This window comes from Pseudomonas sp. Pseusp9 (assembly GCF_059491265.1).
Genome location: NZ_CP168500.1, coordinates 2706705 through 2820931, shown reverse-complemented (window position 1 = coordinate 2820931; position 114227 = coordinate 2706705). Strand labels below are relative to the sequence as shown.

Genomic DNA, 114227 nt, shown 5'->3' with positions numbered 1-114227 from the left:
GCGAACCAGCCGAGGATCAACGCCAGCAACACCACGGCCACTGTCGAGAGCCGGGAAAGGATGTTCTTCAAGGCATCATGCTCCCATCGCCAGTATCAATGTGGCGCAGACGCAGACGTACAGCGCGCCTTCGAACAATGCCTCATGCCAGACAAACTGCAGCACACCGAGGCGCCGCAACGTCCAGTCGAGCAACAGGAAAATCGGCAGGCCCAACAGCAGCGCCTGAGCAATCGGGGGCAGATAGGCTCCACCCACTTCCAGATCAATGGGCAAGGACTGGGTCTCCTTCAAGGCCAGCAGGTTGAAAGTAGCCGCGATAACGCTCGACGAACGACACCACGATCAGCAGCGCCACACGCATGCGGAACACCGACCACAAGCGCTCATGCACATCGGTATGCAGGGCATCCAGTTCGTCACCCAGGGTGCGCAGGCTATCGAGCACCTGCGCTACTTCGACCCCGGGCCGGCCGGCGACCAGCCTTCCCGTGTCCCGCACGGTCGAATACAGCCGACTTTGCAGATCAGCACTCAACAGTGCGTTGTTCTGCCCCTGCTGCCTGAGCTGATTGAGGGCAATGCCAAGCGCCATGCAGCCCAGGCTGATCTGGAACAGTTCACGAGACTGTGGCTCCTGCGTCGCCGGCAACAGCCCCAGCATCATGGTCAGGCGATCAACCATTCGACTCTCGAACGCGAACTGTTGTTCATCGGTCGCCGAAGTTTTCAGCAAGGCGTATACCTGCTCGCCGTTCTCTTTATGCAGCCGGCGCATGCGCAAATCCGGCCTGAACGGAAAGATCAGCGCATACACACTCAACGCGAGCACAGTCGCGCAGGTATAAGCCCCGGCAAATTCGAACCACTGGGTCGCGGTGTTTTGACCGATCCCCACGTTCAACGGGCCGAGCAACAGAAATGTCGTGAGCCCCAGGCCAATGCCGGTGCCGGTGGTGGGTGGACTGGCCAGCCCCACCGCAACGGCATAAAGCAAGGGTGCCAGCAGCAAGGCAAGCATCTCGAAATTGCTGATCATCGGCACAAACATGAACTGCAGGAGCGCCGAGGCCAGCAGTGCCAACCCGAACCCCCTCGCATAACTTTGAACGGCCAGCAGCGGCCGGGGAAACGTCGACATCAGCGAGCACAGGATACCCAGCAGCACCATGCCGGCACGCGCACCGTCCCAGCCGGTCTCGATCCAGATCAGGCCGGCGATCAGCAGCGCGGAAAAGGCCCGGATGGCGTTCATGGTCGCCAAGGTGAAGTCCAGGTGCAGCGGATTTTCGCGCCCGCGAAACACGCTGCTGGCGGGTCGCCCGCTCTGGATCGCATCACTCAACTCCAGAATCTGCTCAAGCTGCTGCAACAGGCGCGCTTGCTCCCAGCGCAGCGACCAAGCCAATGAGCGCAAGGTGGCCGGTAGCGGCTCGGTCAACTGTTCGGCCCTGTAGGCCAGCTCATCGAAACGTTGTTGCAGTGAGGTGAAGTGATGGCGCTGTTCACTGGACAGCGATCGCCCCTCCCGTGCCAGCTCATCGAGAAAGGCCAGTTCTTCGGCACGCAACCGTTGAATTTCTTCAGGCAGCTCGCCCTCCCAGCGTTCGGTCAACAGCAGCCGCTGGTGGCGCAGGGCTGTCAGCCGTGCGGTCAACAACACCAATTGATTGCCCAACAGTTGCACCAGGCCGTTGGCACTGCGTAAGCGTGGCGCATCGAAATACATGTGCCGACGCACGCCCTCAAGGCCGCTGATCTGGCCCAGCAGCTGCATTTGCCGCTGCTGAAAGTCGGCTTCGCTCTCTTCGGTGCGGATAACGGCGCTGGCGTGGGTGGCCAGCAACCGGGTGATCTGATCGATCCTGGCGAAGTAATCCCGGGCCACGGCTTCCGGCCTGGCCGTGAGCAGGCTGACCACGCACACGCAGGCAACCGCCAGCAAGGTTTCGGTGAGGCGGGTCACCGCCAGCAAAAAGGTACCGTCCTGATCGGGAATCGCCAGCAACGCGATGACCACGGCGGTGTAGCCACTGAGCACGAATGCCCCGGAACTGGTATAGCGCAACAGCGTGCCACCAGCGGTGCACAGTGCCAGCCACAGGGCCAGGGTGGTGATGAACGGCAGTGGCGCCTGCGGAAATATAGCCATGATCGCCACCGCTACGACCGCCCCCATGGTGGTCCCGATGACTTGGCCAAAACTGCGCGCCAGCACCATGCCGCCCAGTGGCTGGCTGATGATGACCACGGCCATGATCGACCACTTGGGCTGTTCCAGATCGAACAAAAACGCCAGGTACAGGGTCAACAGACCGGCCGCGATGGTTCGCAGGGCAAACAGCAACACCCCGGGGCCGGGGTTGAGAATGGCCTTGAAATACTGCAGCAACGCTTGCATGGGAACACTCGTCGGGACACCTTCAGCAAGCGTAGTCACTGCGGCGGGGCCTCGACAGGTTTTGCCGTCGACACCGTTTGCAGGCCCATTGAATCGTCAGTGAACGTCGTCAAGGTTTGACTCAAAGCCCGGCCTGACCGAAGCTGGCGCCTTTGCAAAAGCTCGCCAGTTTCCGGATTCCTGCATGCCCAAGTCCCGCCGCTATCTGTTTATCAGCCTCTTCGCCCTGCTTGTCATCGGCCTTGCGTGGTTTTCCCTGCGCGATACCGCCCCGGTGGTTCCCGAAGCCATCCAGCATGGCTACAGCGAAGCGCTGGCGGCTGCCCGGGCCGGTCAACCCGGTGCCGCGCGGGTGCTCTATCAGCAATTGGGGCGTGCGGACCTGTCTCCCAAGCGCCGTGTCTGGCTGCATGCCGAGCTGCCCAATTATCCAAGTTCGGTGGCCCTGAAACTGGCGAATGCCGACTTGCAGAACGAGTCGCCCGAGGTGCGAATCGCCGCGATCAGGAGCATCAGCGGCCTGGTACCGAACGGCCAGCGCAGTTTATTGCTGGGGCCTTTGCTCGATGACAGCGAACAAAGCGTGCGCCTGGCCGCCATCAACGCGCTGCTGGGTTTGTCCCCGGATGAACTCGGTTTGTATTTCGGGCCTCTGGAGCAAGCCATCGATGCCTGGGAGCAAGTGCTCAAGAGCGAGCCGCAAAGCGCCGACAACCAATACCAACTGGCCCGGCTGCACTTGCACAACGCCGAGCTCAAGGAAGCGCAACAGGCACTGGACAACACCTTGCGCCTGGCGCCGGACAACCTGCCGGCGCTGGTGCTGCAAATCGACGTGCTGGATAAACAGGGCCAGAACGACGCCGCCCGGCAACTGCTGGCCCGGCAACTCCAGGCGCAACCCGATTCGGCCTACCTGCAGCATGCCCTGGGGCTCTGGCTGCTGCATCACGACCAGAGCGAATTCGCCCTCCTCGGGCTGTCCAAGGCCGTTGAACTAGAGCCGAACAACCGCGATTACCGCTACGACCTGGCCACCACGTTGCACGGTGAGCAGGAGCTGGAAGCGGCACAGAAACAGTTGCAGGAGATCGTTCAGCGCCATCCGAACGACCGCAAGGCCCGGGTGCTGCTGATCAATTACTGGAAGGAAAGCGGGCAGCTGCAAAACGTGCAGATCCTGCTGGCCCAACTCGAACAGATGAACCCCGATGATCCGGCGTTGCAACAGGGGCTTTGACCCCGACCGGAATTTCGTTGGGCCGGCGTCCCGGACATGCAGATGATCAACGCCTGAATGCTCAGGAAAGCATGTCCTGCATCAGCTCCTGCAATTTGTCCAGATCGAACGGCTTGTCCAGGATCGGCGCCTTGCGCGTGATCGGGCTGTCGGTCTCGCGGATTTCCTGGGCATAGCCGCTGATGAAAATCACCTTGAGTTCCGGTCGCAGCTTCACGGCGGGCTCGGCGATCTGCACACCGGAGATTCCACCGGGCAGGCGGAAATCGGTGATCATCATGTCCAGGTGCGGTTTGCTGGCCAGGATCTCAAAAGCCTGCTCGCCGTTTTCGGCCTGCAATACGCGGTACCCCTCGCCCGACAGATAAGCGGACAGCACCATCAGAATCGAGGGGTCGTCTTCGACGACGAGTACTACATCTTGTGCATCTTCGCTCATGGGAAGCCTTTGTTCGGTCAATTGCTGCTGATACGACCGTGGGGTCGATCAGAGGTTGCGTTTACCTGGCTGTTTTCCTGCAGCGGCAGACAAACGCGAAACAAGGCGCCTTCGCCAATCCTGCTCTGGACCGTAATAGTACCGCCATGGGCGGTAACAATCTGTTCTGAAATAAACAACCCCAGGCCCAGCCCGGCGACAGCGTGCCTGGCCGATATCCGTTCGAATTGCTGGAAAATCCGCTTCTGGTTTTCCTCGCTGATGCCGATCCCCTGGTCCTGCACATCCACCAGCGCCCTGCTTCCTTCACTGTAGACCTTCACCGAGACCGGGCTCTTGGCCCCATAGCGCAAGGCGTTGGTCAACAGGTTGGAAATGACCTGTTCAATACGAAATTCATCCCAGTTTCCGATCACCGGCTGCTCGGCATCCAGCATGACCGAGGCCTCGGCGGCGTCGATTTGCTGGGAAAAGTTGTGCAACAGGTCGCGAACCAACGCCGAAAGGTCGAAGCGTGTCGGCCGGATCGACAACTTTCCGGTGCGGATGCGCGAAACATCGAGCATGTCTTCGATCAAGCGAATGAGGCTTTTGATCTGTCGCTCGTCGCGGTCGACCATGGCGTGCATCTTGTCCAGGGTAAAGGCGGCAGCGTTGTTCCGGGCCAGGTGCATCTTGCGCAGCTGGGTTTCAAGGATCAGGCCGTTGAGCGGCGTGCGCACTTCGTGGGCGACGATGGACATGAAGTCATCGCGCATGCGCACCGCCTGTTCCAGTTCCAGCTGGGTGTCTTGCAGTTGCTTGAGCAATGCCTCCTGCTCACGACGGCTCTGTTCCAGGGCCAGCACTTGTTCCTTCATCGCCTTGCTCTGGCGATACAGATCGACGAACACATTGACCTTGCTCTTGACCGCATGGATGTCCAGCGGCTTGTGCAAAAAGTCCACGGCACCGCTTTCATAGCCCTTGAACGCGTAGTTCAGTTCACGCCCGGCGGCGCTGACGAAAACGATCGGGATGTTCCTGGTTTTTTCCGTGCCACGCATCAGCTCGGCCAGCTCGAAGCCATTCATGCCCGGCATCTGCACATCGAGGATGGCCATGGCGAATTCATGTTGCAACAGCAGTGACAAGGCCTCGTCGGCGGACAACGCCTTGAACACGATCCTGTCGCCACCCTTGATCAGCGCCTCGAGCGCCAGCAGATTCTCCGGCAGATCGTCGACGATCAGCAGTTTGGCCTGGATTTTACTCAGCATGCGATTCGTTCCAGCTCGACAAGCAGACGGCCGATGCCGTGTACGGGAAGTATGTGGTCCGGCCGGTGCATCTCCAGCGCTGCCTGGGGCATGGTGGCGACCTGAGCGTCTTGCGGGTCTTGCACGATGGTGATGCCACCGTGCCGTTTGACCTGGGCCAGCCCGCGCGCGCCGTCGCGGTTGGCGCCGGTGAGCAATACCGCAGCGAGATGGGCTCCGTACGCATCGGCAGCCGATTCGAACAGGTAATCGATGGCAGGTCGCGAATGATGCACTCGGGGCTCCAGGCTCAGGGAAAAGCTGCGGTCCTGCTCCACCGACAAGTGATAGCCCGGTGCGGCGAAATACAGCGTGCCGGCCTCGACCGGGGTCTTGTCGCACGGCTCCAGCACCGGCAGGGCAACCCGGCGGGAAAACACGTCCGCCAGTTGACTGCGACGCTCGTCCGGCAGGTGCAGCACGACAATGATCGGCAGTGTGAATTCTTCGGGCAGCGGGCCGAGGATGCTCAACAGCGCCTCGACGCCACCGGCGGAGGCACCGATCACGATCGCTTCGATAGCTGGCAGGTTCGTTGCGCTGCTCATGATTTTCGGTAGATCCGTTCTTGTTTGATCAACGGCTCGAACTGATTGTCGAAGGCTGAAAAATTCGGGGTTTCCTTACTGCCCAACACCAGAAAACCGCGATGGCAGAGGGATTCATGAAACAGTCCGAATGCCCGATCCTGAAGCTTCTTATTGAAATAAATCAATACGTTACGACATGAAATCAACTGAGTTTCTGAAAACACGCTGTCTGTCGCCAGGCTGTGATCGGCGAAGGTCACGTTCTCGCGCAGCGTCTTGTCGAAAATCGCGTACCCGTAGGCCGCCGTGTAGTAGTCGGCAAACGAACACTGGCCACCGGCCTGCTGATAATTAGCAGTGTAGGCGCGGACATTCTCCATCGAGAAAATCCCTTGCCTGGCTTTTTCCAGGGAGTGCGGATTGATGTCGGTGGCGTAGATGATCGTGCGGTCGAGCAGGCCCTCTTCGCGCAGCACAATGGCCATCGAATACACCTCTTCACCGGTGCTGCATCCGGCGATCCAGATCTTGATCGAAGGGTAGGTTCGCAGCAGCGGCACCACTTCCTTGCGGATGGCCAGGAAGTGCGAGGGGTCGCGAAACATCTCACTGACCGGAATGGTCAGCAATTGCAGCAATTGCATGAAAGCCGTCGGATCGTGCAGGACCTTTTCCTGTAGCGCCGAGATGGTATTGCACTCGAACTGATTCATCGCATGGTTGACCCGGCGCTTGATCGAAGCACCGGAATAATCACGAAAATCGTAGCTGTACTTGAGGTAGATCGCCTCGATCAGCAAGCGCAATTCGATTTCGCTGTTCCGCTCCGCTGAAAAATGGCGTTCCACTAGATACGTTCCATCTTCGGCAGCCACACACGAATCAGCGAAAACAGCCGATCCAGGTCGATGGGCTTGGCCAGGTAATCGTTGGCGCCGGCCTGCAGGCAGCGCTCCTGATCGTCCTTCATGGCCTTGGCGGTCACCGCGATGATCGGCAGCTTGCGCCAGCGCGGGTCCTTGCGGATTTCAACCGTGGCTTCAAAACCATCCATCTGCGGCATCATCACGTCCATCAACACCAGGTCGATGTCCTCCACTTCATTCAATCGTTCAATCGCTTCAAGGCCGTTGCGGCCAATGACCACGACGGCGCCCTTTTGCTCCAGCGCGCTGGTGAGGGCGAAAATGTTGCGTACGTCGTCGTCCACCAGCAGCACCTTGCGGCCTTCGAAGACCTTGTCGCGGCTGCGGGCGACCTTGAGCATCTTCTGCCGCTCATGGGACAACCTCGATTCGATTTTGTGCAGAAAAAGCGTCACCTCATCCAGCAGCCGCTCCGGAGAGCGTGCGCCCTTGATGATGATCGAACGCGAATACTTGCGCAGCTCGGCCTCTTCATTGCGGGTCAGGTTGCGCCCGGTATAGACGATGACAGGCGGAAAGGAGCAGATGTCTTCAGTGGACATGCGCTTGAGCAAGTCATTGCCGAGCATGTCGGGCAGTTTCAGGTCGATGATCATGCAATCGAATACGCACGTGCGCAGCAGGTCCAGCGCCTCCTGTGCCAGGCCAACGGCGGTGATCTCTATGTCATCGTCGCCGATCAGGCGGGCAATGCTGTCTCGCTGCAAGTCGTCGTCCTCGACCAGCAGTACGCGCTTGACCTTCTGGGTCAGCTTGGCCTCAAGGCGCGCAAATACGTCCTTGAGCTCCTCGCGGGTGGTCGGTTTGACCGCATAGCCAATGGCGCCCATGTGCATCGCCGCTTCGACCCGGTCTTCGACCGAAATCACATGCACCGGGATGTGTCGGGTTTCGGCGTGTTCCTTCAGGCGTTGCAGCACGGTCAGGCCGGAATGATCCGGCAGGCGCATGTCCAGCAGGATCGCATCGGGGATGAACGTCTTGGCCAGGTCGTAGCCTTCGTCGGCGCCATGGGCCACCAGGCACTGATAACCCAGTTCATGGGCAAGGTCGTAGAGGATGTGCGCAAAGTTTGCCTCATCTTCCACCACCAGAATGCAGCGACTGCTGAACGGACCGTTGTTGCGATCGTCGTCGAAACGCGGGATGTCGACTTCGGCTATCAGTGGCGACAACATGGGCGCCAATACCTTGGGCGCAGCCGCCACAGGAACGGCTCGCATCGGTTCAACAGGTAGTGCAGCGGGTGCTGCGTATTGCTGCGGCAAGACCAGAGTAAACACACTGCCCTGCCCCGGCGTGCTGGTCACACTGATGGAGCCACCGAGCAAGGCCGCCAGATCACGGGAGATCGACAAACCCAGCCCGGTGCCGCCATAACGCCGATTGGTGGTGCCATCGGCCTGATGGAACGCTTCGAAGATGCTTTCTTGCTGATCAGGTTCAATGCCAATCCCGGAATCACGGACGCAGAACGCGATGCCGTCGTTCGGCACAGGGGCGACAGACAGGCTGACACTGCCGCTTTCCGTGAATTTCAGCGCGTTGGACAGCAGGTTCTTGAGGACTTGCTCCAGACGCTGGTGGTCGGTGAACAGCGTCAGCGGCGCACCCTCCTGCATATCCACCTGGAAATCCAGCTGCTTGTCCGTGGCCAATGGCTGGAACAGGTCATGCAGGCCATCCACCAGGCGCGCCACACTGGTGTTCTCAGGACGGATTTCCAGTTTCCCGGCCTCGACTTTGGAAATATCCAGAATGTCGTTGATCAGGTGGAGCAAGTCATTGCCGGCTGAGTAGATCGACTCGGCGAACTTGACCTGCTCGGCGCTGAGGTTTTGCTCCGGGTTTTGCGCCAACAGCCTCGCCAGGATCAACGAGCTGTTCAGCGGTGTGCGCAGCTCGTGGGACATGTTGGCGAGGAATTCGGACTTGTACTTGCTCGAACGCTGCAACTCGACCGCGCGCTCTTCGAGCTGAATCTGTGCCTGGTTGAGCTCGGTGTTCTTCAAGTCCATGGCATCACGCTGATCGGCCAGTACCTGTGCCTGCTCGGCGAGTTGTTCATTGGTTTGCTCAAGTTCCACCTGCTGGGTCTCCAGGTGTGCCTGTGATTCCTTGAGAATCCGCGACTGCTCTTCGAGTTCTTCGTTGGCGGTCTTGAGCTCTTCTTGCTGCACTTGCAGTTCTTCGTTGAGCTGTTGGGTTTCGGCCAGCACTTCCTGCAGGCGCTGACGATAGCGCGCCGCCTCGATGGAGGTGCCGATGTTGCTGGATATCAGTTCCAGCAGTTCGGTGTCGCGGTCAGTCAGCGGGCGCAGAAAGCCCAGTTCGATCACGCCATTGACCCGGTCGTCGTCACTGGTCGGGACTACCAGCACGCTGCGCGGCAAACCTTCGCCGAGGCCGGAGCTGACCTTGAAATAATCGCCCGGCACCTCGTCGAGGCGAATCAGCCGGGCCTGTTGCGCCACCTGGCCGACAATGCCTTCGTCGCTGCAGATCTGTTGTTCAAGGGCTTCCTGTTCACGGGAAAAACCATAGGAGGCAATGCGCTTGAGGCCACCATGCTCTTCCCGGACATAAATCGCCCCTACGACGGTGCCCAGGTATTGCGCGCAAAATTGCAGGATGTTGCGTCCCAGCAGGTTCAGGCTCAATTGCCCCAGCACCTGCTCCGCGAGCTCGGTCTGGCCGTTGCGCAGCCAGGCCTGCTGCTCCAGGCGATGGGCGCTGGCTTGTTGGGCCGCGAGATTGACGCTGTAGCTTTGTGAAAGATTGAGCAGATCGCGGCGCCCGACATACGCCAGCAAGGCGCTGACGCCGGCAATGAACAACAGATAGAGGCTGATGCTCCAGACCGTGCTCTGCCGCACGTCTTCATTGCGAGCGGTGCGCAATTGTTGTTCGGTGTCGATCACTTCTTCGAACTGCTTGCGAATTTCATCGGTCAGGCGCTTGCCGCGTCCGGCCTTGACCACGGCGCGATAGTCGCCGCCGCTGCGCTGCAAATCGATCATCGATTGCGCATAGTTGACCCACTCCAGCTGCAATGCCTGCAACCGCAGCAGGCGGTCGGTTTGCACCGGATTATCGACAGTCAGCTCGAGCAAGGTGTTGAGGGCCACGGCAATGCGCGGCTTGGCGGTTTCGTAGGGGTCGAGGAAATGTTCGTCGCCACTGAGCAGGAAACCGCGCATCCCGGTTTCCAGGTCCACGGTCAGCTTGACCGCTTCATTGGCGTTATTGATCACCCGGTCGGTGTGTTCCACCCACTTGATCGTCGACAGCAGATAGGTGATCAGCGAAACGAAGAACACCGCGCTGATGAGGCCCAGCCCCAATGGCAGGCTGATGTTGCGGCTCAGGAGTTTACGAAATCGTTGTTCATCAACCGAGGACGCTGAGGGCATGGGGCAGGCCTTGTCGAACTGTCAGATTGCAAGGAGTTTGCCCCATATCTGCCACATTGATCCAATTTTCTGACATGTTTTCGCGCAAGGTCCTACATTCCGCTGCTCCCGTTCAGGTGCACGGGTTATCCTTGCGTGACCTGCTCCGTAGTTCTTTTTCACGACGCCGGGAACTTGTCGGGATCCGCCACTTACTCATGCAAGAGGCCGGCGATTTCACTCGCCCGAAACCCATCATTTTCAGGAAAGCCATTATGTCTTCCGCCAACGCGCCCATTATCCTCGTCGTCGAAGACGATGCCATTGTGCGCATGCTGATCGTCGACGTACTGGAGGAACTGCAATACAAGGTGCTGGATGCCGATGGCAGCGAACAGGCGCTGGAGATGCTCAGGGACTCGAACCAGCACATTGATCTGATGATGACCGATGTGGGCTTGCCGAACATGGACGGTCGCGAACTGGCCAATGCAGCACGTACCTTGCGTCCAGCCTTGCCGATCCTGTTTGCCAGCGGGTATGCCGAAAGTATTCAAGTGCCGCAAGACATGCACGTGATCGGCAAACCATTCTCCATTGATCAGTTGCGGGACAAGGTCACCAGCCTCCTGGGGTGACCCGGCGCCCGGCTGTGGTTTAATGCGCGCCTTTTTCGTCCCTGCCCTGTCTTGGCTTCAAGGAATTCCCGTACATGAATCAGCCCCGCGCAACCAAAGTCCTGGTCATTGGTTACGTCTGGCCCGAGCCCCGCTCTTCCGCGGCCAGCGGGCATGTCATGCAAATACTCGAGGTTTTCCTGCAACAAGGCTGGGACATCACGTTCAGCAGCCCGGCAGGCTTCGGCGAGCAGCGCGCTGACCTGACGGCATTGGGCATTCGCGAAGTACCCATCGAGCTGAACAACAGCAGTTTCGACGCATTCATCAGCGAACTGGCGCCGGATATCGTGTTGTTCGATCAATTCATGATGGAAGAACAGTTTGGCTGGCGGGTCGAAAAGCATTGTCCCGATGCCTTGCGCGTGCTCGAAAGTTGCGACCTGCAAAGCCTCAGGCACGGCCGGCATCAACGCCTCAAAGAACGCTTGAAGGCCAGTGAGGACAACAATGACTTCAGCGGCCTGTTTGCCCCGGCGTCGCGTGATGAATTCGAACACATGGCCAATACCGATCTGGCCAAGCGCGAAATCGCCTCCTTGTATCGCTGTGATTTGACGCTGATGGTTTCCGAAGTGGAAATCGAATTGCTGGTCGAGCAGTTCAGGATCCCGCGCAGCCTGTTGCACTGGTGCCCATTGATGGTCGATCTTCCGACCAGTGCGCCATTAGAGTACGAAGATCGCGCGCACTTTCTGCACATCGGCAATTTTCGCCATGCGCCCAACTGGGATGCGGTGCTCTGGCTGAAAACCGCGATCTGGCCGCTGATTCGCGCGCAACTGCCTGATGCGCAGTTGCACATCTACGGCGCGTACACCCCACCCAAGGCCACCGCCCTGCACAACGCGGCCCAGGGCTTTCATGTGCTGAACTGGGCGGAGGATGCCTTGCAAGTGATGTCGAAGACGCGGGTGTGCCTGGCACCGCTGCGCTTCGGTGCGGGGATCAAAGGCAAGATCGTCGATGCGATGCTCTGCGGCACGCCCAATGTCACCACGCCAGTGGGCGCGGAAGCCATGCACGGTGAAGAGCCCTGGCCCGGTGCCGTAACCCGTACGGCGCGCGAGTTCGCTGACAGCGCCGTGCAACTTTATCAAGACAAGACTCAGTGGCTGTCTGCCCAGGCGCAGGCCCGGCACTTGCTGGCCAGCCGCTACCCGCAGTCCACCCATGGCCCCGCGTTGATCGAAAGGCTGATCGAATGCCAAAGGAATCTGCCACAGATCAGGCGTGATAACTTTACCGGCAGCATGTTGCGCCATCATCAACACAAAAGTACCCAGTACATGGCGCAATGGATCGAGGAAAAGAATCGCAATCAAGTACAAGCCTTGTAGCGTTCGTCCAAATACACATCAACAACGCCGACTGGATACTCAATGTGTTCCGTCGGCGTTTTGCATTTCAGGGTGGCTAACATATTCAAGGCACCACGACGCTGTAGATAAGTAACACCCCTCCCTTTGTCACTCAGTTTAGTTTCGGGCTGCCTGGAACTTGAAGCCTTCAGGATTGCCAGTGCATTCAGACAAAGGAACAATCATGACAGTCAAAGAAACGGAATTTCTCTACAAACAGAACTGGATGAGCAACATCCTCGACGTAGACAGATTAAAACTCACCGATATTGTCTGGCCTTGCACCCATAACGCGGGCATGGACAAAAAAGCCCCCAATTTCGACGATGTGACCGGTAACTGGACCACTTGCCAGAGTGATTCATTTGCCTGGCAACTGGCCAATGGCGCGCGGGCCTTCGATATTCGCCTCGAATACGCGGAAGATCCGAAAGCGGATTTTTACTTTCAGCACAGTGGCCATCGCTCTGGTCGGGTACTGGACGAATTGATCGACGCAGTGCTGTCGTTTCTTGATCGCAACCCGGATGAATTCCTCGTACTGGACTTTCATGAACTCAGGGATGGCGGCAAGTCTTTCGATTATAAGAAGCTCAACGACCAACTGGTGCGGCGACTCGGGATGCGGCTCATCCTTCCCGCCAACAGCCATGCCACCGTGGGCGAACTCAAGCGCTCCAGTACACGCCGGCGCATCGTCATGGCAGCGCAGTTCAGGCCTGGTCTGGACGATGACTACTTCTGGCCGCGCATCCCCCACAAATGGCGCGACAGTACGTTCACCAGTTCCGGCGATCTGCGGACCTATATCGCAAAGACCCTGGAAGATGCGCCTTACGAGACATTCTTGTGGTCATTGTCGGCCACTGCTTACACGCTATTTGGCGGCCCAAGGAATATCAAAGAAGAGATCAACGACTGGTTCAACACCACCAGCGACTGGGTGACGCGTTGCAGCATCATCAATACCGACTTTTTCGATACATCTGAAATTGTCCGTTACTGCTGGAGTGCCAGCAGCATGAAGGCCGTTTACGGCCCCTCACTGCACAAGGCATGATCGGGGCGCGAAAACAGCAAAGTGCGCAGCCATGACCCGTACCGCCCGAGTGACCGACCCTTCCTACGAATTGATGGACGACCACAACGGGTTGTCCATCATCTATCGCCAGCATGGCTTCCCCTGCCCGCTGGTGCGCTGGCATTTCCACAAGGAATACGAACTGCACCTGATCGTCGCCAGTTCCGGCAAAGTGTTCATCGGCGACTACATCGGCAACTTCTACCCGCACACCCTGTTCCTGACCGGCCCCAACCTGCCCCACAACTGGATCAGCCAGGTGGCCGAGGACGAAGTGGTGCCCAAGCGCGACATGCTGGTCAATTTCACCGACGAGTTGTTCGACAGCGGCTATCAGGTCTTCGCCGAACTCAAGACTCTGGCGCCGCTGCTCGAGCGCGCGCAGTACGGCATCGAATTTCGCTGCAAGCACACCATCGGCAAAGCGAGCGACCTGATGCAGCGCATTGCCGATACCAGCGGCATCACCCGGCTCGGGCACTTTTTCATTCTGCTGGAGTTGCTCGCAGCCACCGACGACTACCAATTGCTCTCTGGCGCCACGACCCCGCAACTGGCCGACGAGCACAACATCGATCGCACCAACCGCGCAGTGGATTACATCTTCGCCCATTACGCGCGGGAATTGCCGCTGGAAGAGGTCGCCGGTCACCTGGGCATGAAACCCACGTATTTCAGCCGTGTATTCAAGCAGGCCACCGGGCGCAATTTCATCGAGTTCGTCAATCGTCTGCGCATCAGCAAGTCCTGCGAGTTGCTGGCCGACGGCGACAAGCCGGTCACTGACGTGTGCTTCGAATCGGGCTTCAACAATATTTCCAACTTCAACCGGCGCTTCCAGCAGCTCAAGGGCATGACGCCTTCGCATTACCGGCGGTTGGTGGTGCAGCGGTTGACAGAGCAGAATCTGGGTTAACACCTCAAATCCCTGTAGGAGCGAGCCTGCTCGCGATGCGGTCTGACATGCGCCACCAACATCGACTGACCTGACGCCATCGCGAGCAGGCTCGCTCCCACAGGTTACGGCCTGTTTTCTTGCCCTGAAACCTGTACATATTCGATATCGTTTTCTCGCTGAAAAGCCCTTCCCTGCGTCTAGCGCCCTAAAGCCCAGTGCAAAAAAGTATCGAAACAAGTGCGATGGATGATTTGTTTCGCCCTCCATTGAAGGATGTAATCAGTGCACATTCTTCCTGCCTTCGGAAGACACAAAAACAATAACTGTCCTTCTGTACCCCACCGGGCGCAGAAAAGGAGTGCACGATGCAACCTTCGGTAAAAGCCCTGCTTGCCCTCACCTGCATGACCCTGAGCAGCGTCAGCCTTGGCGCCCAGACCCTGACCATCGCCACCGTCAACAACAGCGACATGATCCGCATGCAAAAGCTCTCGAAAACCTTCGAAGCCGAGCACCCGGACATCAAGCTCAATTGGGTGGTCCTCGAAGAAAACGTTCTGCGCCAGCGCCTGACCACCGACATTGCCACCCAGGGCGGACAGTTCGACGTGCTGACCATTGGCATGTACGAAGCCGCACTCTGGGGCGCCAAGGGCTGGCTGGAGCCGATGAATAATCTGCCTGCCAGCTATGCCCTCGACGACGTGTTCCCGTCGGTGCGCGAAGGCCTGTCGGTGAAGGGTTCGCTGTATGCCCTGCCGTTCTACGCCGAAAGCTCGATCACCTATTACCGCACCGACCTGTTCAAGGACGCGGGCCTGAGCATGCCCGAGCGCCCGACCTGGGAACAGATCAGCGAATTCGCCGGCAAGCTCACCAATAAAGACAAGGAACAGTACGGCATCTGCCTGCGTGGCAAGGCCGGCTGGGGCGAGAACATGGCGTTGGTCACCACTGTTGCCAACGCCTATGGCGCGCGCTGGTTCGACGAAAAGTGGCAAGCGGAATTCACCGGCTCCGAGTGGAAAAACGCGCTGAACCTCTACGTCGACACCATGAAAAAATCTGGTCCGCCGGGCGCGTCGAGCAACGGTTTCAATGAAAACCTGGCGTTGTTCAACAGCGGTAAATGCGCGATCTGGGTCGATGCCAGCGTCGCCGGCTCGTTCGTCACCGACAAGACCCAGAGCAAGGTCGCCGATCACGTCGGTTTCACCTTCGCGCCACATCAAGTCACGGACAAGGGCTCGGCCTGGCTGTACTCCTGGGCGCTGGCCATTCCGACCAGTTCCAAGGCCAAGGACGCGGCGAAAACCTTCAGTGCCTGGGCCACTTCCAGGGAATACAGCGCGCTTGTCGCGGAAAAAGACGGCATCGCCAATGTGCCGCCGGGCACCCGCGCCTCCACCTACAGCGAGGCGTACATGAACGCGGCGCCGTTCGCCAGGGTCACGCTGGAGTCGCTCAAGGCAGCGGACCCGGGCACGCCCGGGGTAAGGCCGGTGCCTTACATCGGTATTCAGTTGGTGACCATTCCCGAGTTCCAGGGCATTGGCACGCAGGTTGGCAAGTCCTTCTCTGCGGCGCTGATCGGTCAGACCACGGTCGACCAGGCGTTGGCGGCGGCCCAGCAAACCACTGAGCGCGAAATGAAGCGCGCGGGTTATCCCAAGTAACCCCGACGCCCCCTTGCTCCTGCCTTCTGTGGGAGCGAGCCTGCTCGCGAATAGGTCGGTAAAACCGACGCATTTTCGTGACTGAAACATCGCTTTCGCGAGCAGGCTCGCTCCCACAGTTGATCTTCATCGCCTGTACCCAATCGGTTTAACGCCATGAATACTTCAACTGCCAAAGCCCACATCGACCTGTCGCAACCCCAGCGTAAAACCCGCGTGGCCAACCCCGGCTGGTTTCTGGTCAGCCCTTCGGTGGCGTTGTTGCTGCTGTGGATGGTCGTCCCCCTGGGCATGACCCTGTACTTTTCGATGATCCGCTACAACTTGCTCAATCCTGGCGAGAACGAATTCGTCGGGCTGGAGAACTTCACTTATTTCCTGACTGATTCCGGGTTCCTGCCCGGCGCCACCAACACCCTGTTGCTGGTGGGCAGCGTGCTGCTGATCAGTGTGGTGTTCGGCGTACTGATCAGTGCCTTGCTGGAGGCCAGTGAGTTTTTCGGTCGCGGTATCGTGCGGGTGATGCTGATCTCGCCGTTTTTCATCATGCCCACCGTCGGCGCGCTGATCTGGAAAAACCTGATATTCCATCCGGTGTCGGGGATTCTCGCCTACATCTGGAAGCTGTTTGGCGCGCAACCGGTGGACTGGCTGGCACACTACCCGCTGCTATCGATCATCATCATTGTCTCGTGGCAATGGCTGCCCTTCGCGATCCTGATCCTGATGACCGCCATGCAGTCCCTCGACCAGGAACAGAAGGAAGCCGCGCGTCTGGACGGCGCCGGGCCCATCGCGATCTTCTGGCACCTGACCCTGCCGCACCTGGCGCGGCCGATTGCGGTGGTGGTGATGATCGAAACCATCTTCCTGCTCTCGGTGTTCGCCGAAATCTTCACCACCACCAACGGCGGCCCGGGCTACGCCTCGACCAACCTCGCCTACCTGATCTACAACCAGGCGCTGGTGCAGTTCGACGTCGGCATGGCCTCGGCAGGCGGCCTGATTGCCGTGGTCATCGCCAACATCGCCGCGATCATTCTGGTGCGGATGATCGGCAAAAACCTGACCGACAAAGCCTGAGGCCTGCCATGACTCTTCAACAAACCCGTCGTTTGCAAAGCCTGCTGCTCGGTACGCTGGCCTGGGCCATCGCGATCCTGATTTTCTTCCCGATCTTCTGGATGGTACTGACCAGTTTCAAGACCGAAATCGATGCCTTCGCCACGCCGCCGCAGTTCGTTTTCATGCCGACACTGGAGAACTACCTGCACATCAACGAGCGCAGCGACTACTTCAGTTTCGCCTGGAACTCGGTGGTGATTTCCTTCAGCGCCACGGCCCTGTGCCTGCTGATCGCGGTGCCCGCGGCCTACTCCATGGCGTTCTACGAAACCCAACGCACCCGAGGCACGCTGCTGTGGATGCTCTCGACCAAAATGCTGCCGCCGGTGGGCGTACTGATGCCGATCTATCTGCTGGCCAAGAGTTTCGGCCTGCTCGATACACGCATTGCCTTGATCGTCATCTACACGCTGATCAACCTGCCGATCGTGGTCTGGATGATTTACACCTACTTCAAGGACATTCCCAGGGACATCCTCGAAGCCGCCCGGCTGGACGGCGCGACGCTGGCGCAGGAGATGCTCCGGGTGTTGCTGCCCATCGCCAAGGGCGGCCTGGCGTCCACGGTGCTGCTGTCGCTGATCCTGTGCTGGAACGAGGCGTTCTGGTCGCTGAACCTGACCTCGTCGAAAGCCGCGCCACTGACCGCGTTGATCGCCTCTTATTCGAGCCCCGAAGGGTTGTTCTGGGCCAAGTTGTCGGCGGTCTCGACCCTGGCCTGTGCGCCGATCCTGATCTTCGGCTGGATCAGCCAGAAACAACTGGTACGCGGCCTGTCGTTCGGCGCCGTGAAATGAATACCCCGGCTATTGGAACCCATGTGGGAGCGAGCCTGCTCGCGAAGGACGTGAACGCTGACGCGGCCTGTCTGGAGAAACGCGTCGCCTGACAATTTTTCGCGAGCAGGCTCGCTCCCACAAATTAATCCATCCGGTTTAACCCGAATAAAAACAAACGGAGGCCCATCACCATGGCCAACCTGAGAATCAAGAATCTGCAAAAAGGCTTCGAAGGCTTTTCCATCATCAAGGGCATCGACCTGGAAGTGAACGACAAGGAATTCGTGGTTTTCGTCGGCCCTTCGGGCTGCGGCAAATCCACCCTGCTGCGTTTGATCGCGGGGCTGGAGGAAGTCAGCGGCGGCACCATCGAACTCGATGGCCGCGACATCACCGAAGTGAGCCCGGCCAAGCGCGATCTGGCGATGGTGTTCCAGACCTACGCCCTGTACCCCCACATGAGCGTGCGCAAGAACATGTCGTTCGCCCTCGACCTGGCCGGTGTGGCGAAAGCCGAAGTGGAGAAAAAGGTCAGCGAAGCGGCGCGCATCCTTGAGCTGGGGCCGATGCTGGAGCGCAAACCCAAGCAACTGTCCGGCGGCCAGCGCCAACGCGTGGCGATTGGCCGGGCCATCGTGCGCAACCCGAAAATCTTCCTGTTCGACGAACCGCTGTCCAACCTCGATGCCGCCCTGCGCGTGCAGATGCGCCTGGAGCTGGCGCGGCTGCACAAGGAACTGCAGGCGACCATGATCTACGTGACCCACGACCAGGTCGAGGCCATGACCCTGGCGGACAAGGTTGTCGTGTTGAATGGCGGCAAGGTCGAACAGGTCGGCTCGCCACTGGAGTTGTATCACCAGCCGGCCAACCTGTTTGTCGCGGGGTTTCTGGGCACGCCGAAAATGGGCTTTCTCAAAGGCAAGGTCACCCGCACCGACAGCCAGGGCTGCGAAGTGCAACTGGACGCGGGAACCCGCATCAGTCTGCCGTTGAACGGCGGCCGTCTGAGCGTTGGCGGTGCGGTGACGCTGGGCATTCGCCCGGAGCATCTGGAACTGGCCAAACCGGGCGACTGCACCTTGCAGGTCACCGCCGATGTCAGCGAACGCCTGGGCAGCGACACGTTCTGCCACGTCCAGACTTCGTCCGGTGAACCCCTGACCCTGCGTGTTCGCGGCGATCTGGCTAGCCGCTACGGTGAAACCCTGAGCCTGCACCTGGATGCGCAACACTGCCATTTGTTCGATGCCGACGGCGTGGCGTTGACCCGCCCGTTGCGCATTGCTGCCTGACTTCAGAGAGCTCGCGATGAAACTCAACCAACACAACCTCAACCGCCTCGCGCCAGAAGTGGTCCTGCCCGCCTACGCGTTGGGCGATACCCGCCAAGGCATCGCGCACATTGGTGTCGGCGGTTTCCATCGCGCCCATCAGGCGTTTTACACCGATGCGCTGATGAACACCGGAGAAGGTCTGGACTGGGCCATTTGTGGCGTCGGCTTGCGCGTCGAGGACCGGCGCGCCCGTGACGATCTCAAGGATCAGGACTACCTGTTCACCCTGTTCGAACTTGGTGATGGCAACGACACCGAAGTCCGGGTGATCGGGGCCGTGCGCGACATGCTGCTGGCTGAAGACGGCGTCCAGGCGTTGATCGACAAATTGGCCAGCCCCGAGATCCGCATCGTCTCGCTGACCATCACCGAAGGCGGCTACTGCATCGACGACAGCACCGGTGAGTTCATGGCGCACTTGCCGCCAATCCAGCATGACCTGGCGCACCCGGACGCCCCGACAACGGTGTTCGGCTTCCTCTGTGCCGCACTGGCCAGGCGCCGCGCCGCCGGCACAACGGCCTTCACCCTGATGTCCTGCGATAACCTGCCGCACAACGGTGCCGTCACCCGCAAGGCCTTGCTGGCGTTCGCCGCGTTGCACGATGCCGATCTGCGGGACTGGATCGAGCGCAACGTGAGCTTTCCCAACGCCATGGTCGATCGCATCACACCGATGACCAGCACCGAACACCGCCTGCAACTGGCCGACAAGCACGGGGTGGACGATGCCTGGCCGGTGGTCTGCGAACCCTTCGTGCAGTGGGTGCTGGAAGACAAATTCGTCAACGGCCGCCCGGCCTGGGAAAAGGTTGGCGTGCAGTTCACCGACGACGTTACGCCTTACGAAGAAATGAAGATCAAGCTGCTCAACGGCAGTCATCTGGCGCTGACGTACCTGGGGTTCCTGAAGGGTTACCGTTTCGTCCACGAAACCATGAACGATCCGCTGTTCGTGCGTTACATGCGCGCCTACATGGACCTCGACGTGACGCCGCAACTGTCGGCGGTGCCGGGAATTGACCTGACCGAGTACAAAAACACCCTGGTGGCGCGTTTCTCCAATCAGGCGATTGCCGATCAGCTGGAGCGGGTGTGTTCGGACGGTTCGTCAAAGTTTCCGAAGTTCACCGTCCCCACCATCAACCGCCTGATCGCCGATGGCCGCGAGACCCGGCGCGCGGCATTGGTGGTGGCGGCGTGGGCGCTGTACCTCAAGGGTGTTGATGAGCAGGGCGAGACCTACACGATACCGGACCCGCGGGCGGCATTCTGCCAGGCGCTGGTGGCCGATGATGTGCTGATTACCCAGCGCTTGCTGGCGGTCGAGGAGATTTTTGGTACGGCCATTGCGCGCTCGCCGGAGTTTGTCGTGGCGTTCGAGTGGTGTTGCAACAGTTTGCGCGAGGTGGGGGTGTCGCGGACTCTGGAGCGGGTGTTGGCGTAAGCCCTGCGGTAAGGCGGCCTGACAGGCAGCGGTGAAACTGAATCCAGACTTGTATCGAGCTGACGACCAAGGATCCTCCATGACAACCCGACAAACTTTCCTCGGCATCGACTGCGGCACCCAGGGCACCAAAGCCATCATCCTCGACGCGGCCAGTGGTGAAGTGCTCGGCCAGGGAGCTGCCAGCCACAGCCTGATCAGCGCTGCCAATGGCCGCCGCGAACAGGACACCCAACAGTGGCTGGACGCCTTCACCAGCGCCACCCGCCGCGCCTTGCTCGCGGCCAGCGTCGACGGCCAGTCGATCCTCGGCATTGGCGTGTCCGGCCAGCAACATGGCCTGGTGCTGCTCGACGATCAGGGCCAGGTGCTGCGGCCGGCCAAACTCTGGTGCGACACTGAAACCACCCCGGAGAACGAGCGCCTGCTGGCCCACCTGGGTGGCGAAAAGGCTTCGCTGAAACGCCTCGGTGTGGTCATCGCGCCGGGCTACACCCTGTCCAAGTTGTTATGGACCAAAGAGCAGCATCCCGGGGTGTTTTCCCGTATCGCCCGCATTTTGCTGCCCCACGACTACCTCAACCATTGGCTGACCGGGCGCAGTTGCAGCGAATACGGCGATGCCTCGGGCACCGGGTATTTCAATGTGCGTACGCGCCAGTGGGATGTGCAACTGTTGCGTGACGTCGACCCGAGTGGACGCCTGCAAGCCGCCCTGCCGGAGCTGATCGATGCCCACCAGGCGGTCGGCACGATTCTGCCGGGCATTGCCGAACACCTGGGTATCAACCCGCAGGCACTGGTGTCCAGTGGCGGCGGCGATAACATGATGGGCGCCATCGGTACCGGCAACATCCAGACCGGTGCAATCACCATGAGCCTCGGTTCGTCAGGCACGGTGTACGCCTATGCCGATCGGCCGAACGTTGTACCGGATCCGGCGGTTGCCACGTTCTGTTCTTCAAGCGGTGGCTGGCTGCCTTTGGTCTGCACCATGAACCTGACCAATGCCACCGGACTGATTCGTGACCTGCTGGATCTCGACATCGATCAGTTCAACGCGCTCGTTGCCAGTGCGCCGATCGGTGCCGACGGTGTGAGCATGCTGCCGTTCTTCAACGGCGAGCGGGTGCCCGCCCTGCCCCATGCCAGCGCCAGCCTCTCAGGCTTGACCATGACCAACCTGACCCGGGCCAACCTGTGCCGCGCGGTGGTCGAAGGCACGACGTTCGGATTGCGTTACGGACTGGACCTGCTACGCCACAATGGCTTACAAAGCCGCAGCATTTGCCTGATCGGCGGCGGCTCGAAAAGTGCGGTCTGGCGACAAATCGTCGCCGACACCATGAATACGCCGGTGGTCTGCACCGAACAAAGCGAGGCCGCGGCCCTTGGCGCAGCGATTCAGGCCGCCTGGTGCGTATCCCGGGCCAACGAGCGCGAAGACAGCCTGGCGGATTTGTGCGAACGCTGCGTAAAACTCGACCCGGCCAGTGAAACCCTGCCGGTTGACGAGAATGTGCAAGCCTGCCAGCAGGCTTATGAACGCTATCGACAGCATGTCGCAACCCAATTTCAAGAGTGAACGACTATGTATCTGGTGTGTGGCGAAGCGCTGTTCGATTTTTTCAGTGAAAACGACGCCAGCGGTATGGCGTCCAAAGTGAATTTCAAAGCCATTGCCGGTGGCTCGCCGTTCAACGTGGCAGTGGGATTGCGCCGGTTGGGCGTGGACTCGGCACTGTTGGCCGGGTTGTCCACCGACTACCTGGGCCGGCGCTTGTTGCAGGTGTTGCAAGAAGAAGGCGTGCGCCAGGAGTTCCTGCTGGATTTCGCCGCACCGACCACCCTGGCGATGGTCGCGGTCGGGGCCAATGGCTCGCCGCAGTACAGCTTCCGGGGCGAAGGCTGCGCGGATCGACAATTGCAAGCGGAGCACCTGCCGGCACTCGGGCCTGAGGTGCGCGGCCTGCATGTCGGCTCGTTTTCCCTGGTGGTGCAACCGATTGCCGACACCCTATTGGCATTGGTGCGCCGGGAAAGCGGCAAGCGCCTGATCAGCCTCGATCCGAACGTGCGCCTGAACCCGGAGCCGGACATTGAACTGTGGCGCAAGCGGATCGCGACCCTGGTAGAGCTGGCTGACCTGATCAAGGTCAGCGACGAGGATCTGCATCTGTTGTATCCCGGCCAGGACCCGGCGCAGGTGATCGAGGGCTGGTTGTTGCACCGCTGTCAGTTGGTATTCCTGACCCGGGGTGGCGAAGGCGCGAGCGTGTTCAGCCGGGCTCATGGTTCGTGGTCGGCTCCCGCCCGTCCGGTAAAAATCGCCGACACCGTGGGTGCGGGCGATACCTTCCAGGCGGCGCTGATCACCTGGCTGACCGAACAGCAGCTGGATTCGGTGGAGGGTGTGAAGCAACTTGGCCGCGAGCAGATCGATTGCATGCTGAAGTTCGCGGTGCAGGCCGCCGCGTTGACGTGCAGCAAGACCGGGCCGGATTTGCCTTATCGGCAGCAGTTGGATCTGCGCTGAGTTCAAGGGACTCTTCGCGAGCAGGCTCGCTTGTATGTTTAGACTTGAAGGGGTGGGCGGGACTAAAAGCTCGATTCCGACTCTAGCCAGTACGGACCGTGGGAGACTTCTCGTTCCGCCCTTTCTACCTAAAGCGCCGATAAGGAATTCATCGGTTAATACCGACGATAGAGGCAAGCCAGCGCTACGGTAGACCCCGACAAGCACTTAAACCCTAGCTCCGAGGATTCGTCATGACAATCCTTACCTCGCCAACGGTGGTTGGTGTCGATGTGGCCAAGGCAGAAATCGTCGTTTACCGCGAAGATCTGAAAATCACTCAGTTCATCAACAACGATCGCACAGCTATTGGGCGCTGGCTCAAATCCCTGCCGGCGCAAAGCTCGATTGCCTTGGAAGCCACCAGTCTCTACCACCTGGATACCGCTGAACTGGCCCATGGCATGGGGCACCGAGTTTATGTTGTGGACCCTTATCGGGTGAGCCACTACCGCGAAAGCATTGGCCAGCGAGCAAAAACCGACCCCTGTGATGCGCGTTTGCTGGCACGTTACCTGACCAGTGAGCAGGATCGGCTTCGCATCTGGAATCCACCTCCGAAGCTCTACACCGTGTTGAAAAGCCTCCTCAACAAACGTGCAGAACTGATGAAAGCCCGGGTTAGCATCATGCTGAGTTGGTCGAGTGAGCCCCTTCTCAAAGACCTTCTGGCCCAAGAGCTGGAGCACTTCAAACAGACTGATCAGGCTATTCAGAAATTGCTGCGCAAAGCCAGCCAAGAGGCCGGGATCACCGAAAACATCAGGCGTTGTCAAGCGATTGAAGGGATTGGCGAACTCACGGCCACCGGTCTGGCAGCCACTTTTATGCGTGGTCAATTCGCCAGTGCCGATGCGTTTATTGCCTTTTTGGGAATGGACCTGAGGCCGAAGGACTCAGGAAAGAAGCACAGTCCGCGCCACTTGAGCAAAAAAGGCGATGGGGAGCTGCGGCGTCTTGCGCACAATGCAGCAATGGCGGCTTGCCGGTCTCCCGTCTGGAAACCGCTCTATGAGTCTTACTTGGCAAGAGGCCTGGCCAGAACTCAGGCTCTGGTCATCCTCGCCCGCAAGCTCTGTCGGGTGGCATTCGCCCTCATGAAAAATCAGAGCGAATACCAGCCAAATTTAAGGCTGCAGGGTTCCCCTGCAACATAGAATCTCCCACATTGGATCCCTGTCGGGCATAAAATTTGATTTCAGCATCGCCCTACTGTGGGAGCGAGCCTGCTCGCGATGACTTTCTATCAGGCGCCCGATGGTCTTAACTGATACACAGGATTGCGCAATCGCGACGGGCGGCGTTTAGCCGGGTTAACCCTCGCTTAACCGTGCGGTCCAACACTTCACTGGACCGCACGCCCTCAGACTGTTCTGACGCCCAGTGCGGCAAGTTCGACAAGCCACACATCGAACTGACTTTCCGTCCGCACCGGAGATCGCTGATGAACACTCGCACCTTGCTGGTTACCACTGCCCTCGCCTGCACCGCGTTTGCCGGCCTGGCCCAGGCCAATGACACCACTGCCTCTCAAGCCGTGCCCTATCACTACGGCATGCCATTGCATGTCAGCAAAGTGATTTCATTGACCGAGCCCGACACCCTCGAGTGCAAAGTGGTGAAGGCCGACATGAAGTACATCGATGACAGGGGACAACCTGCAGAAATCACCTACCGCAAACTTTCCGACGCCTGCGAGAACCAAGGCTGACCGAAACGTCTGATTTGGTATCCGGCGGTATTCCTCAGAGAGTTGAGGCGCTATGCTCTAGCGCCTCCCTCACTGCCCGCAAGGATTGGCCATGCAGTTGTCGTTTCGCACCGTGTCCACGTTTACCGCCGTCTTGTGTCTTTTGCTGAGCCTGCTCTGGGGCCTGGCACCGCAATGGCTGTTGCCATTCTGGGATATCGAATTTTCATTCGCGTCGCAGTTGATCGCGCGACGCATCGCCGTGCTGTTCGCGGCGTTCAGCGTGATCTCTTGCCTGGTTCGTAACAGCCCCCCTTGTGCAACCCGCAATGCGCTCAGCCTCGGTTTCGTCGTCGGCTGCTGGGGGTTGGCCGTACTGGGATTTGGCGAATGGCTCAACGGCAATGTCGGGCCGGGCATCTTGCTGGCCGTCGGACTTGAACTGGCGCTGGGCCTGGCGTTCTTCCAGACCCGGCGCGTATCGGTGGAACTCGAAACCGCAGGTTAAAGCGCCTTGCCCAGCATCGAGTGCGGCTCGACCTCCAGGTGGTGCTGTCGGGAGCGCAGTTGGGCAATCAACTCGTTTATTTCCCGACAACCATTGAGTCCGGAGGCATCGATGCCGCTGACCAATAGATCCAGGTGATCGGTTTGCCCGTCGGTATAGATTTTGACGGTCATCGACAGATCCGGTGACAGCGTGCACTGGCAGCGCTTGGGTAGAAAACTGCTTTCGATGATGTTTCGAAGTTCCAGGGCAGAAAGAAACACGGCGACTCCCTCCTCTGTGAGACTGCCAATAACGGTCAATGCTCGCTCATATGAAACCCCGGCAAGCTTGAAGGACAGCTAGAGCATAAGACATGTCCCGAATTTCGCTGTGCAGCTCATCGGCAATTCAAGGGTTCAGGCAAGGCATATGTAAAATCTGCAATTTGCACACTGGACGCCCCGGGTTTGCATTCACTGCACACGACAGTGAAAATGCCGCCCTTCACTTCAAGCAAGGAGGCATCATGAGTTCTTTGACCGTTAACGCTGGCGTAGCGCTATTCGCACTGGGACTTGCCGGCGTGGCGCACGCCGCCAAACTCGAAGAAACCGCGCCCTATCCGAAGGCCGAAAGCGGGTTCACCCGTCAGGTGATTCACCTCGCGCCACAGACCCGGGAAGATGACTTCCAGGTCGAGATCCTGGCCGGCAAAACCATGACCTCAGACTGCAATCACCCGCGTCTGGGCGGCATCCTCGAGGAGAAGAACCTCGAAGGTTGGGGCTACCCGTTCTATCGCTTGGAAAAAGTCATTGGCCCGATGAGCACGCTGATGGCCTGCCCGGAAGGTACGAGCAAACAGGATTTCGTACCGGTGGTCGGTGACGGCTTCCTGCTGCGGTACAACAGCAAGCTGCCGCTCGTGCTGTACGTGCCCAAGGACATCGAAGTGCGCTACCGAATCTGGTCGGCGTCGGCCAAGGTCGAGAAAGCCATTCAGGAATGACCCGGCTATCCGGCGGACCCTTGCGGCGTCCGCTGGCGGCCTGCCCAAGTGTCATGCCGGGGTGCCACTCAAGGCGGCGCGCTCGGCCACATGCCCCAGGCTGTCGAAATTGATGTTGGCCCCTGAGTCGATGGCGACCAGGGTCTGACCACGAACCCCGCTTTGTGCCACATACTTCTTGATTCCGGCCACCGCCAGCGCGCCGGAAGGTTCGGTGATCGAGCGGGTATCGTCGTAGATATTCTTGATCGCAGCGCAAAGCTCATCGTTGCTGACCGTCACTACGTCATCGACGCAAAACCGGCAGACCTCGAAGCCGTAAGCGCCGATCTGCGCCACCGCCACCCCGTCGGCGAAGGTGCCGACGCTGGGCAGGCTAACTCGCTCACCTGCCAGCAACGCGGCTTGCAGGCACGCGGAATGTTCCGACTCGACGCCGATGATGCGTACTTCCGGTCGCAGGTATTTGACGTAGGCCGCGATACCCGCGATCAATCCACCGCCCCCCACCGGCACGAAGATCGCATCCAGCGGACCTTGGTGCTGGCGCAGGATTTCCATGGCCACAGTGCCTTGGCCCGCGATCACCTCGGGATCGTCGAAGGGCGAAACAAAGGTGCGACCGGTTTCCCCGGCCAGATCCAGTGCACAGGCCAGTGCAAACGGAAAACTTTCCCCGTGCAATACCGCATCGGCGCCACGACTGCGCACGCCGATGACCTTCAGTTGTGGCGTCGTGCAGGGCATGACGATGGTGGCGTTGATCCCCAGTTCCCGCGCGGCCAGGGCCACACCCTGGGCATGATTGCCGGCAGAAGCCGTGACCACGCCGCAAGCCTTTTGCGCTTCGCTCAGTTGCACCAGCTTGTTGTAGGCGCCGCGGATTTTGAAGGAAAAGGTCGGTTGCAAGTCTTCGCGCTTGAGCAGGATCTGGTTACCCAAGGCTTCAGACAACGCCGGTGCCGGTTGTAACGGCGTGCGCACCGCGAGTTCATACACCGGCGCGGCGAGGATTTTTTTGACGTAGCGTTCAAGCAGAGCTTGCTGATCGGTTGTAAAACTCATTGTCGTCTCCTGACGTTGATCGGGGCTCGGGAGACAGAAAGTAAAAACCCGCCTCCAGGGCGGGTTAGGTGCTGCAGTCGTGAGCTAGCCCGCCAAATGAGGAATGGCGGTAATAATGCTTGGCTGGCAGCGCAATACGGAGGAAGTCATGGCTCGAAATTAGCCGGGCGGTGGTGGCAAGTCAATGGCAAATTTGTGGGGGGCGCTATAGGCTGCAGATTCCAGTCATTGCCCAAGGAAGGAACACATGAATGCCATTGCCCTGCCCCTTAGCGCCCTGATCGCCTTTGCCGGCTATACCGTTTCGGTGATGCTCCAGTCCGAGCAGTCGCTGATCGATTTCGGTATCAGCCTGATGTCCAGGCCGGATACCGCACAGGTAGTAATCGATCTCTATCTGCTGGCGACTCTGGCGGGCATCTGGATGTACCAGGATGCGCGAAAGCGTGGGCAATCGGCGCTTTCAGTGGTGCCCTATCTATTGATCACCGCGATTTTTGTATCGATTGGACCATTGTTGTATCTGGTGGCGCGGGGACTACAGAATCAGAAAAATTTGTTGAAAGCCGGACAAGAGACCTGATCAGGAAATTGCAGCGTCTACAGGACCGCCTTCGCGAGCAGGCTCGGTCCCACAGGGGAATGCATTTCAAGTGTGGGAGCGGCGGAGCGGCCATGCGACTTGCTCGCGAAGGCGGCGTGTGAGTTTCACTTCAATCCGACTTTATACAAGCCACCATCCTCTTCATCGGTCAGCACATACAAATATCCATCCGGCCCCTGTCGCACATCGCGGATACGCTTTTTCATCCCCCCGAGCAATCGCTCCTCGTGCACCACCTTGTCGCCCTGGAACTCCAGGCGAATCAGTTCCTGACTGGCCAGCGCGCCGATAAACACGTTGCCCTGCCACGCCTTGAAACGGTCGGCATCGTAGAACGCCATGCCACTCAGGCCCGGAGACTTTTCCCATACATGGTTCGGGGCGACAGTGCCTTCGACGACTTCGCCCCTGGCTTCGGGAATCGGCAGGCCCGAGTAGTTGATGCCATGGGTCGCCAACGGCCAGCCGTAATTCTTGCCGCGCTCGATGATGTTGATTTCATCGCCGCCCCGAGGGCCGTGCTCGTTTTCCCACAGCGTGCCGTTCCACGGGTTGAGCGCCGCGCCTTGCGGATTACGCTGCCCGTAGGACCAGATTTCCGGGCGCACGTTGGCCTGGCCGACAAAAGGGTTGTCCCTGGGCACCGTGCCGTCCGGGTAGATTCGCACCACTTTGCCTTGCAGTTTGTCGAGGTCCTGAGCGGTTATGCGGTCGTTGTTTTCCCCCAGAGTCACGAACAGATAACCGTCACGATCAAACACCAGCCGCGAGCCAAAATGGTTGCCGACCGAGAGTTTGGGCTCCTGGCGCAGGATCACCTGGAAATCCTTGAGTGCCGTCATGTCTTCGGAAAGCCGGCCGCGGCCCACCGCAGTACCGGCCTTGTTACCCTCACCACCCCCTTCGGCATAGGACAGGTAGACCATCCGGTCCTGTTTGAAATCCGGTGACAACGCCACGTCCAGCAAGCCGCCCTGCCCCTTGGCCCAGACCGTTGGCACGCCATTGAGCGGTGCCGACAGTTTGCCGTCGGTTGTGACCAGCCGCAGGTTGCCGGGGCGCTCGGTCACCAGCATGTCTTTGCGATCCGGCAGGAACGCCAGCGCCCAGGGGTGCTCCAGCCCGGTCACGACAGGAGTGACCTCAAGGGTGCCTTCTTCGCTTTTCATCGTCTGGGCGGGCGCGGCAAGCACAGCGGCAGTGGCGGTGATCAACGCGCCGGCACAGAGAATTGCCAACAGGTTTTTGCGCAACATGCACGATTCCTTTTCCGATCAACATGTGGTCTGCCGAAAAACAGCGGGCAGACGACCTGCATGCCACTCAAGGGATGTTGTTACCGATGTCTCTTGGGGGTGGGTTGGCAATGAATTTCGGTGGGCTGGCGGGAGCGCTCCGGTCGGGATAGCGATTACCGATGCCGCCGTTGTCCAGCGTCGGCGGGCGCGGGACTGGAACGGTATTCGGTCCGCGGATAACCGGGGCACTGGGTTGAGTGCCTTGCATGCTGTTGGGATTGGCCCGTTGAATCGGACTGTTGTAAGGGTTGCTGTTGGTGCGGCCTGGCAGGTTCTGGGCCAATTGCAACGAAGCAGAGGCATCGGCCTGTGCCTGAAGGCCCAGTATGGCACTCAAGGCCAGCGCAACGGCGCCAAACGCGTATCGGTTCATGGGGTGCCTCTCTACGTCGCGTGGATAAGGACTTCGATACCACGCTACGCCCGGGGTTCGGATTTGTTAACAAAAACCTCCCCGGGAATATGTAACAGAACACCTCTCAGATCAGAATGAAGACCGCCAGCAACCCGGCAAAGATCGACCATTTTTCGAGGTAGTAAAGCGTGCGGTTACGCTTTTTCAGTTGCTTGCCACGCAGGCGAATCCTGTAGATCCTGCCGAACAGTCGATTGAGCCCGCCGGTCCTGTCGCCCGCCTCGTTCGGCGCACCAGCGGCCGACATGACATTGCGGCTGAACCAGCGATTGAGTGCCGCTGCCCACCGATACTTCATCGGCCGCTCGACGTCGCAGAACAAAATGATGCGATTGTGCGGCGTGGTGTTCTCCGCGTAATGAATGAAGGTCTCATCGAACATCACCGCTTCGCCATCGCGCCAGTGGTAGTTCTGGCCATCGACATTGATGTAGCAACCGTCGGCGTTGGGAGTTTCCAGGCCCAGGTGATAGCGGTACGAACCGGCATACGGGTCACGGTGGCGCACCAGTCTGGAGCCCGGCGGCAACTCGGCGAACATCGCCGCCTTGATCGAGCCAATGCCTTGCACCAGCTCGGTGGTGCGCGGGCAGAGCTTCATGGCCGACGGGTGGCTGTCGCCGTACCACTTGAGATAGAAACGCTTCCAGCCGGTCTTGAAAAAAGAGTTGAAACCGACATCATCGAATTGATTCGAACGCTTGATCTCGCCGGCGTGAAGCAAGTTCCGGCCTTCGGCACGAATTTCTTCCCAGTGCGCCTGCAGCGGGCGCAGATCGGGGAAGTCGGCCGGGTCGAGATACGGTTTGCCGGGGATTTTCGAGAACAGATAAAGAAAGCAGTTGATCGGCGCCAGAAACGTCGAGTGATCACTCAACTGGCGACCCAGCTTATGGCGTACTTGACCACGCAGATGGACATACGCAATGGAGACAACGTAGATAAGGGCAATGATCAGCTTCACGGAAATCGTCACATGTCAGAAGTAAACAAACTGCGCCCTTTTCCGGTATGCCGGTCCCCAAGGCTTGTGCAGCGGTTGAATACGAAACAGTGGCCCTATGATGCCATCGAGTGGTTCCGATGGTCGGCATCCGGCCGATGGGCGGCATTTTAACCCCAGTTTGTAACCAATAGTTAACCTGCAACAGCGAAAATGTCATCGCTAGATCCGCCAAAGCGTTGCACGGGTCTCAACGCCCTATCGTTTAAAGAGCCAGACCAGTACAATCGCCGCCAAACTTTACGCGCCCCCAGGTTGAGAGCGGGAAACCTCCCCTTTCAGCGCACGTTGACTCGGGCCAGGCGCGCCACATGCTGCTGTCCACTTAATGCCAGATGGATCTTCCACTGCCGATCGGGATGAATGTCCCGGGGTCCGGACAGTGGAAACGGGTACTGAACCGGTACTGCCGCAACCCTAGCTACTCTGAATGCTTCGCAGGAAAAACCTTTGATTTCTACAGCTAACATCACGATGCAGTTCGGCGCCAAGCCGCTCTTCGAAAACGTTTCGGTCAAGTTCAACGGTGGCAACCGTTACGGCCTGATCGGCGCCAACGGTTGCGGCAAGTCGACCTTCATGAAGATTCTCGGCGGTGACCTCGAGCCGTCCGGCGGCCAGGTCATGCTGGAGCCGAACGTGCGCCTGGGTAAATTGCGCCAGGACCAGTTCGCCTACGAAGAATTCACCGTGATCGACACCGTGATCATGGGTCACGAAGAGCTGTGGAAAGTCAAGGCCGAGCGCGACCGCATCTATTCGCTGCCGGAAATGAGCGAAGCAGACGGCATGGCCGTGGCCGAGCTGGAAACCGAATTCGCCGAAATGGATGGCTACACCGCCGAATCCCGCGCTGGCGAGCTGCTGCTGGGCCTGGGTATTCCACTGGAACAGCATTTCGGTCCGATGTCGGAAGTGGCTCCGGGCTGGAAACTGCGGGTGTTGCTGGCTCAGGCACTGTTCTCCGATCCGGAAGTGCTGTTGCTCGACGAACCGACCAACCACCTGGACATCAACACCATTCGCTGGCTGGAATCGATTCTCACCGTGCGTAACAGCACCATGATCATCATTTCCCACGACCGTCACTTCCTCAACAGCGTCTGCACCCACATGGCCGACCTGGACTACGGTGAGCTGCGCCTGTTCCCGGGCAACTACGACGAGTACATGACCGCGGCGACCCAGTCCCGCGAGCAACTGCTGTCGGACAACGCCAAGAAGAAAGCCCAGATTGCCGAACTGCAAACGTTCGTCAGCCGCTTCTCGGCCAACGCCTCGAAAGCCAAGCAGGCCACTTCCCGCGCCAAGCAGATCGACAAGATCCAGCTGGCCGAAGTCAAGCCATCGAGCCGCGTGAGCCCGTTCATCCGCTTCGAACAGACCAAGAAACTGCACCGCCAGGCCGTGACCATCGAGCAGATGTCCAAGGGCTTCGACGGCAAGACCCTGTTCAAGAACTTCAGCTTCACCGTCGAAGCCGGCGAGCGCGTGGCGATCATCGGCCCGAACGGTATCGGCAAGACCACCCTGCTGCGCACCCTGATGGGCGAGCTGACCCCGGACGCCGGCTCGGTGAAATGGACCGAAAGCGCGGAGCTGGGCTACTACGCCCAGGACCACGCCCATGACTTCGAAGACGACGTCAGCCTGTTCGACTGGATGGGCCAGTGGACTCAGGGCGAGCAGATCATTCGCGGCACACTGGGCCGCATGCTGTTCTCCAACGACGAGATTCTCAAGTCGGTCAAGGTCATCTCCGGTGGTGAACAAGGCCGCATGCTGTTCGGCAAGCTGATCCTGCAAAAGCCGAACGTACTGGTGATGGACGAACCGACCAACCACCTGGACATGGAATCGATCGAGGCGCTGAACCTGGCGCTGGAAAACTACCCGGGCACGCTGATCTTCGTCAGCCACGACCGTGAGTTCGTATCGTCCCTGGCCACCCGCATCATCGAGTTGAGCCCTAACGGCGTGACCGACTTCAGCGGCACCTACGACGACTACCTGCGCAGCCAGGGTGTGGTGTTCTAAAAACACCTCGCTGCACTTGTAGGAGCGAGCTTGCTCGCGATGGACGACAACGATAACGCGCGCTGCCTGAATGACCGCGTAATCCAGACGTTTTTCGCGAGCAAGCTCGCTCCTACAGTAGGGGTGCCCAGGAAATATAGTTAGCCTGCTTTCTTTTATCGCGACGCCGCGCCATCATGCAGCTCTCCCACCGCCGCCCGCGAACGAGCCCTCATGTCTGTGCAGCAAGCCGCTCCGCAAAGCGCCATGGCGATCACCCTGCAGATCGTCTCCATCGTTTTCTATACCTTCATTGCCTTTCTCTGCATCGGTTTGCCGATTGCGGTATTGCCGGGTTATGTCCACGAGCAACTCGGGTTCAGCGCCATCGTGGCCGGGTTGACCATCGGCTCGCAATACCTCGCCACCCTGCTCAGCCGGCCCATGGCCGGGCGAATGTCCGACAGCGTGGGCACCAAGCGCGCAATCATCTATGGCCTGACGGGCATCGTGCTCAGTGGCGCGTTGACCTTGCTGTCGACCCTGTTGCAAGGTTTGCCCTTGCTCAGCTTGTTGATCCTGATCGCCGGGCGCCTGTTGCTGGGGATCGCCCAAGGGCTGATCGGCGTCGGCACCATCAGTTGGTGCATGGGCCAGGTGGGCGCCGAGCACACCGCGCGGTCGATCTCCTGGAACGGCATCGCCTCCTACGGCGCGATTGCCATCGGTGCACCGCTGGGCGTGGTAATGGTGCAACAACTCGGTTTCGCCAGCCTCGGCATCGCCCTGTCGCTACTGGCCCTGGCCGCGTTGCTGCTGATTCGCAACAAGCCCTCGGTACCCGTGGTGCGCGGTGAGCGCCTGCCGTTTTGGGCGGTGTTCGGGCGCATTGCGCCGTTTGGCGCGAGCCTGAGCCTGGCGTCCATCGGCTACGGCACCCTGACGACCTTTATCACTTTGTATTACGTCAATCGCGGCTGGACCGGCGCGGCCTATTGCCTGACGGTGTTCGGGGTGTGTTTCATTCTGTCGCGGCTGCTGTTCATATCCGCCATCAGTCGTTTCGGCGGGTTCACATCGGCCATTGCCTGCATGTGCATCGAGACGGTTGGCCTGGTGCTGCTGTGGCTGGCGCCTTCGACCGGGTATGCGCTGATTGGCGCCGGCCTGACCGGATTTGGCTTGTCCCTGGTGTACCCGGCACTGGGTGTCGAGGCGATCAAACAGGTGCCTGACTCCAGTCGGGGCGCAGGCTTGAGTGCTTATGCGGTGTTTTTCGACCTGGCGCTGGCCATCGCCGGCCCGTTGATGGGCGCAGTGGCGCTGAACCTGGGTTATGCGTGGATTTTCTTCAGTGCCGCGTTGTTGTCGGTGACGGGTTTGGGACTGACGCTGCTGCTCAAGCACCGCGCGATATCGCTCCGACAGTAACTGATGTGGTGCGGGTTCCTCCGCCATCGCGAGCAGGCTCACTCCTACAGGGGCGCGGGGGAATTACTGATCAGCCGTTTGCATCCCGGCCCGGGTCGGCCGGCCCAGGGTGCGCGAGAAGAAGCTTCCGGCCTCAGAGATCAGATTGCGATGAATGCCTTGCCGGTCGACGCCATCGGCATCGGTGCACAGCGCCGGCATGATCGCGATCTGCTCGTCATTGCATGGCGCCATGAAGATGAAATGCCCTGCTCCCGCCAGCAACTTGAAGTCAGGCGCCGTCGGCAGTTTGCGTGCCAGTGCCGCGGCGTTCTTGTCGACAGCCACCAGCTTGTCGCCGTCGCCGCTGTAAAGCAGCACCGGTACATGCACATCGGCCAGGGTGTGGCGGCCGAACTTCAGGCTCAGCGGCGCCATCAGCATCAAGGCGTGGACGCGAGGGTCAGCCACCGGTTGCAGGTCGTCGCGGTCGACAATCAATTCACCCCGGGTGTTGCAGGCATCGCGGTCATCGGGACGCTCCTGGCAGTAACGGCGCAGGCGATCGAGGTCCGGGGTCGCACCAGACAGAATCAATGCGGTCTCGCCACCGGCCGAATAGCCAATGACGCCCACCTGATCGGCATTGACGAACGGCGACAGCATACGGTCGCCCAAGGTGGCGGTTATGGCTTCGGAAATCTGGATCGGCCGGCCATACAGGTTACTCAAAGTACCGAGGCGGCTGTGGTCCCTGGAGTTGTCACCGGGGTGAATCACCGCCACCACGACAAAGCCTTTACGCGCCAGTGATGTGGCGAGGTCGTGCAGGGCCAGGGGGGTGCCGGTGTTACCGTGGGACAGCATCAGCATCGGGAACCGGCCAATGGCGACTTTGGTGTCTTCCCCGGCTTCGACGGTGTAACCCTCGAGCTTGCTGGTGTGCTCCCAATCGCTGGAAGGATAGAAGGCGATGGCGCGCATCGGCTGCAGGTCCAGAGGGTCGAGAAAAGTCATCTCATGAAAGCCGACGCTCCAGTGCGGATGCGGTGCAGGCGCGGCGTGCACTGTATTCAGGCTGCTGAGCAAGCAAATCAGTAAAGTTGCACAAAGACGCATCATGGGATGCCCCACCTTGTTACCGGACTTGAGACGTGAACCCTTGACTGCATAAGTCAGGCCACAATCTGAAACGACCAGAAACAAAAAACTCCGTAGCTGGTACTTGCGTAACCAGAATACAGAGTTTTTTGGGGTATTACCTGAACGGTTGTGTTCTTTACGCAGGCCTTACGCAGCGGCGAACAGTTGCTCGCTGATCTGCGCGTGAGCATCGCTCATGGCTTTGTTGCGAACGTCGTCACCGTAAGCCAGGCCTTCGGCGCGGACGATTTCAATGTCGGTGATGCCGATGAAACCGAACAGCAACTTCAAATACTCTTCATGGGCAACGCCGCTTGCCTGACCGGCATGCATGCCGCCGGAAGTCGAAACGATCACGACTTTCTTGCCACCGCACAGGCCTTCAGGGCCGGCTTCGGTGTAACGGAAGGTCTGACCGGCAACGGCGATGCGGTCGATCCAGGCTTTCAGTTGAGTCGGGATGGTGAAGTTGTACATTGGTGCGGCAATCACCACGGCATCGGCGGCGAGGAATTCGGCCAGGGTCGAGGCGCTCAGTTCGGCTTCGTGCTGTTGTGCGGCGTTGCGCAGTTCAGCGGTGGTGCCGGCGGCGACCAGAGTGGTGGCCGAGAAGTGGCTGATCGCGTCGGCGGCCAGGTCACGGTAAGTCACCACGGCGGTTGGCTCGGCAGCTTGCCAGGCTTTAACGACTTCGCCGCTCAACTGACGGGAAGCCGAGTTGTCGCCAAGAATGCTCGAATCGATATGCAGCAGTTTCATGTGGGATCTCCAAGTGAGGATCGCCCACAAGGGCGATCTGATGGGACTAATGCTACAGACGAAACCAATAGCTGATTAGACGGCAATAATGCGATAGTTCGTCTCACAGATAGAACAATCAGGCTCACATCATGCAAGACCTCAACGACCTGTATTACTTCGCCAAAGTCGTGGAAGCCGGAGGATTCGCGGCAGCCGGACGATTGCTGGGCATCCCCAAGTCACGCCTGTCACGCCGCATCGCCGAACTGGAAGAACGCCTGGGCGCGCGCTTGCTGCAACGCACCACCCGACAACTGAAACTGACCGCCGTGGGTGAGCGCTACCTCAGGCACTGCCAGGCGATGCTGCTGGAGGCGGAAATGGCCGACGAGGCCGTGGCCAGCATGTCCAGCGAACCCCGCGGGCGTTTGCGGGTGTCGTGCCCGGTCGGGCTGGCCCACGAGATATTGCCAGGGGTGATCAGCGACTTTCTGGAACGCTTTCCACAAGTCCAGCTGGAGGTCATGCTGCTCAATCGGCGGGTTGACCTGGTCAACGAAGGCATTGACGTTGCCTTGCGGGTGCGGGAACTGGGCGACGAAGACCCGCTGCTGGTTACGCGCCGGCTGCGTCAGGCGCAGATGCTGATGGTCGCCAGTCCCGGCTTTCTCGTCGGCCGTGAGATCAACCATCCCGAGGACCTGAAGAGCCTGCCGGTGCTCGGCGCGCTGGAAGCCGACCGCATGGTGCACATCCGCATGCTGGATCAAAAAGGCAAAAGTTGCGAACTCGCACTCGAGGCCCGGCTGGGCATCGATGACTTTATCGTGCGCAAGGCCAGCACCCTCTCCGGCCTGGGCTTTACCATGTTGCCCATGATGTATTGCGAGCAGGAACTGGAAAACGGTTCACTGGTGCAGTTGCTGCCCTACTGGTCGTTGCCCGGTGGCTGGCTGCAGGCGGTCTATCCTCATCGACGCGGGGTGATGCCGGCGGTACGCGCCTGGATTGACCATCTGGTTGAATCATTCGATGCCTGTGGGGAACGCTTGTTATGAAGGCTGGACGGATGAGCGAAGAGGATGTTGCCCAATTTTGCCTCGCCCTGCCCGGAACGCGGGAAGACTACAAATGGGGAGGCGTACGGGTGTTTTCGATTGCCGGGAACAAGATGTTCGCCTTGCAGGGTCTGCGGGGCGACTCCCTGGCCTTCAAGGTCGACAAGGACGTGTTTCTCGGTCATTGCGACCGCCCGGGGATTCACCCGGCGCCTTATCTGGCACGCGCCCAGTGGATCATCATGGAAACGCCCTACCCGCTCGGTAACGAAGAACTACAGGGATTGCTGCAACGCTCCCACCAATTGGTGGTGAGCAGATTGCCAAAGCGCACTCAGGTCGGACTCTTGCTGTAGTGCCTCTTTATTGGAGCAAGGCGAACCCGTGTGCGCCAAGGAACAGATGATCGATCCAGAACACCTGGTGCGCCAGTACGATGATCCAGAACACCAACTGGAACGAGACTTTGCGCGTTTTGTGCCGAAACACTTGCTGGGCCAGCAACGCGCCGGGCCAGCCTCCGGCGAACTCCAGCGCATGCAGGACGTTCTCCGGCGTACGCCATTGATCGGCGCGGGCCTTGCGCTTGTCGCTCCAGTACAGAAAAAACGTCACGACGCTGACGATGCCGTAGGCCGCCAGGGGAATCAGCGACTCCCCATGCAGCCATGACGACAGCGAACCCGACAGCGGCAATGCGCACAGGATGGCAAACACCAGCCATTTCAGCCGTGAATGGCGGATCTGTCCCCCGGACTGGCGTCCGGGGTTATTCTGCGAACGCGAGCGTGAGTCACTCACGGCTTGGCCGCGCTCCAGTCAACCCAGCCGAATTGCCAGGTCGCCAGAATCAACAGACCAAAAACGATGCGATACCAGGCAAAGGCCGCATAGCTGTGGCTGGCGATGAACTTGAGCAGCCCGCGCACCGCAATCATCGCGAAGACGAACGCCGTGACGAAGCCAATCGCGAACACCGGGAAATCCGCCGGGACAAACAGGTGACGGTACTTGTAGCCCGAATACACCGCTGCGCCGACCATGGTGGGCATCGCCAGGAAGAACGAGAACTCGGTAGCGGTCTTGCGCGACAGGCCGAACAGTAACCCGCCGATGATGGTCGAGCCTGAGCGCGAAGTGCCCGGGATCATCGCCAGGCATTGGGCGAAGCCAACTTTCAGGGCATCTTTCCAGGTGATGTCATCCACCGTTTCGGCATGCACTTCATGCTGGCGGCGCTCGGCCCACAACATGATGAACCCGCCCACGACCAGCGCCGTTGCCACGGTGACCGGATTGAACAGGTACTCGTGGATCAGGTCGGCAAAAATGACGCCCAGCACCACGGCCGGCAAGAACGCGATCAACAGGTTCGCGGTAAAGCGCCGGGCACCCGGCTGGGTCGGCAGACCGATAACCACGTCAAGGATCTTGCGTCGAAACTCCCACACCACCGCCAGGATGGCACCGAGCTGAATGATGATGTTGAACGCCATTGCCCGCTCGCCCCCGAAGCCGAGCAAGTCGGCCACGATGATCTGGTGGCCGGTACTGGAAATGGGCAGGAATTCGGTCAGCCCTTCTACAACCCCAAGAATCAATGCCTGAAAGGCGGTCCAAAGATCCATCAATCCCCCAAAAGGCTATGCGCGCCGGCATGCCCCGTTAGTATTTTTCAAAAGCGTTCATTGCGATCAGCGTACTGAAGCCCCACGCGCCAAGGATCACCACACCAGCGTAAAAATCCTGTGAAAAATCCACCCTGAATCTGGTTTACCCGCGCGGGGCCGGAATCCTAGCAGACAAGTCCAGGCAGCGCTCGCACAGGCTCGTGCGACATGGCGTGGCTGGATGCTGGCAATGGTTTGTGACAGGAACAAGAATCCGCGGCGATCGGACCTTTTGCAATCGGCAGGCAGCCGACAGGACTCGGCATACTTCAGGACCGTTTCACACGCCTTCGCCACGAGATTGCGTACGTCAATCCGGTTACAATCGTCCCCCACTTCGATTTCCCCAAGGAACCTCCATGTCCGGGCTTGAACTGTTTGCCGCCGCCCTCGGTGTCATTGCCGTCTGGCTGACGGTCAAACAGAACCCCTGGTGCTGGCCCATCGGCCTGGTCATGGTGCTGCTGTATAGCTGGATCTTTTTTGAGGTGAAGCTGTATTCGGACATGCTGTTGCAAGTCGTCTATGCCGCCTTGCAGCTTTACGGCTGGTGGCAGTGGACACGGGCCGGTGAAATAACGCATGGCCGCGAAGTCAGTCGGCTCGATGGCCGGTCCGTGGCGGTGAGCCTCGCCATTGGCGCACTCGGCAGCCTGCTGCTGGGAGCGGCCATGGTCCACTGGACCGACGCTGCGCAACCCTGGCTCGATGCGGCGCTGACCGGATTCAGCCTGGTGGCGCAGGTCTGGATGGCGCAAAAACGTATCCAGTGCTGGCCGCTGTGGATCGCACTGGATGTGATTTTCGTCTGGCTGTTCATCTATAAAGGCCTGTACCTGACCGCCACGCTGTACGGGTTGTTCACCGTTATCGCCGTGAAGGGCTGGCGTCAATGGCGCGCCGATCCGGCGTTGCACGCATGAAAGTCCTGGTACTCACAGGCCCCGAATCCAGCGGTAAAAGCTGGTTGGCGGCCGAGTTGCAACAGCATTTTGGCGGGATTCTGGTTGACGAATATGTGCGCTGGTTCATCGAACGGAACCCACGGGACACCACGCTGGCGGACATTACACACATCGCCCGCGGTCAGTTGGCATGGGAAGACGAAGCGCGGGCGCAACAACCGTCCTTGCTCATCCTCGACACTCACTTGCTGAGCAATATCCTCTGGAGCCAAACCCTGTTTGGCGTTTGCCCCGCCTGGATTGAACAAGCGCTTCTGGCCCGGCACTATGATTTGCACCTGCTGCTGTCGCCGGAGCACGTCCAATGGACTGACGACGGTCAGCGTTGTCAGCCCGGATTGAGTGAGCGCCAGGCTTTTTTCGACCAGACCCTCGCCTGGCTTGAGCACCACGCACAACCGGTTCAAGTACTGCACGGAGATTGGGCAGAACGCCGACTCCAGGCACTGGGCGCGGTGACCCGATTGCTCGATGCCTGACGGGCATTTGGAGGGATTTCCCCACTCCCCCACCCTGCTTGGGGAAAAATGTCCGATCCTGAAACACCCTCCCTGTCTCAAACAGCCCATTTCAACGCCCTTCATCGCTTGGCCAGCGGATTTGTTAAGGGATTGATACAGGATCACTGGAACCCTCATTCCAGTGGGCAATGCTGTTCAGTCAAGGACTTTGTAGGAGCGAGCAGGCTCGCGATGGACTCAAGGGCGCTGCGTTTAGTCAGTAAACACACGGAATCGTTAACGACCATCGCGAGCAAGCTCGCTCCTACAGGGGGTCATCAGAGCGGTGCATCCGCTTTTGCGGGCTGCCCGCGACGGGCGCTGTCTCACCGATGAAACATCCCCGACAAAGTGTTTACCGACAAACTCTGTAAGCCATTGAATCAAAGCCATATTGAGAAACCGGCACAGCTTTCGCTCTCTCCCTTCCATGGCTGCCCAGGGCCAGCCAGGAAAGAAGGAATGACCACTGTGAGGATTCTCAATAAAACAGGCTTGACGTGCCTCCTGCTGATCGCGAGTGTTGCCAGTACTGTTCTCGGTTCGAACGTACAAGCCGAAGGCAACGGTGTCATCGTGCTCGATCGTTCCATTCACACAACGCCTATCGGTCGCAGTGGCGGCAGGGATCCGAACCCGAACAACACTGTCAATGCCAACCCATCGGCCCGCGTCATCGGCGAACTCAGTGACGCCGACATTGCCGGGGTCACCACCGGAACAGCCCTTCGCAACAGCAACGGGCAAAGCCCGGGTGGCATGCAAGGCCTCAACGTCGTCACCAGCCCCAACGGTTTGCCTGGCATGTCCATCGGCAACGGCGGGGGCAGTGGCGGCGCGATTTCCGGAACCATCAATCGTGCCATGAACAGCGGCCTCGGCTCACTGGGCAGAATGGCCGGAGGCCAATGAGATGAGTCGTTCCCTCCTGCTACTTGCCCTGCTTGGCTGCACCAGCGTCATGGCCGATTCGGGCGTCAGTTCGATGAACAGCGCCACCCTCCAGGATTCCGGTACTCAATACCGAGGCAACTTCAGCGTCAACCAGGCAGCCGGTGATCAACAGCAGCAGGCCAACGTCCGCGCGATCGCCATTGGTACCGAAGCCGGTGCGACCACCAGCGTCCAGCAGCAAATCACCACGTCCGCCAATCCGTCACTGGGCGCGACCGCCAGTATCGGCGGCACCGCCTTCAGCAATGGCAACGGTGTACTGGGCGTCAACCAGGGTGCCGGAGCGAACAATCAGATGGCCAATGCGATGCGCATCAGCATCAGCGCTGCGCCGCAGGCCGTTGACGATAGCGCCCTTTCTCAACAGAACGTGGCGTTGTTACCGAACTCGGGTGCAACTGGTGCCCCAAACGGCAGTCGCCAGGTCGTGACAAGCGACCAGGCCTTCACCGGCAGCCAGGGAGTGATCCAGGTGAACCAGAGTGCCGGGGTGGGGAACCGGATGGCTAACACCCTGACCATCCGGGTCGCTGACTGACCCTCGATACAGTGCGATTAGGGAAGTACCAACACTTGACCAACTAATGAGCACGGAGAAACACCATGAACCCGACAACTGCTCTCAAACCACTGGCTTTCGCTCTGGCAGCAGTGATGGCATTCGCAGCACAGGCAGGTGGTCTGGACGATCACGAGCAGGGCAACGGACATGGCGACAAGCATCAGCCTGAAGGCCCGACTCTGGAACAGGTCCTGCAAGTTACAGCAGGCGCCGGGGCCGCCGTGATGGACACGCAGGAAAGCAGCGACAGCACTGTAGTGAACCGGGGCACCAGGAACGAGGCTAAAATCGACAACTCCCTGAACAACTCCAACGGCAACATGGGTGCCAACGTTGCAGCCGGTAACGGCAACCAACAAGACAACGCCGCCGCCCTTGCCACTGCTGACGAGGCCTTCATCTTCGGTACTGCGGTCGCCGTCTCCAGCGCGACTCAGAAGAGCACCGGCAACACCGCCAGGAACCACTCCAACACCAACACCACTACGCTCAACAACGCAGGCAACAGCGGTTCCGGCAACATCGGCATCAACGTGACCACTGGCGACTTCAACCAACAGAAAAACAACCTGGCGATTGCCGTTTCCGGCGGTCGTGTAGCGCTGGCAGCAGCGGCGGCCAACCAAAGCACGTCCGGGCTGAAGGTCACCAACAACGGCAATCATGGCGTTAGCACCCAGACTGAATTCGTCACCGTGGATGTACTCGGTCTGGCTGGCGTAGCCACCCAACAAGTGATGACTCCAGAAGGCTGGAAATCCCCTGTAACCAACAACGCGACGATGACGGGCTCGATGAACAACTTCTCCGGCAACGGCGGAGCCAACGTATCGTCCGGTGTGGGCAACCAGCAAAGCAACTCGCTGTCCATCGCCGCGGGCTGCAAGTCCTGTCTGTAATCGTGATTGCAATGAAAGCTCCGGCGACGGGGGGTTAACACAGTCCCAAGGCGTATCGATCATGCGTAAGGCTTTCCTTTTCGCCCTGCTCTGCCTGTCTGGCTTGACTCAGGCTGCACAGATGCCGGTTGCCGCCCTGCCGGGTGGCGTGCTGGTGTACAAGCACGTACAGAGTTTGCGCGAGCGCAAGTTCAGCGACATCGTCGAACAGAAAACCGATTTCAGCTGCGGCGCCGCCGCGCTGGCAACGATACTGCGCCAGGCCTATTGGCTCGACGTCGATGAGGAGCACATCATCAAAGGCATGCTGGTCTACGCCGACCAGGACCTTGTACGTACCCAGGGTTTTTCCATGCTGGACATGAAGCGCTACATAGAGAGCATCGGCATGCGCGCCCGGGGCTACAAAATCCCGCCTGAAAGACTCGATGCAGTGACGATTCCGGTGGTGGTACTGATGGAAATTCGCGGCTACAAGCACTTCGTGGTGATGCAGCGGGCGGACAAGAACTGGGTCTATATCGGCGACCCGGTGCTCGGTCACAAACGCTACTCCCATGATGACTTTGTCAAAGGCTGGAATGGCATTGTCTTCGCCATCGTCGGTCCCGGTTACGACAAAACCAACGCGTTACGCAGCCCGCCGGAACCGCTGACAGCCAAAAACAAGATGGATAATTTCAATCCGGTCAAAGACGCTGAATTGATGGATTTTGGCTTCATACAGAGCGACTTCTTTTAATCGCCAACAAGATGATAGGGGGCAGGATGCTCCGGGAGCAGCAAATGAAAACCTCGTATTGGGTGGTCGCTGCCTGTCTGGCAGCGACCACATCAGGTTTTGCTGATGAATTCAGACCCGTCGAACTCAAGGACCAGGAACTGGCCGAGTTGCGTGGCCGGTATGTCATGCCGGGGCGGATCATCAGTTTCGGAGTCGTCATGAGCAGTACCTGGCGCAACGCCAGTGGTGATCTGATCGGGGCATCCAGCTCGATGCAACTCCAGGCTGAAACGGTCAAGCCCGAGTTCTATGTTTCGACCATCAAACAATCCGGTAAAGGCAGTTCGCACAACGAGGGTACCGGTAACGTGATGGGTGGCGCCGGACTCAACACCTCTCGGGGCATCACCCAGGTCACCCGGGCCGCAGGCGATGGCAACAGTTCAAGCAACAACATCGCCATCAACGTCAAAGAGGCCAGCACCGCCCCGGCACTGGTGCCGAGCCAGGGCCAGGCGCTGATAGCCGGTCAAACCATTACCGGCAGCAATGCTGCAGGCAGTGTCGCGGTGTCTGCGACGGGCAGCGGTGTCCAGATGGCCATTACTGCCAATAACAACCAGGGCTCAAGCCTGCAACAGGTCGCCCAGGGCGGGTTGTTGCAAAACACCCGGTTGCTGGGCAGCAGCAATGTGGTCGACAACATGGCTCAACTCAACGTAGTGCTCAACAATAATGGCCCGAGTGCTGGTGTATTGGAGAGCAACCTGAGCCAACTCGCTGCATTACGGACCCTGGGGTATTGAACTACGCTGAGTCTCGAGTGTTGGGCACAAATGGACGGCTTATTTCATGTTCCGATCAGTATCACTGCGTGCAGTCATATGCTTGAGCACTCTACTCCCGACGACGATGGCACAGGCAGCAACTGACGCGGATGTGGAGGCTCTCAAACAACAACTGCAAGAGTTGAAGCAGCGATACGAAGCACAGCAAAAAGCCCTGGCGGTTCTCGAACAACGGGTCCGGCAGGTCGAAGACCAGCCTGCTGCGCCCCCCCCTAAACGCCTGGCCAAATCGCCTGCGGACCTCAAAGGCAATCCAAAAGTCGCCACCGGCACTGGCGCCGCGGCGGCTTCAGGGGGCGCCGCCGGGGGCAGCGGCAGCTCTTATGGACAATCGCTGGCCGATGACTCACAACCGGCGCAAAGTGTTTCCAACCTGTATGACGAGGCCAGCGGATTCTTCGGCGGCGGCAAGTTCAGCTTCGAAACCGGGATAACCTACTCTCGATACGATACCCGCCAACTGATCCTCAACGGTTTTCTCGCACTGGACTCGATCTTCCTGGGCGCCATCAACCTGGACCGGATCAAGGCCGACACCTGGACGCTTGACCTCACCGGCCGCTACAACTTCAACAATCGCTGGCAGTTCGACCTGAACGTGCCGGTGGTCTACCGCCAATCCACGTACCAGTCCGGTGGCGGCAACAACGGCACCGCCAACGTCACGACCGAAGATACCGTCAAAGAAGATCCGGCCATTGGTGACGTCAACTTCGGTATCGCCTACAAATTCCTCGACGAATCAGCCAACACGCCGGATGCCGTGGTGACCTTGCGCGTCAAGGCACCGACCGGCAAAGACCCGTTCGGCATCAAGCTGATTCGGGCGGCCGATAACTCCAACCTGGCCGTGCCTGAATCCTTGCCTACCGGTAATGGCGTCTGGTCGATTACGCCGGGAATCTCTCTGGTCAAGACGTTCGATCCGGCAGTGTTGTTCGGCAGCCTGTCCTACACACACAACCTGGAAGACTCTTTCAACGACATCAGCTCCAACCCGGCGGTCAAGACACCTGGCAAAGTCCGTATTGGCGACAGTTTCCAGATCGGCGCCGGTATTGCGTTCGCATTGAACGAAAAGATGAGCATGTCGTTCTCGGTCTCTGACCTGGTGCAAAGCAAAAGCAAGCTCAAGGAAGATGGAGGGGATTGGCAATCTGTGGTTTCCAGCGATGCCAACGCCGGCTACTTCAACATCGGCATGACCATTGCCGCCACCGATAATCTGACCATCGTCCCCAACCTGTCCATCGGCATGACCGACGATGCCCCGGACTTCCAGTTCAGCCTGAAATTCCCTTACTACTTCTGACCCCGACAAAAAAACCGCTGCACTCCAATCGCAACGGTTTTTTGTTTCAGGCGTCAGTTCAGCGAATCTGGTGCTTGTGCAACAAGCGGTAGAAGGTCGGTCGCGACACACCCAATACTTTGGCGGCGACACTCAGGTTATCGCTGTGACGATTCAATACATCGCACAACGCCTGGCGTTCGGCCCGGGACTTGTATTCTTCGAGGGTACCCATCGGCGTGGCGATTGTATGCTGGCTGAGCAACCCCAGATCGCGGGCCTCGATCTGCCGGCCTTCGGCCAATACCAGTCCGCGACGGACGCGGTTGGCCAGTTCGCGAACATTGCCTGGCCAGTCGTGCTTGCCCATGGCAATCAACGCGTCTTCGCTGAAACTGCGTGGGCGGCGTCCGGTTTCATGGCTGTAGAAATGGGAAAAGTGGTTGGCCAGCGTCGCCAGGTCGCCATGACGCTCGCGCAGCGGCACGGTCGCCACTTGCAGTACGTTCAAACGGTAATACAAGTCTTCGCGAAAGCGCTTCTTCTCGATAGCGGCTTCAAGGTCGGTATGCGTTGCCGCCAGAACCCGCACATCCACCGGAATCGGCTGACTGCCACCCACCCGCTCGATGTGTTTTTCCTGGAGGAACCGCAACAGGTTGGCTTGCAACTCCAGTGGCAGGTCACCGATCTCGTCGAGAAACAGGGTGCCACCGTTGGCGGCTTCTATCCGTCCGACCTTGCGCTGGTGCGCGCCGGTAAATGCGCCTTTCTCATGGCCAAACAGCTCGGACTGGATCAAATGTTCGGGAATCGCACCACAATTGATCGCGATGAAGGGTTTGCTGTGACGCTGGGACAGGCGATGCAGGGTTCGTGCGACCAGTTCCTTGCCAGTGCCGCTTTCACCCCGAATCAACACCGGAGATTCAGTCGGAGCCAGTTTGCTCAACAGCTTTCGCAGCTCACGAACAGGTTTGCTGTCACCCAGCAATTCGTGCTCGGGCTGGTCGACATAGACCGTGTCCCGCCCACGCAAGCGCGCCATGCCAAATGCCCGTCCCAACGTTACCTGGACCCGAGCCACATCGAATGGCAAGGTATGAAAGTCAAAAAACCATTCACAGACAAAGTCGCCGACATTTTGCAGTCGCAGCACTTCCTGATTGAGTACGGCGATCCACTCGGTGCCACTGCGGCTGATCAACTCTTTGACAGCTTCCGGGTGTTCAAGGTGAAAGGGCTGCAAGCGTAACAAACCTACGTCACAGGTTCGGTTAGCGGCGTTCTCCAGCGTGCAGCTATCAACGTCCCAACCGACTTCGCGCAGTCCCGGGAGCAGGCGATGGCAATCGTCGCAGGGGTCCACCACTAGTAAACGTCGTAAAGCAGGCGCATCGCTCATGACTGTTCCTTGGCGCCAAATTCAAGAAAATTATTAAAAACAGTCATTTGGCGGACCTGGCTGTAACATTAGCAAGAATTTGACAGGCCCTTGAACTGTTTGACTATAGAGCTGTCATAAAACCAGTTATAAGAAGCACTTTTGATAGTTACCTAACGACTCTTTCCTTTCATTCAGCTTTCAATGTCAGGCTCATACTTGAGTATATGAAATAAAGTGGAAAATTCTTTTGATTGTGTGTGACCCAAACCCCGGTTGCGGGCATCAGTACAAGTAACCAGCCGAACGGTAAGCCCAACCGTCGGTACATCAATTGATTGGGCATACAGAGAGAAGACCCTATGAACGCCCCGCTGCGTATCAACGAAGCACTTCTGATTGCCGACCGCGCATTCAAACCATTCAAATGCGTGGCCTGGGCCCCACAAGACGGTAATGGCGAGCTCAGCCTGACCGTTATCGACCGCACCAGCACCAGCATTGGCCGCAAGCAGATCCCAAGCAGCGCTTATTCCGATCCGGCACAACTCGAACTGCTGCTGGAACAGGCTCGCGCCGAATTGAGCCAGGAAGGTTACACACTGCAATCCTGGTCGATGCCGCACTAATCGTTTTGCGGATTACCCCGGGGTAGTCCGCACCCTCCCCCTGTCATTTGTCGGGCTGAATGTTCTCGCCCATCCGTGCTGATTACCTCCGCAAGTTCGAACTTTTACGCACCCGGTACTTAGAAGGCTCGCTATTGGTTCGAAAAGACACTGTTGTGGCACACAGCGACTCTCCGTCTGTTACTTCTCACTGTTGTACATCTGCCCATTCAGGGATTGAATAGTCTCCTTATTACGTCGCCAGCCAAACTTCTGGATCCGGACGACTCGCAAGGAGATGCGGTTCATGTCAATCCGGCCCGCTATTGCCTACCCCGCCACCCGGACCAATGCCGGCTCCCTCGATACGACGTTTGCCGCCAATGGCAAAGCCCAGGTGTATTTCGCCGACAGCCTTTCCAGCATGGCCAACGATGTTGCAATCGATGCCCAGGGCCGTTTGCTGGTGGCTGCAAAGGTCGCCATGGCCGATGGCAGCCGCTTTGGCCTGGCCCGCTTGCTGGAGGATGGTTCAGCGGACCTCACGTTCGGTACGCAAGGCAGCATCATCGGGCAATTCGAACCGGGATTCGAAGCCATGGGCGCCAAGGTTGTGGTCATGCCCGACGGCAATATCCTGTTGGCCGGGTTGCACTACGAAAACGCGCACCACACGCTCCCGGCCCTCGCATTGCTGGATCAGCGGGGCCACCTGGTTCAAGGCTTTGGCGATAATGGCCGGCGCGTCGTGCGATTGCCTGGCGGTCTGTCCCTGGGCATGCGTGATATCTGGCTGCCTCCCGGTGTGCCGGGCGCGGAAGCCTGCGATGTGGATGTACAGCCAGACGGCCGGATCCTGATCCTGGCCAACCATTACTACGAACTGGCCGATCATGTAGGCCTGTTGATACGGCTGGATGTCGAAGGCTCGCTCGACTGCTCGTTCAATGGCAACGGCTTTGTCGTGGTACGGCACCTGCTGGTGAATACCTGGCTCAGCAGCCTGACCGTTCAACGCGACGGTCGGATTCTGGTGGGTGGATCGATCAACTTCCCTGAAGAAGGCTTGCTGGCCCGCTATCACCCGGATGGCCACCTCGACGAGAGTTTTGCCGTGGATGGATTCATGACGTTCAAGGCGAATGGGCATGGTGCCCAGGTCAGCCAGGTGGTCCAGCAAGGCACTGGCGATATCCTGTGTGTGGGCAGCAGTCATGAGCCGATGCACTGCCTGACCTTTAAAATGCACAGCAACGGCCGCCCCGACAACCACTGCAACAGCGGCCACCCGCGATGCCTGGTCATTGGCCGCAGCGGCTGCCAGTGGAGCGCCGCGCAATTACAGCCCGATGGCAGTTTGATCACGGCGGGCGCGACCATCGGCGGCGTTGAAGCAGACTTCATTGTCGGACGGTACCTGCCCAATGGCCGTCTCGATGGCCGCTTTGGCGCAGGCCTCGGCTTTGCGCGGACCCGCCTCGGCCCCAGCCTGGATACGGCCACCTGTGTCGCGGTGCAGGCCGATGGCAACATCGTGGCTGGCGGCTATTCGTTGCATGGCAGTTACAAGGCCGTCGTCGTGCGATATCTGGGCTGAATCGAAGCACTTTTCCTGCGCTTGATCTTCTCGTCTGCTTGCGGCAACTTGCGCGCTTCTTAAAACAAGGAGCAATCGATGTCCGCCTCAATGGCCCAGGCGTTCGCGCACAATTTTCTCGGGAACTCGCCCCGTTGGTACAAGGCCTGCATCGTCGGCTTTCTGATTCTCAATGCCCTGGTGCTGTGGACCGCAGGCCCGGTGGCTGCCGGTTGGCTGCTGGTGCTGGAGTTCATTTTCACCCTGGCCATGGCACTCAAGTGTTATCCGCTGATGCCCGGTGGCCTGCTGTTGATTGAAGCCCTGCTGCTGAAAATGACCACGCCCCAGGCGCTGTACGAGGAGTTGCTGCACAACTTCCCGGTGATCCTGCTGCTGATGTTCATGGTGGCCGGTATCTACTTCATGAAGGATTTGTTGCTGTACCTGTTCTCGCGCCTGCTGTTGGGGGTTCGCTCCAAGGCCCTGCTGGCCCTGATGTTCTGCTTTTTGTCAGCCTTTCTGTCGGCGTTCCTCGATGCCTTGACCGTGACCGCCGTCATTATCAGTGCCGCCGTAGGCTTTTACTCGGTGTATCACCGCGTTGCCTCGGGTAACGATCCGCGTCAGGACAGCGAGTTCAGCGACGATAAACACCTGCCCACCCTGCACCAGGGTGATCTCGAACAGTTCCGCGCCTTTCTGCGCAGCCTGCTGATGCACGGCGCCGTGGGCACAGCTCTGGGCGGTGTTTGCACGCTGGTCGGCGAACCGCAGAACCTGCTGATCGGCCATGAAATGGGCTGGCATTTCTCCGAGTTCTTTACCCGGATTGCACCGGTATCCCTGCCGGTACTGGTTGCCGGGCTGGTAACGTGCGTACTACTGGAAAAGCTGCGCTGGTTCGGATACGGCACGCTGCTGCCGGATAACGTCCGTGCGGTGCTGGCCAATTACGCCGCCGAAGACAATGCCGAGCGCACCACGCGCCAACGCGCAGCGCTCCTGGTGCAAGGCGTCGCCGCATTGATTCTGATTGCCGGACTGGCGTTCCACATCGCCGAAGTGGGCTTGATCGGCCTGATGGTGATTGTGTTGATCACCGCCTTTACCGGCATCACCGACGAACACCGCCTCGGCACCGCGTTCAAGGACGCCATGCCGTTCACCGCCTTGCTGGTGGTGTTTTTCGCCGTGGTCGCGGTGATTCACGATCAGCAACTGTTCGCCCCACTGATCCACTGGGTGCTGATGCTGCCGGCGGACCAACAGCCGGGCATGCTGTTCATTGCCAACGGCCTGTTGTCGGCCATCAGCGACAACGTGTTCGTGGCAACCATTTACATCACCGAAGTGAAGCGCGCATTCATGGCCGGTGAGATGACCCGCGAGCATTTCGAGACGCTGGCCATTGCGATCAATACCGGTACCAACCTGCCGAGCGTGGCGACGCCCAACGGCCAGGCGGCGTTTCTGTTCTTGCTGACCTCGGCGATCGCGCCGCTGGTGCGCTTGTCCTACGGGCGAATGGTCTGGATGGCGCTGCCTTACACGGTAGTGATGGGGACATTGGGCTGGTATGCGGTGAGTTACTGGTTGTAACTCCCAACCCTGTGGGAGTTACGTGTTATCCGAGACGGTGCCAGACGCGACCGTCACGGATGAGCAACTCTTCGCCGGCCTTGGGACCGTTTTCCCCGGCGGCATAGCTCTGCACAGTGGAATCCTGCTGCCATGCGTCCAGGAACGGCTGCACGGCGCGCCAGCCGTTTTCGATGTTGTCGGCGCGCTGGAACAAGGTCTGATCGCCCGTCAGGCAATCGTAGATCAGGGTTTCGTAGCCGGTGGACGGCTGCATCTCGAAAAAGTCCTTGTAGGCAAACCCCAGCTCGATGTTGTCCATCTTCAGGGCCTGACCGGGCCGCTTGGCCAACAGGTCGAACCACATGCCTTCGTTGGGCTGGATCTGAATGCGCAAATAGGTCGGCTGCAGCTCATCGACCTCGGTATCGCGAAACTGTGCGTAGGGCGCCGGCTTGAAACAGATCACGATCTCGGTGTCGCGCACGCTCATGCGCTTGCCGGTACGCAGGTAGAACGGCACACCGACCCAGCGCCAATTGTCGATCATGACCTTGAGGGCCACATAGGTTTCGGTATTGCTGTCGGGCGCAACCTTGTCTTCCTCGCGGTAACCCGGCAGCGCCTTGCCGCCGATCTCACCGGCTGCGTATTGGCCACGCACCGAGTTGGCGTGGGCTTCCTCGACCGTCCAGGGCCTGATCGCGCCGACGACCTTGGCTTTCTCGCCGCGGACCGCATCGGCGCCAAACGCGGCGGGAGGCTCCATCGCCACCATTGCGAGCAACTGGAACAGGTGATTGGGCACCATGTCCCGTAGCGCGCCGGTATGCTCATAAAAACTGCCACGGGTTTCCACGCCGACGGTTTCGGCGGCGGTGATCTGCACGTGATCGATGTAGTGATTGTTCCAGAACGCTTCGAACAGACTGTTGGAAAACCGGCTGACCAGAATGTTCTGTACGGTCTCCTTGCCCAGGTAATGGTCGATCCTGTAGATCTGCTTTTCCGTCATCACCTTGAGCAGGCAGGCGTTCAAGGCCTCGGCCGTTTGCAGGTCGGAGCCGAAGGGTTTTTCGATCACCACCCTTCTGAAAGCCTCGGGGGTTTCCTCCAGCAAGCCGGCAGCACCGAGACGGCGTGCCACTTCACTGAAGAAACGCGGCGCGGTAGCCAGGTAGAACACCGCATTGCCGGTGCCGCTGTCGGCGATTTTCGCCGCCAGCGCTTGATAAGTGCTGTCGTCCAGGAAGTCGCCCTGGACGTAGCTGATGCCTTTGGCGAGTTTGGACCAGACGGCTGGATCAAGGGTGTGGTCGCCCTTGCCAGCCATCTCGTTGCGAATGAAGTCTTCGAGCTTTTGCGCAAAACCTTCATCGCTGATGGCGTTGTGGTCAACGCCGATGATCCGCAGTCCATCCCCGAGCAAGCCGTTGCGCTTGAGGTTATACAGCGCCGGTACCAACAGACGCTTGACCAGGTCACCGTGGGCGCCAAACAGAAACAGCGTCGTCGGTGGTGCGGGCTCGGCCTTGGATTTCCTGCGGATCGCATGGGTCATTTTTTCGAGGTCTCCACATGGCCGCCGAAGCCGAAGCGCTGGGCCGAGAGGATCTTGTCGCCAAAGGTGCCTTGCCCACGGGAGCGGTAACGGGAGAACAACGAGTTCGACAGCACCGGCACCGGCACCGCTTGCTCCATGGCGGCTTCGATGGTCCATTGACCTTCACCGCTGTCGGCCACGGAGCCGGAAAAACCGTCGAGTTTCGGATCACTGGCCAGGGCGTCGGCGGTCAGGTCGAGCAACCACGAGGACACCACGCTGCCGCGACGCCAGACTTCGGCGATGTCGGCGACGTTAAGGTCGAAACGCTGGTCTGCCGGCAGGCTCTCGCTGTTTTTGGTCTTGAGGATGTCGAAGCCTTCGGCGAAGGCCTGCATCATTCCGTATTCGATGCCGTTGTGGATCATCTTCACGAAGTGCCCGGCGCCGGCGGGACCTGCGTGAATGTAGCCACGCTCGGCACGATCGTCGTCGGACTTGCGGTCCTTGGTGCGCGGGATGTCGCCCATTCCCGGGGCCAGGGTTGCGAACAGCGGATCAAGGCGCGTGACGGTCCCGGCATCGCCGCCGATCATCATGCAGTAACCACGCTCCAGGCCCCAGACGCCACCGGATGTACCGACATCGATGTAATGCAGGCCTTTTTCCGACAGGGTTTTCGCCCGGCGGATATCGTCCTTATAGAAGGTGTTGCCGCCGTCGATGATGGTGTCGCCGGCTTCGAGCAAGGTGCTCAGGGTGTCGATGGTCTCTTCGGTCGGCGCGCCGGCCGGCAGCATGACCCACACCGCGCGCGGCTTTTCCAGGCCGGCGACCAGGGCCGGCAGATCGGCGACGCCAGTGGAGCCCTCTGCGGCCAGTGCTTCGACAAACGCGGTATTGCGGTCATAAACAACGGTGGTGTGCCCGTTGAGCATCAGGCGCCGTGCAATATTGCCGCCCATGCGGCCCAGTCCAATAATCCCGAGTTGCATGTGCTGATGCTCCCTACTACAAATAAAATGTGTGTCAAAGGTTATAGCCCAACGCGACTCATGAGGTTAGTCCAGAGCGTTGGCACGAAGTTTCCGGGCATTGTGCCCGATCCTGATGGATAACGTCGGGAATCAAGCCGAAGACACAACGACCATGAAAAATAAAAAAGTTCCCTTCCAGGGCAAAAGAAATCAAAATTGGCGCCGATAGTAGATCAGCCGCTGATTTCCAGGCGGCCCTACAGTTGAGACACGCCATTTGCGAGGTGAGCAATGGGCACAGTACACACCGCACTGCCAGCACAAACCCTTTACGTCACTATCCGTCGCGATGAATTGCGTCAGTTGAAGGACGAACGCGATCAGTTGAAACAGGAGCTGGCGCAGTTGCGGCTGCTGCTGCAATCCAATCAGGCGCAGCCCCTGGCCGTGACGCAACGCGCCCCACTCGCCTGACTCCCTCGCTTCAAGCGGGAGCAGCCTGCACTGCTTCCGCATCGGCTTACGCCCTGCCATCCTCGGCAACTCACAAAATTTTCACAATTGTTACATAACAATTACACGTTTAGGTCGCCCGATTCCGCGCGGCCATCGTTCGTCGTCCGCGATATCCAAGTCCCGGCGGTGGTAGTGAATTCTCGGCTGGAGCGCTGAATGTCCTTGTTTGAACGCAGTAAAACGACTGCGACAGCTTTTGATTGGGCCGGATTCGTCTGGCTGTTTGTTTTCTTCTGGTACTTTTCCGGCATTACCCAACTACTGATCCAGCTGACTGGCACCTCCGGGTTTAGCGGATTCCGCCAGGCCTTCGTCATGAACGCCGTCTGGCTGGCGCCAATGTTGCTGTTCCCCCGACAAACACGTGTCATGGCGGCGGTGATCGGCGTCGTGCTGTGGGCATGCTCCATGGCGAGCCTGGGTTATTTCTTCATCTATCAGCAGGAATTTTCCCAGAGCGTCATCTTCATCATGTTCGAGTCGAACGTGGCTGAAGCCGGCGAATACATGACCCAGTATTTTGCCTGGTGGATGGTGCCGGCGTTCCTGGCCCACAGCGCTTTTTCCTGGTTCCTGTGGACACGCCTGCGCCCGGTTTACCTGTCCCGTGGCAAGGCATGGGTGGCAGCAACGGCCATCCTGGTCGCCGTGGTCGCTTATCCAATGATCAAGCAGACCCAGCGTACCGGCAGTTTCGCCGCCGGGTTCGAGAAGTTCGAAACCCGCATCGAACCTGCGGTGCCATGGCAGATGGCCGTGGCCTATCACCGCTACCTGGACACCCTGGCCGGCATGCAGGACATGCTGGAAAGCGCCAGCAGGATTCCACCGCTGCACAACCTCAAGGATGCCATGGCCAATACGCCTGCGACCCTGGTACTGGTAATCGGCGAGTCCACCAACCGTCAGCGCATGAGCTTGTACGGCTATCCCCGGCCAACCACGCCGGAACTGGACAAGCTCAAGGATCAACTGGACGTTTTCGACAACGTCATTACCCCGCGCCCCTACACCATCGAGGCGCTGCAGCAGGTTTTGACCTTCGCCGACGAAGAAAACCCGGACCTGTACCTGTCGACGCCATCACTGGTGAGCATGATGAAACAGGCCGGTTACAAGACCTTCTGGATCACCAACCAGCAGACCATGACCAAGCGCAACACCATGCTCACGACCTTTTCCGAACAGGCCGACGAGCAGGTGTACCTGAACAACAACCGCAACCAGAACGCCGCCCAATACGATGGCGACGTGATCGAGCCGTTCAACAAAGCCCTGGCCGATGCGGCACCGCGCAAACTCATCGTCGTGCATTTGCTCGGCACGCACATGAGCTACCAGTACCGTTACCCGTCGACCTTCGACAAGTTCCAGGACCGCACTGGCGTACCGGCGGGCATTCGCGATGACCAGTTGCCGACCTATAACAGCTACGACAATGCCGTGCTGTACAACGACTTCGTGGTGTCCAGCCTGATCAAGGACTATGCCAGGACCGATCCGAACGGTTTCCTGCTGTACCTGTCCGACCATGGCGAAGACGTGTTCGATTCCGTGGGTCACAGCACTCTTGGGCGTAACGAGAACAAGCCGACGGCACCGATGTACACCATTCCGTTCATCGCCTGGGCTTCGCCGAAATGGCGAGCCTCCCATGACTGGAACCTTGCCGGTGATCTTTCGCGGCCCTACAGCAGTTCGCACCTGATCCACACATGGGCCGAGCTGGCAGGCCTGAGCTTTGACGAGCTCGATCGCAGCAAAAGTGTGGTCAGCGACAGCTTCAAGGCCCGGCCATTGATGATTGGCAACCCGTATGAGCGTGAGCAACGCGCGTTGATCGACTTCAGCCTGATGAAGCCGAAAACGCCACCCGCGGTCGTTCAGCAGTAACCCTTTCAGGGGCCGGTTCCGGCCCCTTTTTCATGCTCGCGCTCCAGCAATGGAAGCGGTTGATGAAGTTAATTCCCATTTAACCGAATCGGCGGATAATGCCATTTCGACACTGATTCATTGATTCATGGAAGAAAGGCATCCGACAACTTGAGTGGGAGGCATACCATGAAACGCACCGCCGTGATCCTCGCCGGCCTGATGGCATTGGGCTCGGCCAGCGCATTTGCCGAGGGTGGAGCCGAACGCATGCGCTATTACTACGAAAGTCTGCGACTGGCCCAGCAACAAGCACTGGGCCATCCGATCCAAAGCACCGAGCTGCGGGTGCCCGACGATCAAACCGCACAAATGACTGAAACCTACAGACCGAAATGATCCATGGACCTCTGACTGCGGCTCTAGAGGGCGTCCTGCTGGACGCCCTTTTTGCCGGTTGAGTCAGAGGCTCTTGGTCCAGAACAGCATGCGCCCATGGGCCGGATCGAACATGCCGGCGGCGAAGCCGGCTTTTTCATAAGCGCCTTGCGCCACGGCATTGCCTTCCAGCACCTCCAGGGTGAGCTTGCAGCAACCACGCTGACGGGCGATGTCCTCGACTTTTTGCAGCATCTTCCGGCTCAAGCCCAACCCGCGAAATTTTTTCACCACCGCCACATCGTGCACATTGACCAACGGCCGGCAGGCAAAGGTCGAGAACCCCTCGAAGCAATTGACCAGCCCGGCCGGCTCGCCGCCGACAAAGGCCAGCACACTGAAGGCGTGGGGACGTCTGGCAAGCTCTGCCGGGAGTTGCTCCAGGACATGGGCTGGCAACGACTGGCCACCCCCCATCGGGTCCTCGGCATAGTGGTTCAACACCAGACAAATAGCCTCGGCATGCACCGGATTGGTGTAGCTGGCTTGAAGCACAAGAATTTCTGCGGAGTCCATTTCCATCCTCGATCACACATGAAGTAGCCTCCAGCATGTATTTCACGCTGAAGTGCCCGCTGACCATAGCGCGAGCACCGTGGTATCGACAATCGCAACCGCGCAATTCTTTGGCGCTCAAGCGCCCCAGATCAAGGCTTCCGTCCATCCCAGCTCGGCAAAATCCTCGGCTCGCAAGCGCGACTCGCCGGCACAGAAAAACTCGTCGAGTTGCGGTGGCTTGACCGAGGTGCCACTGAGCATGGCGTGAACCTGGCCACGGTGATGGATCTGGTGTTCAAACAAATGGGACAGCAGGCGCAATCGACTGTCGTATTGCGGGGTGTCGCGGGCTATGGTCACGATCTTGCCAAGGTCGGCGTCGCGCATCTGCTCGCAATAGGCGATCAGCCGGCGGTCGACGTGGGCCTGCTCGCCAATGAGGTCCGTCGCCACGAGACAGGGCTCGTCTTCCTTGAAAAACACACGGCAATCGGGATGCGGATCGTCGCCGCGCAGTTCGCGCTCCAGGGCGTCCACATAAAACCAGTCACAGGTCAGGATGTGGTTGAGGGTGGCGCGGATCGTCGGGAAGAAGCTGACCCGCGGCGCAGTCAGTTCCTGCTGGCTCAACTGACGCCAGGCCTTGGCCAGTCGGTGATTGGCCCAGGCGTTCTGATAGGCCATGGTCAGCAAATGGTGCGACAGGGGCTGATTCATGTTCGCTGCTCCCGATCAAATCCCGATCAAACTTCGGCAAACCTCTGCAGTTGCATTTCCTGCAATCGACTGAGGGTGCGACGGAACGGGAATTCCAGATAACCCTCGGTGTAAAGCGATGCCATTGGTACTTGCGCTTCAAGGTACAGCGGCACCTTGCGGTCGTAGCATTCGTCCACCAGGGCAATGAACCGTCGCACTCCGTCGTCATGCACCGACAGCTGCGGCAGCTCGCGGTCCCCCGCTGCCACCCGCTCGACACCGTCCTCGGTGCCGCGGGCTATGCGCCCGGCACGTTTTTGCGCGCTGAGGCTGGGTACGTCACCCAACAGAATAGCGCTGTAGGTATCGCACAGGGCGATGAAATCCATGGCGGCGAAGGGTTGCTCGCACAGCGCGGCGTAACGGGTCCAGAGCACGGTCGGGCTGACCTTGACCACCTCGAGGGAGCGGTAACCGACCTTGACCGGTTCGCTCGATACCGGTTGATTCACGGCCAAACTCGAGAACACCCCGGTGAGCGCATCTGGCTGGCCGGGCTCGGCCACCCAATAGCGTTGTGAACCGGCACCCGGATGCAGGCGATGGTCTTCCCCGCCATCCACTGCAATCACCTGCATGTGTTGTTTGATCGCCGCGATGGCGGGCAGGAAACGGTCGCGATTGAAACCGTCGGCGTACAGCTGGTCCGGTGGCAGATTGGAGGTGCAGACCACCACCACGCCCTGTTCGAACATCACCTGGAACAGGCGCCCGAGAATGATCGCATCGCCGATGTCATTGACGAACAACTCGTCGAAACACAACACGCGAACCTCTTCGGCCAATTCACGGGCCAACGCCTTGAGCGGATCGGCGGTGCCGGTCAGTTGAAACGAGCGCTGATGCACCCAGCCCATGAAGTGGTGAAAGTGCTGGCGCCGCGCCGGTACTCGCAGGCTTTGGTAGAACTGGTCCATCAACCAGGTTTTACCCCGCCCCACCGGCCCCCACAGGTAAACGCCGGAAATGGGCGAGCGGCCTTCGTGCAACGCTTCGTGGCATTTTTGCAGGGCCCACACGGCATGTTCCTGGGCCTCGTCCTGGACGAAGCCCTTTTGTTCGATGGCATGCTGCCAGGCGCTTAAGGGGGAATCGATAGTCATGGGCGGCAGTATGCCATTGCGCATTGATAACGCGACCATTGATCGGCGCTTTTGTGCGAAAGGGAAAAGCACCTTGACGACTTATATTACTATCATCATATTTAATACATGTCACACGACATTTATATAAACCCTGACGTCACCTCCCTGGAGTCATCCCATGCACTACAAAGTCTTCGGTCGTAAAACCGGCTTGCGTGTTTCCGAGCTGGCACTGGGCGCCGGTAATTTCGGTACCGGTTGGGGCCATGGCGCCGAGCGTGACGAAGCCAAACGCATTTTTGACGGCTACCGGGAAGCCGGTGGCAACTTCATCGATACCGCCAATGGCTATCAGGGCGGGCAATCCGAGGCCATGCTCAGCGAATTCATCAACGCGGAACGCGATAGCCTGGTCATCGCCACCAAATACACCCTCGGGACTACACCGGCGGCCGGCATTTCCCACACAGGCAACAGCCGCAAGAACATGGTGCGCGCCGTCGAGGAAAGCCTTAAGCGACTGAAGACCGAGCATATCGATCTGTTCTGGGCCCACATGAGCGACGGCGTCACGCCCATGGAAGAGATCCTGCGTGGCTTCGACGATCTGGTCAGTGCCGGCAAGATTCATTACGCCGGGCTGTCGAACTTCCCCGCGTGGCGCATCGCCCGCGCTGACCTGCTGGCCGAGGTGCGTGGTTTTGCGCCGATTGCCGCGATCCAGGTCGAGTACAGCCTTGCCGAACGCACGGCTGAGCGTGAACAACTGCCGATGGCCGAAGCCCTGGGCCTGGCCGCGACCCTGTGGTCGCCGCTGGGTGGTGGCTTTCTGACCGGCAAGTATCGCAACAGTGAAGGCGACAACCGCGCGAACAAGCTCGGCGTGCTGATTCATGCTGAAAAAAGCGCCCGCGAAACCGCCCTGCTCGATACCTTGATCGACATCGCCGCCGTACTCGATGCCAGTCCGACCCACGTGGCCATCGCCTGGCTACGGGAAAAGGCCCGGCGCTCGACCACGGCACTGATTCCGATCCTCGGTTCCCGGACACGCGAGCAACTGGATGCCACGTTGGGCGCGCTGAATGTGCAGTTGAGTGCTGAGCAACTGGTAAGGCTGGATGGTGTCAGTGACGTGGCCAAAGGCGTGCCGCACGAATCCATTTCCGGTTCGTTCGCACGCTTCAGTGGTGGCCGGATTCTCGACCTGCCGATCGTTCCAGTGGCCTGACACAAGTCAAAACTGTGGGAGCGAGCCTGCTCGCGAATGGGGAGTGTCAGTCTACTGCTGCACCAACTGACACACCGCTTTCGCGAGCAGGCTCGCTCCCACAGGGGGATTGCGTTTTACCGATCGACCTTATGCTTTGCCGCATACAGGCACAGCATCTCCATCGCCAGCGTCGCCGCCGCCAGTGAGGTGATCTCCGCGCTGTCATAGGCCGGCGCCACTTCCACAACGTCCATGCCCACCAGATTGATGCCGCGCAGACCGCCGAGAATCTCCAGCGCCTGTACCGTGCTCAAGCCGCCGCATACCGGCGTTCCCGTGCCAGGCGCGAACGCCGGATCGAGGCAGTCGATGTCGAAGGTCAGGTACACCGGGTTGTCGCCGACCCGCGCGCGAATCGCCTCGACAATCGCCTCGCAGCCACGGCGATGCACCTGCCGCGCGTCGAGCACCTGAAAGCCCTGATGATCATCGTTGGTGGTGCGCAAGCCGATTTGTACCGAGCGCGACGGGTCGACCAGCCCCTCCCTGGCCGCGTGCCAGAACATGGTGCCGTGGTCGATGCGCTTGCCCTCCTCGTCCGGCCAGGTGTCGCTGTGGGCGTCGAAGTGGATCAGCGACAATGCCCCATGCTTTCGGGCATGGGCCTTGAGCAGTGGATAGGTGATGAAATGGTCGCCGCCAAACGTCAGCATCGCCGTGCCGGCATTGAGGATGTGTTCGGCATGGGCCTCGATCATTTCGGGCGTCGACTGCGGCGAGCCGTAATCGAAATCACAATCGCCGTAGTCGATCACCGCCAGATGGTCGAACGGGTCAAACGTCCATGGCCAGTGCCGCTCCCAGGCGATCCCGGCAGAGGCGGCGCGAATGCCCCGTGGTCCGAAGCGTGCGCCGGGACGGTTGCTGGTGGCGGTGTCGAACGGCACGCCGCTGACGGCCACGTCGACTCCACGCAAGTCACGGCTGTAACGGCGACGCATGAAACTGGTAATGCCGGCGTAGGTACTTTCGGCGGCCGTGCCGTAAAGGCTGTCACGGGTCATGGCTTGATCGTTCTGCATCGGGACGTCCATTGAAGGCTCCTTGTGTTTTTCTTATTGGCGGCTACGGAATGTGGTCCACAGGCGGGTGCGCTGGCGCATGTCCTTGAGGCTCATGCTGCGGTCGGCGTACAGCCGCTCGCGCACGTCGGCCAGCGGGTAGATGTCCGGATCGGTGCGCACAGCTTCATCCACCAGCGGCGTGGCAGCCTGGTTCGCCGTAGCGAAGAACAAGGTGTTGGTCAGTGCCGCAACGGACTCGGGGCGCAACATGAACTCGATAAAAGCGCGGGCGGCTTCGGGGTGCGGAGCGTCCTTGGGGATCGCCAGGTTGTCCTGCCACACGAGGGTGCCTTCCTTGGGAATCCGGTAGGCAATTTCATAGGGTTTGTTGGCCTTGCGTGCCTGGTCGGCGGCCATGCTCGCGTCCCCGTTGTAGGTCAGCGCCAGGCACACGCTGCCATTGGCCAGATCGCTGATCTGCCGCCCGGTGGCGACGTACAACACGTTCGGCTGTAGCTGATGCAACAGGGCCTCGGCGGCTGACAGATCGTTCTTGTCGGTGCTGTAGGGATCTTTACCCAGATAATGCAGCGCCAGTCCGATGACCTCCTGCGGCGAGTCGAGAATGGCGATGCCGCAGTCCTTCAACTTGCTCGCGTATTCGGGTTTGAACAGCAGGTCCAGGCTATTGAGCGGCACGTCCGGCAAGCGTTGCCTGAGCGCTTCGACGTTCATGCCCAAACCCAGGGTGCCCCAGGTGTACGGCACGCCGTAGCGGTTACCCGGATCGACAGCGGCGAGCTTTTCCAGCAAATCCGCATCGAGGTTGGCGTAGCCCTTGAGTCCTTCGTGGGGAATCGGTTTCAACGCCCCGGCCGCAAGCCCCCGGGCCAGCACGCTGGAGGACGGCACCACCACGTCATAACCGCTGCCACCGGTGAGCAATTTGGTCTCCAGCACCTCCGAGGAGTCAAAGGTGTCGTAGCGCACATGGATGCCGGTTTCCTGCTCGAACCGTTGCAGGGTCTCAGGGGCGACGTAATCGGCCCAACTGTACAGATTGACCTCCTTGTCCTCGGCCTGGGCCGAAACAGCAACGGCAAGCAACAGCGCGGGTAAACACAGCTTGAACATGGGAGCCATGACGAACACCTGACCAGAGGAAGTGGTTGCAGGATGCGTCGTCGGATACATTGGTAAAATATCAAGTTAATTAACCTGACTTTATGACGGAGTAATGTTTGATGCTCGGCCAACTCCACGATCTTGATCTGCAATTGCTGCGTCTGTTTGTCAGCGTGGTGGAATGCGGCGGTTTCAGCGCAGCCCAGGGCGAGCTTGGATTGAGCCAGTCGAGCATCAGCCAGCAGATGGCCAAACTGGAAACCCGCCTTGGCTATCGGCTATGCAGTCGCGGCAAGGGCGGGTTCAGGATCACGCCCAAGGGTGAACAACTGCTCAGCGCCACCCGTGGATTGTTCGAGTCCATCGAAGCCTTCCGTCATCAGTCCAACGGCGTGGCCGGCCGCTTGATCGGCGAAGTGCGCCTGGGCCTGTCCGAAGCCCTGGACCAATCGGTGCTGCAACGGGTGGCCGAGGCGATCCGGCGCTTCCGTGAACGGGATGAGTCCGTGCGCATCGAACTGATCAGCGCCATGCCCGGCGAAATGGAACGCTTGCTGCTGCAACAGCGGCTGGACCTGGCCATCGGCTATTTCTCGCAGGTGCAAAGCGCGTTCGACTACCGCCAATTGTTCATTGAAACCCAGCATCTGTATTGCGCCCCCGGTCATCCGCTGTTCACCAACGCAGCCCCGGACGATGAGGACCTGCAGGCCTGCGACCGGGTCGGTCACCCCTACCGTTTCCTGCGCAGTGACGAACCCTTTCAAGGCAAGTTGTGCTCGGCACGATCGGAGCAGGTCGAAGGCACCCTCGCCTTCATTCTTTCCGGCAAGCATGTCGGTTACTTGCCCAACCACTTTGCCCGTACCTGGGAAGACAAGGGTTTGCTCAAGGCCGTGCGGCGCGACGACCTGAGTTTCGATGTCGCGTTTCATCTGGCCCGCCACCGCGCGCAGGTGGCCGGCGATGCACAGAAGGCATTCGAAGAGGATCTGCTCGCGGCGTTTGCCTGAAAACGCCGTGCTCTACGCTGAAGCAGTGCCGGTCATCACCATGCAAAAATGCACAGACAACCTGCACTTATCCGGGTTGTACAAGGCAAATTTGCACTGATACGATCCGTCATCGCTCGCGCGCGAGCATCTCGATAAAGAACAATAAAAGCAGGGAGTTAGTGATGACTGCTCAGGTTTCATCGAAGGGCGCGCAGCCCATGGATGCCATGCAAAACGAAGTGCTGGCCGAGGTTCGCAACCACATTGGTCACCTGACCCTCAACCGCCCCGCCGGCCTCAATGCCCTGACCCTGGACATGGTGCGCAACCTGCAGCGCCAGCTCGACGCCTGGGCCCAGGATTCGCAAGTCCATGCCGTGGTCTTGCGCGGTGCCGGCGAAAAAGCCTTCTGCGCTGGCGGCGATATACGCTCGCTGCATGACAGTTTCAAAAGCGGCGACACCCTGCACGAAGACTTCTTCGTCGAGGAATACGCCCTCGACCTCACGATCCACCACTACCGCAAACCGGTGCTGGCCCTGATGGATGGCTTTGTCCTCGGCGGCGGCATGGGCCTGGTGCAAGGCGCAGACTTGCGCGTGGTCACCGAAAAAAGCCGCCTGGCGATGCCGGAAGTCGGCATCGGCTATTTCCCCGACGTCGGCGGCAGTTACTTCCTGCCACGCATTCCCGGTGAACTGGGGATTTACCTCGGCGTCAGTGGCGTACAAATCCGCGCAGCCGATGCGCTGTATTGCGGGCTGGCGGACTGGTACCTCGAAAGCGCCAGGTTGGGCACGCTGGACGAACATCTCGACCAGCTGGAGTGGCAGGACACGCCGCTCAAGGACCTGCAAGGCCTGCTGGCCAGACTCGCCGTGCAGCAATTGCCTGATGCGCCACTGGCAACCTTGCGCCCGGCCATCGACCACTTCTTCGCCCAGCCCGACGTGCCGAGTATTGTGGAACAACTGCGTCAGGTCACGGTCGCCGACAGCCATGCATGGGCTGTCACCACCGCCGACCTGCTGGAAACCCGCTCGCCGCTGGCCATGGCCGTGACCCTGGAAATGCTCCGTCGCGGACGCGAGCTGCCGCTCGAGCAATGTTTCGCCCTTGAGCTGCATCTGGACCGCCAGTGGTTCGAGCGCGGCGACCTGATCGAAGGCGTGCGCGCCTTGCTGATCGACAAAGACAAGACACCACGCTGGAACCCGCCCACCCTCCAGGCGCTGGACGCCGAGCACGTGGCGAGCTTCTTCAGCGGGTTTGACCAAAGCGAGAGCTGAGCCATGCACGATATCGAATTGAGCGAAGAGCAAGTCATGATCCGCGACATGGCCCGGGATTTTGCCCGTGGCGAAATCGCGCCCCATGCCCAGGCCTGGGAAAAGGCCGGCTGGATCGATGACGGTCTGGTGGCGAAGATGGGCGAACTGGGCTTGTTGGGCATGGTGGTCCCCGAGGAATGGGGCGGCACCTACGTCGACTACGTGGCCTACGCGCTGGCGGTCGAAGAGATTTCCGCCGGCGACGGTGCGACCGGCGCCTTCATGAGCATCCACAATTCCGTGGGCTGCGGGCCGGTACTCAACTATGGCAGCGAAGAACAGAAACAGACCTGGCTGGCGGACCTGGCCAGCGGCCAGGCCATCGGCTGCTTCTGCCTCACCGAACCCCAGGCCGGTTCCGAGGCGCACAACCTGCGCACCCGTGCCGAACTGCGCGACGGCCAATGGGTGATCAACGGCGCCAAGCAATTCGTCAGTAACGGCAAGCGGGCCAAGCTTGCGATTGTCTTCGCCGTCACCGATCCCGACCTGGGCAAACGTGGCATCTCGGCATTCCTGGTACCCACCAGCACCCCTGGCTTCAAAGTCGACCGCAGTGAACACAAGATGGGCATTCGCGCCTCCGACACCTGCGCCGTGACCCTCGACAATTGCACCATCCCCGAAGCCAATCTGCTGGGCGAGCGCGGCAAGGGCCTGGCTATCGCCCTGTCCAACCTCGAAGGCGGACGCATCGGCATCGCCGCTCAAGCACTCGGTATTGCCCGCGCGGCGTTCGAAGCGGCGCTGGCCTACTCCCGTGATCGGGTGCAGTTTGGCAAAACCATCAATGAACACCAGAGCATCGCCAACCTGCTGGCCGACATGCACATGCAACTCAACGCCGCACGCTTGATGATCCTGCATGCCGCACGGCTGCGCACGGCCGGCAAACCCTGTCTGTCGGAAGCGTCACAAGCCAAGCTGTTTGCGTCGGAAATGGCGGAAAAGGTCTGCTCGTCCGCCATTCAGATTCATGGCGGCTATGGCTACCTGGAAGACTATCCGGTGGAAAAATACTACCGGGATGCGCGGATCACGCAGATCTACGAAGGGTCGAGCGAGATACAGCGGATGGTGATTGCCCGCGAGCTGAAGAACTACCTGATTTGATGCCCTGTACCTGTAGGAGCGAGCTCGCTCGCGATGGTGGTCAACGATGACGCGGGGCACCTGAATCAACCCGGTGCCCTTGGTTTTTCGCGAGCAAGCTCGCTCCTACAGAGATCCAATGTAGGAGCGAGCTTGCTCGCGATGACGTCAGTGAAGCCGCCGCATCACTTCCCGACGAACTCCGCCTCACGCTTGGCAATGAACGCCGCCATCCCTTCCTTCTGATCCTGCGTCGCAAATGCCGCATGGAACACCCGGCGCTCGAAGCGCACGCCTTCGGCCAGGCTCACTTCAAAGGCACGGTTGACGCTTTCCTTGACCATCATCGCAATCGGCAGCGACTTCTTGGCGATCAACGCGGCGACTTTCAGCGCTTCATCCAGCAACTCGTCGCTCGGCACGATACGCGCCACGATACCGCAACGCTCGGCTTCCACGGCATCGATCAAACGCCCGCTCAGGCACATTTCCATGGCCTTGGCCTTGCCCACGGCGCGGGTCAGGCGCTGGGTGCCGCCCATGCCCGGCAACACGCCGAGGTTGATTTCCGGCTGACCGAATTTGGCATTGTCGCCCGCCAGGATGAAGTCGCACATCAACGCCAGCTCGCAACCGCCGCCCAGGGCGAAACCGTTGACCGCCGCGATGATCGGCTTGCGGCGGTTGGCCACGCGGTCGCTGTCGCTGAACAGGTCGTCGATATAGATCTGCGGATAGGTCAGCTCGGCCATTTCCTTGATGTCGGCACCGGCGGCAAAGGCTTTTTTCGAACCGGTCAGCACGATGCAGCCGATGTTCGAGTCAGCCTCCAAGCCGTCGAGGGCCTGGTTCAGTTCGCTGACGATCTGTGCGTTCAACGCGTTCAGCGCTTGTGGACGGTTGAGGGTGATCAGGCCAACGCGGCCGTGGGTTTCCAGCAAAATCGTTTCGTAGCTCACAAATACACTCCTTCTTATAGATTGCGCGAAATGACCATGCGTTGAATATCGCTGGTGCCTTCGTAGATCTGGCAGACCCGTACGTCGCGGTAGATCCGCTCCACCGGGAAGTCGTTGAGGTAACCGTAACCGCCAAGGGTTTGCAGCGCCGAGGAGCATACCTTCTCGGCCATTTCCGAGGCGAACAGCTTGGCCATCGACGCTTCGACCAGCGCCGGCTTGCCGCTGTCACGCAGGGCGGCGGCGTAGTGCACCATTTGCCGCGCCACGGCGATCTGGGTCGCCATGTCCGCCAGGCGGAACGCCACGGCCTGGTGTTCGATGATCGGCTTGCCGAAACTCTCGCGCTCACGGGCGTAGTCGCGAGCCGCTTCGAACGCGGCGCGGGCCATGCCCACCGATTGCGAAGCGATACCGACGCGGCCGCCTTCAAGATTGGCCAGGGCAATTCTGTAGCCTTCGCCCTCCTCGCCCAGACGATTGGCCACCGGCACTTTTACGTCTTCGAAGAGGATCTGACAGGTGTCGGACGCATGCTGACCGAGCTTGTCCTCGACCCGCGCCACGCTGTAGCCCGGCGAATCGGTCGGCACGATAAACGCGCTGATGCCGCGTTTACCGGCACTCGGATCGGTCACTGCAAACACAATCACCACCCCGGCATTGCGCCCGGAGGTGATAAACTGCTTGCAGCCATTGAGCACGTAATGATCGCCCTGCAATTGCGCACGGGTTTTCAGGCCGCTGGCGTCGGAACCGGCCTGGGGTTCGGTCAGGGCGAAAGCGCCGAGCATCGCACCGCTGGCCAGCGGCTTGAGGAAACGCTCTTTCTGCTCATCGGTGCCGTAGTTGAGGATCGGCACACAGCCTACGGAGTTGTGCACACTCATGATGGTCGAACAGGCGCCATCGCCGGCGGCGATTTCTTCCAGCGCCATGGCGTAGGCCAGGTAACCGGTGTCGCATCCGCCCCACTGCTCCGGCACCAGCATGCCGAAAAAGCCCAGCCCGGCCATCTCGCCGATGGCTTCCTTGGGAAAGCGATGCTCACGGTCCCACTCGGCCGCGAACGGTTTCAGCCGTTCCTGGGCAAAGTCCCGGGCCATGTCGCGGATCTGTTGTTGGTCGTCATTGGGGATCATGGTGAATCCTTAAAAATCAGTTTGAAACGCAAGACCTGTGGGAGCGAGCCTGCTCGCGAAAGCGGTGTGTCAGCAACATTGATATCAACTGACACGACGTCTTCACGAGCAGGCTCGCTCCCACATTGGTAATGTGCCGCCTCAGTAGAGGCATTCCACGGCCATCGCCGTCGCTTCACCGCCGCCGATACAAATTGCCGCAACGCCACGCTTCAGGCCTTTCTGGCGCAGGGCCGAAAGCAAGGTCACGAGAATCCGCGCACCGGACGCCCCGATCGGGTGACCGAGGGCACAGGCACCGCCGTGCACGTTGAGTTTCTCGTGGGGAATTTCCAGATGAGTCATCGCAGCCATGCCGACCACGGCGAAGGCTTCGTTGACTTCCACCAGATCGACGTCATTGAGCGACCAGCCGGTTTTCTTCATCAACTTCTTGATGGCGCCAATCGGTGCCACCGGGAACAGGCCCGGGGTGTCGGCAAACGCGGCGTGGCCATGAATCACCGCCAACGGTTTCAGGCCTTGTTGCTGTGCCTGCGACTGGCGCATCAGCACCAGTGCTGCAGCACCGTCGGAGATCGAACTGGAGTTGGCCGCCGTCACCGTACCGCCTTCGCGGAACGCCGGTTTCAACGAAGCGATCTTGTCCAGTTTGGCTTTGGGTGGTTGCTCGTCATTGCTGATCACAACCTGCTCTTTGCCGACCGTGACGGTGAGCGGCACGATTTCGTCCCGGAAACTGCCGTCCCTGATCGCCTGTTGCGCGCGAGTGGTCGAGGCAATGGCGAACGCGTCCTGGGCTTCACGGCTGAAGCTGTTGGTTTCGGCGCAATCTTCGGCGAAGGTGCCCATCAGGCGGCCCTTGTCGTAGGCGTCCTCGAGGCCGTCGAGGAACATCGAGTCCTGCACCCGGCCATGGCCCATGCGGTAGCCGGCACGGGCGCGGTCCAGCAGGTAAGGCGCGTTGGACATGCTTTCCATGCCACCGGCGACCACCACGTCGGCACTGCCGGCCACCAGCATGTCGTGGGCCAGGATCGCCGCTTCCATGCCCGAACCGCACATCTTGTTCAGGGTGGTGCAGCGGGTCGATTTATCCAGCCCGGCACCCAGCGCCGCCTGACGTGCCGGGGCCTGGCCGAGGCCTGCCGGCAGTACGCAGCCGAACAGCACTTCGTCGACACCATCACTGGCAACGCCGGCCCGTTCAATGGCGGCCTTGATGGCGGCAGCGCCGAGTTGCGGCGCAGTCAGGCTTTTCAGTTCGCCCTGGAAACCGCCCATCGGGGTGCGGACGGCGCTGACGATTACAATCGGATCGTTGGACATTGTCATGACAAATCCTCCTTATTTGGCCGCCATGCGCAAGGCACCGTCGAGACGGATCACCTCGCCATTGAGCATGCTGTTTTCAATGATATGCCTGACCAGCGCGGCGTACTCGCCCGGTTTGCCCAGGCGCGGCGGAAATGGCACGCCAGCCGCCAGGGAGTCGCGGACTTCCTGGGTCATGCCGGCCATCATCGGCGTCTCGAAGATGCCGGGGGCGATCGTCATGACACGGATGCCGAAACGCGCCAGTTCGCGCGCAGCAGGCAAGGTCAGGCTGACAATCGCACCTTTGGACGCCGAGTAGGCGGCCTGACCGATCTGACCGTCGTAAGCCGCGGCAGACGCGGTATTGATGATCACGCCGCGTTCGCCATCGGCGTCCGCTTCGGTTTCCGCAATCGCCGCTGCCGCAAGGCGCAGCATGTTGAAGCTGCCGATCAGGTTGACGTTGATCACCTGACTGAAGCTGGCCAGCGCATGCGGGCCAGTTTTGCCGAGAATCTTCTCGCCACGCACGATGCCCGCGCAATTGACCAGGCCATTGAGGCCGCCAAAGGCCTTGACCGTCGCCTGCACCGCTGCTTCGGCCGCCGCTTCGTCGCTGATGTCCGCCACCACGCTGTGCGCGCCCAGACGCTGGGCCTGGGCTGCAACGGCTTCGGCGTTCATGTCCACCAGCATCACTTTCGCGCCTGCGGCAACCAGCACCTCGGCAGTGGCTGCACCGAGGCCGGAAGCGCCACCGGTGACGATAAATATCTTGTTCTCGATCTGCATAATTGTTTCCCTGGATTCAAGCTGGAACGTTCTTCGCCGCGGCCTCTTGAGCCTTGGCGACTTCCTGGTTGCGCAAGATAAAGCGCTGCAATTTGCCGCTTGGGGTTTTCGGCAACTCGCTGACAAATTCGATTTCGCGGGGGTAGGAATGCGCCGCCAGACGCTTGCGCACGTGCTGCCGCAGCTCTTCGGCCAACGCAGGTTCGGCGCGGTATTGCGGGCTGAGCACGACGAAGGCCTTGACCAGTTCGGTGCGCTCCGGATCGGGTTTGCCGACCACGGCGGCCTCGACCACGGCCGGGTGTTCGATCAGTGCGCTTTCCACGTCGAACGGACCGACCCGGTAACCGGAGGTGGTGATCACGTCATCGCTGCGACCGACGAAGCTGATGCTGCCGTCCGGGTTCCACTCGACAGTGTCGCCGCTCAGGTAATAGTTGCCGACAAAGGCCTTGGTCGGCCCGCCTTCGTAGCCGGCGAACCAGCACATCGGCGATTGGCTGCGGTCGACCGCCAGGATGCCCGGCTGGCCAACGCCCAGTTCCTTGTATTGGTCATCGAGGACCACGATGCGGTGGCCCGGCGAGGCAAAACCGGCGGCGCCCATGTGAATCGGATGCTCAAGGCCGTGGTGGTTGCACAGCACCATGCCCAGTTCGGTCTGGCCGTAGTGGTCGTGGATCACCACGTCGAGGTTGTCGGCGAACCAGCGGATCACTTCCGGGTTCAGCGGCTCGCCGGCGCTGCTGACGATGCGCAGTTTGCCCTTGATCGATCTGGCGAATTCATCGCCGCCGGCAATCAGCAAACGGTAGGCGGTCGGCGAACCGGTGAGGTTGGTAATCCCGTACTTGTTGATCACCCGGCAGGTGCTTTCGAGCGTGAACGGGCCATCGTAAAAGGTGATCGGATGCCCCATGGACATCGGCCCGGTGACACCGAAATAGATGCCGTAGGCCCAACCCGGGTCGGCGACGTTCCAGAAGGCATCTTCCGGGCGCAGATCCACGGCATCGCGGGTGTAGCCCTGAAACGCAACGATGGCCTTGAGCGGTACCGACAGCGCTTTCGACGGGCCGGTGGTGCCCGAGGTGAACATCAGCAGGAAGGGATCTTCCCCGGTCAGCAGCACAGGCTCACAGTCGGCGGAATAATTGGCCAGTTCGGCCCAGAAACTGTAATCGCCGCGAACCAGACCCTGCCCTTTGGGGCCGGTGACGGTCACCGTGGTCGGGCAATCGGCGACTTCGGCCAGTTTCGGCCGGTTCACCGCATCGGTCACCACCACTTTGGCGCCAGAGCAGCTCAGGCGGTGCTCGATGGCTTTGGGGCCGAACGCGGTAAACAGCGGTTGATACACCGCGCCGATGCGCCAGGTGGCGAACACGGTGATCAACAGTTCGATATTGCGTGGCAACAGGCCGGCCACCTTGTCGCCTTTCTGCACGCCCTGGGCCTGCAGGTAATTGGCGAAACGCGCGGCCTTGTCCTGCAATTCGGTGAAGGTATAGGTAGCACCAGTGCCGTCACGTCCTTCCCAGAACAGCGCGATGCGGCCCGGCAAGGCATGCCGGTCACAGCATTCGACACAGGCGTTGAGGGCTGTCAGGTCGCCTGCGAGTGCGGCGTCGACGGTGTGCTGATAATTGAACTGAGAAGTAGCAGACAGGTAATCGCGCATTGCCAGAGTCCCGTTGTGTTTTTATTAGGTTGGGGGGAACCGTAATCAACAGGGAAATACTCGCTCTGCGCGGGGTATCGGGCAATGGTCAAAGTTATCAAGTTGCCTGACTGCTTTGGCCAAAACCCGCAGGGTTTCAGGCGATGAAGCGCACCCCGGGCCTGGCGCGCTCGTCCACGGTCAGCTCGAACACATCCGGCCGCGCGTAATGGCCGACCACGTCGTAGTCGTAGCGGGCGCGTACCAGGTCGTCAGTGTCGATTTGCGCGGTGAGCAGACCGGCGCTGTCACGCAACGGTCCGGCCAGGATGTCGCCCATGGGACCTACGATCACGCTGCCACCGGCGATCAATGGCCGATCCGCCGGCCAGTTGGCGATGTCCAGGCCCAGGGCCTTGGGCGAGGCCTGGACCTGACAGGCACTGACCACGAAGCAACGACCCTCATGGGCGATGTGGCGCATGCTGACCTGCCACATCTCCCGCTCGTCCACGGTCGGTGCGCACCACACCTCCACGCCCTTGGCGTACATCGCCGTGCGCAGTAGCGGCATCATGTTTTCCCAGCACACCACCGCACCGATGCGCCCGACCTGGCTGTCGATCACCGGCAGTGTCGAACCATCGCCTTTGCCCCAGATCAACCGTTCGGTGCCGGTGGGCATCAACTTGCGGTGTTTGGCCATCAGCCCGTCCTGCGGATCAAAGTACAGCGCAGTGCAGTACAACGTGCTGCCCGCGCGCTCGATCACGCCGATCACCAGATTGGCCCCGGTGCGTGCGGACAGTGCCGCCAGCGCTTCGGTTTCCGCGCCGGGTACGTCGATGGCATTGGCAAAATAGCGGGCAAAGGCTTCGCGACCTTCCGCCAGCCGAAAACCAAGCTGCGTACCAAAGCCCTCGCCTTTGGGATAACCGCCGAGCAGCGCTTCCGGCATCACCACCAACGCGGCGCCGGATTCGATGATCGCGCTTTCGTAGGACAGGATCTGTTCCAGGGTTTCAGCCTTGCCACCGGGCAATGCGCCGATCTGCAGGGCAGCAACGATTGATTTTGGCATCGCACACACTCCATTCGCATCAGGTGTTGCTCATTCTCCGGCGCCACAGGATCATGAATAAAGACCGATTCACTGCTGAATGATATGAGCCAAATGAATATCACCGACATCGACCTCAATCTGCTCAAAGTCTTCGAAGCACTGCACGAGGAGTCCAGCGCCAGCCGTGCCGCCTTGCGCCTGGGCGTAACGCAATCGGCGGTCAGCGCAGCCCTGCGGCGGTTGCGCGAGGTGTATGGCGATCAGCTGTTCGTGCGCACGGGGCGAGGCCTGGCCCCCTCGCTCAAGGCCAATCAGCTCAAACCGGTGGTCAGCGATGCCCTGAACAAATGCCGGCAGAGCCTGGCGATGGTCGATCCGGCCGCGCAACTGTACGACGGTCGCTCGGTCAGCGTGGGAATGTCGGATGATTTCGAAATTGCCTACGGCCGGCGGCTGATTGAAGAAATCGCCCGCACCGCGCCGAAACTGCGGCTGATTTTCCGCCAGACCCACAGCCAGATCGTCGCCCATGCATTGATGGAACGCAGCATCGACCTGGCGATTACCGCAGGCGGATTTGCCGAGCGACTGCTCAGCCGTCAGGTGCTGGGAGAAGGCGGATACCTGTGCCTGGCGGACCCGTCAAGCCTTGGCGCGGGTCAGCAGAGCATCAGTCTTGAAGAGTTTGTCGCCCGTGAACACATTCTGGTGTCGTCCGGCGGTTTTATCGGGATTACCGATGAGGGCTTGGCCACGCTGGGGTTGAGTCGGCGGGTGTGCGCCTCGACCACGCACTTTGCCGCGTTGCCGCATTTGCTCAAGGGCAGCCAGGCCGTTGCGACCATTCCGGCCCATGCGGCGCAAAGCATCGCATCGCTCAGCGGACTGGCGTTGCTGCCCTGCCCCTTGGCGTTGCCGCGCTACCCGATCGAGCTGGGCTGGCGCACCAGTGCCCAGCTCGATCCGGTGGTGTTGAAAGTGCGTGAAGCGATTGTCGCGAGTTTCGCGTGACAGCCGATGTTACTTGTTGGCGGCCATCAGGCGATTGACTTCACTGCGCACCATGTTGGCGAACTCCGGTGGCGACATGCCGTCCAGCTCGGCGCGCACCCATTCGGCCCACTTGCCTTTGCGCTTGGCCCGTTCGCCGAACAACCGTGCGGCCTCGCCCTTGGCTTTGCCCAGGTTGTTTTGCCAGAGTTCGAACAGACGGGATTTCTCGTCTTCAAGCGCAGCGCGCTCGGCAAGGGGTTTGTCGGCCAGATTGAAGCTCATGGAAATATCCTGCTGCGTAAAATAGGCGACATCTTACACTGTAGGACGAAACGTCCTGCGCCGGTTTTTCAGCAAGATGGCCTCAACAGGCAAAATGGTTGCAACTTTTCCGACAACCGCAGACTCCATTGTTCACTGTCCACTCACCTGCAAGGAGTACTTCAATGGCCCGCAAAACAGCCGCGCAAGCCGCCGAAGATCAAATCAAGGATCTAGCGTTCAGCGAACTCAAGTCGCTGATCGAAGAGTCGGAAAAACTGCTGAAAAGCAGCGCTTCACTGGTCGGGGAAGAAGCGGAGACCCTTCGCGGACAGATCGCCCTGAAACTCCGACAGGCCAAGGATTCGGTAACCAGCGTACGCGACCGGACGCTGCCTGCGGTCGAGGCCACTGAAACCTATATTGGCGGGCATCCATGGCAAACCGTGGCGGTATCTGCCGGGTTCGGGCTGGTGGTGGGGTTGCTGCTGGGACGTAGGTAAGCATTCCGATCAAACACCGCAAACCTTGTGGGAGCGAGCCTGCTCGCGAAGAGGTCGTGTCAGTCTGGATTCATGTTGACTGATCCACCGCTTTCGCGAGCAGGCCCGCTCCCACAGGGGCTGTGCAAAAAATTTCGTCTAGAGTCCTGCCAGCTCCCGCAGGTTCGCCAGCGTCCGGGCATCCAGTTCAATACCATTGACCTGCGACCTGGCGCGCTGATGATGACGCCGGTCACCCGGCAAGCGCTTCAGGCCGACTCCGTGCATTTGCCGCACGAGCTCCTGGCTGCGCTCGGCAAAACTTTGCCCCGCCGCTTTGTCCGGATCGATCACGATCAGCAACTGGCCAGTCCAGGGCGTCTTGGCGCCGGGGTGGTTCTTCCAGTCGAATTCGAAGGAAAAATTCCCCCCGGTCAGTGCCGCCGCGAGCAACTCGACCATCATCGACAACGCCGAGCCCTTGTGCCCGCCAAACGGCAGCAAAGCGCCGCCCTCAAGAATCGCTTTCGGGTCTGTGGTCGGCTGGCCGAGGCTGTCCACGCCCATCCCTGCCGGCAAGCGTTTACCCTCACGCGCGGCAATTTGCACATCGCCATGGGCAATGGCACTGGTGGCCAGGTCAAAGACAATCGGTTCGCCGTCGGCCCGCGGGGCGGCAAAGGCAATGGGGTTGGTGCCGAACAGCGGCCGGTCGGCACCGTGGGGCACGACGCAAGTCATGCTGTTGACCACACTCAAGGCCACCAGGCCTTCATAGGCGAATGGCTCGACATCTGGCCACAGTGCAGCAAAATGATGTGAGTTACGAATCGCCAGTACCGCGATTCCAGCGCTTCGTGCTTTCTGCACCAACAGCTCGCGTGCGGCCGCCAGGGCCGGTTGTGCAAAACCGTTAGCGGCATCGACCCGCACAAAACCCGAAGCCACATCTTCGACGATCGGAACGGCCTGCCCATTGACCCAGCCACTTTGCAGCGTGGACACATAACCCGGGATCCGGAATACGCCGTGACTGTGCGCGCCGTCGCGCTCGGCGCCCGCGCAGTTTTGCGCCAGCACCCTGGCAACATCGGCCGAGGTGCCGTGACGCAAGAAAATCTTCTCCAGCAAAGCGCTCAACGCTTCAAGGGACAGGTGTTGCGAGACCGCAGTGGACGCGTGATCGTGTGGCGCAGACATCTGAAGCTCCAGACTAATTATTGGAGGGGGCAACAGCGTACGTAGACCGCCGATTAACAACGCGCCGGCAGCGACCTGTCAACCCTTCGATAGCGCAGGCCGGCACGAACGCCAGCCGCCCGTGCGTTAACTATCTACCGCCCGCGCCCCGGCGCCGGCTTTTAGTCTCGATGCTCCTTCCATTGGCGCATTGCACCGCGCCTTGCACGAGACTCGAAGATGCCTACACCCCCTGCTCCGCTGTTTTTCCCCGAAGCCCTCCAGTCCCCCGGCCTCTGGGACGAACTGGGCACAACACACGGCCTGACACAAAAGGATTTTGAATGGTTCGCAAACCTGGAACTGGCCACCCGAACATTACGCAGTCAACAGAACCCGCCAATGCTCGTCGAAAAAATTCTGCTCGGCATGGCCAATCAGGAACCGGTGGCCCTGGCTGGCAGTTTCGTAATGAGCCCGACTCCGGAAACCAACGGGGTAATCCTCTATTCCCCCTACGGCGGCATTCGGAAATACGCCAGCCGAGCAACGCTGACGGAACAGCTTGAGCAGCAACTGAACGATGCAGCCGAAGACGACGATCTGTTGGTACTGATGTCGTTGGCCGAGCGCAAAGCCTTGGCAGCCAGTGACAATATCGATGTGGCCTATCTGGCTATCGAGGGCGACGTGTTTGAGGAACAGACCGCCGCCATTGAGAAGAACCAAGGCTTGAACCAACAGGCCATGCTCGACGAACTGATTGAACTGCCGCCCCTTGCATCCCTGCTCGACGCCATACTGGCCGAGTTGCTGCAGAAGTCGTTTCCCGGACTGGACCAAAGCAGGACACAGGTCAATTTCTACTACGTGGAACCCGGCAACGACCCGACTCGCCGCTGGCATAGCTCTTTGTCACTGAGTGACGTGGTTCTGCAGTACTACCGCCACCAACGATGGCCATCCGGGCAGGTCCACGAATTTTCCCATCCGGATAGAGTGCCGGCCAGCACTGACCAACAACATTGGGAAACAGCGATAAAAACGGTATCGGGTCAACTGATACCCCTGCTATTTCACCGCCTGGAGCTCTATTGGGAAGCGCCGACAACCAGCGATGGGACATCGCGCCGGGTATTTTTCAGCCGGGCCATTGGTGAACAGGCGCGAGCGGATATCCTGCTCAAGCGTGAGGCCGGAATCATTACCCCCGAGCAGTGGCAAGACTTGCATGCAATGATCCGGCCTGTTGTCGGAGCGACCTACAGACCTACCCTGGAGACTGTGCGCCTGTGGGAACACCAGGCCAACTACGTGGAACTGGCCGGCTCACTGATGATCAGCCATGCCAATGCCTATTTGTACACGCCCACCCAGGGGCTTCAGGTTTTGCAGGATTACCAGGACCTCAAGACCACCTTGATCAGCAAGTTCAGCGCAGCCGGCCACGAGGATGAACTCTACGGCCTGCTTGGTCTGGAAGAACGCAATCGTTTCATCGGTTTCGATCGGCCGCATGTTTCTGGGGAGGTGATTCACGGACAGATATTCAACGTCCTGTTCGAGGCGATCATCACCAAACAACGGCAGAACATCGAATACGCCCTGCAGGTGTTTCGTCACAGTGACGGCACCGTGGACATCCACGCCTTGTTCGACAAGGCACTGGATATACGCGCAATGATCAGCGAGCGCTTGCTGACACTGAACGCCAGAGGGCGCTGGAGTACACGGCCGGTGCTGGCTGGCAATCAACAGCCCTCCATCGTACGGGCAGAAACTGCAGCGGCCAGCCTGAAAACATTCAGTGACATCGATGCGCTGAACAGCGCGGATCTGGGCGCCCAGCCGGTTACCACTTTGGCGCTGCAACGCGACTATCTGGAAAAGATGAAGCCGCAACTGGGTCACTCGTTTTCCGTAGGCATACGGGGAGAGGCCAGTCTGAGAGTGCTCGACGCTACGCTGACAGGTGCCGGGCAAGCCATCGTCGATACAGTGTTCCACCCGGATCGGGCAGATCGCATGAGTCGTCGTGCGCTCAATGGTTTCCGGCCGGATGCCTACGCGCTGATGCTCAAATGTACCGGCCAGCAAAACCTGATACCCCTGGCCAATTGCATGTTGCTGACAGAGCGTGGCGGACTCGACGCCCGACACTCCGGACGCGCCATTCTATGGATGCCTGCGACGGGGCTGGAGATGTTCGCCACGGTCGACAGCGCACGGCTGGCACTGAACCAGCGTCTGCTCGACCCTCACCAACGCCTGGAACTGCTGGAAAACCTGCACCCTGACCAACGCAAATTTCACCAGCGCTACTCGCTCGACTCATTGCGCCTGATCGAAGGTAATGTCCTGCACCACCTAGCACAGTCTTCTATCGAGCATTTCCTGGGAGCTTGTGGGCACATGCGCTCATTCGGGCTCATAAACACTAAACTGGCCAAAACGTTGAAAGACATGACCAGGACGGCCATCGATACCAATTTGCGCAGAGCGGCGCGGATCGCCAGCGCGATTTACCAACAGCAGACTTTGCCTGCCTGGCTCGGCATGGCCCCGGTCGATGAACAGCAATTGCACATCGAGTTGCTCGAGCAATACCGCAACAGCGTCACCGAAGACAAAGATTATCTGCACGGGATCAAAACACTCTCATCCTTCGCCCATGACCGCCTGACAGCATTGCTTGCCAGCCGCTTTCCCGGTTCGGAACTTGACCCCGACCAAATCGAGATTACCCCTGACCTGGCATTGGCAGGGCCGTCCAGGACCCTGACCGAGTTTGCCCTGAATCACATCAACATTGCTCAAGGCACCGGGTTCACGTTGGCGTCCACCACCACGCGTGCGATACCCGAGCGGCTTGACCAAATGGCGGTGAAACAGCTCTTGTTGTCGCTGAACATCCGGAACGACTACGGCAAAACGGTGACAGACATGCTGACTGGCACAGGCATCGACGCCGCCAGCCGAAAGCTGCGGTTTGTCCAGCAGTTACCGTGGCAGCTTCTGCAACACGCCCATGCGCTGGCATTGCAGCAACATCTTACCGACGGCGCATTCGATCTGATGTGCCAGGTGCTGGACATGCCCGATGCAACCGCCCGGGCGACGGTTATCGGAGCCCACGCCACTGTCAGGCCGCTGGAACTGATCAAAACGGCAGGTGCTACCGCGGTTAAAACCCTGGGGCTGTACCTGATTGGTCCGGGTACCGGGCATGCCGGGCCACAAGTTCTGTATGCGCCCTACCATGCCGGCTCCGTCTTCAGTGAGTTCAGGAGTGAGGCCGACGTTATCGCGGCCATCAATGTTCCAGGGCTCCTGCAGGACCTGGTCATTCGCCGCCTGCCGGAAAGTCAGCAGTCAGTGTTCAGCAATCTGTTCAGGGAAACCGTCGGGCAACCCAGCGACATGACGCTGGCCTCTTCACCGCTTACCGGCAATTTTCTTGACCAGCTATACAACGACAACATCAACCTGCTTGCGCAGATGCTTGGCAGTCGGGATGAAAAGTCCGGCCAGATGGACTGGGAAGCCGCAAAAAACCTGTTCAGCTCGGGCATCAAGCTGATTTCCGGGCTATTGCCGGGCAAGCTCGCCTATGGGCAGTTCCTGTGGCAAAGCTTCAAGGATTTCGAGGCCTCGGCCGAGGGGCTGCAGGACCACCACTGGAAACAGGCCTTGCTGGAATTCATCGCCGGCGCCGCGCAAATGATCACGCTGGGGCGATTGTCACTGGAATCGGCAATCTGCCAGGCAGCGGTCGAAACCGCCCCCGTCAAGACACCGGTGGTTGACCCGCAATGGTCGCAGATCAGGCCGACAGCGCCGACACGCACCGAGTTGCAACCCTTCGAAGACTCAACGGTGGCCTTGAACGACCTGACCAGAAATGATGCTGAGGGTACTTACGGGACCCCGCTCAGTCATCTGCACTATGCCACTGTCGCCGGGAAAGTCTATGGTGTGGCCAAACCGGGGGTCACGTGGCAAATCAGCAAGGACGGGAAAAACGGGCCCTCGCTTCTGAAAAGCCCCAGCGGGCAACTGGTGCTCGCCCCGGATCGTCATACCCTGCATTTCGGCAAGTCCCTGTCGAAGATGATTAACGAATACGCGGCAGATCGCGAAGTTCGTTACGCTTTCAACATCGAAGCCCAAGGTATGGCCAGCATCCGCGCCAATCACCCGGAAAAAGCCCGCCAGATCGTGGAAGCCATCGACATGGCGCGCTACTACGCCTTCAATAGTCTGCACAATCTGGTACAGGCCCGGCGCCTCGAAAAGGGCACGCGCCTTGATGGCTTGCTTAAGGTTTTCTTTGATGTCGACGAAGTCGATACCCGTCTGCTCGATAAGATTCGGCAAGCCGTTGTCCCCATCTGCAATGCGTTGGTGGATCCCGACGAAGAGCTGATGGATTCGGAGCGCTTTATCGTTGGCTCAGTGCGTAAGGGAATAGAAGACACCAGTGCCTTTGTCGTTCGCAAAGATGCACGCAGGCATGTGCACTTCACAGAAAAATTCTTTGATCAACAACTCGATTCGTACAGACTCATGTTGACTCAACCTTTTGATATCGAAGGTCATGCCCGCGCCGCCATCCTGATTCACGAGTTCGCTCATCTTTTTTCAAAAGCGATAGATATTACGTATCTTGAAGCGAGGCGACCATTCACCGATCTGATAAGTTCGATAACTGGATTAGGCGCGGCTACCCGGCATTCCCAAGAGGTCTTTCAGAGGGAGGCACTGTCCCTGGATACGCCTCAAGAGGAATTATTCTCCCAATGGAATAGTAAGTTAAGGTCCTGGATCAGCCTTGATTCAATTCTTGAAACCGAACACATCGGAAGGGAAGTCCTGAAAACAACCGGTTGCGAAACAATCGAGGAAGCGCGAAACGCGTTCAGGACCAATGCCGACGTACGCATCGACACCATACTGCGCAATGCCGACTCGATTGCACATTTGATTTGCCAGATGGGACGACAATTGGACCCGGCCCCCCTGCCTGCACCCTGATTTCCGACAAAATGCGCAGAACCGCCGTTCTGCGCAGCGCTCAGGCGAAAAATAAACGCACGTTGATGGGTAATTGCCATGACGGAAGTTCTCGCAGACTTTCCCCCAAGGTTAGAATGCGCGAAATCAGGATGAGCCAATGACCGAACGCACGCTCACGGAAGCCGAATACGACGCCATCACCGATGCCGCTGCGCATTGGTGCATGCGTTTGCACGCCAGTGATTGCACCGAGCAAGAACACCAGGCATTCGCACAATGGCGAGATACGCATCCGCTCCACGCCTTCGAGTACGAGGCGATGCTGGAGATCCGGGATGTTGCCGGGGACTTGCCTTGCCCCGCCCCCGTCGTGCCGATGGTTCATACCAAACCGCAGATGCCCTGGCGCACCATGGGCATCGCTGCCGCCGTGTGTGCTCTGGCATTGCCGCTGGCTGCGTTCAGCGGCTGGCACCTTGGTTGGCTACCCAATTCGTACCAGCATTTCGAATCGACCGACAATGTCCGCACGGTCACCTTGAACGATGGCAGTCAGGTTGAGTTGAACCTGGGCAGTGAACTGACCTACAGCAACTACAAGGATCAACGCCAGGTCACGCTGAACAAAGGCGAGGCGTTCTTCAGCGTCAGCCACGACACTCGTCACCCGTTTGTCGTCAAGGCGGCCGAAGGCCGCATACGCGTGACCGGTACGAAATTCAACGTCTGGATGTATGAAGACCACGTGAAGGTAAACCTGATCGAAGGCTCGGTGCTGGTCAGCAGCAACGATGACCAGCCCGGCGACGGTCTGCGGCTGGGTCCGGCGATGCAGGCGAGCTATCGCCAGGGTGATTTCGCTCCACGCATCAGCGATACCTACGAACACGACAGTTCGCTGGCCTGGCGCCAGGGCAAGCTGGTGCTCGACGATCTGGCGCTGGCCGATGCATTGCCCCTGATCAACCGCTACCTGGATAAACCGTTGATGATCGCTGACAACAGCACCGGCTCGATCCACATCGGTGGCATCTACAACATCAAGGAGATCAACGGCCTGGTGAAGTCCCTGCCCCGGGTACTGCCGGTGTACCTGACGCGCAATGACAACGGCAACCTGGTGGTCAACGCGATTCCGCAAAAGACCCCGAAAAGCTGAAAACGCCGCAAACTTTGCGGGGAGCGGCCTTCCTCGTTCATTTCAAATACCCCTCAGATCACTGCGCGACCACCTTGGCAGCCTTTTCATCCCGCTGGCGGATGGTCTGCAACTGATACTGCAGATCGGCAGTGATCTGTTGCTCGCTCCTGATCGAAAAAACGATGGCCACTGCTGCGCCTGCCCACACGCACCGTACCTCCCTGCAGGGACGAAGCTCACATCAGAAATTCAGGGCTTTCCCGCACATTGGTGCATGAGCTGACAGGTTGATCACATGCTGGCGACAAAATTTCTACATTTGAGCCTTCATGATTTGCGCTGCTCATACGTCCAGTCATGCAAGAGCGCCCACTTTTTCCTGATCAGGCCCTGAAAAGGAGTTTTGCAATGTACAACTCGCAACTGCCAACGGACGGTAGCAATGCGCCAAAGGGTACTTCCTCGGGAGTCGGCGTATTCGAGCCGCGTAGCGATCGCCACAGCAATGAGCGCATCCGGGTCCTGCTCAAAAGTTATGGCCTGCGAACCAGCCTGATCCGCCTGAAAGTCATCGATGCCTTGCTGACGGCCGCCGAAAGCGACCGCAGCCTTGGCGTGCGTGGCGTGCACAGCCAATTGCTGGACCTGGATATTCCCCTGTCATTTCTCAGCGTGCGTGAAGTGTTGAAGCGCTTGTGCAGCGAAGGCGTGATTGTCCTCAACCCCGACAAAAGCTACAGCCTGCATCCTCAGGCGGCTGCCATCCTGCGCAACCAATGATCGAATGATCAGGGCTTGACCTTGCGGCGCATCACGCCGTTGATGACCACCACGATCACCGCCACGCCAATGGCGATGTACTGGAACATTTTTTCGCTGATGACACCGGTATTCTGCAACCAGGAAAGGCCAAACATGATCCCCAGTACCACCAGGGAGATCAGAATCGAGTATTTCAAACGTTGCGACTGAGTCATTGCGGGTTCCTGAATCTGAAAAATGTGTCCGGTTTGTGTCGACATGCATGCCAGGCGCTTACCCTGTTTCGGGAATGACCTGCTATAAGCGCGGTCTCATGTTACAGCCGATGAAGATTTTTCGCTTCATTACGGCAATAACCATGAGGACTTTCAAAATGTTGCGTCGAATCACACTGCTGATTCCCCTGCTTGCCCTCCTGACCCTGAGCGGTTGCATTATTTACCCCCATGGGGGCCGGCACCACGATCACTACTACAGCCATGGCGGACCGGGTTACTACCAACATCGTTAACGGCGGCTCAACGCCCCGAGTTTTTTCTGTAAAAGTCATTGCCAGGCTGGGCACACAGTTCCACCAGCCAATCGACAAACACCCGCACCCGCCGGGATAACTGGCGGTGCGGCGGATACAGCGCCGTCATCGGCATGCCCGGTGGCGGCACTTCCCTGAGCACTTCAATCAAACGTCCCTCCTCCAGTTGCCGCGCCACGTGATAGTACGGCGTCTGCACCAGACCATATCCGGCCTCGCACGCCGCCAGATAGCCATCGGCGCTGTTGACCGCCACTTGCTTGGGCAGGTCGAGCGACTGCACCTGGCCATCCACGACAAACTCCAGCCCATAGCGTTTTCCGCTGCTGCTGGAAAAGTACTCGACCACCTGGTGCCCACGCAGGTCATCCAGCGCACGTGGCATTCCGTGCCGCTGCAGGTAGTCGGGGCTGGCACAGGTCACCTGATCCATCATCACCAGCGGCCGCGCCACCAACGAATCGTCCAGCGGCGAACCGCCACGCAATACACAATCGACACCTTCACGAATCAGGTCGATCGGTCGGTCATTCAAGCCGATCTCCAGTTCGATCAAGGGATAGCGGGCGGTGAATTGCGGCAGTGCCGGGATCACCACCAGGCGCCCCACTCCCGCCGGCATGTCCACGCGCAACAGCCCCTTGGGATTGTGCCGTGCTGCACTGAACACCGCTTCGGTCTCTTCAAGATCCGCCAGCAAGCGTACGCAACGCGGGTAATAGGCCGCACCGTCGAGCGTCAGGCTGATCTGCCGCGTGGTGCGTTGCAGCAGTTGCACCCCCAGATGCGCCTCCAGTTGCTTGATCAGGATGGTGACCGAGGCCCGGGGCAATTGCAGGCTGTCGGCGGCCTTGGCAAAGCCTCCCAACTCGACGATTCGGGTAAAGACGCGCATCGCGTTGAAACGGTCCATTGCTGGCTCCACCGGCAGATTATTTAGATTTAATGAATAGTGATAGCCGTTTTATCCGGTTTATCTTGTTTCTGTCGAGGCGAACAATGGCGATTCACTTCACAGGGAGCTGATTTCATGCAAACACGTCAATTGGGAAAAAACGGCCCGCAGGTTTCGGCCATCGGCCTGGGTTGCATGGGCATGACCGACTTCTACACCACCGGCACGGACACCCGCGAAGCCACCGCCACCCTGCATCGCGCGCTGGAACTGGGCGTCAACCTGCTCGATACCGCCGACATGTACGGCCCGTACAGCAATGAAGAACTGATTGGCAAGGCCATTGCCGGCAAGCGCGACCAGGTGTTCCTGGCCAGCAAGTTCGGTATCGTCCGCGACCCGGCGAACCCCGTTGCCCGGGGCGTCAACGGTCGGCCGGAATACATTCGCCAGTCCATCGACGGCAGCTTGAAACGCCTCGGCGTGGACACCCTCGACCTGTATTACCAGCACCGCATCGACCCGCAGGTGGCCATTGAAGAAACCGTTGGTGCCATGGCCGAGTTGGTCTGTGCCGGCAAAGTCCGTTATCTGGGCTTGAGCGAGGCCTCGGTGACAACACTGGAACGGGCGCACAAGGTTCATCCGATCAGTGCGTTGCAAAGTGAATTCTCGTTGTGGAGCCGTGATCAGGAAGAAAACGGTTGCCTGGCGGCCTGCCAGCGTCTGGGCGTTGCATTTGTGCCTTATAGCCCTTTGGGCCGGGGGTTTCTGACTGGCGCATTGAAAAGTCCGGATGATTTCGCGGCAGACGACTACCGCCGTTTCAGTCCGCGCTTTCAGGGCGAAAACTTCGCGAAGAATCTGCTGCTGGTGCAGCAAGTGCAGGCCCTGGCGGCGGAAAAAGGCGTGACGGCGGGCCAACTGGCGCTGGCGTGGGTGCTGGCCCAGGGTGATTACCTGATTCCGATTCCGGGCACCAAGCAACGCCGTTACCTTGAAGAGAACGTGGCTGCCCTGGAGGTGACGCTGAACGCCGAAGAACTGCACGCACTCGAGGCGATCTTTGCGACGAATGCCACCGCTGGCCTGCGTTATCCGGAAGAAGTCATGAAACTGCTTGATCGGTAAGGGTCACCGGCCTGTTCGATGCTTTGAGCAGGCCGGGCAACACAGCGTCAGGCCCTGGCCGGCAGACCTTTGCACCTGACGATTTTGTAATGTGCCCCTCATCTGCCTGACAGCGTTGATCTACGATCATTGAACGGCGGATCCTTGTAGCACTTCGAAACACTCCTTGAACGCCTGACCGGAAAAAATGGTCAGAATGCGTTTTTTTGCCCGTTAGCCGAGACGAATCCCATGCGAAACCCTCTGCGCCTGATCGCCCTGAGCGCCCTGTTCATTTCTTCCCTGGCCCAGGCCGCCGATCTCATTCCGATAGAGGTTCATCGCGACGCCAATTGTGGCTGCTGCAAAAAATGGATCACCCATCTGGAGGCCAACGGCTTCAAGGTCGACGACCACGTCGAAACCAACATGAGTGAATTCAAGCGACAACACGGCGTACCACCGCGCCTGGCGTCTTGCCATACCGCATTGATCAACGGCAAATTCGTCGAAGGTCATGTCCCGGCCGACCAGGTCCTGGCACTGAGCAAGCGCGACGATCTGCTGGGCGTCGCCGCCCCCGGCATGCCCATGGGGTCGCCCGGCATGGAAATGGACGGCATGACCGATGCCTATCAGGTCATTGGCCTGAAAAAGGACGGCACCGACGTGGTGGTTGCAGACTACCCTGCCCATTGATGTCTGGTGCGTACCTCGGGCTGTTTTTCGCCGCATTCGGTGCCGCTACGCTGCTGCCGTTGCAATCCGAAGCCGTGCTGGTCGCACTGCTGCTCAGCGATCGGTATTGGTTCTGGGCGCTGCTGGCGGTGGCAACGCTCGGCAATGTCCTGGGGTCGCTGCTTAACTGGTGGCTGGGGCGCGGGATCGAGCGGTTCCGCGACCGGCGCTGGTTTCCGGTGAGCCCCCGGCATCTGGAAAAGGCCCGGCAGCATTACCAACGTTACGGCCATTGGTCATTGCTGCTCAGTTGGCTGCCGGTGATCGGCGATCCGCTGACGCTGGTCGCCGGGGTCATGCGCGAGCCACCGGGACGCTTCCTGCTGATGGTCACGCTGGCCAAAGGCGCCCGTTACGGCGTGCTGGCCGTGGCGACATTGGGCTGGATGGGTTGAACCATCATGGGCGGCGATTGCCTGTGTTTAATATCGCCCTAATCGAGCCGATCCAGCATCGGCGGATTTTCCATGGAGTTGCCTCATGCCGCGCCCCTACTCCCGCTGGTTATCCGGCCTGTTGCTGACCGCCACACTGCCCGCCATCGCTCACGCCGAAGGACCGGCATATGGCCTCGAACTCCAGGGTTTCGACTATCCGTACACGCTCAAGCACTTTGCGTTCGAATCCCAGGGCCAGTCCCTGCAAATGGGTTACATGGACGTCGCCGCCCGCGGCAAGGCCAATGGTCGCAGCGTGGTGCTGATGCACGGCAAGAATTTCTGCGGCGCCACCTGGGACAGTTCGATCAAAACCCTCAGCGACGCCGGCTATCGGGTCATCGCCCCGGACCAGATAGGCTTCTGCACCTCCAGCAAACCGGCGCACTATCAATACAGCTTCCAGCAACTGGCGACGAACACCCAGCAATTGCTCAAGGCGCTGGGCATCCAGAAAGCGACCCTGCTAGGCCACTCCACCGGTGGCATGCTCGCCACTCGCTATGCCTTGCAATACCCCGAACAGGTCGAGCAACTGGCGCTGGTCAATCCCATTGGCCTGGAAGACTGGAAAGCCCTCGGTGTGCCCTATCGCACGGTTGATCAATGGTACGAACGCGAACTCAAGCTCAGCGCCGACGGGATCCGCAACTATGAACGCACCACCTATTACAGCGGACGCTGGAAGCCTGAATTCGATCGTTGGGTCGACATGCTCGCCGGCTTGAACAAAGGCCCGGGACACACGCAGGTCGCGTGGAACTCGGCGCTGATCTACGACATGATCTTCACCCAACCGGTGTACTACGAATTCCACAACCTGCGGATGCCGACCCTGCTGCTGATCGGAACGTCCGATACCACCGCCATCGGCAGTGACATCGCCCCACCCGAGGTCAAGGCGAAAATCGGGCACTACGACATCCTCGGCAAACAAGTGGCCAAACTGATTCCCCAGTCCACGCTGGTCGAATTTCCTGGCATGGGCCACGCGCCACAGATGGAACAACCGGCAGAATTCCACCAGACCCTGCTCGCCTGGCTGAACAAGACCAACCCCGTGCGTTGAAGAGGAAAGGCTGATGCCTATACAGATTGCAGTGCTCGATGATTGGCAGGATGTGGCGCGCAATGTGGTGGACTGGTCGGTGCTGGACAGCGTCGGTCAGGTGAGTTTTCTCCATGATTACCCCACCGATAACCCATCCCTGGCCGAGCGTCTGGCAGGGTTTGAGGTGATTTGCGTGATGCGCGAGCGCACCCGCTTCGACGAAGACCTGCTGCGCCGCCTGCCGAAGCTCAAATTGCTGGTGACCGGCGGCATGCGAAACGCGGCCCTGGACCTGAAAGCCGCCGCTGCGCTGGGCATTCAGGTCTGCGGCACCGACAGCTACAAACACGCCGCACCGGAACTGACCTGGGCGCTGATCATGGCCGCAACCCGCAACCTGGTTGTCGAAGCCAATGCCTTGCGTGCCGGCCGTTGGCAACAAGGTCTGGGTGGCGACCTGCATGGCAAGACGCTGGCGATCCTCGGTCTGGGTAGCATCGGCCAGCGCATCGCTCAGTTCGGTCAGGTGTTCGGCATGCGCGTCATTGCCTGGAGTGAAAACCTCACCACCGAACGTGCGGCGCAAGTCGGCGTGACCTATGTCAGCAAGCAGGAACTGTTCGAACAGGCCGATGTGTTGTCGGTGCACCTGGTGCTCAGCGACCGCAGCCGCGGCCTGGTGGACGCGCAGGCACTGGGCTGGATGAAGCCCACGGCGCTGCTGGTCAATACCGCTCGCGGACCGATTGTCGATGAAGCGGCACTGATCAAGGCGCTACAGAAACAGCGGCTGGCCGGTGCCGCTCTGGACGTCTTCGAACAGGAGCCCCTGCCCGCCCACCATCCGTTCCGGACGCTGGACAACGTGCTGGCGACGCCCCATGTCGGGTACGTGAGCCAACAGAACTACCAGCTGTTTTTCTCGCAAATGATCGAGGATATCCAGGCCTGGTCTGCCGGCTCCCCCATTCGTTTGCTGGGCTGATAGCGAGTCATCATTCATCGTCGCAGCGTAATGAATAATTGTTCTTGCTGCGGTGTTCTCATGACATCAACCGTGAACATAAGATTGCCGGGGGTCGTCAGCCCCCTTCAATTGTTCAAGCCGTTGGCTGTTTCGACCTTGCGCTGCATCTGACAGGGCGCGACCTGAACTGAAACGCATGAACCTGTGGAGCCAAGCCCATGAATATTCGTTTTGCCGTTCTGATGACCCCGCTGTTGCTGACCGTTGCGTTGTCCGGCTCCTTCGCCCTGGCCAACGGTGGCGGCGGCGGCAGCGAGCCCCCCGCCAGGCCCAACTGCCCCAAAGGCCAGGTGCTCGATACCCGATCGCAGCGCTGCGTCAGGCAGACCAGCAACCTGGTACCTGACGAAGACCGCACCAACTATGCCTATCAACTGGCCAAGGACGGGCGTTATGAAGAAGCCCTGGCCCTGCTCGACACACTGAAACAGCCAAATACCGCAAAAGCGTTGAACTATCGCGGCTACGCCACGCGTAAACTGGGGCGTACCGACGAAGGCATCGGTTATTACCTGCAATCGGTAAAACTCGACCCGCAATACGCGCAAGTCCGTGAATACCTCGGCGAGGCCTATGTGATCAAAGGCCGGCTGGATCTTGCACAGGAGCAACTGCAGCAGATCAAAGCCATCTGCGGCAATACCCAGTGCGAGGAGTATCAGGACCTGGCCGAAGCCATCGACGGCTCATCGAAAACCTGACAACCCGAGCGGACGGAGGTCGCCATCGCCAGCGATCAGACAATACGAACGGAGCTTTACCAGCATCTGGCGCGTTTATGGCGCTACGGCCTGCTGTTGTCCCGACAACGGCATGTCGCCGATGACCTGGTACAGGCCACCTGCGTGCGGGCGCTTGAGCGGGCCGCGCAATACGTGGAGGGAACGCGCATGGACCGCTGGCTGCTGAGCATTCTGCATTCGATCTGGCTCAACGAAGTCCGCGCCCAACGGGTGCGTCAAGGTCAGGGCTGGGTGGATGCCGATCAGGCCTTGTCGTTCGATGGAGAATCCGTGGCGCAGACCCACGTGTTGGCAGCACAGGTCATCCGCCGCGTCGATGCCTTGCCCGAGGCCCAGCGCGAAACCGTGTTTCTCGCCTACGTCGAAGGGTTGTCCTACCGCGAAGTCGCCGATGTGCTGCAAGTGCCCATCGGCACGGTCATGAGCCGCCTGGCCGCGGCTCGGGCGAAACTGGCCGAATACCCACCGCTGCACACGGTGCCCAACCCTAACCGAGGAGAACATTGATGAGCGTCAGACCCTCGGACGAACAACTGGTGGCGTACCTCGACAACCAACTCGATAGCGAGCAGCGCTCGCGCATCGACGCGGCGATCATCGCCGACCCGATGCTCGGCCTGCGCCTGCAATGGCTCAATCGCAGCAGCCTGCCGTTCAAGGACGCCTATGATGAACTGGCCCGGCAGGCGCCGGTGGATCGCCTGCAAGCCATGCTCGCCACGCTGCCCTCTCCCGTCCGGCCTGCGCTCAATCGACGCTGGTTCCTTGCCGCGGCGGCCGGACTGCTGGCCGGCGGCGTGCTGGCGGACCGTTTGTTTCTCGGCTGGCAAGCGAGTCAGCAGACACACAGCTGGCGCGGCCTGGTGGCCGACTACATGGCGCTCTACGTGCCGGAAACCCTGGATCATTTACCCGCTGACGAAGCCAGCCAACAGGCACAACTGCGGACCATCGATGCGCGCCTGGGCCTTGACCTCGCACCGGCAAAACTGAGCCTGCCCCGTGCCGAGTTCAAGCGTGCGCAAGTCCTCGAGTACGACGGTGCGCCCATCGCCCAGATCACCTACCTCGATCCGGTGCACGGCCCCATGGCACTGTGCGTCACCCGCTCAAACAGCGGCAGTCGCCATTTCGCCCGGGAACAGCGGCGCGAGCTGAATATCGTGTATTGGGCAGACATGGAACACGCCTGGATGCTGATCGGGCATCAGCCGATGACGGATCTGGAGGATATGGCCACGCTGTTGCGCAGCCGGTTGAGCGCTTGATAGACGTTTTTTCACCTGGATGCGTCAGGCCGAAGGTGGCAACCACAAGCGAAACCGCGCCCCGCCCAGCGGCGAGGCTTCCACCGTCAGCATGCCGCCCTGGACCTCCAGCGCGCGGCGGCTGATTGCCAGGCCCAATCCGAAACCACCCGTGGCGCGGTCACGGCTGCGGTCGAGGCGGTAGAAGGGTTCGAAAACCCGCTCGCGCTCGTCGTCCGGAATGCCGATGCCGTCATCGTCGACCCAGATCTCACAGCCACCGGCGTACACCTGCACACCGATCTGAATTCGCTTCTCGCAATAGCGCATGGCATTGCGCAGCAGGTTTTGCAAGGCGCGGGCGGTCAGGCGCGGATCCAGGCTGAAGCGTTCGAGCTGGCCGTGCAGCAGCACGTCGATGACGATATCCGGAGACTCCATTTCTTCGTCGACGCTACCAAGGATGCTGTCGATGAACTCATCCAGCGACACCTCGACCTGTTCCGTCAGCCGCGCCGGATTTTGCAGGCGACTGTATGAAAGCAGCTCCAGCACCAATTCATCGAGCTCCCGGATATGCGCCACCAGGCTTTGCAGACGTTCGCGGCTGGCCGCCGGCAAGTCGTCGGACAGCGCCAGCGCCAGGCCGAAGTCCAGGCGCGTCAGCGGCGTGCGCAACTCGTGGGACACCGCATTGAGCAAGTCCCGCTGCTGGTTGAGCAGGTTCTCGATATCGCCGGCCATGGTGTCGAACACATTGGCCAGGCTGCCGATGTTGGAACTCGGTGAGATTTGCGTGCGCTCGCTCAAGTGGCCCTTGCCAAAGCGTTCGGCCGCACCCTTGAGGCGTTCCAGGTCACGCCAGTGCGGGCGCAGCCACAGCAACAGGCAAGCGAGCATGGTCGCGCCGATCAGCACGTTGATGCTCCAGTACAACAGGTTGACGTCCAGCGGATCCGGGGGCACGACCATTTGCACCACGGTGCGCTCATTCAGCGGCGCGACCGCCAGCGTGCGCCAGCCCCAGTCGCCCACGCGCACGACATTCTCGCCACGGCGCAAGCGCTGCTGTTCATCGGGTGTAAGGCTGCTGTCATCATTGGCACTGAGCACGATGTGCAGTGGGTTGAAGTCCTTGTCCATTTCAGCGGCCAGGGCCGGCCACTGTTCGGCCGGGGCCGCGTGAAACTGTTTGACGATCAGCGTTTGCAGCCCACGGGAATAGTCGAGGTTGTAGGTGATAAAGCGCTCGTGGAACACCTTGATCACCAGATCCGGCACCAGGTAGATCGCTGCGCTGAACGAGACGATGGTCACCAGGTACAAACGAAAGAGGATTCTGAACATCGGCTCAGCATTCCCACTCGGAGCGACTGAACAGGTAGCCCTTGCCCCATACGGTCTTGATCTTGCGCGCCTCGCCGGCGTGGTCGTCGAATTTGCGCCGCAACTTGGAAATCGCCACGTCCACCGATCGGTCGGTGCCGTTGAATTCGATGCCGCGCAGGCGTTGCAGGATCTGGTCGCGGCTCAACACCTCACCGGCATGCCGGGCCAGCACCACCAGCAGGTTGTACTCGCCACTGGACAGTTCCACCAATTGCCCGCGCCAGGTCACGGTACGTTCGGACAAATCGATGCACAGGTTGCCCATCAGAATGCGGTCATTGGCGGTCTGCGGCTCGCTGAGGCTGCTGCGGCGCAACAGGGTCCGCACCCGGGCCAGCAGCACACGCGGCTCGCATGGCTTGGTGACGTAGTCGTCGGCGCCCATTTCCAGGCCCAGGACCTGGTCGTGGCTGTCGTCGCGGGCGGTGAGCATCAGGATCGGCAAAGTCGCCGAATCGGCGCGCAGCAGGCGACAGACCTGCAAGCCGTCGAGGCCGGGCAGCATCAGGTCAAGGATCACCAGGTCCGGCGGATTGAGCCGCGCACGCTCGCGCACCTGATCACCGCGGCCGATCACGCTGACGGAATAACCGTTGCGCTCCAGGTAGCTGGCAATCAGTTCGGCGAGGGCGGTGTCGTCTTCGACCAGGAGGATGTTGGGCATGGGGTGTTTCCAGAAAGTACATGGGCGTCTGTTCCGGCCTCTTCGCGAGCAGGCTCGCTCCCACACTGGTTCTGTGCCGTACACAAAGTCCCTGTGGGAGCGAGCCTGCTCGCGATGGCGGACCAACAGCCACTGAATAAATCAAGGACTGAAGGATATACGCCCTCACCCGTCCCTGAGTAAAACCCTTACACAATTTCACACAGCACCAACAAAGCTTCACCGCTAACCTCGCTGGCGCCCAGTAGGATGCTGGGGGTCTTTATTGGGGTATGACATGTCGAAGAATCTGCTTGCCAGGCTCAGCCTGATCGCGCTGGCGATGACACTGGGCGCCTGTGACAAGTCCTCGAACGCCGAGGAACAGGCGCCGCTGGCCACAGTCCGCATCGAAACCATCGAAGCGCGGCCGCTGACCATCAGCAGTGAACTGAGCGGGCGGATTGCCGCACCGCGCATCGCTGAAGTGCGCGCGCGCGTGGCCGGCGTGGTCTTGCAGCGGACCTTCCGTGAAGGCAGTGACGTGAAACAGGGTGATGTCTTGTTCCGCATCGACCCGGCGCCGTTCAAGGCCGACCTGGACAGCGCCGAAGCGGCGTTGCGCAAGGCCGAAGCCAACGCGTTCCAGGCCAGGTTGCAGGAGCAACGCTACGCCCAATTGATTGACGACAAGGCCATCAGCGCTCAGGACTATGACAACGCCCGGGCCAACGCGCGACAGACCGCCGCCGACGTCGCTGCCAGCAAGGCTGCGGTGGAACGCGCCCGCTTGAACCTTGGGTACGCCACCGTCACCGCGCCGATTTCCGGGCGTATCGGTCGGGCGCTGGTCACCGAAGGCGCGCTGGTCGGGCAGAACGAAACCACGCCGCTGGCGCTGATCCAGCAACTCAACCCGATTCATGCCGACCTGACCCAGTCCACCCGCGAGCTCAACGAACTGCGCCGCGCCTTCCGTTCCGGACAGTTGCAGCAGGTCGGCCAGGGCCAGGCGAAGGCCACGCTGATTCAGGATGACGGCAGCCTCTACCCGCTGCCGGGTAAATTGCTGTTCAGCGACATCACCGTCGACCCGGGCACCGGCCAGATCATCCTGCGCAGCGAGTTCCCCAACCCCGACCTCGACTTGTTGCCCGGCAGTTTCGTGCGCGTACGCCTGGAACAAGCGGTCAACCAGCAAGGCATCAGCGTGCCGCAACGTGCCGTCCAGCGCGACAGCGCCGGCATCGCCCAGGTGCTGCTGATCGACGCCGAACAACGTGTCGGTCAGCAACCGGTCGAGCTGGGCGCAGTGCAAAACGATCGCTGGATCGTCACCGGCGGCCTGAAGGCAGGCGATCGCATCGTCATCGAAGGCCTGCAGCACGCCCGCCCCGGCGAGAAAGTGCAGATCGACAACACCCCTCTTCCACTTGCCCAGGTGACTGGCCAGTAAGCAGGACGCTTTTTTATGCCGCAGTTCTTTATCGACCGCCCGGTGTTCGCCTGGGTGGTTGCCTTGTTCATCCTGCTGGCCGGGGCACTGGCCATCCCGCAACTGCCGGTGGCGCAATACCCCGATGTGGCGCCGCCGCAAATCGAAATCTACGCCGTGTACCCGGGCGCTTCGGCACAAACCGTGGACGAGAGCGTGGTCAGCCTGATCGAGGAAGAGCTCAACGGCGCCGATCACCTGTTGTATTTCGAATCCCAGAGCAGCCTGGGCAGCGCCACCATCAAGGCCACCTTCCAGCCGGGCACCAATCCGGAACTGGCTCAGGTGGATGTGCAGAACCGCCTCAAGGCGGTGGAGTCGCGTCTGCCGCAAGCGGTCATCCAGCAAGGCTTGCAGGTGGAGAAAGTCTCCTCCGGATTCCTGTTGTTGATCACCCTGACGTCCAGCGACGGCAAGCTCGACGACGTGGCGCTCAGCGATTACCTGGCGCGCAACGTGATGAACGAGATCAAGCGTCTCGATGGCGTCGGCAAGGCGCAATTGTACGGTGCAGAACGGGCGATGCGGATCTGGATCGACCCGCGCAAACTGCTCGCGTTCAACCTGACGCCGGCGGACGTCAACGCCGCCATCGTCGCGCAAAACGCCCAGGTGTCGGCGGGCAGCATCGGCGACCTGCCGACCCGCACCAGCCAGGAAATCACCGCGACCATTCTGGTCAAGGGCCAGCTGTCGACCCCCGAAGAGTTTGCCGACATCGTCCTCAAGGCCAACCCGGACGGCTCGACCGTGCGCATCAGCGATGTGGCGCGGGTCGAGATTGGCAGCCAGGAATACCAGTTTTCCACGCGCCTGAACGGCAAGCCGTCCACCGCCGTTGCCGTGCAGTTGTCACCCGGCGCCAACGCGCTGAACACCGCGACCCTGGTGCGGGCGAAGATGGACGAACTCAAGCGCTACTTCCCGGCGAACGTCGAGTACTCGATTCCGTACGACACCTCCCCCTTCGTCAAGGTCTCGATCACCAAAGTGGTCTACACCCTCTTTGAGGCGATGCTGCTGGTGTTCGCGGTGATGTTCCTGTTCCTGCAGAACATCCGCTACACGCTGATTCCGACGCTGGTGGTGCCGGTGGCGTTGATGGGCACTTTTGCGACGATGCTGGCGCTGGGGTTTTCGATCAACGTGCTGACCATGTTCGGCATGGTGCTGGCCATCGGCATTCTGGTGGACGACGCCATCGTGGTGGTGGAGAACGTCGAACGCATCATGGCCACCGAGGGTTTGTCACCCAGGGAGGCCACGCGCAAGGCCATGCAGCAGATCACCGGGGCCATCGTCGGCATCACCCTGGTGCTGGTCGCGGTGTTCATTCCAATGGCGTTCATGCAGGGTTCGGTCGGGGTGATCTACCAGCAGTTCTCGCTGTCGATGGCCACCTCGATCCTGTTCTCGGCCTTCCTCGCCCTGACCTTGACCCCGGCCCTTTGCGCGACGTTGCTCAAGCCGATTGCCCAAGGCGAACACCACGAAAAGACCGGGTTCTTCGGCTGGTTCAATCGTCGCTTCGAGCGCCTGACCGAGCGCTATCAGGGCTGGGTCGCCCATGCGTTGAAACGTACCGGGCGCTACCTGCTGATCTACGGCGTGCTGCTGATCGGCCTGGGTCTGGCCTTCAGTCGCCTGCCCTCCTCGTTCCTGCCGGTGGAAGACCAGGGGTACACCATCACCGACATCCAGTTGCCACCGGGCGCAAGCAAGAACCGCACGGTGCAGGTGGCCGAGCAGGTTGAAGCGCACAACGCCGGCGAACCGGGCATTCGCGACAGCGTGGTGATTCTCGGATTCAGCTTCTCCGGCAGCGGACAGAATGCGGCGCTGGCATTCAGCACGCTCAAAGACTGGTCCGAGCGTGGCAGCGATGACTCGGCCGCCTCGATCGCCGACCGGGCCAACGTCGCCCTCAGCCAGATCAAGGATGCGGTGACGTTCGCCGTACTGCCGCCGCCCGTGGATGGCCTGGGTACGTCCAGCGGATTCGAGTTCCGGCTGCAGGATCGCGGTGGACTCGGTCATGAGAAGTTGATGGCGGCGCGCACCGAGCTACTCGCAGCGGCCGAAAAAAGCCCGATCCTGATGAACGTACGGGAAAGCGCCCTGGCCGAGGCACCGCAGGTGCAACTGATCGTCGATCGCAAGCAGGCCAACGCGCTGGGTGTGTCCTTTGCCGATGTTGGCGGCGTGCTGTCCACGGCCGTGGGCTCGGCCTACATCAATGACTTCCCCAATCAGGGGCGGATGCAGCGCGTCGTGGTGCAGGCCGAGGGCGATCAACGCAGTCAGGTGGCAGACCTGCTAAACATTCACGTGCGTAACACCCACGAAAAAATGGTGCCGCTGTCGGCCTTCGTGCAGGCCAAATGGACCCAGGGACCCGCACAGTTGACCCGCTACAACGGCTACCCGGCTATCAGCATTTCCGGTGAACCGACACCGGGACACAGCACCGGCGAGGCGATGGCCGAGATCGAGCGTCTGGTGGCGCAAGGCCCGGCAGGCCTGGGCCAGGAATGGACCGGTTTGTCGTTGCAGGAGCGGCTGTCCGGCAGCCAGGCGCCAATTCTGCTGGGGCTGTCACTGCTGATCGTGTTCCTGTGCCTGGCGGCGTTGTACGAGAGCTGGTCGATCCCGACCTCGGTGTTGCTGGTAGTGCCACTGGGCGTGCTCGGCGCGGTGCTGGCCGTGACCTTGCGCGGGATGCCCAACGATGTGTTCTTCAAGGTCGGGTTGATCACCATCATCGGCCTGTCGGCGAAGAACGCGATCCTGATCATCGAGTTCGCCAAGAGCCTGTACGACGAAGGCCATGACCTGATCGACGCGACCCTGCAAGCGGCACGCCTGCGGTTGCGGCCGATTGTCATGACCTCGCTGGCGTTCATCCTTGGCGTTGTGCCGTTGGCGATCGCTACCGGTGCCAGTTCGGCGAGCCAGCAGGCGATCGGCACCGGGGTGATCGGCGGGATGATCACCGCGACCCTGGCCGTGGTGTTCGTGCCGGTGTTTTTTGTAGTGGTGATGAAGCTGGTGCGCAAGCGCCATAAAAACATCTAACCAACACCACCGATTACCTGTGGGAGCGAGCCTGCTCGCGATGAGGCCATCACATTCAACATTTATGTTGACTGTTACGCCGCTATCGCGAGCAGGCTCGCTCCCACAGGGGATCCCGGCGATTTCAAGATTGTGCTCACCTAGGCTAAGGTGATTGCACAGCCCCGACCCATCGAGCCTCCATGATCTTCCTCGCACGCACCCACCCTCGCCTGTCCGCCGCCATCCTGCTGGGCATCGCGGCGGGCATTGTGGTTCCAGCCGAATCGCCGATCAGCAAGATCCTCATCGGCTGGAATGCCGGTGTCTGGATCTATCTGCTGCTGATGCTCTGGCTCACCGTGCGTTCGAAAGCAACAGATGTGAAACGCATTGCCGAAATCGAAGACGAAAACGCCGGGCTGGTGCTGGCGCTGGTGTGCATTGCGGCACTGGCCAGCCTGGCGGCCATCACCTTCGAACTGGCCGGCAGCAAAGACCTGGAAACCGCGCGCAAACTGATGCATTACGGTTTCACCGCGCTGACCGTCGTCGGCTCATGGCTGCTGATCGGGGTGATTTTCAGCCTGCATTACGCCCGCCTGTATTACATCTGGGACGGCAAAGAACCGGCGCTGCGTTTTGCCGAAGGTCTGACGACGCCCAACTACTGGGATTTCCTGTACTTCTCGTTCACCATCGGCGTGGCAGTGCAAACCTCGGATGTCGGCGTGGCCACCCGTGGCATACGCAAGATCGTGCTCGCGCAGTCGTTGATCGGCTTTGTGTTCAACACCGCCATTCTCGGGTTCTCGATCAACATAGCGGCTGGCCTGTTCGGCTGATGACTGCACAAACGTTCTAGGCATGCCCCTCGATCGAGGCGTTAAATAGCCGGGTAAACCGTTTCGCAGGTGCCCCATGAGCGCTCACAACTGGATCGACCTGGCCCAGGATGCCGACACCGGCATCGAAACCCTGCGCGCGCATTTCGAAGGTCACGCCTATGACCCGCACTGGCATGACAGCTACCTGGTAGGCGTCACCGAACAAGGGGTCCAGCAATTCAATTGCCGCCGGGCCAGGCACCAGAGCACGCCGGGCAAGGTGTTTTTGCTCGAACCCGGTGACATCCATGACGGTGAAGCGCCGACCGCCGACGGTTTTACCTACCGCATGCTGTACCTCGACCCGCAGTGGCTGCAGCGTGAACTGACTGCCGTATTTGACAACGCCCCCGACAACAGTCAATTGAGTTTCGCCAACACACTGGCCAGTGATACGCGACTCGCCCAGGCCACCAGCCTGGCCTTTGAAACCCTGCATCACGGTGAGTTGAAGATCGTCCGACAGACAGCCCTCGATACCTTGCTCGAACGCCTGACCAGCCATTTGCACTGGCGAGCCCGTTATAGCGAAGACCCGCGCTTGCCGCTGGTTGCGCAGAAGGCGCGGGAGTACCTGCACGCCAATGCGCAATACGACATCGGCCTGGACCAGTTGGCCGTCGCCACCGGCGTCGATCGCTTTCGCCTGACCCGAGCGTTCAAGGCTGCCTATGGCATGGCACCCCATGCCTATCTGGTGCAATTACGCTTGGCCTCGGCCCGGCGGCTGCTGGCCCGGGGCGAGCAACCCGCAGCGGTGGCCATGGCGTTGGGCTTTGCCGATCAGAGCCATCTGGGACGCTGGTTCGTGCGTGCCTATGGCCTGACTCCCGCGCTGTACCGCAAGCGCTGCTCAAATCTTCCAGACAGGTAATGCCACGGGTTGTGAAGATCCACTTCACTGATCTTCACCGGAGTTTGCCTGCGATGTTTACCTCTTTCCCGACGTTGATTCCCTTCCTGCTGTTTGCCTTCGTGGCGGCGATCACCCCCGGCCCGACCAACATCCTGGTGCTCAGCAACAGTGCCCGCTATGGGCTGTCGGCCGCCATACCGATCATCCTGGGTGCCGGTGCCAGCGCGGCGACCCTTGTACTGGTAGTCGGCACCGGAGTGGGTTCGTCGTTGACCGCTATGCCTGGCGTGAAAATCGCGATGCAGTGGATGGGCGTAGCGTGGCTGAGTTACCTGGCCTGGCAGATTTTCAGCGACCCCGCCGTCGACGTCACGGCGCAGGACACTGGCGCACGACTCGGGTTGAAGGGCGCTGCCAGCCTGCAATTGATCAACCCGAAAACCTGGATGATGGCGCTGGCAGTGGTCAGTGTGTTTGCGGGAGGCGGTGAACATCGCCTGATCCATGTGGTGTATCTGTCGCTGGCGTTTTTCCTGATTTCCCTGCCGTGTCTTGGGGTCTGGGCGCTACTGGGCGCTGGCTCCACACGCTGGTTGCGCTCCCCCGGGGCCATGCAACGATTCAACCGCTGCATGGCCCTGTTGCTATTGGTCTCAGCGTGGTGGAGCGTGCTGCCTTGAGCGCCAGCCGTCGATCATGTTCCGACAATTCGCCATTCGAGACTTGACGGCGAAATGGTTTTTGGTGTCTTCTGAAACCGGTTTCAGCGCTATCTGAAAAAGCGCAGGCCCTATAAATCCAATAAGAAGGTTTCAGTCCGTGAACGACTTCTCCGCCGCCCAGCGCAGCCGCGTGACCATGCTCGACGTGGCCGAACACGCCAAGGTCTCGAAGGCCAGCGTTTCGCGGTTCATCGGCGATGATCGCGCTTTGCTTTCCGATGCGACTGCACGGCGCATCGAGCAGGCGATCGCCGAATTGGGCTACCGCCCCAACCAGATGGCTCGCGGTCTCAAACGCGGGCGTACCCGCCTGATCGGCATGCTGGTCGCCGACATTCGTAACCCTTACTCGATAGCCGTGATGCACGGGGTGGAAACCGCCTGCCGCCAGCATGGCTACAGCCTGGTGGTGTGCAATACCGACCGCGACGACGAGCAGGAACGCCAGCATCTGGCACTGCTGCGCTCGTACAACATCGAAGGCCTGATCGTTAACACCCTCGGTCATCACCGCGACGAGTTGCACGAACTGCACCGGGAAATGCCCCTGGTGCTGGTGGACCGCAAGGTCGCGCACCTTGAAAGCGACATGGTCGGGCTGGACAACCCGGCAGCCGTTGAAATGGCCCTTGCTCACCTTGAGGAGCGCGGTTATCGCGATGTGCTGCTGGTCACCGAACCGTTCGATGGCACCAGTTCGCGGATCGAGCGGGTCGCCAGCTTCAAGGCTCAAATCGGACAGCGCGCAACGCTGCGCGGGACCATCAGCGAAACCGGCAGCGAACTCGCCGTGAACATCAGAACCTTTCTCGATGCACCCGGCCCCGGCCCGAAAGCGCTGTTCTGCGCCAACGGCATTGCGGCGCTGGCCAGCACCCATGCGCTGCGTGACCTCCAGTGCAATCTGTTTGAAGACGTCGGCCTGATCGCCCTCGATGACCTGGACTGGTACCCGTTGGTGGGCAGCGGCATTACCGCCCTCGCTCAGCCGACCGAGGAGATTGGTGCCAGCGCGTTCGAGTGTTTGCTCAAACGCTTGCGCGGGGATGACGGGGCGATGCGGACGCTGGATTTTTCCGCACGGTTGATTGTGCGGGGGTCGACCCGTGGTTTTTCTCGGTGAATGTTCCGACGCCTTCGCGGGCAAGCCCGCTCCCACAGGAATCTTTGGTGTACGCAACACTTGTGAACGATAAAGGACACTGTGGGAGCGGGCTTGCCCGCGAAGAGGCCCGAAAGATCACCACCTATTTTTTTGAACAAAAATGAAACCGGTTTCAGAGGTGCAAGAACAATGAGTAAACCAGCCGTTTCCATCAGCCTGTCCAGCTACGGCGCCGACCTTGTGCGTCAACGCGGCCAGGGCAGTTTCATCGAGATTCTCGCTGCTGCCGGCGCTACGCGCATCGAATGGCGCGAAGAACTGCTGACCGGCGAAGACCCGATGCAACTGGCCGATGAGGCTCAGGCCAAAGGGCTGCAAAGCGTGTATTCCTCGCCAACGGAACTCTGGTTGGCCGGTCAGTCGAAACCCAATCCGGAACTGATCCATGCACTGCAACGCGCCCAAACCTTTGGCGCCAAATGGCTGAAGGTGTCGCTGGGCCATTTCACCGACAACAACGACCTGCACACCCTCTCGCGAATGCTGAGGGAAACTGCCGTGCAGTTGCTGGTGGAAAACGACCAGACCCTGTACGGCGGTCGCATCGAACCTTTCCAGCGCTTTTTCAGCGAAGTCGAGCAGCACAACCTGCCGATCAAAATGACCTTCGATATCGGCAACTGGCTTTGGCAGGACCAATCCGCCGCCAGTGCTGCGCGATTGCTGGGCCGCCACGTCGGTTACGTGCACTGCAAGGCGGTGACGCGACGTGCCGACGCCAAACTGGTCGCGATACCACCTACGGCCAATGACTGGCAGGCGTGGGAACTCCTGCTGCGCCACGTGCCCCAAAGCGTGATGCGCGCGGCGGAATACCCGCTGCAGGGCGAAGACCTGGTGCAACTGACCCGCGAACACGTCACCGCCCTCGCCCATCTGGGCCAATCGCAGCTGGAGAACGCTCATGTCTGAGGTCGATATTCTGTCGTTCGGCGAAACCATGGCGATGTTCGTCGCCGAGCACGCTGGCAATCTGACCGACGTCGACGCCTTCCACAAACGCATTGCCGGTGCCGACAGCAATGTCGCCATCGGCCTGTCGCGGCTCGGCTTCAAGGTGGCGTGGCTGAGCCGGGTCGGCGCCGACTCTTTGGGGCGCTACGTGATTGGCACGTTGGAGAATGAAGGCCTGGATTGCCGCCACGTCGACATCGACCCTGCGCACCCCACAGGTTTCCAGCTCAAGTCGCGCACCGACGATGGCAGCGATCCGATCGTGGAGTACTTCCGCCGGGGCTCGGCGGCCAGTCATCTGTCGCCACATTCCATTGTTCCCGAACTGCTCAAGGCCCGGCACCTGCACGCCACCGGCATTCCCCCGGCGCTGTCGGAATCGGCGCGGCAGATGTCGTTCCAATTGATGACCCGCATGCGTGAGGCCGGGCGCAGTGTGTCCTTCGACCCGAACCTGCGCCCGAGCCTGTGGGCCAGCGAGCAACAGATGATCACCGAGATCAACCGCCTCGCCGCCCTCGCCCACTGGGTGCTGCCGGGTTTGAGCGAAGGACGCTTGCTGACCGGTTTCGAAGACCCGGCCGACATCGCCGCCTTCTACCTCGACCTGGGCGTCGAAGCCGTGGCGATCAAGCTTGGCCCACACGGGGCGTATTACCGCACGCATCTGGATGAAGGCTTCGTGGCGGGCGTGCCCGTGGAGACGGTGGTCGACACCGTGGGCGCCGGTGACGGGTTTGCCGTCGGCATGATCAGCGCGCTGCTGGAAAACCACAGCATCGCCGACGCCGTGATGCGCGCCAACTGGATTGGCAGCCGTGCGGTGCAGAGTCGGGGGGATATGGAGGGGTTGCCTACCCGGCCGGAAATGGCCAGCGAATTCGAGGCCGTCTTCGCGAGCAGGCTCGCTCCCACACTGGATCGAATTCCAACGTAATCCCCTTGTGGGAGCGAGCCTGCTCGCGAAGAGGCCCGCATAAGCAATGAAGATCCAAACCGTTACCTGCTGCGACAAAAACAACAAGCTCAGGAGCACCACCATGAAAACCGCAACGCTCGCCACCCGCCGCTGGTGGTACATCATGCCCATCGTGTTCATCACCTATAGCCTGGCGTATCTGGATCGCGCCAACTATGGGTTCGCCGCCGCCTCCGGCATGGCGGCGGACCTGATGATCACACCAGGCCTGTCGTCGATGCTCGGCGCGCTGTTCTTCCTCGGCTACTTTTTCTTCCAGGTACCCGGCGCGATCTACGCGCAGAAACACAGTGTGAAGAAGCTGATTTTCGTCAGTCTGATCCTCTGGGGCAGCCTGGCGACGTTGACCGGGATTGTCTCCAATGCCTACTGGCTGATCGTCATCCGCTTCATGCTCGGCGTGGTTGAAGCGGCAGTGATGCCGGCGATGCTGATCTACCTGTGCCACTGGTTCACCCGCGCCGAACGTTCGCGGGCCAACACCTTCCTGATCCTCGGCAACCCGGTGACCATGCTCTGGATGTCGGTGGTCTCGGGCTATCTGGTGCAGCACTACAGTTGGCGCTGGATGTTCATCATCGAAGGTTTGCCGGCGGTATTGTGGGCATTCATTTGGTGGCGCCTGGCCGATGATCGTCCGTCACAAGCCAAGTGGCTCAACGATCAGGAAAAACAGGACCTGGAAAACGCACTGGCCGCCGAACAGGTCGGCATCAAGGCCGTGAAGAACTACGCCGAAGCGTTCCGCTCCCCCAAAGTGATCATCCTGGCCCTGCAGTTTTTCTGCTGGAGCATTGGCGTGTACGGCTTCGTGTTGTGGCTGCCGTCTATCCTCAAGGCTGGCGCGCAGATGGACATGGTCCAGGCCGGCTGGCTTTCGGCGCTGCCGTATCTGGCGGCGGTGATCGGCATGCTGCTGGTGTCCTGGGGTTCGGACAAGTTGCAAAAACGTAAACGTTTCGTCTGGCCGCCACTGCTGATTGCCTCGATTGCCTTCTATGGTTCCTACGCCCTGGGTGCCGAACACTTCTGGTGGTCCTACACCTTGCTGGTGATTGCCGGCGCCTGCATGTATGCGCCTTACGGTCCGTTCTTCGCGATCATTCCGGAGATCCTCCCGGCCAACGTCGCGGGCGGCGCCATGGCACTGATCAACAGCATGGGCGCCCTCGGTTCGTTTGGCGGTTCATATCTGGTCGGCTACCTGAACAGCTCCACCGGCTCACCGGGCGCTTCGTACCTTTTGATGAGCGGTGCGCTGATGTTCTCGGTGCTGCTGACCCTTTTCCTCAAGCCCGGCGCCAGCGATCGGGAGCGGCCCACGGCCACGGTAACGCGCACCGCCACGGCACATTCCTGAATTGAAGTTGAGATCTCAAAGATGAAAAAGCAGGTCGTCCTGTACAAGAAACTCTCGCCGTTGCTGATGGCTCGCCTGCATGAGCAGACCGAAGTGACGCTGATCGAAAACCTTGATGCCAAGGGCCTGGCCACACTGCGCGATACCCTGCCCCGTGCCCACGGTTTGCTGGGTGCCAGCCTGAAACTGGATGCCGGACTGCTCGATCTGGCACCCGACCTTGAAGCCATTGCCAGCGTTTCGGTGGGTGTCGACAACTACGACATCGACTACCTGACCGAACGGCGCATCTTGCTCAGCAACACACCGGATGTATTGACGGAAACTACCGCCGACACGGGTTTCGCACTGATCCTGGCAACGGCCCGGCGCGTCGTGGAATTGGCCAACATGATTCGCGAAGGCCAGTGGACCCGCAACATCGGCCCCGCGCATTTCGGCAGCGACGTGCACGGTAAAACCCTGGGCATCATTGGCATGGGCCGCATTGGCGAGGCACTGGCCCAGCGCGGGCATTTCGGTTTCGGCATGCCAGTGATTTATCACAGCCAGTCACCGAAACCGGCGGTGGAACAGCGGTTCAATGCGCAGTACCGCAGCCTGCCGGAACTGCTGCAACAGGCCGATTTCGTTTGCCTGACGCTGCCGCTGACCGCCGGAACCGAAGGGCTGATCGGCGCAGAACAGTTCGCCCTGATGCGTCCAGAGACCATCTTCATCAATATTTCACGGGGCAAGGTGGTGGATGAAGCGGCGTTGATCAAAGCGCTGCAAACCGGGCAGATTCGCGCCGCCGGGCTGGATGTATTCGAGCACGAACCTTTGAATCCGGACTCGCCGTTGCTGCAATTGAACAACGTGGTGGCGACACCGCACATAGGCTCGGCCACTCATGAAACTCGGGAGGCCATGGCCAGATGCGCGGTAGACAATCTGTTGGCGGCGCTGGCGGGTGAGCGACCGGTGAATCTGGTGAATGTCGGGGCGTGGAAGGGCTGAGGTATTCGGCGTCTTTCAGGCAGCCATCGCGGGCAAGCCCGCTCCCACAAGGTTTCAGTGTCGTTCACATAATCTGAGCCAGGCACAAACCTGTGGGAGATTCTATGTTGCAGGGGAACCCTGTTGCTTTAAATTTGGCTGGTATTCGCTCTGATTTTTCATGAGGGCGAATGCCACCCGACAGAGCTTGCGGGCGAGGATGACCAGAGCCTGAGTTCTGGCCAGGCCTCTTGCCAAGTAAGACTCATAGAGCGGTTTCCAGACGGGAGACCGGCAAGCCGCCATTGCTGCATTGTGCGCAAGACGCCGCAGCTCCCCATCGCCTTTTTTGCTCAAGTGGCGCGGACTGTGCTTCTTTCCTGAGTCCTTCGGCCTCAGGTCCATTCCCAAAAAGGCAATAAACGCATCGGCACTGGCGAATTGACCACGCATAAAAGTGGCTGCCAGACCGGTGGCCGTGAGTTCGCCAATCCCTTCAATCGCTTGACAACGCCTGATGTTTTCGGTGATCCCGGCCTCTTGGCTGGCTTTGCGCAGCAATTTCTGAATAGCCTGATCAGTCTGTTTGAAGTGCTCCAGCTCTTGGGCCAGAAGGTCTTTGAGAAGGGGCTCACTCGACCAACTCAGCATGATGCTAACCCGGGCTTTCATCAGTTCTGCACGTTTGTTGAGGAGGCTTTTCAACACGGTGTAGAGCTTCGGAGGTGGATTCCAGATGCGAAGCCGATCCTGCTCACTGGTCAGGTAACGTGCCAGCAAACGCGCATCACAGGGGTCGGTTTTTGCTCGCTGGCCAATGCTTTCGCGGTAGTGGCTCACCCGATAAGGGTCCACAACGTAAACTCGGTGCCCCATGCCATGGGCCAGTTCAGCGGTATCCAGGTGGTAGAGACTGGTGGCTTCCAAGGCAATCGAGCTTTGCGCCGGCAGGGATTTGAGCCAGCGCCCAATAGCTGTGCGATCGTTGTTGATGAACTGAGTGATTTTCAGATCTTCGCGGTAAACGACGATTTCTGCCTTGGCCACATCGACACCAACCACCGTTGGCGAGGTAAGGATTGTCATGACGAATCCTCGGAGCTAGGGTTTAAGTGCTTGTCGGGGTCTACCGTAGCGCTGGCTTGCCTCTATCGTCGGTATTAACCGATGAATTCCTTATCGGCGCTTTAGGTAGAAAGGGCGGAACGAGAAGTCTCCCACGGTCCGTACTGGCTAGAGTCGGAATCGAGCTTTTAGTCCCGCCCACCCCTTCAAGTCTAAACATACAAGCGAGCTTGCTCCGGGCGGCGATCCGACGAAGAGGCCGGCTCGGACCACCACAACCTTTCAGGCGCGCCTCATCTCCAACAAATCCGTCGCACAGCGTACGATCCGCCGACACGCATCTGCCAGTTTCAGCTGGTCCACCACCAACCCGATGCGGATATGCCCCGCCGCACTCGGCCCGAACGCTTCACCGGCCAGCACCGACACGCCATAGTCTTCCAGCAGTCGCTCGGCGAAGCGCTGGGCCGACAAACCGGTCTGGCGCACATCGACCATCACGAACATACCGCCATCCGGGCGAATCGGGCTGAGGCCCTGACATTGGCCCAGGCTTGCACACACCAGGTCACGACGCTGGCGATACTCTTCGCGCATCGAGGCCACTTCCGGCAGGTCCCGGTCCAGCGCCAGCTGCGCGGCGTTCTGCACGAAATCCGGAATGCCGAACAACATGCTGAGCGACAAATTGACCAGGTGCCCGGCCATGGGTTTGGGCCCGACCACCCAGCCCACCCGCCAGCCGCTCATGGCGTGGGACTTGGACAGGCTGCTGATCGTCGCCGTCCGTTCGGCCATGCCCGGCAGGCTCGCCGGGCTGATGTGCTCGCCCTCGTACAGCAGATCGCTGTAGACCTCGTCACTGATCAGCCACAAATCATGACGAATGCACAGCGCCGCCAGATCTTGCCAGGAGGCCAGTGGCAAACTGGCGCCGGACGGATTGTTCGGACTGTTGAGCAAGATGGCGCGTGTTTTTGCCGTGATCCGGGCCGCGACATCCACCGGGTCGACACGAAACCCGTTCTGCGGGCGCACGGGCACCGGGACCGCGGTGGCCGCACAGGCGCCGATCACGCCTTCATAGGTCACGTACATCGGCTCGGCGACAATCACTTCGTCGCCCGGATCGAGCAGACATTGCGCCACCGAATACACCGCGCACTGCGCCCCCGGAAAGACGATCACATGTTCGCCATCCACCACCTGACCACTGCGTTGCCGATGCCGGCGGGCAATGCTGTCGCGCAGCCCTCGGCTGCCGCGCACTTCAGGATAGTGCGTATCACCGGCCAACAGGCTGGCGATGGCGGCCTGGACGATGGGTTGCGGCGTATCGAAGTCCGGGTCGCCAATTGACAACAGCAGGACGTCGACGCCCTGTTCGCGCAATTGCAGCGCTCGATCGTGAATCTGCCAGGCCGCCGCTCCGTCACCGGCGATTCGTTGGGTCAAGGCTGAATAGCGCATGTCTGTCTCCTGTCGCGCGGGTGCTCCCAGCCTCAACCCTATCTCAAATCACGAAACGCGCCACCATGACATTCCTGTCCACCGCCAAAAGCCCTCAGCTTCAGCGAACGGCCATCCGCCAGACGCGAGCAATGTCGGTCGCCCGCTCACGCAACAAGCGCGGCGCCTCGGCACATGCCTGCTCCAGGGTCATCGGCCCGCTCGCCAGGGCAAACGCAGCGTCGATGCCATGCTCATACAGCGCCTGATAACCGTCGCCCAGCGTGCCGGCAATGACGATGACCGGCACGTCGTGCTGCCTGGCGACACGAGCCACCCCGAATGGCGTCTTGCCGCGCAGGGTTTGCGCATCGAAACGCCCTTCACCGGTGATCACCAGGTCGGCGCCTGCAACGGCTTCGGCCAGGCCCACCAGTTCGGCAACCACTTCGACCCCGGCCGTAAATTGCGCCCCCAGGAACGCTTTGGCGGCAAACCCCAGGCCACCCGCTGCGCCGCTGCCCGGTTCGTCACGGACATCGTTGTTCAACGCTATCGCGCAATGGTCGGCAAAGTGCGCGAGAACGCGGTCCAGTTGCTCGACCTGTGCGGGCGAGGCGCCTTTTTGCGGGCCAAAAATCGCCGAAGCGCCGTGGGGGCCGCACAACGGGTTGTTGACGTCAGCGGCGATGTCGAAGCGTACCTGGGCCAGGCGCGGATCAATCTCGCTCAGGTCGACGCGGGCCAATTGCGCAAGGGCCAGACCGCCCGGTGACAGTGCCTGCCCGCGAGCGTCCAGCAATTTCACACCCAGGGCCTGCATGGCGCCCGCGCCGCCGTCATTGGTCGCACTGCCGCCAATCGCCAGGATCACCCGTTGTGCACCGGCCTCCAGCGCGGCCCGGATCAACTGCCCGGTACCGAAGGTGCTGCTGATGCACGCATCCCGTTGAGCCACCGGGACCAACTGCAAACCGCTGGCCTCGGCCATTTCGATGATCGCGGTGTGGCTCTGCGGCAACCAGCCCCAGGCCGCATCCACCGTGGCCCCCAGCGGCCCGCGAACCACGGTGCGACGCAGTTCGCCTTCGCACGCGGCAAGAATCGACTCGACAGTCCCTTCCCCGCCGTCGGCCATCGGGCATTTGATCAGTTGGGCATCAGGCCAGACCTGCGCCAACCCCAATGCAATGGCGTCGGCCACGCCTTGAGCGCTGAGGCTGTCCTTGAACGAATCGGGGGCGATCACGATTTTCATGGGAATTCTCCAGTTCCAATACCACCCATGCTGCCAGCCGCCCTGCACAATAACGCCGGTCCGCTGCACAAGCGGCGATGAGGATTATTGTTCATTTCCACAAAGACCGTGGCAGACGTTTCACCTGTAGGAGCGAGCTTGCTCGCGATGGAGGGTAACGATGACGCGGGAAATCAGACTTACCGCGGCGTCCTCTGGTTTTTCGCGAGCAAGCTCGCTCCTACAGGGGGATTTTGTCGCTCACGAAATTGAGTCTGACTCGGGCAGCAGTTGCACACCCAGATACAACGCGAGCATGCCGTCGAGACGCAATGGGTCTACCCCGCTCAGCTCGGCAATCCGCTCCATGCGATAACGCAGGCTGTTGCGATGGATGCCCAGCGCATCGGCGCAAGCCTGGCTCTGGCCGTCGTGCTCGCACCAGCTGCGCAGGGTCGCAAGCAGTTGGCCATTGTTGTCCTTGGCGATGACCTTGCGCAGTGGATTGAGCAATTCGTCGAGAGCATCGTCGTTGCGGTGGCGCCAGAGCATCACCGGCAAACGAAAGCGGTTGAGGGTCAGCAACCTCGAGCGGGGCAATACATCGCGCCCGTAGGCCAGCAAGTCGCCGACCCGACGGTAACAGCGGCGCAATCCTGCCAGCCCGTCGGCTTGCCCACCCACGGCGATACGCAGGATGTTCCAGCCCAGGCCGTCAAGTTTGTCCAGCAAGCGTTCGTTCTCGACCGACTGGCTGGCTGGCCGGCACCAGAGCAATGAAGTTTTGGCCGAGCTCACGCACCAGCTATCAGGGTAGCGCGAGGTGAGCCAGGCGCTGAGTGCTTCGGCGGTTTGCCCCGGTCCATGCTCCATGCCCAATTCGAACAGGTATGGCACACGGGTTATCTGTGGCTTGAGTCCCAGCTGTTGCGCCTCGTCGATCAGGCGCGGCGAACTACCGGCGTCACTGAGCAACAACGCCAGCAGATCGTCGCAACGCTGGCGCCGCCATTGCTGTTCAGCCTGCTGATTGCGCTGGCCCACCAGCATCTCGGCGGTCATGCGTACCAGTTCGGCATAGGTGCGCAATTGCTCAGGTTCGCCGGTGATGCCCAACACACCGATCAAACGCTCATCGAGCATCAGCGGCAGGTTGATGCCCGGCTGCACGCCCTTGAGATGAATTGCCGTCTGCGCATCGATCTCCACCACCCGACCATTGGCCAGGACCAGTTGCGCGCCCTCATGCCGGGTGTTGACCCGCTCCGGTTCACCACTGCCCAGGATCAAGCCCTGGCTGTCCATGACGTTGACGTTGTACGGCAGAATGGCCATCGCCCGGTCGACGATGTCCTGGGCCAGGTCGTGATCGAGTTCGAACATAACGAGGATCCTTGAAGACGGTGATGGAACGGGTTGTTCACCCGCACAGGCCTTGGTGGCAAACCCTGTGCTCAGGCACAAAGACAGCCACCCTGAGGGTGGTCGAGACTCTCAGGGCGATCAACGTTACCCTTTGCATCGCAAAAAATCATAATAAAGAGAGAGCCGCCATGTCACAGAGCGCCGTAGCGTCCCAGGCCATCGCTGACGATAAAAACGCCGTCTACAAACGCATTACCCTGCGTTTGATCCCCTTCATTTTCATCTGCTACCTGTTCAACTACCTCGACCGGGTGAACGTTGGATTTGCCAAGCTGCAGATGCTCGATGCGCTGAAGTTCAGCGAAACCGTGTACGGCCTCGGTGCCGGCATCTTCTTTATCGGTTACGTACTGTGCGGTGTGCCAAGCAACCTTGCCCTGACCAGATTCGGCCCGCGACGCTGGATCGCGCTGATGATGATCGCCTGGGGCACGCTGTCGACCTGCCTGCTGTTCGTCACCACGCCGACCGGGTTCTACACCTTGCGCCTGTTCACCGGCGCCGCCGAAGCCGGGTTCTTCCCGGGTGTGGTGCTGTACCTCTCGCAGTGGTTCCCGACCTTCCGCCGTGGCCGCATAATGGCGCTGTTCATGTCGGCGATCCCGGTTTCCGGCCTGCTCGGCAGTCCGTTCTCCGGCTGGATCCTCAATCACTTCGCCACGGGCCATGGTGGTTTGGCGGGCTGGCAGTGGATGTTCCTGCTGCAAGGTATTCCGACCGTGATCCTCGGTACGCTGGCTTATTTCCTGCTCAGCGACAGTTACGCCAATGCGAAATGGCTGACCCCATTCGAGCGTTCGGTGCTGGAAGCTGACCACGCCGAAGACCTGGCCAGCAAGCCGAAAACCACGACCGATTCGCTGCTGGCGGTATTCAAGAACCCGGCGATCTGGGCCTTCGGCCTGATCTACTTCTGCATCCAGAGCGGCGTCTATGCGATCAACTTCTGGCTGCCGTCGATCATCAAGAACCTGGGCTTCAGCGATAACCTGGTGATCGGCTGGCTGAGTGCGATTCCGTACTTGTTGGCGGCGCTGTTCATGTTGTTTGTCGGTCGCTCGGCAGACCTGCGCAAAGAGCGCCGCTGGCATCTGGTGGTGCCGATGCTGATGGGCGCATTAGGCCTGCTGATCGCGGTGAACTTCGCCGCCAACCCGGCCATCGCGATTCTCGGTCTGACCATCGCCACCATGGGCGCCCTCACCGGCCTGCCGATGTTCTGGCCGGTGCCGACTGCCCTGCTCAGTGCGGGCGCTGCCGCCGGTGGCCTGGCGCTGATCAACTCGATGGGGCAAATGGCCGGCTTCCTCAGCCCGTATCTGGTGGGCTGGGTCAAGGACAGCACCGGTTCGACCGATGCGGCGCTGTACCTGCTGGCGGGGGTGATTGTCTGCGGCAGTTTGCTGGCGTTGCGCATGACCCGGACGTTGCGCGCCTGATCAACGAAGCACCTATGTGGGAGCGAGCCTGCTCGCGAATACGGTTTTACATTCAACATTGATGTTGGCTGTGACGTCGTCTTCGCGAGCAGGCTCGCTCCCACATTTGGCTCTGCGGTGTTTAATAAATCAGTTTGCCCCGGGCGGTTGTTCTGGTATCTGATTGAGCCTTTCCCACTGGTAAAAGGATTTGCTCATGAGCTATCGAACACTGGGTCATTCGGGCCTGCAGGTGTCCACCCTTACATTGGGCACCATGATGTTCGGCGAACAGACCAGCACCGAGGACTCCCTGCGGATCATCGACAAGGCCTGGGACCAGGGCATCAATTTCATCGACACCGCCGACGTCTACACCAACGGCCGTTCCGAGGAGATCGTCGGCGAGGCCATTGCCAGCCGCCGCCACGAATGGGTGCTGGCCACCAAGGTCGGCTTCGGTCCCGTGGACGGCGTGCCGAACCGCAGCGGCCTGAGCCGCAAGCACCTGTTCAACGGCATCGATGCCAGCCTGACGCGGCTGTGCACCGACTACCTCGACATCTATTACCTGCACCGCGAAGACCACAATACGCCGCTGGATGTCACGGTGTCGGCCATCGGCGATCTGATTCGCCAAGGCAAGATCCGCTATTGGGGCCTGTCGAACTACCGTGGCTGGCGCATCGCCGAAGTCATCCGCGTGGCCGACAAGCTGGGCGTTGACCGGCCGGTGATCAGCCAGCCGCTGTACAACATCGTCAACCGCCAGGCTGAAACCGAACAGATCACGGCTGCGCAAAACTACGGTCTTGGCGTGGTGCCCTACAGCCCGCTGGCGCGCGGGGTGCTCAGCGGCAAATACGCGCCGGACGTGAAACCGGATGCCAACAGCCGCGCCGGGCGGGCAGACAAGCGCATCCTGGAAACCGAATGGCGCGTCGAGTCCCTGCGCATCGCCCAACAAATCCAGCAATACACTCAAGAGCGCGGTACAGGCATCGTCGAGTTCGCGATTGCCTGGGTACTCAACAACAGCGCTGTCACCTCCGCTATCGTCGGGCCGCGTACCGAAGAACAGTGGGATGCCTACACTAAGGCTCAAGCGGTGAAGATCACGGTCGAGGATGAGGCGTTCATCGATTCGCTGGTAACGCCGGGGCATGCGTCGACACCGGGGTTCAATGATGTGAGCCATTTCGTGTCTGGCCGTAAAGCGCGTAACAACTGAAAATACAAAACCACTGTAGGAGCGAGCCTGCTCGCGATGGTGGTCAACGATAACGCGGGGAGCCTGCATGCCCGCGGTGTCTGGTCGTTCATCGCGAGCAAGCTCGCTCCTACAGGGTGGTGTTGGAAATATTGATCATCCGGACAATATTCAGCACAAAAACCACGTATCCTCCGCAGCCCGTTTTTCCTTCAACTTCGCGAGGACAGCTTGTCTAAAGGTATCGCTCTATCGGTTTCAGCCTCGGTGCTGTTTGCCGTCATGTATTACTACACGTCGCTGCTCACCCCCTTGAGCGGCGTAGAAATCTTCGGTTGGCGCATGCTGCTGACCGTACCGTGCATGACCGTGTTCATGGTGCTGTCCGGCGAATGGAAGCGCGTGCTGGAGATCGTTCGGCGGGTCATTGCCAATCCGAAGCTGATGGGCGCGCTGATTGCCTCCTCCGCCCTCCTCGGCGTGCAATTGTGGCTGTTCATGTGGGCGCCGCTGAACGGCTACAGCCTGGATGTGTCCCTCGGTTATTTCCTGCTGCCGCTGACCATGGTCCTTACCGGGCGTATCGCTTATGGCGAACGCCTGTCCTATCTGCAAAAAGTCGCCGTGGTGTTCGCCTGCCTCGGCGTAATCAACGAGGTGTATCAGGTCGGTGGTTTTTCCTGGGCGACCTTGCTGGTCTGTATTGGCTATCCGACTTACTTCGTCGTTCGCAAACGACTGGCGACGGACAATCTTGGCGGCTTGTGGCTGGACATGGCGTTGATGCTGCCGGTGGCGTTGTGGTTCGTTCAAAGCGGCGCACAAGGTTTCGGCGTGTTTGACCAGCATCCATGGTTGTCGCTGCTGATCCCGATGCTGGGCGTGATCAGTGCATCGGCGCTGGTGGTCTACATCATTGCCAGTCGTCTGCTGCCGTTCAGCCTGTTCGGCTTGTTGAGCTACGTCGAACCGGTGTTGCTGCTGGGCGTTGCGCTGCTGTTGGGAGAGAGCATCAAGGCCGGCGAATGGCTGACCTACATCCCGATCTGGATGGCGGTGCTGGTGCTGGTGTTTGAAGGGTTCAAGCATCTGGTCCGTCAAAAGCGCAAACCGATGTAGCCAAAGCAAAAAAAGCCCGATCAGTTGATCGGGCTTTTTTATATCTGCAACGGCTTAGTCGGTGGACAACACACCACGACGAACCTGGTCACGCTCGATCGATTCGAACAGTGCCTTGAAGTTGCCTTCGCCGAAACCATCGTCGCCCTTGCGCTGGATGAACTCGAAGAACACCGGACCCATCAGGGTTTCCGAGAAGATCTGCAACAGCAGGCGCTTGTCGCCTGACTCGGACGAACCATCCAGCAGGATGCCCCGTGCCTGCAGTTCGCCCACCGGCTCGCCATGGTTCGGCAAACGGCCTTCGAGCATTTCGTAGTAGGTGTCCGGCGGCGCGGTCATGAAGCGCATGCCGATGCTTTTCAGGTGATCCCAGGTCTTGATCAGGTCATCGGACAGGAAAGCAACGTGCTGGATACCCTCGCCGTTGAACTGCATCAGGAACTCTTCGATCTGCCCGGCGCCCTTGGACGACTCTTCGTTCAATGGAATGCGGATCATGCCATCGGGCGCAGTCATGGCCTTGGAGGTCAGGCCGGTGTACTCGCCCTTGATGTCGAAGTAGCGGATTTCGCGGAAATTGAACAGCTTCTCGTAGAAGTTGGCCCAGTAGGCCATGCGACCGCGATACACGTTGTGGGTCAAGTGATCGATGATCTTCAGGCCGGCACCGACCGGGTGGCGGTCAACACCTTCGAGGAACACGAAGTCGATGTCATAGATCGAGTTGCCTTCACCGAAACGGTCGATCAGGTACAGCGGCGCACCACCAATGCCTTTGATCGCCGGCAGGTTCAGTTCCATCGGGCCGGTTTCGATGTGGATCGGCTGGGCGCCGAGTTCCAGGGCGCGCTTGTAGGCTTTTTGCGAATCCTTGACGCGAAACGCCATGCCGCACACCGACGGACCGTGCTCGGCCGCGAAGTACGAGGCTACGCTGTGGGGTTCATTGTTGAGGATCAGGTTGATCGCGCCCTGGCGATACAGGTGCACGTCCTTGGAGCGGTGGGTTGCCACCTTGGTGAAGCCCATGATCTCGAAGATCGGCTCCAGGGTATTGGGGGTCGGCGATGCGAGCTCG

Annotated in this window: 108 protein-coding genes (2 of these 108 cut by a window edge); 66 read left to right on the top strand and 42 right to left on the bottom strand. The window is 60.0% G+C overall.

Annotation, left to right across the window (positions count from 1 at the left end):
* The 3 genes in view from ACEN8E_RS12780 to ACEN8E_RS12770 are tightly spaced (at most 4 nt apart) and all read right to left on the bottom strand, a layout consistent with a single transcriptional unit that may run on beyond the window.
* Nucleotides 1-71, bottom strand: partial view of an HlyD family secretion protein gene (locus ACEN8E_RS12780; RefSeq protein ID WP_495592922.1) — the beginning only. Its footprint begins 877 nt before the window's first position; 71 of the gene's 948 nt are visible here — the first part of the coding sequence; its start codon is at nt 69-71; its stop codon lies off the left edge, out of view.
* A gap of 4 nt (nt 72-75) precedes the next feature.
* Nucleotides 76-276 (bottom strand): DUF1656 domain-containing protein, encoded by a 201-nt coding sequence (locus tag ACEN8E_RS12775; protein ID WP_495592921.1) that lies wholly within the window; start codon nt 274-276, stop codon nt 76-78.
* On the bottom strand, nt 266-2401 hold the full coding sequence (locus tag ACEN8E_RS12770; RefSeq protein WP_495592920.1) for an FUSC family protein: 2136 nt from the start codon (nt 2399-2401) through the stop codon (nt 266-268). Before ACEN8E_RS12770 ends, ACEN8E_RS12775 begins: the two co-directional genes overlap by 11 nt.
* A 184-nt stretch (nt 2402-2585) precedes the next feature.
* Between ACEN8E_RS12770 and ACEN8E_RS12765 the strand changes: the two genes are divergently transcribed.
* A complete protein-coding gene (locus ACEN8E_RS12765; protein ID WP_495592919.1) occupies nt 2586-3641 on the top strand; it encodes a tetratricopeptide repeat protein in 1056 nt (351 codons plus the stop codon).
* Nucleotides 3642-3702: 61 nt separating this feature from the next.
* Here the strand turns inward: ACEN8E_RS12765 and ACEN8E_RS12760 are convergent, their stop codons facing one another.
* The 5 genes from ACEN8E_RS12760 to ACEN8E_RS12740 are packed head-to-tail and all read right to left on the bottom strand — an operon-like array spanning nt 3703 to nt 10247.
* Complete coding sequence (locus ACEN8E_RS12760; RefSeq protein WP_007970583.1) at nt 3703-4080, bottom strand: response regulator; 378 nt, start codon at nt 4078-4080, stop codon at nt 3703-3705.
* A 17-nt stretch (nt 4081-4097) separates the two neighbouring features.
* The gene (locus ACEN8E_RS12755; protein ID WP_495592918.1) at nt 4098-5339 is read right to left on the bottom strand and encodes a hybrid sensor histidine kinase/response regulator; all 1242 of its coding nucleotides are present in this window, start codon (nt 5337-5339) and stop codon (nt 4098-4100) included.
* Nucleotides 5333-5926: a chemotaxis protein CheB gene (locus ACEN8E_RS12750; RefSeq protein WP_495592917.1), complete on the bottom strand. Its 594-nt coding sequence runs from the start codon at nt 5924-5926 to the stop codon at nt 5333-5335. The genes ACEN8E_RS12755 and ACEN8E_RS12750 overlap by 7 nt, the downstream gene beginning before the upstream one ends.
* Nucleotides 5923-6756, bottom strand: a complete 834-nt coding sequence (locus ACEN8E_RS12745; protein ID WP_495592916.1) for a CheR family methyltransferase — start codon at nt 6754-6756, stop codon at nt 5923-5925. The genes ACEN8E_RS12750 and ACEN8E_RS12745 overlap by 4 nt, the downstream gene beginning before the upstream one ends.
* On the bottom strand, nt 6756-10247 hold the full coding sequence (locus tag ACEN8E_RS12740) for a response regulator (RefSeq protein WP_495592915.1): 3492 nt from the start codon (nt 10245-10247) through the stop codon (nt 6756-6758). The genes ACEN8E_RS12745 and ACEN8E_RS12740 overlap by 1 nt, the downstream gene beginning before the upstream one ends.
* A 254-nt stretch (nt 10248-10501) precedes the next feature.
* Between ACEN8E_RS12740 and ACEN8E_RS12735 the strand changes: the two genes are divergently transcribed.
* From ACEN8E_RS12735 to ACEN8E_RS12670, 14 genes are all read left to right on the top strand, one after another.
* Nucleotides 10502-10864 carry a response regulator gene (locus ACEN8E_RS12735; protein ID WP_495592914.1) on the top strand — a complete coding sequence of 121 codons (363 nt, stop codon included), beginning with the start codon at nt 10502-10504 and terminating at the stop codon, nt 10862-10864.
* 74 nt (nt 10865-10938) lie between these two features.
* Nucleotides 10939-12243 carry a glycosyltransferase gene (locus ACEN8E_RS12730; RefSeq protein WP_495592913.1) on the top strand — a complete coding sequence of 435 codons (1305 nt, stop codon included), beginning with the start codon at nt 10939-10941 and terminating at the stop codon, nt 12241-12243.
* A gap of 205 nt (nt 12244-12448) precedes the next feature.
* Nucleotides 12449-13324 carry a PI-PLC domain-containing protein gene (locus tag ACEN8E_RS12725; protein ID WP_495592912.1) on the top strand — a complete coding sequence of 292 codons (876 nt, stop codon included), beginning with the start codon at nt 12449-12451 and terminating at the stop codon, nt 13322-13324.
* A 31-nt stretch (nt 13325-13355) separates the two neighbouring features.
* Nucleotides 13356-14261, top strand: coding sequence for an AraC family transcriptional regulator (locus ACEN8E_RS12720; protein WP_495592911.1), 906 nt, complete (start codon nt 13356-13358; stop codon nt 14259-14261).
* Nucleotides 14262-14608: 347 nt separating this feature from the next.
* Nucleotides 14609-15919, top strand: coding sequence for an ABC transporter substrate-binding protein (locus tag ACEN8E_RS12715; RefSeq protein WP_495592910.1), 1311 nt, complete (start codon nt 14609-14611; stop codon nt 15917-15919).
* Between the two features lie 156 nt (nt 15920-16075).
* The gene (locus tag ACEN8E_RS12710) at nt 16076-17002 is read left to right on the top strand and encodes a carbohydrate ABC transporter permease (protein WP_495592909.1); all 927 of its coding nucleotides are present in this window, start codon (nt 16076-16078) and stop codon (nt 17000-17002) included.
* Nucleotides 17003-17010: 8 nt separating this feature from the next.
* The gene (locus ACEN8E_RS12705) at nt 17011-17841 is read left to right on the top strand and encodes a carbohydrate ABC transporter permease (RefSeq protein ID WP_495592908.1); all 831 of its coding nucleotides are present in this window, start codon (nt 17011-17013) and stop codon (nt 17839-17841) included.
* 173 nt (nt 17842-18014) lie between these two features.
* The gene (locus tag ACEN8E_RS12700; RefSeq protein WP_495592907.1) at nt 18015-19118 is read left to right on the top strand and encodes an ABC transporter ATP-binding protein; all 1104 of its coding nucleotides are present in this window, start codon (nt 18015-18017) and stop codon (nt 19116-19118) included.
* 16 nt (nt 19119-19134) lie between these two features.
* A complete protein-coding gene (locus ACEN8E_RS12695) occupies nt 19135-20607 on the top strand; it encodes a mannitol dehydrogenase family protein (protein WP_495592906.1) in 1473 nt (490 codons plus the stop codon).
* Between the two features lie 79 nt (nt 20608-20686).
* Nucleotides 20687-22192 carry a xylulokinase gene (gene xylB, locus ACEN8E_RS12690; protein ID WP_495592905.1) on the top strand — a complete coding sequence of 502 codons (1506 nt, stop codon included), beginning with the start codon at nt 20687-20689 and terminating at the stop codon, nt 22190-22192.
* A 6-nt stretch (nt 22193-22198) separates the two neighbouring features.
* On the top strand, nt 22199-23143 hold the full coding sequence (locus ACEN8E_RS12685; protein WP_495592904.1) for a carbohydrate kinase family protein: 945 nt from the start codon (nt 22199-22201) through the stop codon (nt 23141-23143).
* Between the two features lie 233 nt (nt 23144-23376).
* Complete coding sequence (locus ACEN8E_RS12680) at nt 23377-24339, top strand: IS110 family transposase (RefSeq protein ID WP_495589505.1); 963 nt, start codon at nt 23377-23379, stop codon at nt 24337-24339.
* Nucleotides 24340-24626: 287 nt separating this feature from the next.
* Entirely contained in the window at nt 24627-24893 is a 267-nt protein-coding gene (locus ACEN8E_RS12675) for a DUF2790 domain-containing protein (RefSeq protein ID WP_495592903.1), read from the top strand.
* Between the two features lie 91 nt (nt 24894-24984).
* Nucleotides 24985-25380, top strand: coding sequence for a hypothetical protein (locus ACEN8E_RS12670; protein WP_495592902.1), 396 nt, complete (start codon nt 24985-24987; stop codon nt 25378-25380).
* Here ACEN8E_RS12670 and ACEN8E_RS12665 read toward each other — a convergent pair.
* A complete protein-coding gene (locus ACEN8E_RS12665) occupies nt 25377-25643 on the bottom strand; it encodes a DUF1652 domain-containing protein (RefSeq protein ID WP_495592901.1) in 267 nt (88 codons plus the stop codon). The two genes, ACEN8E_RS12670 and ACEN8E_RS12665, sit on opposite strands and share 4 nt — an antisense overlap.
* A gap of 245 nt (nt 25644-25888) precedes the next feature.
* Between ACEN8E_RS12665 and eco the strand changes: the two genes are divergently transcribed.
* Nucleotides 25889-26371 (top strand): serine protease inhibitor ecotin, encoded by a 483-nt coding sequence (gene eco, locus ACEN8E_RS12660; protein ID WP_495592900.1) that lies wholly within the window; start codon nt 25889-25891, stop codon nt 26369-26371.
* A 51-nt stretch (nt 26372-26422) separates the two neighbouring features.
* On the opposite strand, the gene ilvA is transcribed toward eco, so the two are convergent.
* Nucleotides 26423-27436, bottom strand: coding sequence for a threonine ammonia-lyase, biosynthetic (ilvA, locus tag ACEN8E_RS12655; protein ID WP_495592899.1), 1014 nt, complete (start codon nt 27434-27436; stop codon nt 26423-26425).
* Between the two features lie 247 nt (nt 27437-27683).
* Between ilvA and ACEN8E_RS12650 the strand changes: the two genes are divergently transcribed.
* Nucleotides 27684-28019, top strand: coding sequence for a DUF2834 domain-containing protein (locus ACEN8E_RS12650; protein WP_495592898.1), 336 nt, complete (start codon nt 27684-27686; stop codon nt 28017-28019).
* Nucleotides 28020-28144: 125 nt separating this feature from the next.
* Here ACEN8E_RS12650 and ACEN8E_RS12645 read toward each other — a convergent pair whose 3' ends face one another.
* From ACEN8E_RS12645 to lpxO, 3 genes are all read right to left on the bottom strand, one after another.
* Complete coding sequence (locus ACEN8E_RS12645; protein WP_495592897.1) at nt 28145-29296, bottom strand: PQQ-dependent sugar dehydrogenase; 1152 nt, start codon at nt 29294-29296, stop codon at nt 28145-28147.
* Between the two features lie 67 nt (nt 29297-29363).
* Nucleotides 29364-29711, bottom strand: a complete 348-nt coding sequence (locus tag ACEN8E_RS12640; protein ID WP_495592896.1) for a hypothetical protein — start codon at nt 29709-29711, stop codon at nt 29364-29366.
* Between the two features lie 106 nt (nt 29712-29817).
* Entirely contained in the window at nt 29818-30717 is a 900-nt protein-coding gene (gene lpxO / locus ACEN8E_RS12635) for a lipid A hydroxylase LpxO (RefSeq protein ID WP_495592895.1), read from the bottom strand.
* Between the two features lie 489 nt (nt 30718-31206).
* Here lpxO and ACEN8E_RS12630 point away from each other — a divergent pair, with 489 nt between their 5' ends.
* Together ACEN8E_RS12630 and ACEN8E_RS12625 are read left to right on the top strand one after the other, a co-directional pair.
* Nucleotides 31207-32793 (top strand): ABC-F family ATPase, encoded by a 1587-nt coding sequence (locus tag ACEN8E_RS12630; RefSeq protein ID WP_033052720.1) that lies wholly within the window; start codon nt 31207-31209, stop codon nt 32791-32793.
* 213 nt (nt 32794-33006) lie between these two features.
* A complete protein-coding gene (locus ACEN8E_RS12625; RefSeq protein ID WP_495592894.1) occupies nt 33007-34203 on the top strand; it encodes an MFS transporter in 1197 nt (398 codons plus the stop codon).
* Nucleotides 34204-34266: 63 nt separating this feature from the next.
* On the opposite strand, the gene ACEN8E_RS12620 is transcribed toward ACEN8E_RS12625, so the two are convergent.
* Nucleotides 34267-35304, bottom strand: coding sequence for an alpha/beta hydrolase family protein (locus ACEN8E_RS12620; protein ID WP_495592893.1), 1038 nt, complete (start codon nt 35302-35304; stop codon nt 34267-34269).
* A gap of 168 nt (nt 35305-35472) precedes the next feature.
* Nucleotides 35473-36084, bottom strand: coding sequence for an FMN-dependent NADH-azoreductase (locus tag ACEN8E_RS12615; RefSeq protein ID WP_495592892.1), 612 nt, complete (start codon nt 36082-36084; stop codon nt 35473-35475).
* A gap of 131 nt (nt 36085-36215) precedes the next feature.
* On the opposite strand from ACEN8E_RS12615, the gene ACEN8E_RS12610 reads away from it, so the two are divergent.
* Both ACEN8E_RS12610 and ACEN8E_RS12605 read left to right on the top strand, forming a co-directional pair.
* Nucleotides 36216-37124: a LysR substrate-binding domain-containing protein gene (locus ACEN8E_RS12610; RefSeq protein WP_495592891.1), complete on the top strand. Its 909-nt coding sequence runs from the start codon at nt 36216-36218 to the stop codon at nt 37122-37124.
* A complete protein-coding gene (locus ACEN8E_RS12605) occupies nt 37121-37480 on the top strand; it encodes an MmcQ/YjbR family DNA-binding protein (RefSeq protein WP_495592890.1) in 360 nt (119 codons plus the stop codon). The genes ACEN8E_RS12610 and ACEN8E_RS12605 overlap by 4 nt, the downstream gene beginning before the upstream one ends.
* 7 nt (nt 37481-37487) lie before the next feature.
* On the opposite strand, the gene ACEN8E_RS12600 is transcribed toward ACEN8E_RS12605, so the two are convergent.
* Together ACEN8E_RS12600 and ACEN8E_RS12595 are read right to left on the bottom strand one after the other, a co-directional pair.
* On the bottom strand, nt 37488-37925 hold the full coding sequence (locus ACEN8E_RS12600; protein ID WP_495592889.1) for a DUF1294 domain-containing protein: 438 nt from the start codon (nt 37923-37925) through the stop codon (nt 37488-37490).
* Complete coding sequence (locus ACEN8E_RS12595) at nt 37922-38752, bottom strand: undecaprenyl-diphosphate phosphatase (protein ID WP_495592888.1); 831 nt, start codon at nt 38750-38752, stop codon at nt 37922-37924. Before ACEN8E_RS12595 ends, ACEN8E_RS12600 begins: the two co-directional genes overlap by 4 nt.
* Before the next feature lie 401 nt (nt 38753-39153).
* Here ACEN8E_RS12595 and pnuC point away from each other — a divergent pair, with 401 nt between their 5' ends.
* From pnuC to fapF, 8 genes are all read left to right on the top strand, one after another.
* Complete coding sequence (pnuC, locus tag ACEN8E_RS12590) at nt 39154-39717, top strand: nicotinamide riboside transporter PnuC (protein WP_495592887.1); 564 nt, start codon at nt 39154-39156, stop codon at nt 39715-39717.
* A complete protein-coding gene (locus tag ACEN8E_RS12585; protein WP_495592886.1) occupies nt 39714-40238 on the top strand; it encodes an AAA family ATPase in 525 nt (174 codons plus the stop codon). The genes pnuC and ACEN8E_RS12585 overlap by 4 nt, the downstream gene beginning before the upstream one ends.
* Nucleotides 40239-40721: 483 nt before the next feature.
* Nucleotides 40722-41171 carry a functional amyloid chaperone FapA gene (gene fapA / locus ACEN8E_RS12580; protein ID WP_495592885.1) on the top strand — a complete coding sequence of 150 codons (450 nt, stop codon included), beginning with the start codon at nt 40722-40724 and terminating at the stop codon, nt 41169-41171.
* A gap of 1 nt (nt 41172) precedes the next feature.
* Complete coding sequence (gene fapB, locus ACEN8E_RS12575) at nt 41173-41751, top strand: fibril amyloid subunit FapB (protein ID WP_495592884.1); 579 nt, start codon at nt 41173-41175, stop codon at nt 41749-41751.
* Nucleotides 41752-41816: 65 nt separating this feature from the next.
* Entirely contained in the window at nt 41817-42674 is an 858-nt protein-coding gene (gene fapC, locus ACEN8E_RS12570; protein WP_495592883.1) for an amyloid-like fimbrin subunit FapC, read from the top strand.
* 61 nt (nt 42675-42735) lie between these two features.
* The gene (gene fapD, locus ACEN8E_RS12565) at nt 42736-43416 is read left to right on the top strand and encodes a fibril amyloid maturation endopeptidase FapD (protein WP_495592882.1); all 681 of its coding nucleotides are present in this window, start codon (nt 42736-42738) and stop codon (nt 43414-43416) included.
* 26 nt (nt 43417-43442) lie between these two features.
* On the top strand, nt 43443-44204 hold the full coding sequence (fapE, locus tag ACEN8E_RS12560; protein WP_495592881.1) for a fibril amyloid subunit FapE: 762 nt from the start codon (nt 43443-43445) through the stop codon (nt 44202-44204).
* 46 nt (nt 44205-44250) lie between these two features.
* Nucleotides 44251-45558, top strand: coding sequence for a fibril amyloid transporter FapF (gene fapF / locus ACEN8E_RS12555; protein WP_495592880.1), 1308 nt, complete (start codon nt 44251-44253; stop codon nt 45556-45558).
* Nucleotides 45559-45616: 58 nt separating this feature from the next.
* Here fapF and ACEN8E_RS12550 read toward each other — a convergent pair whose 3' ends face one another.
* On the bottom strand, nt 45617-46942 hold the full coding sequence (locus tag ACEN8E_RS12550) for a sigma-54 dependent transcriptional regulator (protein WP_495592879.1): 1326 nt from the start codon (nt 46940-46942) through the stop codon (nt 45617-45619).
* Nucleotides 46943-47283: 341 nt separating this feature from the next.
* On the opposite strand from ACEN8E_RS12550, the gene ACEN8E_RS12545 reads away from it, so the two are divergent.
* The 3 genes from ACEN8E_RS12545 (at nt 47284) to nhaB (ending at nt 50707) form a co-directional block, all read left to right on the top strand.
* Nucleotides 47284-47550, top strand: a complete 267-nt coding sequence (locus ACEN8E_RS12545) for a hypothetical protein (RefSeq protein WP_007983639.1) — start codon at nt 47284-47286, stop codon at nt 47548-47550.
* A gap of 286 nt (nt 47551-47836) precedes the next feature.
* On the top strand, nt 47837-49126 hold the full coding sequence (locus tag ACEN8E_RS12540; protein ID WP_495592878.1) for an NHL repeat-containing protein: 1290 nt from the start codon (nt 47837-47839) through the stop codon (nt 49124-49126).
* 78 nt (nt 49127-49204) lie between these two features.
* Nucleotides 49205-50707, top strand: a complete 1503-nt coding sequence (gene nhaB / locus ACEN8E_RS12535) for a sodium/proton antiporter NhaB (RefSeq protein WP_495592877.1) — start codon at nt 49205-49207, stop codon at nt 50705-50707.
* 25 nt (nt 50708-50732) lie between these two features.
* On the opposite strand, the gene zwf is transcribed toward nhaB, so the two are convergent.
* A complete protein-coding gene (zwf, locus tag ACEN8E_RS12530; RefSeq protein ID WP_495592876.1) occupies nt 50733-52247 on the bottom strand; it encodes a glucose-6-phosphate dehydrogenase in 1515 nt (504 codons plus the stop codon).
* A complete protein-coding gene (gene gnd / locus ACEN8E_RS12525) occupies nt 52244-53248 on the bottom strand; it encodes a phosphogluconate dehydrogenase (NAD(+)-dependent, decarboxylating) (RefSeq protein WP_495593312.1) in 1005 nt (334 codons plus the stop codon). The genes zwf and gnd overlap by 4 nt, the downstream gene beginning before the upstream one ends.
* A gap of 249 nt (nt 53249-53497) precedes the next feature.
* Here gnd and ACEN8E_RS12520 point away from each other — a divergent pair, with 249 nt between their 5' ends.
* The 3 genes from ACEN8E_RS12520 (at nt 53498) to ACEN8E_RS12510 (ending at nt 55993) form a co-directional block, all read left to right on the top strand.
* Entirely contained in the window at nt 53498-53680 is a 183-nt protein-coding gene (locus tag ACEN8E_RS12520; protein ID WP_495592875.1) for a DUF6026 family protein, read from the top strand.
* Nucleotides 53681-53878: 198 nt separating this feature from the next.
* Nucleotides 53879-55615: a phosphoethanolamine transferase CptA gene (locus ACEN8E_RS12515; RefSeq protein ID WP_495592874.1), complete on the top strand. Its 1737-nt coding sequence runs from the start codon at nt 53879-53881 to the stop codon at nt 55613-55615.
* A gap of 168 nt (nt 55616-55783) precedes the next feature.
* Nucleotides 55784-55993 (top strand): hypothetical protein, encoded by a 210-nt coding sequence (locus ACEN8E_RS12510; RefSeq protein WP_008023098.1) that lies wholly within the window; start codon nt 55784-55786, stop codon nt 55991-55993.
* Nucleotides 55994-56056: 63 nt separating this feature from the next.
* Here ACEN8E_RS12510 and ACEN8E_RS12505 read toward each other — a convergent pair whose 3' ends face one another.
* The 3 genes from ACEN8E_RS12505 to zapE form a co-directional block, all read right to left on the bottom strand.
* Nucleotides 56057-56548, bottom strand: coding sequence for a GNAT family N-acetyltransferase (locus ACEN8E_RS12505; protein WP_495592873.1), 492 nt, complete (start codon nt 56546-56548; stop codon nt 56057-56059).
* A 117-nt stretch (nt 56549-56665) separates the two neighbouring features.
* Nucleotides 56666-57247 carry a DinB family protein gene (locus tag ACEN8E_RS12500; RefSeq protein WP_495592872.1) on the bottom strand — a complete coding sequence of 194 codons (582 nt, stop codon included), beginning with the start codon at nt 57245-57247 and terminating at the stop codon, nt 56666-56668.
* A gap of 26 nt (nt 57248-57273) precedes the next feature.
* On the bottom strand, nt 57274-58392 hold the full coding sequence (gene zapE, locus ACEN8E_RS12495; protein WP_495592871.1) for a cell division protein ZapE: 1119 nt from the start codon (nt 58390-58392) through the stop codon (nt 57274-57276).
* A gap of 160 nt (nt 58393-58552) precedes the next feature.
* Here zapE and ACEN8E_RS12490 point away from each other — a divergent pair, with 160 nt between their 5' ends.
* Nucleotides 58553-59605, top strand: coding sequence for an aldo/keto reductase (locus ACEN8E_RS12490; protein WP_495592870.1), 1053 nt, complete (start codon nt 58553-58555; stop codon nt 59603-59605).
* A 116-nt stretch (nt 59606-59721) separates the two neighbouring features.
* Here ACEN8E_RS12490 and speB read toward each other — a convergent pair whose 3' ends face one another.
* A complete protein-coding gene (gene speB / locus ACEN8E_RS12485) occupies nt 59722-60681 on the bottom strand; it encodes an agmatinase (protein WP_495592869.1) in 960 nt (319 codons plus the stop codon).
* 21 nt (nt 60682-60702) lie between these two features.
* Complete coding sequence (locus ACEN8E_RS12480; RefSeq protein ID WP_495592868.1) at nt 60703-61794, bottom strand: polyamine ABC transporter substrate-binding protein; 1092 nt, start codon at nt 61792-61794, stop codon at nt 60703-60705.
* A 101-nt stretch (nt 61795-61895) separates the two neighbouring features.
* Between ACEN8E_RS12480 and ACEN8E_RS12475 the strand changes: the two genes are divergently transcribed.
* From ACEN8E_RS12475 to ACEN8E_RS12465, 3 genes are all read left to right on the top strand, one after another.
* Nucleotides 61896-62789, top strand: coding sequence for a LysR family transcriptional regulator (locus ACEN8E_RS12475; RefSeq protein ID WP_495592867.1), 894 nt, complete (start codon nt 61896-61898; stop codon nt 62787-62789).
* A 164-nt stretch (nt 62790-62953) separates the two neighbouring features.
* Complete coding sequence (locus ACEN8E_RS12470; protein ID WP_495592866.1) at nt 62954-64060, top strand: enoyl-CoA hydratase/isomerase family protein; 1107 nt, start codon at nt 62954-62956, stop codon at nt 64058-64060.
* Nucleotides 64061-64063: 3 nt separating this feature from the next.
* On the top strand, nt 64064-65215 hold the full coding sequence (locus ACEN8E_RS12465; RefSeq protein WP_495592865.1) for an acyl-CoA dehydrogenase family protein: 1152 nt from the start codon (nt 64064-64066) through the stop codon (nt 65213-65215).
* A 164-nt stretch (nt 65216-65379) separates the two neighbouring features.
* On the opposite strand, the gene ACEN8E_RS12460 is transcribed toward ACEN8E_RS12465, so the two are convergent.
* From ACEN8E_RS12460 to ACEN8E_RS12435, 6 genes are all read right to left on the bottom strand, one after another.
* The gene (locus ACEN8E_RS12460; protein WP_495592864.1) at nt 65380-66153 is read right to left on the bottom strand and encodes an enoyl-CoA hydratase; all 774 of its coding nucleotides are present in this window, start codon (nt 66151-66153) and stop codon (nt 65380-65382) included.
* Nucleotides 66154-66167: 14 nt separating this feature from the next.
* Nucleotides 66168-67295, bottom strand: coding sequence for an acyl-CoA dehydrogenase (locus tag ACEN8E_RS12455; RefSeq protein ID WP_429370192.1), 1128 nt, complete (start codon nt 67293-67295; stop codon nt 66168-66170).
* A 141-nt stretch (nt 67296-67436) separates the two neighbouring features.
* Nucleotides 67437-68630 (bottom strand): acetyl-CoA C-acyltransferase, encoded by a 1194-nt coding sequence (locus ACEN8E_RS12450; protein WP_495592863.1) that lies wholly within the window; start codon nt 68628-68630, stop codon nt 67437-67439.
* Between the two features lie 12 nt (nt 68631-68642).
* Nucleotides 68643-69404, bottom strand: a complete 762-nt coding sequence (locus tag ACEN8E_RS12445; protein WP_495592862.1) for an SDR family NAD(P)-dependent oxidoreductase — start codon at nt 69402-69404, stop codon at nt 68643-68645.
* A gap of 16 nt (nt 69405-69420) precedes the next feature.
* Nucleotides 69421-71085: an AMP-binding protein gene (locus tag ACEN8E_RS12440; RefSeq protein ID WP_495592861.1), complete on the bottom strand. Its 1665-nt coding sequence runs from the start codon at nt 71083-71085 to the stop codon at nt 69421-69423.
* A 136-nt stretch (nt 71086-71221) separates the two neighbouring features.
* Complete coding sequence (locus ACEN8E_RS12435) at nt 71222-72145, bottom strand: carbon-nitrogen hydrolase family protein (RefSeq protein WP_495592860.1); 924 nt, start codon at nt 72143-72145, stop codon at nt 71222-71224.
* An 84-nt stretch (nt 72146-72229) separates the two neighbouring features.
* On the opposite strand from ACEN8E_RS12435, the gene ACEN8E_RS12430 reads away from it, so the two are divergent.
* Entirely contained in the window at nt 72230-73138 is a 909-nt protein-coding gene (locus tag ACEN8E_RS12430) for a LysR family transcriptional regulator (RefSeq protein ID WP_495592859.1), read from the top strand.
* 9 nt (nt 73139-73147) lie between these two features.
* Here ACEN8E_RS12430 and ACEN8E_RS12425 read toward each other — a convergent pair whose 3' ends face one another.
* Nucleotides 73148-73402 carry a hypothetical protein gene (locus tag ACEN8E_RS12425; RefSeq protein ID WP_057400121.1) on the bottom strand — a complete coding sequence of 85 codons (255 nt, stop codon included), beginning with the start codon at nt 73400-73402 and terminating at the stop codon, nt 73148-73150.
* A gap of 164 nt (nt 73403-73566) precedes the next feature.
* On the opposite strand from ACEN8E_RS12425, the gene ACEN8E_RS12420 reads away from it, so the two are divergent.
* Nucleotides 73567-73884 carry an ElaB/YgaM/YqjD family protein gene (locus ACEN8E_RS12420; RefSeq protein ID WP_495592858.1) on the top strand — a complete coding sequence of 106 codons (318 nt, stop codon included), beginning with the start codon at nt 73567-73569 and terminating at the stop codon, nt 73882-73884.
* 138 nt (nt 73885-74022) lie between these two features.
* Here the strand turns inward: ACEN8E_RS12420 and ACEN8E_RS12415 are convergent, their stop codons facing one another.
* Nucleotides 74023-75063, bottom strand: a complete 1041-nt coding sequence (locus tag ACEN8E_RS12415) for an Ldh family oxidoreductase (protein WP_495592857.1) — start codon at nt 75061-75063, stop codon at nt 74023-74025.
* A 219-nt stretch (nt 75064-75282) separates the two neighbouring features.
* On the opposite strand from ACEN8E_RS12415, the gene ACEN8E_RS12410 reads away from it, so the two are divergent.
* The 3 genes from ACEN8E_RS12410 to ACEN8E_RS12400 all read left to right on the top strand — a co-directional run bounded on the left by ACEN8E_RS12410 (nt 75283) and on the right by ACEN8E_RS12400 (nt 81979).
* Nucleotides 75283-80076 (top strand): dermonecrotic toxin domain-containing protein, encoded by a 4794-nt coding sequence (locus tag ACEN8E_RS12410; protein ID WP_495592856.1) that lies wholly within the window; start codon nt 75283-75285, stop codon nt 80074-80076.
* A 139-nt stretch (nt 80077-80215) separates the two neighbouring features.
* Nucleotides 80216-81217 (top strand): FecR family protein, encoded by a 1002-nt coding sequence (locus ACEN8E_RS12405; RefSeq protein WP_495592855.1) that lies wholly within the window; start codon nt 80216-80218, stop codon nt 81215-81217.
* Nucleotides 81218-81607: 390 nt separating this feature from the next.
* Nucleotides 81608-81979 (top strand): fe2+ zn2+ uptake regulation protein, encoded by a 372-nt coding sequence (locus tag ACEN8E_RS12400; protein WP_495592854.1) that lies wholly within the window; start codon nt 81608-81610, stop codon nt 81977-81979.
* 8 nt (nt 81980-81987) lie between these two features.
* On the opposite strand, the gene ACEN8E_RS12395 is transcribed toward ACEN8E_RS12400, so the two are convergent.
* Entirely contained in the window at nt 81988-82176 is a 189-nt protein-coding gene (locus ACEN8E_RS12395; RefSeq protein ID WP_007970993.1) for a hypothetical protein, read from the bottom strand.
* A gap of 158 nt (nt 82177-82334) precedes the next feature.
* Between ACEN8E_RS12395 and ACEN8E_RS12390 the strand changes: the two genes are divergently transcribed.
* The gene (locus ACEN8E_RS12390) at nt 82335-82472 is read left to right on the top strand and encodes a hypothetical protein (RefSeq protein WP_495592853.1); all 138 of its coding nucleotides are present in this window, start codon (nt 82335-82337) and stop codon (nt 82470-82472) included.
* A 7-nt stretch (nt 82473-82479) separates the two neighbouring features.
* Here the strand turns inward: ACEN8E_RS12390 and ACEN8E_RS12385 are convergent, their stop codons facing one another.
* Nucleotides 82480-83406: a LysR family transcriptional regulator gene (locus ACEN8E_RS12385; RefSeq protein ID WP_495592852.1), complete on the bottom strand. Its 927-nt coding sequence runs from the start codon at nt 83404-83406 to the stop codon at nt 82480-82482.
* A gap of 117 nt (nt 83407-83523) precedes the next feature.
* On the opposite strand from ACEN8E_RS12385, the gene ACEN8E_RS12380 reads away from it, so the two are divergent.
* The 8 genes from ACEN8E_RS12380 (at nt 83524) to ACEN8E_RS12345 (ending at nt 89762) form a co-directional block, all read left to right on the top strand.
* Nucleotides 83524-84519, top strand: coding sequence for an aldo/keto reductase (locus tag ACEN8E_RS12380; protein ID WP_495592851.1), 996 nt, complete (start codon nt 83524-83526; stop codon nt 84517-84519).
* Nucleotides 84520-84750: 231 nt separating this feature from the next.
* A complete protein-coding gene (locus ACEN8E_RS12375; protein WP_495592850.1) occupies nt 84751-85197 on the top strand; it encodes a DUF411 domain-containing protein in 447 nt (148 codons plus the stop codon).
* Complete coding sequence (locus ACEN8E_RS12370) at nt 85197-85631, top strand: YqaA family protein (protein ID WP_495592849.1); 435 nt, start codon at nt 85197-85199, stop codon at nt 85629-85631. Before ACEN8E_RS12375 ends, ACEN8E_RS12370 begins: the two co-directional genes overlap by 1 nt.
* 85 nt (nt 85632-85716) lie before the next feature.
* Nucleotides 85717-86742, top strand: a complete 1026-nt coding sequence (locus ACEN8E_RS12365) for an alpha/beta fold hydrolase (RefSeq protein WP_495592848.1) — start codon at nt 85717-85719, stop codon at nt 86740-86742.
* Nucleotides 86743-86755: 13 nt separating this feature from the next.
* On the top strand, nt 86756-87709 hold the full coding sequence (locus tag ACEN8E_RS12360) for a D-2-hydroxyacid dehydrogenase family protein (RefSeq protein ID WP_495592847.1): 954 nt from the start codon (nt 86756-86758) through the stop codon (nt 87707-87709).
* A 200-nt stretch (nt 87710-87909) separates the two neighbouring features.
* Entirely contained in the window at nt 87910-88452 is a 543-nt protein-coding gene (locus ACEN8E_RS12355; RefSeq protein WP_495592846.1) for a tetratricopeptide repeat protein, read from the top strand.
* 66 nt (nt 88453-88518) lie between these two features.
* A complete protein-coding gene (locus tag ACEN8E_RS12350) occupies nt 88519-89001 on the top strand; it encodes an RNA polymerase sigma factor (RefSeq protein WP_495593311.1) in 483 nt (160 codons plus the stop codon).
* Nucleotides 89001-89762 carry an anti-sigma factor gene (locus ACEN8E_RS12345; RefSeq protein ID WP_495592845.1) on the top strand — a complete coding sequence of 254 codons (762 nt, stop codon included), beginning with the start codon at nt 89001-89003 and terminating at the stop codon, nt 89760-89762. The genes ACEN8E_RS12350 and ACEN8E_RS12345 overlap by 1 nt, the downstream gene beginning before the upstream one ends.
* A gap of 24 nt (nt 89763-89786) precedes the next feature.
* Here the strand turns inward: ACEN8E_RS12345 and ACEN8E_RS12340 are convergent, their stop codons facing one another.
* Nucleotides 89787-91088: an ATP-binding protein gene (locus ACEN8E_RS12340; protein ID WP_495592844.1), complete on the bottom strand. Its 1302-nt coding sequence runs from the start codon at nt 91086-91088 to the stop codon at nt 89787-89789.
* 4 nt (nt 91089-91092) lie between these two features.
* A complete protein-coding gene (locus ACEN8E_RS12335) occupies nt 91093-91794 on the bottom strand; it encodes a response regulator (protein ID WP_223502649.1) in 702 nt (233 codons plus the stop codon).
* Nucleotides 91795-92071: 277 nt separating this feature from the next.
* Between ACEN8E_RS12335 and ACEN8E_RS12330 the strand changes: the two genes are divergently transcribed.
* The 10 genes from ACEN8E_RS12330 to ACEN8E_RS12285 all read left to right on the top strand — a co-directional run bounded on the left by ACEN8E_RS12330 (nt 92072) and on the right by ACEN8E_RS12285 (nt 104244).
* Nucleotides 92072-93229, top strand: coding sequence for an efflux RND transporter periplasmic adaptor subunit (locus ACEN8E_RS12330; protein ID WP_495592843.1), 1158 nt, complete (start codon nt 92072-92074; stop codon nt 93227-93229).
* 15 nt (nt 93230-93244) lie between these two features.
* A complete protein-coding gene (locus tag ACEN8E_RS12325; protein WP_495592842.1) occupies nt 93245-96343 on the top strand; it encodes a multidrug efflux RND transporter permease subunit in 3099 nt (1032 codons plus the stop codon).
* Between the two features lie 182 nt (nt 96344-96525).
* Nucleotides 96526-97167, top strand: a complete 642-nt coding sequence (locus tag ACEN8E_RS12320; RefSeq protein WP_495592841.1) for a DUF1345 domain-containing protein — start codon at nt 96526-96528, stop codon at nt 97165-97167.
* 76 nt (nt 97168-97243) lie between these two features.
* Nucleotides 97244-98083: an AraC family ligand binding domain-containing protein gene (locus tag ACEN8E_RS12315; protein ID WP_495592840.1), complete on the top strand. Its 840-nt coding sequence runs from the start codon at nt 97244-97246 to the stop codon at nt 98081-98083.
* A gap of 53 nt (nt 98084-98136) precedes the next feature.
* Nucleotides 98137-98745 carry a LysE family translocator gene (locus ACEN8E_RS12310; RefSeq protein ID WP_495592839.1) on the top strand — a complete coding sequence of 203 codons (609 nt, stop codon included), beginning with the start codon at nt 98137-98139 and terminating at the stop codon, nt 98743-98745.
* Between the two features lie 139 nt (nt 98746-98884).
* Nucleotides 98885-99910 carry a LacI family DNA-binding transcriptional regulator gene (locus ACEN8E_RS12305; RefSeq protein WP_495592837.1) on the top strand — a complete coding sequence of 342 codons (1026 nt, stop codon included), beginning with the start codon at nt 98885-98887 and terminating at the stop codon, nt 99908-99910.
* 171 nt (nt 99911-100081) lie between these two features.
* Nucleotides 100082-100864 (top strand): sugar phosphate isomerase/epimerase family protein, encoded by a 783-nt coding sequence (locus ACEN8E_RS12300; RefSeq protein ID WP_495592836.1) that lies wholly within the window; start codon nt 100082-100084, stop codon nt 100862-100864.
* Nucleotides 100857-101843, top strand: coding sequence for a sugar kinase (locus tag ACEN8E_RS12295; protein ID WP_495592835.1), 987 nt, complete (start codon nt 100857-100859; stop codon nt 101841-101843). Before ACEN8E_RS12300 ends, ACEN8E_RS12295 begins: the two co-directional genes overlap by 8 nt.
* Before the next feature lie 103 nt (nt 101844-101946).
* On the top strand, nt 101947-103245 hold the full coding sequence (locus ACEN8E_RS12290) for an MFS transporter (protein WP_495592834.1): 1299 nt from the start codon (nt 101947-101949) through the stop codon (nt 103243-103245).
* 21 nt (nt 103246-103266) lie between these two features.
* Nucleotides 103267-104244: a 2-hydroxyacid dehydrogenase gene (locus ACEN8E_RS12285; protein WP_495592833.1), complete on the top strand. Its 978-nt coding sequence runs from the start codon at nt 103267-103269 to the stop codon at nt 104242-104244.
* Nucleotides 104245-104346: 102 nt separating this feature from the next.
* Here ACEN8E_RS12285 and ACEN8E_RS12280 read toward each other — a convergent pair whose 3' ends face one another.
* The 4 genes from ACEN8E_RS12280 to ACEN8E_RS12265 all read right to left on the bottom strand — a co-directional run bounded on the left by ACEN8E_RS12280 (nt 104347) and on the right by ACEN8E_RS12265 (nt 109357).
* Nucleotides 104347-105309: an IS110 family transposase gene (locus tag ACEN8E_RS12280; protein WP_495589339.1), complete on the bottom strand. Its 963-nt coding sequence runs from the start codon at nt 105307-105309 to the stop codon at nt 104347-104349.
* A 261-nt stretch (nt 105310-105570) separates the two neighbouring features.
* Complete coding sequence (locus ACEN8E_RS12275; RefSeq protein ID WP_495592832.1) at nt 105571-106758, bottom strand: pyridoxal phosphate-dependent aminotransferase; 1188 nt, start codon at nt 106756-106758, stop codon at nt 105571-105573.
* 100 nt (nt 106759-106858) lie between these two features.
* Entirely contained in the window at nt 106859-107995 is a 1137-nt protein-coding gene (locus ACEN8E_RS12270) for a glycerate kinase (RefSeq protein WP_495592831.1), read from the bottom strand.
* 240 nt (nt 107996-108235) lie between these two features.
* Nucleotides 108236-109357: a sugar diacid recognition domain-containing protein gene (locus ACEN8E_RS12265; protein ID WP_495592830.1), complete on the bottom strand. Its 1122-nt coding sequence runs from the start codon at nt 109355-109357 to the stop codon at nt 108236-108238.
* A 170-nt stretch (nt 109358-109527) separates the two neighbouring features.
* Here ACEN8E_RS12265 and ACEN8E_RS12260 point away from each other — a divergent pair, with 170 nt between their 5' ends.
* The 3 genes from ACEN8E_RS12260 to rarD all read left to right on the top strand — a co-directional run bounded on the left by ACEN8E_RS12260 (nt 109528) and on the right by rarD (nt 113146).
* Entirely contained in the window at nt 109528-110838 is a 1311-nt protein-coding gene (locus ACEN8E_RS12260; protein ID WP_495592829.1) for an MFS transporter, read from the top strand.
* A gap of 196 nt (nt 110839-111034) precedes the next feature.
* Complete coding sequence (locus tag ACEN8E_RS12255; protein WP_495592828.1) at nt 111035-112048, top strand: aldo/keto reductase; 1014 nt, start codon at nt 111035-111037, stop codon at nt 112046-112048.
* A gap of 210 nt (nt 112049-112258) precedes the next feature.
* Nucleotides 112259-113146, top strand: a complete 888-nt coding sequence (gene rarD / locus ACEN8E_RS12250) for an EamA family transporter RarD (protein ID WP_495592827.1) — start codon at nt 112259-112261, stop codon at nt 113144-113146.
* A gap of 54 nt (nt 113147-113200) precedes the next feature.
* On the opposite strand, the gene hppD is transcribed toward rarD, so the two are convergent.
* Nucleotides 113201-114227: the 3' portion of a 4-hydroxyphenylpyruvate dioxygenase gene (gene hppD / locus ACEN8E_RS12245; protein WP_008020954.1), read on the bottom strand. Its footprint extends 50 nt past the window's final position; only the last 1027 of its 1077 coding nucleotides appear in the window; the start codon falls outside the window, past its right edge; its stop codon occupies nt 113201-113203.

Bases quoted from the DNA above. Each gene is read 5' to 3' on its own strand.
- ACEN8E_RS12415 (WP_495592857.1), bottom strand. From the start codon at position 75,063: ATGTCTGCGCCACACGATCACGCGTCCACTGCGGTCTCGCAACACCTG.
- ACEN8E_RS12605 (WP_495592890.1), top strand. From the start codon at position 37,121: ATGAAGGCTGGACGGATGAGCGAAGAGGATGTTGCCCAATTTTGCCTC.
- ACEN8E_RS12315 (WP_495592840.1), top strand. From the start codon at position 97,244: ATGAGCGCTCACAACTGGATCGACCTGGCCCAGGATGCCGACACCGGC.
- pnuC (WP_495592887.1), top strand. From the start codon at position 39,154: ATGTCCGGGCTTGAACTGTTTGCCGCCGCCCTCGGTGTCATTGCCGTC.
- ACEN8E_RS12390 (WP_495592853.1), top strand. From the start codon at position 82,335: ATGTTGCGTCGAATCACACTGCTGATTCCCCTGCTTGCCCTCCTGACC.
- ACEN8E_RS12410 (WP_495592856.1), top strand. From the start codon at position 75,283: ATGCCTACACCCCCTGCTCCGCTGTTTTTCCCCGAAGCCCTCCAGTCC.
- ACEN8E_RS12255 (WP_495592828.1), top strand. From the start codon at position 111,035: ATGAGCTATCGAACACTGGGTCATTCGGGCCTGCAGGTGTCCACCCTT.
- ACEN8E_RS12700 (WP_495592907.1), top strand. From the start codon at position 18,015: ATGGCCAACCTGAGAATCAAGAATCTGCAAAAAGGCTTCGAAGGCTTT.
- ACEN8E_RS12335 (WP_223502649.1), bottom strand. From the start codon at position 91,794: ATGCCCAACATCCTCCTGGTCGAAGACGACACCGCCCTCGCCGAACTG.
- ACEN8E_RS12760 (WP_007970583.1), bottom strand. From the start codon at position 4,080: ATGAGCGAAGATGCACAAGATGTAGTACTCGTCGTCGAAGACGACCCC.
- ACEN8E_RS12595 (WP_495592888.1), bottom strand. From the start codon at position 38,752: ATGGATCTTTGGACCGCCTTTCAGGCATTGATTCTTGGGGTTGTAGAA.
- ACEN8E_RS12295 (WP_495592835.1), top strand. From the start codon at position 100,857: ATGTCTGAGGTCGATATTCTGTCGTTCGGCGAAACCATGGCGATGTTC.
- ACEN8E_RS12445 (WP_495592862.1), bottom strand. From the start codon at position 69,404: ATGCAGATCGAGAACAAGATATTTATCGTCACCGGTGGCGCTTCCGGC.
- ACEN8E_RS12310 (WP_495592839.1), top strand. From the start codon at position 98,137: ATGTTTACCTCTTTCCCGACGTTGATTCCCTTCCTGCTGTTTGCCTTC.
- ACEN8E_RS12750 (WP_495592917.1), bottom strand. From the start codon at position 5,926: ATGAGCAGCGCAACGAACCTGCCAGCTATCGAAGCGATCGTGATCGGT.
- ACEN8E_RS12645 (WP_495592897.1), bottom strand. From the start codon at position 29,296: ATGTTGCGCAAAAACCTGTTGGCAATTCTCTGTGCCGGCGCGTTGATC.
- ACEN8E_RS12675 (WP_495592903.1), top strand. From the start codon at position 24,627: ATGAACACTCGCACCTTGCTGGTTACCACTGCCCTCGCCTGCACCGCG.
- ACEN8E_RS12400 (WP_495592854.1), top strand. From the start codon at position 81,608: ATGTACAACTCGCAACTGCCAACGGACGGTAGCAATGCGCCAAAGGGT.
- ACEN8E_RS12735 (WP_495592914.1), top strand. From the start codon at position 10,502: ATGTCTTCCGCCAACGCGCCCATTATCCTCGTCGTCGAAGACGATGCC.
- ACEN8E_RS12725 (WP_495592912.1), top strand. From the start codon at position 12,449: ATGACAGTCAAAGAAACGGAATTTCTCTACAAACAGAACTGGATGAGC.
- ACEN8E_RS12490 (WP_495592870.1), top strand. From the start codon at position 58,553: ATGCACTACAAAGTCTTCGGTCGTAAAACCGGCTTGCGTGTTTCCGAG.
- ACEN8E_RS12345 (WP_495592845.1), top strand. From the start codon at position 89,001: ATGAGCGTCAGACCCTCGGACGAACAACTGGTGGCGTACCTCGACAAC.
- ACEN8E_RS12430 (WP_495592859.1), top strand. From the start codon at position 72,230: ATGAGCCAAATGAATATCACCGACATCGACCTCAATCTGCTCAAAGTC.
- zwf (WP_495592876.1), bottom strand. From the start codon at position 52,247: ATGACCCATGCGATCCGCAGGAAATCCAAGGCCGAGCCCGCACCACCG.
- fapC (WP_495592883.1), top strand. From the start codon at position 41,817: ATGAACCCGACAACTGCTCTCAAACCACTGGCTTTCGCTCTGGCAGCA.
- ACEN8E_RS12285 (WP_495592833.1), top strand. From the start codon at position 103,267: ATGAAAAAGCAGGTCGTCCTGTACAAGAAACTCTCGCCGTTGCTGATG.
- ACEN8E_RS12650 (WP_495592898.1), top strand. From the start codon at position 27,684: ATGAATGCCATTGCCCTGCCCCTTAGCGCCCTGATCGCCTTTGCCGGC.
- ACEN8E_RS12450 (WP_495592863.1), bottom strand. From the start codon at position 68,630: ATGACAATGTCCAACGATCCGATTGTAATCGTCAGCGCCGTCCGCACC.
- fapD (WP_495592882.1), top strand. From the start codon at position 42,736: ATGCGTAAGGCTTTCCTTTTCGCCCTGCTCTGCCTGTCTGGCTTGACT.
- ACEN8E_RS12545 (WP_007983639.1), top strand. From the start codon at position 47,284: ATGAACGCCCCGCTGCGTATCAACGAAGCACTTCTGATTGCCGACCGC.
- ilvA (WP_495592899.1), bottom strand. From the start codon at position 27,436: ATGAGTTTTACAACCGATCAGCAAGCTCTGCTTGAACGCTACGTCAAA.
- ACEN8E_RS12765 (WP_495592919.1), top strand. From the start codon at position 2,586: ATGCCCAAGTCCCGCCGCTATCTGTTTATCAGCCTCTTCGCCCTGCTT.
- ACEN8E_RS12280 (WP_495589339.1), bottom strand. From the start codon at position 105,309: ATGACAATCCTTACCTCGCCAACGGTGGTTGGTGTCGATGTGGCCAAG.
- ACEN8E_RS12370 (WP_495592849.1), top strand. From the start codon at position 85,197: ATGTCTGGTGCGTACCTCGGGCTGTTTTTCGCCGCATTCGGTGCCGCT.
- ACEN8E_RS12510 (WP_008023098.1), top strand. From the start codon at position 55,784: ATGAAACGCACCGCCGTGATCCTCGCCGGCCTGATGGCATTGGGCTCG.
- ACEN8E_RS12265 (WP_495592830.1), bottom strand. From the start codon at position 109,357: ATGTTCGAACTCGATCACGACCTGGCCCAGGACATCGTCGACCGGGCG.
- ACEN8E_RS12385 (WP_495592852.1), bottom strand. From the start codon at position 83,406: ATGGACCGTTTCAACGCGATGCGCGTCTTTACCCGAATCGTCGAGTTG.
- ACEN8E_RS12705 (WP_495592908.1), top strand. From the start codon at position 17,011: ATGACTCTTCAACAAACCCGTCGTTTGCAAAGCCTGCTGCTCGGTACG.
- ACEN8E_RS12260 (WP_495592829.1), top strand. From the start codon at position 109,528: ATGTCACAGAGCGCCGTAGCGTCCCAGGCCATCGCTGACGATAAAAAC.
- ACEN8E_RS12330 (WP_495592843.1), top strand. From the start codon at position 92,072: ATGTCGAAGAATCTGCTTGCCAGGCTCAGCCTGATCGCGCTGGCGATG.
- ACEN8E_RS12625 (WP_495592894.1), top strand. From the start codon at position 33,007: ATGTCTGTGCAGCAAGCCGCTCCGCAAAGCGCCATGGCGATCACCCTG.
- ACEN8E_RS12455 (WP_429370192.1), bottom strand. From the start codon at position 67,295: ATGATCCCCAATGACGACCAACAACAGATCCGCGACATGGCCCGGGAC.
- ACEN8E_RS12685 (WP_495592904.1), top strand. From the start codon at position 22,199: ATGTATCTGGTGTGTGGCGAAGCGCTGTTCGATTTTTTCAGTGAAAAC.
- ACEN8E_RS12440 (WP_495592861.1), bottom strand. From the start codon at position 71,085: ATGCGCGATTACCTGTCTGCTACTTCTCAGTTCAATTATCAGCACACC.
- ACEN8E_RS12610 (WP_495592891.1), top strand. From the start codon at position 36,216: ATGCAAGACCTCAACGACCTGTATTACTTCGCCAAAGTCGTGGAAGCC.
- ACEN8E_RS12480 (WP_495592868.1), bottom strand. From the start codon at position 61,794: ATGGCTCCCATGTTCAAGCTGTGTTTACCCGCGCTGTTGCTTGCCGTT.
- xylB (WP_495592905.1), top strand. From the start codon at position 20,687: ATGACAACCCGACAAACTTTCCTCGGCATCGACTGCGGCACCCAGGGC.
- speB (WP_495592869.1), bottom strand. From the start codon at position 60,681: ATGGACGTCCCGATGCAGAACGATCAAGCCATGACCCGTGACAGCCTT.
- ACEN8E_RS12420 (WP_495592858.1), top strand. From the start codon at position 73,567: ATGGCCCGCAAAACAGCCGCGCAAGCCGCCGAAGATCAAATCAAGGAT.
- ACEN8E_RS12300 (WP_495592836.1), top strand. From the start codon at position 100,082: ATGAGTAAACCAGCCGTTTCCATCAGCCTGTCCAGCTACGGCGCCGAC.
- ACEN8E_RS12715 (WP_495592910.1), top strand. From the start codon at position 14,609: ATGCAACCTTCGGTAAAAGCCCTGCTTGCCCTCACCTGCATGACCCTG.
- ACEN8E_RS12340 (WP_495592844.1), bottom strand. From the start codon at position 91,088: ATGTTCAGAATCCTCTTTCGTTTGTACCTGGTGACCATCGTCTCGTTC.
- ACEN8E_RS12620 (WP_495592893.1), bottom strand. From the start codon at position 35,304: ATGATGCGTCTTTGTGCAACTTTACTGATTTGCTTGCTCAGCAGCCTG.
- fapE (WP_495592881.1), top strand. From the start codon at position 43,443: ATGCTCCGGGAGCAGCAAATGAAAACCTCGTATTGGGTGGTCGCTGCC.
- ACEN8E_RS12615 (WP_495592892.1), bottom strand. From the start codon at position 36,084: ATGAAACTGCTGCATATCGATTCGAGCATTCTTGGCGACAACTCGGCT.
- eco (WP_495592900.1), top strand. From the start codon at position 25,889: ATGAGTTCTTTGACCGTTAACGCTGGCGTAGCGCTATTCGCACTGGGA.
- ACEN8E_RS12405 (WP_495592855.1), top strand. From the start codon at position 80,216: ATGACCGAACGCACGCTCACGGAAGCCGAATACGACGCCATCACCGAT.
- ACEN8E_RS12425 (WP_057400121.1), bottom strand. From the start codon at position 73,402: ATGAGCTTCAATCTGGCCGACAAACCCCTTGCCGAGCGCGCTGCGCTT.
- fapF (WP_495592880.1), top strand. From the start codon at position 44,251: ATGTTCCGATCAGTATCACTGCGTGCAGTCATATGCTTGAGCACTCTA.
- ACEN8E_RS12640 (WP_495592896.1), bottom strand. From the start codon at position 29,711: ATGAACCGATACGCGTTTGGCGCCGTTGCGCTGGCCTTGAGTGCCATA.
- ACEN8E_RS12375 (WP_495592850.1), top strand. From the start codon at position 84,751: ATGCGAAACCCTCTGCGCCTGATCGCCCTGAGCGCCCTGTTCATTTCT.
- ACEN8E_RS12465 (WP_495592865.1), top strand. From the start codon at position 64,064: ATGCACGATATCGAATTGAGCGAAGAGCAAGTCATGATCCGCGACATG.
- ACEN8E_RS12320 (WP_495592841.1), top strand. From the start codon at position 96,526: ATGATCTTCCTCGCACGCACCCACCCTCGCCTGTCCGCCGCCATCCTG.
- ACEN8E_RS12475 (WP_495592867.1), top strand. From the start codon at position 61,896: ATGCTCGGCCAACTCCACGATCTTGATCTGCAATTGCTGCGTCTGTTT.
- ACEN8E_RS12435 (WP_495592860.1), bottom strand. From the start codon at position 72,145: ATGCCAAAATCAATCGTTGCTGCCCTGCAGATCGGCGCATTGCCCGGT.
- ACEN8E_RS12710 (WP_495592909.1), top strand. From the start codon at position 16,076: ATGAATACTTCAACTGCCAAAGCCCACATCGACCTGTCGCAACCCCAG.
- ACEN8E_RS12695 (WP_495592906.1), top strand. From the start codon at position 19,135: ATGAAACTCAACCAACACAACCTCAACCGCCTCGCGCCAGAAGTGGTC.
- ACEN8E_RS12505 (WP_495592873.1), bottom strand. From the start codon at position 56,548: ATGGACTCCGCAGAAATTCTTGTGCTTCAAGCCAGCTACACCAATCCG.
- ACEN8E_RS12325 (WP_495592842.1), top strand. From the start codon at position 93,245: ATGCCGCAGTTCTTTATCGACCGCCCGGTGTTCGCCTGGGTGGTTGCC.
- ACEN8E_RS12770 (WP_495592920.1), bottom strand. From the start codon at position 2,401: ATGCAAGCGTTGCTGCAGTATTTCAAGGCCATTCTCAACCCCGGCCCC.
- ACEN8E_RS12365 (WP_495592848.1), top strand. From the start codon at position 85,717: ATGCCGCGCCCCTACTCCCGCTGGTTATCCGGCCTGTTGCTGACCGCC.
- ACEN8E_RS12680 (WP_495589505.1), top strand. From the start codon at position 23,377: ATGACAATCCTTACCTCGCCAACGGTGGTTGGTGTCGATGTGGCCAAG.
- ACEN8E_RS12275 (WP_495592832.1), bottom strand. From the start codon at position 106,758: ATGCGCTATTCAGCCTTGACCCAACGAATCGCCGGTGACGGAGCGGCG.
- ACEN8E_RS12730 (WP_495592913.1), top strand. From the start codon at position 10,939: ATGAATCAGCCCCGCGCAACCAAAGTCCTGGTCATTGGTTACGTCTGG.
- ACEN8E_RS12470 (WP_495592866.1), top strand. From the start codon at position 62,954: ATGACTGCTCAGGTTTCATCGAAGGGCGCGCAGCCCATGGATGCCATG.
- ACEN8E_RS12395 (WP_007970993.1), bottom strand. From the start codon at position 82,176: ATGACTCAGTCGCAACGTTTGAAATACTCGATTCTGATCTCCCTGGTG.
- ACEN8E_RS12585 (WP_495592886.1), top strand. From the start codon at position 39,714: ATGAAAGTCCTGGTACTCACAGGCCCCGAATCCAGCGGTAAAAGCTGG.
- ACEN8E_RS12360 (WP_495592847.1), top strand. From the start codon at position 86,756: ATGCCTATACAGATTGCAGTGCTCGATGATTGGCAGGATGTGGCGCGC.
- ACEN8E_RS12720 (WP_495592911.1), top strand. From the start codon at position 13,356: ATGACCCGTACCGCCCGAGTGACCGACCCTTCCTACGAATTGATGGAC.
- ACEN8E_RS12740 (WP_495592915.1), bottom strand. From the start codon at position 10,247: ATGCCCTCAGCGTCCTCGGTTGATGAACAACGATTTCGTAAACTCCTG.
- ACEN8E_RS12500 (WP_495592872.1), bottom strand. From the start codon at position 57,247: ATGAATCAGCCCCTGTCGCACCATTTGCTGACCATGGCCTATCAGAAC.
- zapE (WP_495592871.1), bottom strand. From the start codon at position 58,392: ATGACTATCGATTCCCCCTTAAGCGCCTGGCAGCATGCCATCGAACAA.
- ACEN8E_RS12355 (WP_495592846.1), top strand. From the start codon at position 87,910: ATGAATATTCGTTTTGCCGTTCTGATGACCCCGCTGTTGCTGACCGTT.
- fapA (WP_495592885.1), top strand. From the start codon at position 40,722: ATGACCACTGTGAGGATTCTCAATAAAACAGGCTTGACGTGCCTCCTG.
- ACEN8E_RS12755 (WP_495592918.1), bottom strand. From the start codon at position 5,339: ATGCTGAGTAAAATCCAGGCCAAACTGCTGATCGTCGACGATCTGCCG.
- ACEN8E_RS12270 (WP_495592831.1), bottom strand. From the start codon at position 107,995: ATGAAAATCGTGATCGCCCCCGATTCGTTCAAGGACAGCCTCAGCGCT.
- ACEN8E_RS12290 (WP_495592834.1), top strand. From the start codon at position 101,947: ATGAAAACCGCAACGCTCGCCACCCGCCGCTGGTGGTACATCATGCCC.
- fapB (WP_495592884.1), top strand. From the start codon at position 41,173: ATGAGTCGTTCCCTCCTGCTACTTGCCCTGCTTGGCTGCACCAGCGTC.
- ACEN8E_RS12515 (WP_495592874.1), top strand. From the start codon at position 53,879: ATGTCCTTGTTTGAACGCAGTAAAACGACTGCGACAGCTTTTGATTGG.
- nhaB (WP_495592877.1), top strand. From the start codon at position 49,205: ATGTCCGCCTCAATGGCCCAGGCGTTCGCGCACAATTTTCTCGGGAAC.
- ACEN8E_RS12550 (WP_495592879.1), bottom strand. From the start codon at position 46,942: ATGAGCGATGCGCCTGCTTTACGACGTTTACTAGTGGTGGACCCCTGC.
- ACEN8E_RS12520 (WP_495592875.1), top strand. From the start codon at position 53,498: ATGGGCACAGTACACACCGCACTGCCAGCACAAACCCTTTACGTCACT.
- ACEN8E_RS12380 (WP_495592851.1), top strand. From the start codon at position 83,524: ATGCAAACACGTCAATTGGGAAAAAACGGCCCGCAGGTTTCGGCCATC.
- ACEN8E_RS12540 (WP_495592878.1), top strand. From the start codon at position 47,837: ATGTCAATCCGGCCCGCTATTGCCTACCCCGCCACCCGGACCAATGCC.
- ACEN8E_RS12670 (WP_495592902.1), top strand. From the start codon at position 24,985: ATGCAGTTGTCGTTTCGCACCGTGTCCACGTTTACCGCCGTCTTGTGT.